The organism is Ammoniphilus sp. CFH 90114, assembly GCF_004123195.1.
In the GTDB taxonomy this organism is placed as follows: Bacteria; Bacillota; Bacilli; order Aneurinibacillales; family RAOX-1; genus YIM-78166.
This window is the reverse complement of sequence record NZ_SDLI01000009.1, coordinates 57,672-172,014: the sequence shown is the minus strand read 5'-3', so window position 1 is coordinate 172,014 and position 114,343 is coordinate 57,672. Positions and strand designations below refer to the sequence as shown.

Here is a 114,343-nt window from a genome sequence, read left to right as displayed (position 1 = left end):
CATCCACAATTTGTCCAATCGACTGAGAGCGTTCCCCAAGTATCTTCATCATGTCTGCCGACTGAACAACCGTTGTTGTAACCGTTTCAATTTTTTCCATCGAATGGCCGATCGTCTCTCTACCTGTGTGAGCGATTTGTGTGGTGTATTTAGCCGTTGCCGCTACTTCTAGGCTATTCGCTGCGATCTGTTGAACACCAGCTGACATTTGGTTCATAGAGACAGATGTTTCTGTTATGCTCTGAACTTGAGTATCAGCACCAGAGGCAATCTGTTTTACTGCAGTTGCGATCTGTTCACTGGCTTGGCTCGTTTGAACAGCTCTCTCGGTAAGATCATTTGAGGTTGCTGTAACCAGCTTGGCATGATGAAGCACTTCTTGGATAATATTTCTTATACTGTCGAGCATAGAGTTAAACTCACGTGCTAATTGGCCTACTTCATCATTGGTAGTAACCTTAATTCGTTGTGTGAGGTCCCCTCCTGAATTGGACATTTCTTGGAGACGGTTTTTTACTTGGTTGATGGGGCTAACGATGATGCGAGTTAGAATCGTACCAAACAGGATAGCTAGTATAATACCGCCAAAAACCATTGCTAGAATAATAGTTCTTGCTTCAACATATTGCTGATCAGAGAGCTCATACAATTCACCAGACTTCTTGCTTTGGATTTCAACGAGGGCATTAATGGTGTCTTCTAATGCTTTCTTCTGAGAGGAAGAACCATTAAGTCTCATGGCCAATGCAGCTTGATCACCTGAAGCGGCAATATCAATCGTTTGAAGGGTATTGGACTCATAAGCGATCATGAGCGTCTGCAAACTGCTGAGGAGGTTTTGCTCTTCTTTAGTTAGGTCTAATAGGCTATAAGCTTCAATGCTTTCTTTTGCAATTTCGAGATTCTTGGCGATAGAAGTATTCAAAGCTTCTGCACTCTGTCTTATGCTTGCAGCATTCATGAGGATGACAGTATTCTCCGAGAAGGCCTTATTAACCTCCATAAGTTGAATCACAGGCAAAAATCTTTCGTGGTACATTGAGCGCAGCTGTGAGTTGGATTCAGAGAGGTAGTAAAGACCAACGTAGCCGACACTTCCCATAATTAGACAGATTGCGCTGAAAACAATGAGTAGTTTCCTTGAGATGCGCATATTATAAAGAAATTGCAAATAGATCTACCTCACTCTCTATCATTTTTACTTATGTAATAGCCAAGCAATATCCATATTGCCAACCTGTTCTATCTCAATAGGAATACTAAAGCCATGGTCAGAATCCTGGAAATTCGATTCACCCATCATGAGAGTAGGAGGGGTAATGTCAATGGTGAAGCCCAACTGATAGATGTGCGCTGAGAGATTCCCAGCGATCATATTACCAAATTCCCCTGTAAAAGATTCTAGCATTGGGCCTTCTAATGTCATTCCGAATAAATTCTGGCCTAGTAAACCAAAGGTTTGCGACGTTCCCTTAACTAGCAACCGACCACGTATATCGCCGGTAATTCCAATTAAAACCCCCCATTCTGGTTGAAGGATGGAAGGAATGAGGCTGATAGGCTGTTGAAGAGAAACTGGGAAAGGTATGACGGATGGTACAACGTGGAAGAGGGTTTCGACAATATCTGCGTTCTTTCCACTAATGGTCATGGTTAATCATCTCTTTTCTGTCAGCTTAAGAAAAAATAAAAAACTATTCTTAAAAAGAATAGCCGTTCAGCACAATTTGAATTTTGAGCTTATCGGCAACCTGGCAATCGTGGCTCTAATGAGCTGTAGACCCATGGCTTTGCGTCCCTATCTTTCGAATAGGTTTGCCTTTTATCTGATCATTATCTAACTTATAATAGTAGTTCTATTTTACCGATTGCGTTGCAAATTTTCAATAAAATTCATCACAATGGTTTACTAGTATGAAAAAAGCTGCGCCTTTTCTTAGGACTAAAGGCACAGCTAATTTAATTAGTGACGTACTCTTCTGGCAAAGTTAATTCCTCGACGTCGTAACTCCTTCTTCAATTGGGGGATCATGCGTGTTCCGGACCTCATTTGGGTTTGGCATAATGGGCAGTTTGGCGTGGTATCTAGAGAATAGTTCTTCCTCATCCAGCCTTTACATTCGTTAGCTTCGCATTCCCAAACCTCGGTTGGTGTATCAGCCTCAGGCGCTTGGATATGTTCTGACTCGGTTACCAATGGTTGATGCTCTTGGTTTTCAGACATTACCGATTCCACCCTTCTTCGGAGCTTAAATATCAAGGAACATCCATATTATCTCCTCCGAAAGTCAGAAAGCGACTATACAGTTAATTCCAACAATATATAAGTTTGAACAAAAGATGAACTCTTACTAACACATGTGTTAGTAAGAGTTAAAAATGGTAGAATAGAAGAAAGCGGAATTTAGGTTAGGAGAGAGTGAAGTTGTTCGGGTTATTAAGGAAGATATTTCCAAAAAGAAAAACAAAATCCATTAACAAGACGGAATGGGATGTTCTCAGGTCTTTTGCCGAAGTTATTCCTTCTCAATTGAACAGGGATGATGTGGTTTTCTTCTGCATTGGGACCAACCGTGTCAGTGGGGATTGTTTTGGCCCTTTAGTGGGTTCCTATCTCAAGTCGAATGGATATAAGAATGTGTATGGGACAATCCATGATCCCATTGATGCCAAGAATATAACGAAAAAATGGAATGAGATTCCTAAGGGTAAGTTTGTTATTGCCATTGACGCTGCTCTAGGGACGTTTTCTTATATAGAAAGTTTTGCCGTCTTCTCTGGTCCCCTTCGTCCTGGCGCAGGAATAGGGAAGGACCTGCCGGGAGTAGGGGATATCGGAATTCTCGGAGTCGTGAATTTGAAGGACTGGAAGAGTGACAGTCAAATTCTCTCCCAAACTTCCCTGTCCCTTGTGATTCCGATGGTCATCACGTTGTCTTCCGCCCTTATGAAACGCTTCCCCATCCCTCAACAGAGAACGGTTAATGTGTTCGAAGAGGATGTGGAGGTTATCACTTACCTTAAACATTTAAAAGGGGAATATTATTCCCCTTTACTTGGGTAGATCTTATTTTAATCGCTTGGTCCAGAATCCGCCCTTAAAATATCTTGGATCATACGAGATGACAAAAGCTTTTGGTGCCAGTTGCTCTACGGCATTCAAGAGCTTTTTTTCATTGCTTCGTTTGGCTAACACGAGCATGGTAATGCGATTTCCATCTTTCCCCTCTGCAAGCCAACTTGTGACTCCGTATCCTTTATCTCTTAATACAGACGGTAAGTTCGTCTCTGAAGAATCTACGACAATTTGAATGGTGACGTATCCTAAGGCTAGCCATTCTTCAATCTTACTTCCCAAATAAACCCCTGTTCCCCAACCGATACAGTAAGCTAATAGATTGAGCGGTTTGTCGATATTAGCCAATACAATATTTAGACCGATCAGATAGACAAAGACTTCAATCATGCTTAAGAAGGAAGCAAGAAGTCGTTGTCCTTTCATGACGAAGATAAGCCTTATCGTAAATAAGGAAACGTAAACGATATTAATAATAAATATAGTTGCAATAATACCTAAACCATCCATAACTCTTCCCTCCTTTAGGGGCTTATGGTAACATACATGAGCTAAAAAGCCAAATCGCATGGAAATGTTGGAAAATGTGTTATTTCCGAGGAAATTGTCGATGAAAGTCGGATGTCATACTATCCACATTTTTCTGTGGATAACTTGTGAATAACTGAAAAGGTTATGTGGGTAAAGGAAGATGATACAGCTTGGTATGAACTACGTTTACGTTTTCTTATCTTTAGCTTTCCATTATAATGGGAAGAAATGATCGGCAGAGAGAAGGGGAAATGTGAAAAGAGGAGTTGTTGTTGCAAGTATCACCTTAGGGATGCTTCTAGCCGCCTTAGACCAGATGATCATGAGTACAGCAATGCCTGAGGTCCAGAAGATCTTAGGGGATATTGAACTGTATAGTTGGGTGTTTTCCGCCTATATGCTATCAAGTACAATTACGGTACCAATCTATGGGAAACTGGCTGATCGATTTGGACGAAAGAAGGTATACCTGTTTGCCCTTGGACTTTTTCTTATTGGTTCAGCTCTTTGTGCGTTGTCAGCCACCATGTGGCAGTTGGTTCTATTCAGAGTGATTCAAGGTCTAGGTGCCGGGGGAGTATTGCCACTTACCGTTACGATTGCAGGAGATTTATATGATATTAAGAATCGAGGGAAGATTCAGGGTTTATTTAGCAGTATGTGGGCGGTTGCAGGGATTGCCGGTCCGGTTGTAGGAGGTTGGATTATAGAAAATACTCATTGGAGTTGGATCTTCTGGTTGAATATCCCTGTGGGAATTCTTGCGATGATTGGATTTACGCTTGCTTTCGAGGAGCAAGGGGAAGGTGAGAAAACATCCATTGATTATCTTGGGGCTTTGCTCCTTATTATCGCCATTGGAACGCTCTTGTTTGCTACCTTAGCGCAACACTGGTTGGAGATTATTGGATTAGTCATCAGCAGTGCGATTTTATTTGTCTTATTTATCAATCATCAAAGAACAAAAGAATTCCCGCTGATTCGGATTGAAATGTTCCAAAATCCATTAATCCTATGGTTAAATGTTTCGGGAATGATTGTAACGATGGGACTGTTTGTCGTTCCTTTTTTCATTCCCCTTTTGGCACAAGATGTCTTAGGCTACAGTCCCTTGGCCAGCGGTCTTATTCTTATGGGGCAAGTTTTGGGTTGGAACATTGGTGCTGTTCCTGCTGGGAAGTTTATATTAAAAGTTGGGTATAAGAAAGCCATCTTAACTGGAATTGTTTTGCTGTTAGTAGGGGGAAGTATCCTTGCCTTATTTGTTTCGGTTCTAAATTATACGCTGTTACTTATCGTCATGTTTATCTTGGGATTAGGATTCGGTGTTTCAGTCACGGCCTTTACGATTGGTGTTCAAGAAGCCGTCGATTGGAAAGAGCGAGGAGTCTCCACTTCCATTCAGCTTTTTTCACGTAATATAGGAACAACAGTAGGTGTTGCTATTGTGGGAGCTATTTTGAACCTTGCTCAAGGCGGCATGGAATTGATTGATTGTTTTCGGATTGTCTTTATCGTTGCACTGCTCATCACATCTGTAAGTCTATGGACAACATCTAAGATACCTATGGAGAAGCATCTAGAACACAATCAATAGAAGAAGGGCTGCCTTGGTCTGGAAGGCAGCCTTTGTTAATTAATGTCGTAATGCTGTAAAGCATGGTGATAGGGTCTGTTTTGATTTGTTTTTTTTTGAAAGATATTGGTGATTTATCAGAGAAAGTTAATTGACTAATTAAACCTTTATCAGGCTTTTCCTTCCCATTCTGAGTAGAATTGTTCTAGATAAGAAACCATAAATTGATGTCGTTCTTCTGCTAATTTTTTAGCATAATCGGTATTCATTAAGTCTTTTAATTTGAGAAGTTTTTCATAAAAATGATTGATTCCTGTGCTTTTTCCTTGTCGATATTCTTCAGATGTCATGTTTTCACGTGGGCGATTCTCCGGATCATGGATGAGACGAGCTTTTGCACCGCTATAGGCAAACACTCTAGCAATGCCAACTGCACCGATAGCATCTAATCGATCTGCGTCCTGGACAACCTGACCTTCTATCGATCGCATGGGTGGTTTTCCACCGCCTTTAAAAGACATGGAGGAGATAATGTCCATAACATGCTCGATAGTTGGCTCATCTACCTCTTGATCCTGCATCCATGTTTTAACTTTTTCCAAACCTGCTTGTTCATTTCCTGTAATCTTCTCATCCGCAATATCATGGAGCCACGCAGCTAGTTCACAGATGAAAAGGTCGGCTCTCTCTTCTTTGGCAATGGTTTTTGAGGTTTGAGCAACACGATAAATATGCCACCAATCATGTCCACTAGCGTCTTTTTCTAATTCTTGGCGTGCAAAGCTAACTGCTGCTTGTAAGATTTTTTCTTTGTTCATAGACTCAGGTCCTCCGTTGAAAATAATGACATCACTATCTTCAACAATAAAAGAACGATTGAAACTTGTACAGGCTTTCCGCGTATGAAAATAACAATGAGGGGAGGAGGGCAAGAGAGTGGATCAGTACCAGCAATTTATATACAGTCAAATAAAAGAGTGGGAAAAAGAACAGACGGCTACGTGGTTTTTCGATCGGTGGAGTCGTGCTTTACAAAAAAAATTGGATTCGCTCATTCCGGAGGTCGTCCACGAAAAGCTAGCCAAGGCCGTGGAGGGGATGGTGAAATCCATTGCAAGCGGTGTATCCCTTATTCCTCAAAAACAAGAATACGAATACGCGCATCTCTCCTTTGTCATGCGGGATAAGAAAGCCCAAGAAGCGATCGAGATCTACAAGAAAGTTGCAATGGTGGAAGGAGCCGGAACAGGGGCCGGAGGAATTATGCTATCTGCCGTTGATTTTCCTGCGTTTATTGCGATTAAGTTTAAGCTCCTACAGGAGTTATCCAATATTTACGGATATAATATTAAGGACTTTGAAGAAAGAATGTTCATCATTAAGGTTTTTCAACTAGCCTATGCGGGAGATGTGAGCAGAGCGAAAATATATCAAGACCTAAAGGAATGGCCACAAAGAAAGCAACAAATAAGCAGATCAACCTATGAAGATGTGATGGCTTGGCGGACATTTTATGCAGAGTATCGTGAGTCTATAGAACTTCGAAAAATGCTTCAGGTTATCCCGGGACTTGGTGCGATTGTTGGAGCGTGGGCTAATCGATCGATCCTTGATGATCTGGCTGTAACAGCCCAACAGGTTTATCGCTTGCGATATATGCAAGAATGCAATTTGATGTAAAGGTAGACGGTTCTTGTGCAAGCATAATAGTATCGGTTATAGTAAAAACTGTTCTTAATTCAAAAAGAAGGGGCAATAAACAAAGATGGAACAGTTTTTTCGCTTAAAGGAAATGAATACGACTGTGCGAACTGAGGTCGTTGCCGGTATTACGACCTTTTTGACCATGGTCTATATTGTGATCGTCAACCCAGCGATATTATCATCTGCTGGCGTTCCGTTTGAACAGGTATTTATGGCGACAATTATTGCAGCCGTGGTAGGAACCCTGTATATGGCTTTCTTTGCTAACTATCCGATTGCAATTGCACCGGGTATGGGGATGAATGCTTATTTTGCCAGCGTGGTGGCTACCCAAGGTGTAAGCTACCAAGTGGTTTTTGGAACCGTATTTTTATCAGGACTTATATTCATACTGCTTAGTTTCACGAAGTTAAGAGAAACGTTAATTGAATCCATTCCTAGTGCCTTGAAGTATGGAATTACATCAGGGATTGGTTTATTCATTGCCTTTATTGGGCTTAAAATGACAGGAATAGTGGTTCCAAATCCTGCTACCATGGTTGCTTTCGGGGATTTACATGAGCCCGTTACACTCCTTTCTCTGACCGGATTGTTTATTACGTTAATCTTGATGGCTAGGAAATTAAATGGAGCATTATTTATAGGGATGGTTATTACAGCCATCATAGGCTTGTTTACCGGCTTTCTGAAATTCGAGGGAATTGTGTCTGCACCACCTGTTCCTGTAGTATTTGACCTGGATCTAGCTGGGGTATTTACTCATGGACTTTATACTGTCGTGTTTGCCTTTCTTCTCGTTACGATCTTCGATACCACAGGGACTATGATTGGAGTGGCCGAACAAGCAGGATTAATGAAGGGAAATCACTTTCCCCGTGCAAAGTCTGCCTTGATGGCTGATGCTGTAGCCAGTACTGTAGGAGCCTCCTTAGGGACGAGCCCAACGAGTGCTTACATAGAATCCTCCGCTGGTGTAGCTGCAGGAGGGAGAACAGGTCTTACTTCGGTAGTAGTAGCGGTTCTGTTCATTATTTCCATGTTCTTTTCACCAGCAATATCAGCTATCTCTTCTCTTCCTGCTATTACAGGTCCTGTACTCATTATTGTAGGATGTTTTATGATGGAAGGCTTGACGCGAATTGACTGGAAAACGTTCGATGAGGCTTTCCCAGCATTCGTGATTATGCTTAGCATGCCATTAACCTCGAGCATTGCTACAGGGATTGCCATTGGATTTGTCACCTATCCCTTAATGAAATTGGTGAGTGGAAAGGGTCGAGAGGTACATCCCATTTTGTACTTCTTCGGTATCCTATTTGCCATCCAAATGGCGTTTTTTCCGGCCCATTAAAAGGCTAGTATTTTCCGCATATAAAGGAGGTCAGGACAATGATCGGTAAAACATTTATAATCATTGGAGCAATTAATGCATTTCTAACCGTTGCAATAGGAGCTTTTGGGGCCCATGGGTTAAAGGGTAAGATTACGGATGACTTGCTTACGATCTACCAAACTGGGGTTCAATATCATATGTTTCATTCTCTTGGACTCATTGCGGTAGGAATCTTGGCAAGTAAGATGGCTTCAACAGCGATGCTCACATGGTCTGGTTGGGCGATGCTCATCGGTATTATCTTATTTTCTGGTAGTCTTTATGTTTTAAGCCTATCGGGTATTCGAGTCTTAGGAGCAATTACTCCATTTGGAGGAGTGGCTTTTCTCATTGGTTGGGCTCTACTAGCCATTGCTGCATACAGAGGATAATAGGAACTCCTTTTATAAGAAACAGGGAATAGGAGAAAAACTCGCTACATAGCGGGAGTTTCTCCTTTTTTTGTTGTCTATTCTACAAGAATATTTGGGAAATATAGGAGTTATTTAATTAACTAAATAAAAACTAACCCTGATATTCAATTACTTCATGAGCTAAGCCTTGACCATCTGTACCGAAGAGATCATCACGCATATAGGTCTCTGCTTCTTCTTGACTTCCAAATAACATGAGATCTTTGCCTAGCCATTCTGGAGAAGACAAGTATCCTTCGCTATCAAGTAAATCCCCTGTAGGAGTATATTGAATGGCGTATTTACTCATGGGAGTGCCTCCTTTCTAATTCCTTGAACTAATAGTATTAATCCCCACATTTACTCATTTCATTACATGAACTTGTGGTTAATATTACCTGCCTAGAAAGGCGATGTAGGGAACAGATTAAGGGAAGAGGGAGGTGTGCGTCATGGAGAGAAATAAAAAAATTGGAATTCCTCAAGTAGATATCCCAGATGAAGTTACTCATACGAACCAACCTGAAGTCGAAATTACAAATCCCCATCCGGTAGTATCCCAACCAGAGGCAGGGGCCATGCCTGCGGAACCGTCTAGACGAATCGGATTTTAACATTTGAGTAGGAAGACTCTATCTGTCATTCAAGCAGATGGGGTCTTTTTTAAATTAGTAAAAATTGTCATACGATCATAACCGTGGTATGATAACTATATTGTAAACTAAATAAAATTTATGAGTTAACATAAAATGAATAAGGGAGAGGATAAAATATGGCTGATACATTACAGGTTCATGATTGGGGAAAACTTGCAAACGATGTACTAGAAGGAAGAGAGCTTACGAGAGAAGAAGCTCTTTCCATCATCCAAGCTCCAGATGAGGAGTTGCTTCAGATTCTTCAAGGTGCCTTCGTTATTAGACAGAAGTATTATGGAAAAAAAGTAAAGCTCAATATGATTATTAACACGAAGTCAGGGTTGTGTCCTGAAGACTGCGGGTATTGCTCTCAGTCCATTGTGTCGGAAGCCCCTATTGATAAATATGCTTGGCTAACGAAGGAAAAGATTGTGGAGGGAGCTCAAGAAGCAATTCGCCGTAAGGCTGGTACATACTGTATTGTAGCATCTGGACGCCGCCCAACGGACAGAGAGATAGATCATGTGGTTAGTGCGGTGGAAGAGATCCGGTCGACGACAGATCTGAAAATCTGCTGTTGTTTAGGCTTCTTGAATGAAGAACATGCCTCGAAGCTAGCCAGTGCAGGGGTTCATCGATATAACCACAACTTAAATACGAGCAAAGAAAATTATGAAAATATATGCTCTACTCATACGTATGAAGATCGTGTGGATACCGTTGAAAAAGCGAAGGATGCCGGAATTTCCCCATGTTCAGGTGCAATCTTTGGTATGGGGGAAACGGATGAAGAAGCGGTTGGGATTGCTTTTGCATTAAAAAGTGTAGATGCAGATTCGATTCCCTGTAACTTCCTCAACTCGATTGATGGAACTCCATTAGAGGGCCGTCAAGAATTAACTCCAAGAAAATGTTTGAAATTATTAGCTATGATGAGGTATGTCAATCCAACGAAAGAAATTCGCATCTCCGGAGGTCGCGAGGTCAATCTTCGATCATTGCAGGTGATGGGGTTATATGCAGCTAATTCTATTTTTGTCGGGGATTATTTAACTACAGTGGGTCAGGAGCCTACTGCGGATTGGGGAATGATTGAGGATCTTGGATTTGAAATTGAAGAATGTGCCCTTTAATTCCTATTCGAGAAAATGGTATAGTAAAGAGAAATACATACCATCCTAGGTAATAAAGGGGGAATTATCATGGATTTATCGATGTTGCAACAGATGTTGAACTCCGTTGGAGAAATGTTGCCGAAGTACATTGAGACTCTTGAAGCTGATTTCGAAAAGGAACACGGTTCCCTAACGGATGAGCAGCGCGAAGTTTTTTCTTTCGTACAAAAAAAGGCGAAAGAGTTTATCTCGCAAATTAATCCAATGGGCTAAGCTCATCTAATTTAAGGAGTGAGTTCTATGTCTGAAAAAAAGGTCATTATGTACTCTCAGCCTACCTGACCTCCGTGTCATACAGCCAAGGCTTGGCTAACCGATCAACAGATCCCGCTTGAGGTTCGTGATATTCGGGTCAACCCGGATTATATCGATGAACTCATTCAACTAGGCGCGAACATGACGCCGACGTTTAAGATTGGGGAAGAAATTATTATTGGATTTAATCCCGAACAACTTAAAGATATCTGGGAAGCCTACAAGCTCTCCTAAAAAGAAAAAGAGTCTGATTCTTATCAGGCTCTTTTCCTTTTTCTTCCTGCTGCTATAATATAATGTTAATAGCGAAAAAAAGAGGAGTTGTCCTAAATCTGTGGTTTAATATATATCGTGTAATTTTAATTAAGTGTAAGGAGCATCAGGGATGAGTTGGATGCGTTATCCAAGAGAGTTGTGGATCTTAGCCATCGGTATGGTCATTAATGTAACGGGAATGTCGTTTCTATGGCCTTTAAATACGATATATATTAGTCAAGAACTAGGGAGATCTGTTTCCCAAGCTGGCTTTATTCTCATGCTTCACGCCGGAGCTGGGATCTTTGGTAGTTTGTTAGGTGGATATTTACACGATCGAATCGGGGGAAAGAAGACCATTCTGATCAGTGTACTCGCCTCGGCTTGTTTGGTCTTTTCCCTTGCTTACAACCAGGGGTGGATGGCCTATATCACTCTCATGATTTTGCTTGGCTTTAGTATAGGAATGATATTTCCTGTCATGTATGCGCTGGCTGGGGGAATCTGGCCCGAGGGCGGGAGAAAGAGTTTTAACTTAATGTACATCACCCAGAACTTAGGAGTAGCTATCGGCTCATCGTTGGGCGGGTTGGTTGCACAATACTCTTTTCAGTATGTTTTTTTAGTCAATGGATTGACTTACTTGTTGTTTTTGCTCATTATTTGGTTTGGACTAAGGGATCAGCAGGTCAAGCAGGAAAAGCAACCGGAACAAGGAAAGAGCGAAGGGCAGTCCTATCGCGGATCAGGCGTAATCTCCTTGGTAGTGTTGTGCTTCGGATTCATGGTCTGTTGGATTAGTTACGTTCAATGGCAGACTAGTATTTCCTCTTATATGAATGAGCTGGGTTTTTCTCTTTCTTTCTATAGCTTTCTTTGGGCAGTCAATGGATTACTTATTATCCTGCTTCAACCGGTTAGCGGGTATGTGACCATTTACGTTCTACCTTCCTACCGCAAGCAGTTGTTGGTTGGGATCATGTTTTTTGTAGCATCTCTTGTTGTATTAAGTCAAAGTCAAGTGTATATGGGATTTGTCATTGGGATGGCAATTATGACCTTAGGAGAGATATTGATATGGCCAGCCGTTCCATCGATTGCTGCTGAACTGGCTCCAGTAGGAAAGAGTGGATTTTATCAGGGGATTGTGAATGGGTCAGCGACAGGTGGGCGCATGATGGGACCTTTAATTGGGGGGCTCCTTTATGATTTGTATAGTCCTCAGATCTTGTTCTATTGCATGATGAGTTTTTGTGTAATTGCTTATCTTTGCTTTACCTATTATGATCGTTTGTTGAAGACAGTAGGAGTGAAGAAGGAAGAACCTGTTTATAATACTAAAGGATAAGAGTCTCCCAATGTATGGGGGGCTTTTCTTTTTTTAAAAAAGAGATAGAGGCGGGTTACAAGCATTCTTGAACTTCATTATTGAAATGGCTAGACTATAAAAAGGGATTTTGGACACTCTCGAAAAGCAGGGGGCAATAAAATGATAACCACCGAGTTTAAAAAGTTTGAGGAAATAAGAGATGGGTTACTATCACATCCATTGTATAAAGACATGGATCATCCGGAAAAAATAAAAGTCTTTATGAAGCACCACGTATTCGCTGTATGGGACTTCATGAGTTTGTTAAAAAGATTGCAGCAGTCCGTTACCTCCGTATCTGTTCCCTGGATGCCTTATGAAACGCCAGCCTATAGTCGTTTTATTAACGAGATTGTATTGGGCGAGGAATCAGATGAAGATGGACAGGGTGGATATGCAAGTCACTTTCAGCTCTATCTAGAAGCAATGAGAGAAGCCGGGGCAGATACGGAGCCAATCGAGCAGTTTATTGAGAAGGTAAAGAGCGGTGTTCCTTACGAGGAGGCGCTTCAACAGAAAAATATCCCACTAACGGTTCAAAACTTTGTACTTTACAATTTAGAGCTCGCGGGTAATGGGAAGACACATGAAGTAGCAGCTGCTTTCTTCTATGGAAGAGAAGATCTGATTCCAGATATGTTTCAATCTCTATTAGATGCATTAAAGGCAGAAGGAACGTCTAATGCCAGGTTGGAGTACTACTTGAAGAGACATATCGAGTTGGATGGCGATGAGCATGGGCCCTTAGCAGAAAGACTTCTAAGAGACCTATGTGGAGGAGATGCAAAGAAAGAGCAAGAGGCCATTAACGTTGCACAAAAATCCCTACGAGTGCGAAGTGTCTTGTGGGACGGAGTGCTAGAAGAGATTCGCAACAAAGGTTTGTAGGGAGCTAGAGGTACGCGGTCTTTAGAGTCTAGGTAGGTTATCGGATAAGCGGAGAATTTCCGGTTACTTTTCGTCTTGGGGCAAAAAGGGGGGGAATAAGCGGATAAATTCCGTTTATTCCCGTTGAAAAGTACATTTTGACTGCATTTTAGCATAATAGAGGAAAATATTCCGATTAAAAGGCCCGATTTCCCCTCCCCAGTAGAAATAACGGAAATTTCTACGCTTAACCCCCACCCCACTCACTCCATCTCTCTTGTAAAGCGAATAGGCCAGGCGCGCCCCCTGTATGCCAAAATAGGACGGATGAGCCACGAGCAATGACTCCTTTTTCTACTAGGTCCATGAGACCTGCCATAGTTTTAGCCGTATAGACGTGATCAAGTAGTATGCTCTCTTCGCTAGCCATTATTTGGAGGGCTTTCATTCCTTCAGGTGTCGGCTTGGCATAACCACTTCCGATGTATTGATCATAAATGCTGAGATCCTCTAACGCAGGCTCTCCAGACAACGGCACAGAATCTGTAGACAAAGTACGAGCATCTTTTATACAATCGATAATTCTCTCTTTTATCTCCTGGGAGGGAAGCCAAGGGCTTACTCCGATGAGCTTTGAAGAGGCTTGTACGGCTTGATGTCCCATATAGATCCCGGCAAACGTTCCACCCGAACCCGCTGTGACGAACTCGAAATCAAAGCTTAGTTGTTTTTCTTGTCGTTGTTGATCCATTTCTTGATAGGCATCGATATAACCTAGGGTGCCGATCCCGTTGGATCCACCGACTGGAATAATATAAGGCTTTCTTCCCTTTGCCTTCATTTCTTCCGCAAGTCTAAGCAAGGCATCATCCATTTCGCGTGGATGACGAGGAAAGAAGTAGTGCACTTCTGCTCCAACTAGCTTATTGATTAATAGATTTGCTGTTGTTTCCTCAGGGGGCTTTCCTGATAAGAGTAGAACAGGATGTAGGCCTAATCTCTTCGTTAAGGCAGCTGTTGTTTTAGCATGATTAGACTGAGGACCACCTGTTGTTATAATGGTGTCTGCTCCTTTATCTAGAGCATCGGCAAGAAGGTATTCTAGTTTTCTTATTTTATTCCCACCTGTCACCATGTCACCGGTCAGGTCGTCTCGTTTAACCCACAGATCAATCCGAAGAAGTTCACCTAAGCGAGTTAGAGGTTCTAAGGGGGTTGGCTTTTGGGCTAGAGTTAATCGTCTCATCCATTCACGTCCCTTCATTCTCGTAACTTCATGATACCATACCCCATAAGTTTCCACTCAAGTTCCAGCAAAAAAAGAAAAAACGCCCCACCCTAAGATCAGGGCAAGACGCTCAGGAATTTTTAGAAGATTTTCTTTTGCTGCTGATCCGCTTTAATAATTTCTACCGCCTCACGGAAGCGTTGGGAGTGAATGATTTCACGCTCTCGAAGGAAGCTTAAACTGTCTTTGAGATCTACGTCATCTGTCATGTTAATAAGCCATTGATAGGTGGCGCGAGCCTTTTCTTCTGCGGCAATATCTTCATACAAGTCCGCGATCGGATCTCCTTTCGCTTGTATGTAGGATGCTGTCCATGGAACGCCGGCTGCATTGTGATAGAAAAGGGCTTTATCATGATTAGCGTAATGAGCGCCGAGGCCTGCTTCCATGAGCTGATCAGGGGTAGCATCTTTGGTTAATTTATAAACCATCGTAGCGATCATTTCTAGGTGGGCTAATTCTTCCGTCCCAATATCGTTTAACAGTCCGATCACTTTATCTGGGACAGTATAACGTTGATTCAGATAGCGGAGGGCAGCAGCCAGTTCACCATCGGCTCCACCATATTGCTCAATAAGAAATTTAGCCATTCTCGGATCACATTTACTTACACGAACGGGGTACTGAAGCTTCTTTTCATAGATCCACATAGCGAGTCCCTCCTTTTCGTTTTACACTTGCCACGGCCATGGAGCAGAATCCCAGGTCCAAGGGTAGGTCGAATAACTGTTGCCAAAATGGTACATGGGACCGAACATGGATTGGAATTTGTTTTTTAGAGCCATGCTTTTTTGTACACATTCATTGTATTGATTGATTGCTTTATGATCGTGAGGATGAGTATCCAAGTAGAGCGTAAGCTCTACCAGGATAAAGTCGACAGCTTGCATTTCGTAAAGCAGTTCGTAATATTGTTTTTTCTGATCTTCGGTCAACTTTCTTTCTTCACTCATTTAGGATCCTCCTCTCGTATGCCTTTGTCTTTGTAAGGATTGGTATAAGGGGCATAGAGGGCTGGCCATAAAGTTCCGTGTCTAAGGGCTTCGTAGGGTGTGAATTGTGGAAGGTTGTAGGGTTGAAACCCCATGTACAGCTGCGGTGGCGTTTCATAGGTTTTGACTCTCATAGGTGGGCAGGGGTCTAAAGGACTGCTATAGGGGAACCACTTTTTTCTAGTTGTATACACAGGCAATCCTCCTTATATCTTCGTTACCACTATCTTATTGAGAGGGACAATCTGTTTAGAACAAAAAAACACAGGTCTAAGTTTGTGATCCTTGTGTAAGAAAATATGACATACAAAGAAAAATGTTTTGAATGAAATAATTTTGAATTTTGTAGTATGATAGAGAGGGAAATCAATAGAGAGGTGACTGAAAGGTGAATATCTTAAGAATTGATATGGAAAAGTTGGAGTATAAATATGAAGAGCTAGCGGACGAGCTTTTGTTGCTCGGTGGGAGGGCTTTGACTTCGAAGATTGTCCACGATGAAGTGCCAGGAACCTGTCATCCGCTAGGACCAAATAATAAATTAGTTATCTCTAATGGAGTGCTTACAGGATCATTGGCATCCAGTGCAGAGCGAAGCTCTATGGGAGCAAAAAGTCCTCTTACGGGTGGAATAAAAGAGAGTAACGCCGGAGGAACAGCAGGGCTGCAGATGGGAAGATTGGGACTTAGAGCCATTGTATTTGAAGGGCTGCGAGATGATTTTCAGATCGTCTATATTAATAAGGACGGAGTCCGTTTTGACTCAGCGGAAGATTTGCTTGGTAAGCCGTTAAGCGAAGCAGCAGAGCTTCTATATGAAAAATACGGAAGTAACATTGGCTATTATATGATTGGTGTTTCCGGGGAGATGAAGATGCTAACTGCAGCCATTGCCAATGGTGACAAGGATAAGAACCCAACCCGATTCTATGGACGCGGTGGATTAGGTGCGGTAGCTGGAGTTAAAGGGATCAAAGCAGTCATCTTTGATGACAGTGGTATAGCCAGAAACAAGCCTAAGGATGCTGAGAAGTTCAAGCAAGCTATGAGAACCTACACGGAATGGCTCCGTGAAGCTCCTGCGACAAGCAAGTCCTTTCCGGAGCTTGGAACAGCGGCTTTAGTTAGAACGACAAACAAGCTAGGCGCTTTGCCAACTCGTAACTTCTCTACAGGTAGCTTCGAGGGACACGAGAATATTAGTGGGGAGAAGCTTCGTGAGATCATCTTAGAGCGTGGTGGGGAAGGCACACCAACACATGCCTGTATGCCTGGTTGTGCCATTCGTTGCTCTAACATCTATGCCGATGCTAATGGAAAGATGGTTACTTCTCCAATCGAATATGAGAATATCGGATTGCTAGGATCTAATCTCGGGATTGATGATATGGACACGGTTGTGGAACTCAATCGCTTATGTAATGAATATGCTGTCGATACGATTGAAACAGGGGCTGCAATCGGTGTAGCAATGGAAGCTGGACTTTTAGCTTTTGGAGATAGACAAGGGGCTATCAATTTACTTGAAGAAGTGGGTAAGGGAAGCCCGCTTGGCCGTATCATAGGCGGTGGAGCAGAACTAGTTGGGAAGGTCTATGGCATTCGTAAGGTACCAGCTGTTAAGGGACAATCGATGCCTGCTTATGATCCAAGAGCAATTAAGGGATTAGGGGTGACGTATGCTACGTCTCCACAAGGGGCAGATCATACGGCAGGACAAACCATCCGTGCTCAAGTTAACCATCTTTCTCCGGAAGGACAAGTGGAAGCCTCTAAGAAAGCGCAATTAACCAACATGATCTATGATGTACTAGGACTGTGCTACTTTGGTGCTTCAGCTGTGGCAGGTCGATTCGAAGTACTTGCTGATCTTGCTTCGGGTTATACAGGTGTAGAATTTACTGCCGAAGATATGATTGATATGGCAAAGGAAACGATTCGTATGGAGCATGCTTTTAATCGTGCTGCCGGGTTCTCCAAGGCCCATGACCGTTTGCCAGAGCATTTCTACCTTGATGAAAATCCAGCAAGTAAGACGAAGTTTGATGTGCCAGATGAGGAGCTAGATCTAATCGGTGTGGAAGGATATTAATGAGAATTAAAGTTGTCTCGTTTATTGTAGGCAAGACGGAATTGACAGGAGAATATAACCTATCTTCAACAATGAGCATAGCCGAATTTCTGGAGTCGCTTGGGGTGAGTTGGGACAATGAAGCCCTAGTGGTCGTAAACAATAAGATATTCGGAGGACAATACCAGCTTAAGGATGGGGATGAGATTCATTTGCTCACTCCCATTCTTGGTGGATAAATGTTATAATAGTCAAAAAATTAGTTTCGTAGAGTCGAGGAGGAATAGAGATGAGCGTAGTAGAAGAAAAAGGATATTTTGGTCAATTTGGCGGTAGTTTTGTTCCACCTGAATTGCAGGAAGTATTGAATTATCTGTCCGATCAATTCGATAAGTATAAGAATGATCCTGACTTTAATGAGGAGTTCCGTTACTATCTGCGTGAATATGTGGGTAGAGACAATCCACTGACATTGGCTAAGCACCTAACGGAAAAATTGGGAGGAGCCAAGATCTACCTCAAGCGCGAGGACCTCAATCACACGGGTTCACACAAGATTAACAATGTGGTGGGACAAATCCTTTTAGCTAAGCGCATGGGAGCCAAGCGGGTAATTGCAGAAACTGGTGCTGGTCAGCATGGAGTGGCGACAGCGACAGTGTGTGCCATGTTTGGGATGGATTGTGTCATCTATATGGGAGCAGAGGATACGAGAAGACAAGCGCTGAATGTATTCCGCATGGAGCTCCTCGGAGCGAAGGTAGTGGCGGTTGAGAAGGGACAAGGGCGTCTGAAGGACGCGGTGGATGAAGCGCTTGGCGACTTGGTGCGCAACTACGAGAATACCTTTTATCTCTTAGGCTCTGCTGTAGGTCCTCATCCGTTTCCTACGATGGTCAAGCACTTCCAATCGGTCATCAGTGAAGAATCGAAGAGACAGATCCTGGAGAAAGAAGGAAGACTTCCCGATGCGATCATCGCATGTGCCGGAGGGGGTAGCAATGCGATTGGTTCTTTTGCACATTATATTGAGGAGCCAAGTGTCCGCTTGATTGGTGTGGAGCCTGATCAGGCGCCTACGCTGAATGAAGGTGTCCCCGCGGTTATTCATGGATTTAAGTGTTTGGTATTACTAGATGAGCAGGGGAATCCTAGACCGACGTATTCCATTGCTGCAGGATTAGATTATCCTGGGATTGGCCCGGAGCATAGCTACTTAAAGGAATCCGGAAGAGCGGAATACTATATGGTAAGCAATGAAGAAGTCTTAGAAGCATTCCAAGTTCTATCTAAGACGGAAGGGATCATCCCAGCACTAGAAAGTGCTCATGCGGTGGCCCATACCCTCAAGCTTGCACCAACCATGTCACCTGATCAGATCATTATCGTCAATATCTCTGGTCGTGGGGATAAGGATGTAGAACAGGTTTTTCATATGTTAAAGAAGTAAAAAAGTAAAGGAGTTTACATCATGGCACATTTCGCAGCAATTCTTTACATGCAAGACGTAGAAAAAAATCAGGAATACCGTCCGCAGCATTTAGCTTACCTAGAAGAATTAGCAAAGCAAGGAAAGGTCCATGCCAAGGGTCCATTCGTAGATGGAGCAGGTGGTTTGGTTATTTATGTTGCTGATTCCTTAGAAGACGCGAAGGAATTAGCCGAGAAGGATCCCTACGTCATCGAAGGCGCTCGTCGCCTCGAGTTGCACGAATGGAAAATGTCCAATTAGAAGGAAGAGAGGGTGCTCCATGGGAACACCCTCTTTTTCTTTTTGATGGGTTAACGCTGTAACATGCGAGTTCTCACATTGACATCTTCATCACCGGTAATCAGGGCATTTCCTTGATCGGTCCCATACCCTCGATTGTTGAAGGCATCATATCCTCTGCTCATTGGAACATGTCCTACTCGGTCGGTATAGATCGTGCGATTACGTCCGCCATCGTATACGTCATCGACATCATGATAGTTCACATTATAGATGTGGCGGTCGTAGCCATAACCACCCATGTCCCTCGTACCCGCGGTTCCACACGCTGTAATAGCAACACTTAAGGAAAAAATGGACACTAAAGCGGCTAACTTCTTCATTTAAAGCACCCCTTTTCCTTTTCGTTGTGTTCCCATCTTTCCTATTGTGGGGATTTGTAAGAATTTTTATTTATGCCAAAAAAAGAGAAACTATCGCTTCCCTTGGGACGTCTAATTTAATAGAAACTAAAATGAAAGAGGGGAAACAATGGGAAAAGCTATTCGCGGTTTAGTCGCAACCATGATACTGCTGTTTAGTTTTCAACTAGCCGCATTCGCCGACACACAGACAAAACTCAGACTTGGGAATGACCTCTTACTTGAAAATTACTCCTATTTAATTGATGGGAAGAAGGTCGGCTTAATTACAAATCAGACAGGAGTGAACAGTGAAGGGAAAAGAACGATTGACATGTTGCATCAGTACCCTTCAGCTGAACTTGTCGCTATCTATGCGCCTGAGCATGGAATTGATGGTGTGGCCAAGGCTGGAGAATACGTTGAGTCCTATGTTGATCCCACCCTGAAACTACCTATATATAGTTTATACGGTAAGACTCGCATGCCCACCCCGGATATGTTAAAGGGCATAGATGTCCTGCTTTTTGATATTCAAGACATCGGCGCGAGAAGCTACACGTATATTTCAACTTTAAACTATTGTATGATTGCAGCTCAGAAACAAGGAATTCCTCTAGTGGTGCTAGATCGACCTAATCCCTTGGGAGGGGAGATCGTAGATGGACCGGTATTAGAAGAGCCTTATAAGACTTTCGTTGGAGTAGATATCCTGCCCATGGCGCATGGTATGACGGTAGGAGAAATGGCTCAGTACTTTAATCGAAACATTAACTCTGATTTGATTGTCGTTCCTATGGAAGGATACTCACGTAAGATGCTGTTTCAAGATACAGGGCTTCCATGGATACCCACCTCGCCGAATATTCCTGACCTGAAATCCGTTATGGGCTATATGGCAACCGGGCTTGGTGAAGGAACAGGTATTGTTCAGAGAGATAAGTTCACTTGGATTGGCGGGAAGGGGATTGATTCTAAGCGCTATGCCGATCTAATGAATCATGCAGGTCTGCCGGGAGTACGCTTCATACCGGAGAATAAGGCGAATCAAGGAGGCGTAAGGCTTGAAGTTACGGATCCTTATACATTTAATCCAGCGAAATCGGGGATTTATGCTTTAACGTATGCTTGGCAGTTAACTCGATTCCAAGTGCCTGTTAGCGGAAAAACGGTAGTCATGTTTGATAAAATTATGGGAACGAATAAAATCGGTCAATACCTTAAGCAAGGACTATCTCCTCAGCAGATTGAAGCGAACTATGCGTTAGAATTAGAGAGGTTTAAAGAGGAACGCAAGAAATACCTTATCTATGAAAGTGAAGGCAGCAGTGTACCAGCGATTCAAAAGAAAGTCTTGGAAGGTGGAATCGTAAGCAACAAAAAGTCATATGTTCCTATCGAAGCGTTATTGGGTCAGTTTGGTTATACCGTACAGCACGATGACAGTACGCGCAGGATAACCGCTACTAAAACGGGCAAACATGTGATTTTTGATGCGAATTTGACTCCGATGCTTGTATGGGTAAACGATGTACCTATTCCATCAACGATTGATCCTTTCATGAAGGATGGAGTAGCTTACATGCCGGCAAACTTTATTACCTGGTTAGAAAAAAGTCATCAACAAACCGTGGGGAACGTTGTTCGCATTACGACGGCTGATCTAGAGGTTGAGGTATTGCTGCCACCACCACCCACCCCAAAACCACAGCCCCCGGCACTGCCGAAACCAACTAAACCCATTGCGGGAAAGGTGGCCTATTTAACCTTTGATGATGGACCTTCTAATTTGACAGGACCCATCCTAGATATTTTAAAGGCGCACCAGGTAAAAGCGACCTTCTTTGTTATAGGAAAAAATATCAAGGGTCACGAAAAGATCATGAAACGAGCGATTGCAGAGGGGCATGTTGTCGCAGGTCATACGTTTACACATGATTATAATAAGATCTATCGGAATGTTGAAGCCTTCTTCAAGGATTTAGAGGAGGGGAACAAAGAGATTGAACGAGTGACGGGGATGAAACCAACCATCTTCCGCTTTCCTGGGGGAAGTAATAACGGAGTAAGTAAGCTGGCTCAGGATCCCCAATTATACGGGAAAGATCAAACCATTATGAAAGATATCGTAAAAGAGTCAGGGAAGAGTGGGTATACGTACTTTGACTGGAACGTGAGCTTAGCCGACGCATCACCGACTGGTTATACAGCCGAAAGTGCCCTTCAACGGGTAAAAGAAGGCGCTAAGGGTAAAAAAGAGATTGTTGTTCTTGCTCATGACACGGCGCCAAAGAAGAATACTGTTAAAGCTCTTCCGGATATTATTCAGCATCTTAAAGAAGAAGGATTTAGTTTTAAGACGTTAGAAGCTGGTGTAGAAGGGTTTAAGTTTTTGAAGTAAGAGGGCTATTGAGCCCTCTTTTTTTCAGTTCGTAAACCATTTGCTCATCCATGTCTTCCTGGCTTTCACTTCTTCCATGGAGGGAACCTGATAGGGATCATAGGCGAGTCGCACTTTTGTCACCTTGCTGGTTATTTCATCAAGGGCTACGAGGTCGGTTTCCGATAGTTCTAGTAAGGAAGTCTTCCCCATGGCACGTATGGCCACTTTGATCTCCTCGATATAAGAGTTAAAAAAGTTCTCCAAATGAGTTGCTGCTAAATCCTCATCTAATTCATCAGCCAAAGTCCCTGGATAAAAGGCTAATTGTGTAGGGGGCTCCCAAGGAATGGCTTTAGTTACTTGTTCATGCGTCATGGCCCATAGCGGAGCTGTACCTAGATAAACACCATCTGCACCGAGCGCAAGTGCCTTCATACACTGACCGGGATTGGAGAAGCCACCTCCGATTAATAAACTAATCTTTTGCTTCACTCCGCGACGGCGCAGATACTGGACTGCCCTTGACAACGCATAGATGGTAGGCAGTCCAAAATCATCTTCAAGAATGGGAGGTCCTCCCTTCGTTCCTGCTTGTCCTCCGTCAATGCTTATAAAATCAACCCCGGCGTGTATACATACCTCTAAGTCCGCTTCTAAGTTTGCACTAGCACAGATTTTAACACCGATCGGTACACCGTCGGTTATCGTGCGAAGTTTTTTGACTAACCTCTTAAGATCAGTAGGTTTGTTAATTTCCTTGTGACGAGAGGGAATAACTAAATCCTCCCCCGGTTTCACGTTCACCATCTCCCTAGCGCGACCTTGCAGGAACTCCGGAGGGATGCGGCTCGCTGCAGCAGCTGAGGCCCCTTGTCCAATGTGAATCTCAATGGCATCCGCTTGTCGAAGCTTTTCGGGATCCGCTGTCCATGGTCCTGAACTGTATTGCATGATCAAATATTTGCTGATTTCCCGGTCCTCCGGCAAGAGAGGCCCTTCCCCGGTATTGGAGGCAGTTCCTACAGCTGAGGTTGCTTTAGCCGCGGCAATCTTAAGTTTCTCAGATACCCCAATCCCATATCCCCAGGCACCAAGCATGATGGGAATGTCTAAAGTAAGAGGTCTCTTAGCTTGTGGCCCTATTGTAATCTTGGTGTCTACGGGAGCATCGTCCGGTGCAGGCAAGATAGCAAGTTGAGCAGGTGAGAAGATGAGACCATCAAAGTGAAGAAATTTCCGCGGACTGCCAAACGGCCTTTCTATCACTTTACCTGATTCAGCACGCAGACTGTTCTCGACAACCGAAGTAGGAGGAGTTCTTGTTATTGCCGTGACCATCTCCCAAATATTCTCAGGGTACCGGTCCTTCATGATTCTTTTAATAAACGCCCCAAGGATAAGTTGGGTCAGTGGTCTCATGAACAGTACGGATACAATAGCTGTAAACAGGATAGCTAGCAAGGCACCGGAAAATGAACCGATGATAAAGGAAAGCCAGTTAGGTTTCATTTTGTTCCCGCCTTTCCTGGTCGGTTATTTTAATTCCAAGTATAATTTTCCATCTTTCTTCTAAAAATATCCTTAACAAAGGGAACGCGAATCTGATACGAATACGGAAGAAAAAAGGTGGGAAGACAATGTTCGGGTTGTTTAGGAGAAATAAGACTAGAATACAGCAGCAAAGGAATAGCAAGAATGGGTCCCATGAATTTCCCAATACCATTTTTTCTTCCGTTCAACAAAACGTAGACAACATTCGTAAAATCATGAGCTCTCCGGACGATCTCATCACAAGGGTATTTACCATCGCAAACACTAACCATGCCTGTGCGGTCATATGTATTGATGGGTTAGTAGATAAAGACTTAATAAACGATAAAATCATAAGAAATATTCAGCTCCAAGTGACTCAGTTGGATAACCCCATTTCTCTATCTGCATCAAAGATCCTGCAAGAGCTGGAAAACGCCGTCGTTTCTGTTGGGGAAATCACAAAAGCGTCGACGCTGGATGATGTGATGTACGCCATACTGTCAGGTGACACGGTTCTATTTGTGGATGGTACTGCTGAGGTTCTTATTGTAGGAGGTAAAGGCTGGGCAAGCCGAGGAGTAGAGGAACCGGTTACTGAAGCGTTGGTTCGGGGACCAAGGGATGGCTTTACTGAAAATCTGCGTACGAACACAGCTCATATCCGGAGGCATCTTCGAGACCCCAATTTGCGATTCGAGTCTTTTAAAGTGGGAAGGCGATCCAAAAAAACGCTCGTGCTCTGCTATGTCGACGGAATCGTAAATCCTGCCCTAGTAAAGGAGGCTCGCCGTCGCATTCAATCCATAGACTTGGACGATGTTCCAGAGTCTGGGTATATTGAGCAGTGGATTGAAGACAGCTTTCTTTCCCCTTTCCCCCAGATACAGCATACCGAGAGGCCAGATAAGGTTGCCGCGGGTATCGTACAAGGCAGAATAGCTTTAATTTTGGATGGTTCTCCTTTTGCTTTGGTGATGCCGATGACGCTCGCTTCCAGCATGCAGTCGCCTGAAGATCATTATGAACGTTGGCTAATTGGAACCTTGCTCCGTGTGTTAAGATACGGCGCAGCTTTTTTGGCTACCTTTCTTCCAGCTTTATATGTTGCACTTGTTTCGTATCACCCGGGTATGATTCCTTCCAAGCTTGCTTTTTCCATCGCTGGCACGCGAGAAGGAGTTCCGTTTCCCGCTGTCGTAGAGGCAATTATTATGGAAGTTACGCTAGAGTTGCTTCGAGAAGCAGGGATACGCCTCCCTAAACCAATTGGCCAGACGATTGGCATCGTTGGTGGCTTGGTCATAGGAGAGGCGGCTGTATCTGCTGGGATTGTCAGTCCGGTCATGGTCATTGTCGTGGCGGTCACCGCTATTTCGTCCTTTGCCATGCCGGCTTATAGCTCAGCCATCGCTCTTCGTATGCTTCGCTTTCCGATTGTGCTTGCGGCTTCGATATTTGGTCTATATGGAGTCATCTTATGCTATATCATGATCAACATTCACATTGCCAACTTGAAAAGCTTCGGTATTCCGTATTCAACTCCTTTTGCACCAAACTTTTTAAATGATTGGAAGGACTTAGTGATTAGAGCGCCGCTAACTATGCTGGGCAAAAGGCCACAGATGCTTCAAACGGAGGATAAAGACCGGATGTACCAAGGGGGGAGAAAAAAGTGAAATCCTTTGAATATGGGGATGAAGAGGTCAGTAATAAAGAGATAATGATTTCTGTAACGGCCATGATCATAGGAGCCGGCATCTTGACTTTACCAAGAGGAATTGCGAAAGTGACGATGGGATTGGATGGCTGGCTGTCCATAATCCTAGGAGGAGGCATAGCGATGTTATTTGCTTGGGTTTGCGCCAAGCTTGCTTCGCGTTTTCCGCGTAAGGCATTTCTGGAGTATGCCACTCTACTTGTTACCAGGCCAGGAGCTATCATCCTTACTTTGCTTTTTGGGTTTCACTTTCTATTTTTTACAGCCTATGAGATGCGTGTCGTAGCTAATATTTCTAAAATTTACTTGTTTGACCAAACACCTGTTGAAGCTCTTGGTCTGGTATTCCTGCTTGTGGTTGTTTACGCTGTGTCAGGTTCAAGAGTGGGCATTCTTAGAATAAATTTAATGTTTATGCCGATCGTATTATTCATAGCCACCGCAGTAGTTTTGATGAACCTTAACTTTTTTGAGTTCGATAACTTAAGGCCCTTTTTTACGAGCGATTGGAAGGGATATCTTGAAGCTACAAGAGAAACAAGCTTTACTTTTCTTGGTTTTGAAGTTTTATTGTTCTATGTTGCTTTATCCAATCAGCCACAAAAAGCACCAAAAGCAGCGATCTTAGGTGTTTCAATTCCCATCTTATTGTATCTGGTAGTTTACTTCATTGTCATTGGGGTCTTCGGACCGCAGTCAACAGCCCAAATGGTGTATCCAACCATTGAATTAGCTAAGGAAGTAGAGGTGCCTGGGCAATTTTTTGAACGGTTTGAATCCATTTTTTTTACGATTTGGATAATGGCTCTATTCAGCACTTCAGCGATGGCCTTGGATATTACGGTGATGTGTCTTAAATTCATATGGCCTAAGGTGAAGAAAGTGACGTTTGTTTTCATTCTTAGTCCAGTTATTTATATGATTGGGATGTTTCCAGAAAATCAAATTTCGGTAACAAATCTAGGGAATTTCATTAGTTATTCCGGCATTGGTTTGGCGGTCTTTATTCCAACGCTATTGTTAATTCTAGCAAAGGTTAGAGGGGTGAAGGGGCATGCGTAGGGTTGTGATAGGGTGGATGATGATTTGCTTGTCTGTCGTTATCACAGGATGCTGGGATCGAGTTGAAATAGAAGAGAGAGGTTTTGTTATCGGGGTGGCGATTGATCTGGCAGAAAGTGAAAAAGATGATCAAAGTATGGAATCGGCAGAGAGGCCTAAGGGAAAGGAACGATTTGTGGTCACGTTTCAATTTGTAATACCGGAAGCCTTAAAAACAGAGGGAGGGGGAACTGCAAAGCCCTTCCTAAACCTTTCAACAGAATCAGAAACAATGATGGAGGCTGTTCGACAGTTAGCTACTCGGACTAGCCGGACAGCTAATTTTTCACATATTAAAGTACTTATTGTTTCAGATGAAGCAGCAAAAAAAGGAGCCTTTGCTGATGCAATTGACTTGTTTCTTCGGGATCATGAAATGCGAAGAGGTACAAAAGTGTTTATCTCTGATGGAAAAGCAAGAGACGCACTCGATATTGAGCAACCAATTGAAAAATTGCCCGTCATGTTCATTCGGTCAGTTGCTGAGAATACGCATCGTACAGCGAGGATGTATCCTACAGTCCGAATAGGAGATCTCCATGACAAGCTGCTTAGCAAAAGGAGCTATGGTGTTCCCCGAATTATCAGCACAAAGGATGAAGTGAAAATTGCCGGAACCGCAGTTATACAAGGGAGAGAGAATAAGATGGTAGGTTGGCTGGGGGAGGAAGAGACGATCGGCCTCAACTGCATACTAGGTGAAGTGGAAGGAGGCGTCGAAAAAATTGAACTGGGGGATAGCCTGGTTGTTTATGAATACCGTGGGAAAAGCAGTTCAATAGACGCCGACGTCTCAAACAAAGAAAATATCAAATTTACCATTACCATTGAGACAGAAGGGATGATTCCCGATTCTATGGAAACCGTCGATTGGCAAGATCCAAAAGTGGTCAAAAAGGTTGAAGAGAGGGTTCAAGAGGAAACCTTAAGAATAGCCTATCGGGCAGCAAACAAGCTGCAAAAGGAATTCAAAGTCGACGCGATGAGACTAGGGGAATACCTACATGATTACCATCCCGATGTATGGGCTGTCTTAAAAGATGACTGGGATACTGGGAAACATTACTTCTCGAAAAGTACTATTCAACTTGAAGCAAAAGTGATTGTCAGAAATTCAGGTGTAATCTATAAATCTGAACCGATGCAAGGTGGGTAAAAATATGAATGAGATGCTGGAGCGTTTTATCGGCTATGTACCACCAGGGGGGTTGTGGATTTGTGCCTTTTTATCTGCAGCTATTCCAATGGCTGTTTATTACATCAATCAGACGCTTCACAAGTATGCCGATCCTCCGTGGAAAAAAGGCCAGGGGGAGGAGTAGGGGAAAGCCGTTTATCTCCGATAGAGAGGTAGACGGCTTTTCTTCATAAAAACTTTGAAAAAGCACACATCACCACGTCCTGGAACATTTTGCTTCTAGTAATATGATTTTGAGTCAAGATCCCAATGGTTCCCTCCTTTTTCTTGATGTCCTTACCTCCGGCCCACTCATCAATGACATCCCCAAGCTCTTTTCCTTGGCGAATCCCAATGGCGACCTCCTCGGGCAATAAGATGCGCAATCCACCTGCTACCCCGTATTCTCCACTACGTGAAGCAATGGCTCCCCAATTACATAGAAACATCCCATAGGGAGTCTCAGCAATTCCCCCTTCTAGTCCAATCCCATAGTCCGAGTTTGTTTCAAGTAATGCTGCTCTAGCTCGATTGAGCGCCCCATGTATTGTTTCTTCATCTGACTTTGGTTGGCTGGACACGCCAGAGGGAACTTCGAGTCCGACCAGCTCGATCGAACGTCCCATGATGTGATAAGCGTTCCTAACAGCTTCTAATTTCGCTGGATTCTGACTACCGACTGCGATGCGCAACATCTTAAAATTCCTCCGTTAGCTAGGTTTCAATATTCTCATTTTACTCTATTATACTGACTAAATCATCTGAATAATGAGCCTGCCCAGATGAGGGAGGAAGTGGTATGATAAGTACAAAAGCATCAATGTGAATAGGGAGAGGTGTAGGAGATAAACGATGAAGATATTAGAAGAGTTAAGAGCCATATTGACCGAAGGGCAAGTGACCATTAATCCAACCGTTTTAGAACAGCATGGAAGAGATGAATCCCTTCATCCTCCTCACTTACCGGATGTAGTTGTATTTCCTAAGAGTGCTGTAGAAGTAAGTCGCATCCTTCAATACGCAAGTCTGAATCATATCCCTGTTGTACCCTTTGGAGTAGGATCGAGCTTAGAGGGAGCCGTTATCCCTTATGAGGGCGGAATCTCTATGGACTTTCAGCTGATGAACCAAATTATTGAAGTGCGCCCTTATGATTTTCTCGTTCGAGTTCAGCCAGGTGTAACTCGCAATCAGCTGAATAAGGAGTTGAAGAAGCATGGATTGTTCTTCACAGTGGATCCAGGTGCGGATGCGACGCTAGGAGGTATGGCTGCAACGAATGCGAGCGGAACAACTTCTGTAAGATATGGTGTGATGCGTGATCAGGTTCGTGATTTAGAAGTCGTACTAGCTGATGGAAGGATGATTCGGACGGGAGGAATGTCAGCTAAGTCTTCTTCGGGCTATCATTTGAATGGGTTGTTTGTAGGGTCTGAAGGTACTTTGGGCGTATTTACGGAGCTTACCTTACGGGTTTATGGAATCCCAGAAGTGATTATGGCAGCAAGGGCTGCTTTTCCTAGTATTGGTCAAGCTGTGGATGCGGCTGTTTCTATTCTATCGGCTGGTATTCCAGTAGCTCGTATTGAATTAGTAGATGCACGGTCTATTCGCCAAGCTAATAAACATAGTGGCACGGATTACCCAGAAAAACCTACCTTGTTCCTTGAGTTCCATGGGAATGAGGCTGGTCTGAAGCAGGATGCTGAATTCGCTGAGGGATTAGCGTTGGAACAAGACTGTGAAGAGTTTGTTTTTGAAACCGATTCGTTAAGAAGGGCCCAGCTATGGGAAGCTCGTCATAATTTAGCCTATGCTTATAGCCATGGCAATCCAGGTAAGAAAATGATGTTGACGGATGTCTGTGTTCCTTTATCTGCGCTAACGGAGTCTGTTACCCATGCCGGAGAACTTATTGATCAATCGGGTTTAGATGGTTGTGTTGTCGGTCATATTGGAGACGGGAACTTTCATACCTTAGTTCTCATTGATGCCTCAAACCCTCATGAGGTTGAACGAGCGGAGAAGGTGAATGCAGGGATTGTTGAGCATGCCTTAGAAAGAGGAGGCACTTGTACGGGAGAACATGGAGTGGGAATAGGGAAGCGAAAATATCAACGAAAAGAACATGGAGAAGCACTTGACGTCATGAAACAAATGAAGCAAATGCTAGATCCTAATCATATTCTTAATCCAGGGAAGGTATTGCCTTAATGCAAATTCGTGATACGAATGTTCAACTTGTGATAGAATAAGGAGAAGAACAAGAGCAGGATCTTACTTGGAAAGGGTCGAAAAAGCTATGTGGAACTACATCATCCCCATCCTTACCCTCATATTGGGGTTAGTTGGTGGTTTCTTCGGAGGAGTCTACTACTTGAAGCACCAGATGACCAACATGCAGATGGATGAGAAGCAGCTTCAAGCTATGGCGAAGTCCATGGGAATGAACTTAAATGCAAAGCAAATCAATCAGGCGGCTAAAGCCATGAAGGGTATGCAAAAAAATAAGAATTTCAAAATGAAATAATTAACTTTAAGGTGCCATACATGAAGAGAAATAACTTAAGATATACCATGATAGGCTTTATACTTGGAGTCCTAGTAACCATTTTGCTCCAAGAGTTAAGCTTTGGAACAAGGGCAGCCGCCCCGTTCTACGGAGCGGGGATCGGTTTGCTGGTGGATAACATGATTACCAAGTGGCGCTCGAAAAAAGGACCATAGTATACGATTGAATGAAGTGATGCCCTCCTGCTTAAGGGGTGTCACTTTTTGTATTTATCATCCTTTACTTTTAGGAGGAGGAAGATTAATGATTAAAATATTTATGGAGTATCGAATTAAACCTGATGATCGCTTAGCTTATCTCGAAGTGATGAGAAAAGTGTATGCTGTCATGGTAGAGGAACAGAAGGTAAAAAACTATCAATTTTTTGAAGGGACAGATCAACCTTCTCTATTCGTTGAGATGTTTGATGTCGAAGCGCTAGAAGACTATGAACGACTGAAGCATTTGCGCTGTGAAGCAGAGCCAATGATTGACGATTGGGTACAAGGAGGCAAAGAGAAGATTCATATGTGGGCCTTCAAGGAGATGAAAACATGTTAGAAGGATTTAACATCAGAGAATTTCAACAAGACCTTCTTTATTGGTTTGAGCGCAATTTAAGAGATCTACCTTGGCGCCAAGATCGAGATCCCTACAGAATTTGGGTATCCGAGATCATGTTACAGCAAACAAGAGTAGATACGGTGATTCCGTATTTCAATCGCTTTATGGAACGATTTCCCACATTAGAAGTTTTAGCAGAGGCGAAGGAGGATGAGGTACTCAAGCTCTGGGAAGGACTTGGTTATTATTCTAGGGCAAGGAACCTGCATGCTGGTGTAAAAGAGGTTAGTGCGACATACGGAGGATCTGTTCCCGACTCGCCAGAAGAGATTAGTAAAATTAAAGGGGTAGGTCCATATACAGCGGGCGCGATATTGAGCATCGCATATGGTAAGCCTGAGCCAGCCGTCGACGGCAATGTCATGCGAGTATTATCCAGGCTGCTCCTGATTGAGGAAGATATCCAGAAAGTCAAGACTAGGAAGCTGTTTGAGACCCAGATACGTCGCCTCATTGCTACGGAGAATCCTTCTTACTTTAATCAAGCTCTGATGGAGTTAGGGGCACTAATCTGTACACCGAAGTCTCCTAAGTGCGGTTATTGTCCTGTTCAAGCTCATTGTAGGGCACAAGCTGAAGGGGTACAAGCCAATTTGCCTGTTAAAGGGAAAGCCAAGCCTCCGAAACCCGTTGGATTATCGGTCGCTTATATTGCCAAGGAAGATCGTTTCTTTATTCGGAAGCGTCCCGAACAGGGCCTGTTAGCGGGGCTATGGGAGCTCCCGAGTTATGAAGGTGATTTAGACTGTCTGGAGAATCAGTTGCATAAAGAGCATGAATTGGACGTGGTCAGAGGGGCATATTTATTCCACCACCAACATACCTTTTCCCACCTACAATGGCAGATGGATGTCTACTCCTTCAAGCTGGAAGAAGACCATGTTGGTGAAAATGGAAGATGGGTCAGCTGGAACGAACTGGATCAATTTACATTCCCAGTGTCCTATCAGAAGATACTCAGTCAAGTTAAAGAGTTCTCATAAAAAAGAAAGGTATCATAGGGAGCAGAGCAGGATTTAATTGATAGATAAGGAATTATTAAGGCAATACGTCTATGGGGAGGAATACTAGAACATGCACAATGGTACAACTGATTCCGTTATGAATTTTGTATCCGACAGCATTATCGTCATGGATGAAAAAGGTACGGTAACCTCTATTAATCCTGCGGCTGGAAACCTGTTTGGCTACTTAGGATCGGAGGTCATTGGAGAACATGTCTCCTTATTGCTCCCTGAGCTCTTCGTAGACTCGACCTTGACGCCCAAAGCAAAAATTTCGGAGACAGGGAAAAAATCAACAGGCAAGAAGAAGAGTGGCAGTATATTCCCAATCACAATCACAGTCGTTGAGTCGTCTTCAGTTGAAGGTAGATTGTTTATTGGCATCATACGAGAGATCGTGGAACGGAAGCCATGGGAAAATCCGCAATACTTAAAGTTAATATTAGACCATATACCGGATAAAATATGGGTAAAAGACCTTCAATCGAAATATATCTTTGGTAATCGAGCGTTTATGCAGGATTTCGACAAGAAGACCGTAAAAGTTGAGGGATTAACTGATCGGGATCTATTCTCCGCGGATGTTGCTGAGCAGCAGGAGCTTCAGGATCAGGAAGTGCTTAGAACTGAGGAAGGGATCGTATATAAGAAAAAGATAGAACAGGAAGAAGGGACCACAGCGCTTAGAAAATTAACCAAAACACCGTTAAAAGATCACTCGGGGCAAGTATGGGGAATCCTTGGCGTTGATCAAGATATTACAGAGTGGCAACAGACGGAGGAACTCGTTACTCATCTCGGAAAGATTCTAGACGAAACCATTTTTGAAATCTATGTATTTTCTTCTTTTCCCTTGCAATTCTTATATATGAACCAGTGTGCTCTGAAGAATTTAGGCTATAGTATGGAAGAGATAACGGCATTGTCCCCAATCCAACTCTGGTCAAAATATTCGGATGAGAGTTTTCAATTGATGTTAGACTCTATCCTCCTTGGGGAACAAGAAACCTTTCAGTTTGAGACCAATCATCGAAGAAGGAATGGCTCTAATTACCCGATCGATGTGAAGATCCAGCTAATATCCGAAAAGGACAAGGCTCCCTTGTTTATGGCAGTGGCCCAGGACAGCAGCCCTCGCAAGGAAGCAGAGGCGATTCAGAGGAAAGCAGAGCGAGCTTTACTGTATTCTAACTTTGTAATTGATTAAAGCAAAAGGAATCCTGCTGGCACAATCCGACAGGATTCTTTTTTGTGCATGTTTTCTATATTTTCTAATGAATAAAAATACATGTTTATGTATTGACCGCTCAGGTGGATTGTAATAAGCTAATGAATGAGTATTCATATTTAGAACGGGAGGAATGGAGCATGGCTGATTGGTTGAAACGCCTTTCCCTAGTTATTTTGGGACTTTTCCTTACATCGCTCGGAATTAAAGTGCTTTCGATTAGCCAGCTGACATTCGGAGGAACAGCGGGGATCGCTACCATTATCACTTTTATTTCGGAGAGTTCTTGGGGATTTTGGTTCTTTATTGCAAACCTGCCTTTCTTTATTATTTCTTTATCTAAGCTAGGCAAGTGGTTTACGATTTCAAGTTTACTATCGATCACAGGGATTTCTATCACTCGAGATCTATTGGACCTTCTAGCACTGCCTGAAATCAATAATATGGTCCTAGGCTCGGCCCTAGCAGGCTTATTGATTGGAGTAGGGGTTACGTTTGTCCTGAACAATGGTTCTTCACTTGGAGGCATTCATATTCTAGCACTCTACCTAGATGAGCGGTTTAAGATTAATAGAGGAATAACGATATTCCTTTGTGACTTAGCTATTATTTTAAGCGCAGCTGCTTTAGTAGGCTGGATTAATGCGTTAGTATCCACGATTTCAATCATTGTTGCAAGTACGATTATTGGGCGTTATAAGAAGTCTCCGATTAAAGAGATGGTGGAGGAAGAAGAAGCTTATTCATTATCAAAATCCTAAACAAAAAGAGGGAACCCGTCGGGTTACCCTCTTTTTGTTTAGGCGTTAGCCTATTATCCACGAGCTGCAGCGTAACGCTTGCTCACTTCATCCCAGTTCACTACGTTCCAGAATGCGCCGATGTAGTCAGGACGCTTGTTCTGATACTTCAAGTAGTAAGCATGCTCCCATACGTCCAATCCAAGGATCGGAGTTTTGCCTTCCATAAGAGGGCTGTCTTGGTTAGGAGTGCTAGTAACTGCAAGGGCTCCATTGTCAACAACCAACCAAGCCCAACCAGAACCAAAGCGAGTAGTAGCCGCCTTAGCGAATTCTTCTTTGAAGCTGTCAAGGCTTCCAAAAGCGCTGTTGATAGCATCGGCTAATTCACCAGCTGGAGCTCCGCCGCCATTAGGGCTTAGGATCTGCCAGAATAGGGAGTGGTTAGCATGTCCGCCACCATTGTTGCGAACGGCATTGCGGATATTCTCAGGAATGGCTTCCATGTTAGAGATCAATTCTTCAATGCTCTTGCTAGAAAGGTCATCATGTCCTTCTAAAGCAGCATTCACATTGTTTACATAAGTAGCATGATGACGTCCGTGGTGGATGTTCATCGTTTGCTCATCGATATGTGGTTCAAGAGCGTTAGCAGCATAAGGTAGTGCAGGCAATTCATACTTAGGCATGGGTATTTCCTCCTCCATATGTATAGTCTTCCAAAATTTATTATAGATAATTTCACAGACTAAATCAACAAAAAAGTATCAAAATGTAACTTGTTAAGATAAATGTAAGTCCTGAAGACCACCACGACGCTCTATCTCATTAATGATGGTATGATGGAAGCTGACACCTTCTGTATTTAAAAAGCCGCCCATCTGGGCCATGACATGATGATGGAAGGCAAGCTCTGTTAAGGTCCAGTCTTTTAACGGAACATCTTCTAGTTCCCCCATATAGCGTTCTTCGAACATGCGAATCCTCCTTTTTCTCAGGTCCTATCTTAGGATGATATTATTAAAGGATTTTCATTCAGTTAAAAATGAAATATAATGAAGAAGTAAAAATTAGGACCTAGTACTAAAAATAAAGGGGATAAACTCGTATGTCATTTCAAGGTAAAGTAGCCCTTGTTACAGGGGGATCTAGAGGTATAGGCAGGGAAATTGCTCATATGCTAGCCGATCGTGGCTGTCATTTAGTTATTAATTATTTGCGCAATCGAACAGCAGCAGCAGAAACAGCCAAAGAGTTAGAAGATAAAGGTGTTAAAGTATTGCTTGTTAAAGGGAATGTGGGCGATACAGTTAAAATAAAGGATATGTTTAAAGAGATTGATGAGCACTTTGGAAGATTGGATTACTTCATTAGTAATGCTGCCTCTGGTGTTCTTCGTCCGCTTATGGAGCTTGAAGAGTCTCACTGGGATTGGACCATGAATATCAACAGCCGTGCTCTACTGTTCTGTGCTCAAGAAGCATCGAAGCTCATGGAGAAGAGCGGTGGAGGTAAAATTGTCAGTTTATCAAGTCTAGGGTCCATTCGAGTCCTTGATAATTATACGACAGTTGGAGTGTCCAAGGCGGCTGTAGAAGCTTTAACTAGATATTTAGCCGTGGAGTTGGCTCCGAAGAACATCATTGTTAATGCTGTTTCTGGTGGAGCAGTTGACACAGATGCCCTTAAGCACTTTCCAAACCGCGAAGAAATCTTACAAGGGGCAAAAGAAAAGACACCTGCTGGACGTGTGGTAGAACCGAAGGACCTCGCCAATACCGTCATGTTCCTTCTGTCAGATGATTCAAATATGATTTGTGGACAGACGATCATTGTAGATGGCGGGATCTCGTTAATTTTATAGTTGCTAGGGGAGAGGGCACCGTTGGGCTGCCCCTTTGGCTATTGATGATGAGATAGGCGGAGAAAGTTCCGCTATTTAAGAAAGTGGGCCGAAAAGAGCAGGAGTAAGCGGAAGAATTCCGCCTATTCCTGCTGGAAGGCCCGAAAATTGTAGTTTCTCGAGGGATAGCGGGAAAAATTCCGCTTATTTCACTGTTTTTGGGTCCCGGAGGGAAAATAAGCGGAAAATCTCCGCTTATTTCAGGTGAGCCTGATCCTGCTCCACGCTCTCTGCTTACTTAAGCTAGTTGGACCAACCAACTAACCCACCGTCCAAACCTAATCCCTCACACGCACAATCATTTCCACTTCTACTGCAGCGCCACCCGGAAGGGAGGAAACGCCTACTGCAGAGCGAGCATGTTGACCGCGTTCACCAAAGACTTCAACTAATAGATCGGATGCGCCGTTGATGACGGATGGAAGCTCGTGGAAATCCCCGTCTGTGTTGACGAATCCAACGATTTTAACGATTCCTTCTACACGCTCGAGATCCCCTAAAGCAGCCTTAAGTGTATTCAGATGGTTGATCACACATTGTCTTGCAGCCTGATATCCTTCTTCCTTCGTAATTTCTTGTCCTACTTTTCCTTTATAGAGCAGCTTTCCATCCACTTTTGGTGTAACTCCACTAACATATAAAAAGGGAGGGGCAAAAACATAAGGTACGTAATTTCCAGAGGGCTTAGGGGAATTTGCCAAGACAATGTTTAGTTCAGCCAATTTCCTGTCAATACTGGTTGTTGTTAGCGATTCCATTTGTTTTCCTCCTGAATATTAAATATTAATAAAATAACAAAAATTTATCTTTCACCTTTTTACAGCAATCCCATATAATAATAGAAAACATAGTAATGGTGGTGGAGTTAAATTGGATAAGCCTATTAATGTAAAGGGTGTCTGCAACAAGTTTATCGGTAAGTTCCGTGAAGAAGATTGGGAAACCATTGCAGAATTGGGTAAATCAACAAAGAAACTCCAGGTCAAGAAAATAGAAACAAAGAAAAATAAAGGGTTAGTTATTACTTCAAGTCATGGTGTTCTTAATCTCTATGCCCAAAAGGAAGGTCCCGGCACGGTAACCGGAAGCCTATTCCTGATGGGGAACTCCGTGTCTGATATCATTAAACAACCAATCTGGAAGGTTTTCCATACAGCGGCTCATTCCTTTGAGTCTAATGCGGTGATCAACTTTTATCCTGCAGAGGGTGAAGCAATCGAATATAGGCAGGGGTTGATTAGCCGAGAGCCTGGTACTGTTGATCCGAAGCTCCAAGCCCAAATTGATGAGTTCCTGAAGCAACACCGTATTGATTATTTATTAGAAAAGCTACAATCAGCACTTCATCACAGAGATCAATTTGAGATTAATTGGCTTAAGCAAGAGTTAAGCTATACCATCGGAGGCTTAGCAGCCAATCACTAAGTTTGTAGATAAGTTCTTTAATACCTTCGCAATACTCATTGCGACAATATACCCTGTCTTCGGATTATTCGGAGATGGGGTATTTTGTATCTGTAATCGAATCTCGCCGAACTTGCCTGCAGCAAAGATCTCATGAACATTCCGGTTAATATTCGGATCAACAAACACTTGCACCTTGGTTTCATCAAGGCCTAGTCCGGCCAAGCTTAGCGCAGCAGAAACATTTACACTTTCTGGGAAGCGACGAGAGGATTCTCTTGCATTTCCTTCAAACACGCAGACGGGCTCTGTTAAATTGTTCAAGTCTACTTGTTCCTCAACAGCCGTTCCAAACCAAGCTTTAGGAGGCTTGCTCGTTTTTAAGGTAATTTCATCTAGTGGCCCGACCGCACCAGCAGCAATTCGATCCAAACCACCTACAGCAGCAGAAGGGACAATCAGACGCTTGCCAGCTTCTTCGGCTGCTTTCAACGTGCGATCAAGTAAGCTTTGGTCATTGAAGGCCCCTACACTAGAGACTATAAAATCACTGCCGCTTGTCAGAGCTCTTTCTGCATAAAGTTGGACGGCATGATGCCCAGCTCCTTCCACGACAATATCCAAGTCCTTAGCGAAGAATTCGTCCGGTTGATCGCAGAAAACTTCTTGTGGAAGATCTGACTGAACTCGACTCATATCCCTCACCAGAATGGATACTAATTCTACATTTCCTGCTTTTTTTTCCATGATATATTGAGCGGTATCTTTTCCGATCGTTCCATAGCCAATAAGTCCGACTCGAAGCATAAAAGACCTCCTTGTGTTTTGGTATACCATATTAGTTTGGAAGATTGTATCAACTTCAAGAGATTACGTCAATAGGTTTACATCATGAGCAAGGTGATTGCAATCAGAATGAGAAAGGCGAGAGAATAGCCCACATTCCAGCTTACAATGCGGAATGGACTGACTTTGACAATAGATGCCATAATACCGGATGTCGCATTAAATGGACCAAGTAAAAAAGTGGAAACTGCTCCACCCAATAAGGCAAGTGCCATTTGCTCTGGCGTAATTCCTAGGGTTACGGGATCTAGTGATTCTGCTAGCAAACCGATGGCAAGTGCGGGATGCATGCCAAGAAACGCTAAAAGTAAAGGGATAAGCGGCAAGATCATAATAAAAGCGGTTGAACCGATGAGATGATCTAAGCTTGTAACGGCTTGGTTAATACTTTGATTCGAACCCGTAATTTGTAAAGCAGTCACGAAGAACCCTGCACTTAAAAAGATGGCGAATTGATCGCTCATTTTTGGTAATTGATTCTTGAAATGCCCTAATGTTTCTTTAAAGTAAGCTTTCCCTTGTTTCAAAAACATAGACCATAATAGTGAAAAAGGAATCGTTAAAATGATAACTGTGGTAATTAGACCTATAGGAAATAAGTACTCAAGCAGAGCGATCGATGTGATAAAGAGAAGAACAGCGATACTCATTTGTCTTAATTTATGCTTCCATAATTGGTCATCCGGGGTAGACACAGCCGCAGCAATCTCAACTCCAGCAGCAGAATACCCATCGGGTAAGCTATGAAGAAATTTCTTTTGGTTGATCTGAAACAAGGCCCAATTCAATAGAAGACCAGCAACGCTAAGCCCTAAAAGGATGGGTAGCATAGACAACCAATTCACATGGGTGAGGTCAAATACGACCCCTACAATAGGAGCGATGGGTGTCCAGAGTATAGGCAAAGCAAAGCCTTGGATAATTCCAATGGAAGTAAATTGACTAGTGCTCTTTAACGGATATTGCTCAACGGCTTTTTTCACACTGTAGTACATCATGGGCAGTGTGGCTAGATTCATAAAGCAGCTTAGGAAAAAGGAGTAAAAAGAGATCGTTCGATATAAATGAGCTGGACTTTTAATTCTGCTCTCTAAGATGTGACGAATGGTTTCACTATACCCACCGACACGAATAGGTACAGCAATAAGCGGAATGATAGAAAATAAGGCCAATAGGTTGAACATACCGCCAAAAGAAGTCAAATAGGTGGAAGTCGAAACGTCACTTTGCCACAGGACAAAAAAGCCGATTCCTAAAAATAAAGTGGAAAGGCTACCGGCAATCTTTCCTGATTGCGGGAGGGAGACGGCAATACATACAATGGCCGCAATGGAAAGGATGGTAGAGAACAGCTCGGCAGCAAATACGGTTGATAAAAGAAACACACCAATAGAAACCGAATATACAACCGTTCGAAGCGGGATAGAGGCAGCTTTCCCCTTCTTAGAATCCATAGAAGCCTCCTTATCTATCAGTATACTGTATACCAATTTTTCTAATATAGTAGCATGGGAGAGGAAGATAAACAATATTATACAGAATTTTCATTAGGTTTTCACTTCGGGCTGGGTAGTAAAATTTACATTTTATTCTATTTAAAATTTTCTAAAAAAGTTATGTACATTAACACTTTGTTTATGTTAGATTATATGGTATACAATATCCAATACACAAAAAAGGGGGTGTTATTGATGGAGTCCTATCGCTTGACTGAGATGACATGGCCGGAAGTACAAGAAGCTCTAAAAACGGTGAAGTTAGCCATCATTCCAGTGGGGGCGCATGAGCAGCATGGACCACATATGAATGAAAGCTGTGATGCTGTTTTAGCCACGGAGGTTTCTAACCGTTTAGCACAGAGACTTTTTCCGCATGTTTTAGTTACGCCGACTGTTAACATGGGAGTTTCGATTCACCATATTAATTTTCCTGGGACAATTACTTTAAGACCTGAGACTTTGATTAATGTTTTAAGAGACATGGTCTGGTCCTTAAAGAAGCATGGAATTGAGAAATTTCTATTCCTGAACTCTCATGGGGGGAACCAGTCCACTTTAAGCGTGGCCTGTACAACCTTGACTCATGAATTAGAAGTAGAGATCTTCTATGCGAAGTCCACGGCAGCAGCGAAAAATGCAATGAAAGAACATATCTCATCTACTCTTTTCGGTCACAGCTGTGAAAGAGAGGTTTCTGAAGCACTATATCTAGCTCCTCAACTCGTACGTCCAGATCGACTTGAGAAGGGAGATATCGTAGAGGGCAAGTGGAGAAACTTACGTCCAGGAAATGCTTTGCAGGGAACCTATCAATATGAGGAAATGACGGCTAATGGCTGTATCGGTGACGCCACTAAAGCCAGCTATGAAATTGGACAGCAGGTTGTCGAAGAGGCTTTAGATGGTTTAGAGAGTTCGATAAGAAGAATGTTAGATCTATAGTTTCAAGTTATTTCCACTAGCTGTAAGCTTGTGATTCATAGTAAAATCAAAAACAAATAAAGCGTTTTCATTCTTCTTCTTTTTCTTTTTTTAATTGAAATTATCAGACCATTTACAAACTTGTTTATCTCCTGTATTTACAATACTTTTGAAAGAAGGTGCTATGAATGTCATTAACATTAGCTCATTGGATGTATGCGCTGGTTACCCTTATTGTTATCGGAACCATGCTCTTCCGACGCGGAGTAGTACTTCCTACCTTGATAGGAACTTTGTTAGTAGCATGGATTTACAACGGAAGTTTTATCGGGGGTCTTCAAGCGATCTTCAATGCGAACCTAGTTGCGGCAAAAGAGCTTTTTAGCATCTTCTTGATTATTACCTTCATGGTTGCACTTCTTCATTCATTAAAAGATCTAGGATCTGACCGAAGAATGATAGCACCTATCCAAAAAGTAATGGTAAATGGTCATATGGCTTTCTGGGTTTTGATTGCGGTTACATTCTCAATTTCTCTTTTCTTCTGGCCAACGCCTGCTGTTCCATTAATAGGTGCCTTGTTGATCCCTGCAGCAGTTAAAGCAGGATTGCCAGCGATTGGAGCTGCAGTAGCTATATCTTTAGCAGGACAAGGGATGGCGCTTTCCTCTGACTATGTAATGCAGATCGCCCCGATGCTAAGTGCAAAGGCTGCGGGTGTAGAAACGAGTTTGGTAGCTAGCAAAGCATGGGTACTATCTTTAATTACTGGATTGACTGCTATTGGTATTGCGTACCTCACGATGTTTAAGAAGATGAGAAAGTCAGATGATGGAAGTATTGAAAACGAACTAACTTCGCTCGGAACACAAAGTGCTCAACATGAAGTAGCGGCTGCTAGTGAAGTCTTGAGTGCCGAGGATCAATCCGTATTAGATCGTTGGGGTAAGTTCTTTGCCGTATTAGTACCTGCAAGCTTACTGGCAGTGGTTGTTGTGATGGCTTTCTCTAAAATAGAAGGCGCTAATTTGGGTAGTTTTGAAGGTGGAGACGGAGCTGCATTTATTGGTGGTGTAGCAGCAGTACTTCTTGTGTTAGCTTCTGTTGCATTTGGACGTGCTCATGCCTTAGATAAAATTGGTGACCACATTACCGATGGTTTCGTATTCGCCTTTAAGGCAATGGGACCCGTGGTTCCGATTGCTGGGTTCTTCTTCTTAGGAAGTGGTGATTTTGCTGGGACAATCCTAGGTGTTGGAGAAGGAGTAGCAGCGCCAGCGTTTTTGTTCGATATCATTAGTTCCGCACAGAGTTTAGTACCACAAAGTGCGTTCTTAACTGCCTTTGGTATCCTTATCATTGGTATTATTACAGGTCTAGATGGTTCTGGATTCTCTGGATTACCTTTAACTGGTGGTTTGGCTGGCGCAATGGGGCCAGGGGTTGGACTAGATCCTGCCACTTTAGCCGCTATCGGACAGATGGGTGCAATCTGGACAGGAGGAGGAACTCTTATTGCTTGGTCTTCTCTAGTCGCTGTTGCTGGATTCGCTGGAGTTTCTGCGATTGATCTGGCCCGTAAAAATTTCTTGCCAGTTATTATAGGTTTAACAGTTTCAACAATAATTGCACTATTGATATGGTAAAAAACTTTCTAAAAATAGTATTGACAGATTTGTGAACGTCCTGTAGTATGTAAGACAAGAGCTTTGGTATACCAAACACCAAAGCTCTTCTAAAAAAGGCAAGTTGGTATACCAAACACCAAATACAAAAAGCCTTTAAGTAAGTTTGCTCCTCTTGGTCATACTAAAACAGGACCAAGCTCAAAAAAAACGATAAAACCCACATTCAAGGAGGAATTAACAATGGCAGAATTATTAAACCGCGAAGATTTCAGAGCAGAGTTAGAGAAAGCGATCAAAGGACAGCATTCTTCTGTATCTCCATTTGCTAAAGCATGGTCTGAAGGTTTACTAGAGCGCAAACATTTTGCACTATGGGCTGAAAACCACTACGCATACGTTGGACCATTCGCAGACTACTTGGCTTACATCTATGCTAGCACTCCAGATGCTTATACAGATGCCAAAGACTTCACCCTTCAAAACATGTGGGAAGAAGAGCTTGGTGGTGACAGACATACAGACTTGTTGATTCGTTTTGCAGAAGCTTGCGGAACTACAGCTGAGCGTGTAACAGATATCAGCAACATCCTTCCTACTACTCTTGGATTACAAAGCTGGTGCTACGCTGTAGCAATGAGAGAAAATTTCGTAGTAGCAACTGCTGCTCTAGTAGTTGGATTAGAATCTCAAGTACCTGCAATCTACCGTAAGCAACTTCCTCCTTTGAAAGAAAAGTACGGATTCACTGATGAAGAAGTTGAATTCTTCGATCTTCACATCGTATCTGACGAGATCCACGGTGAGCGCGGATACCAAATCGTTCTTGACTATGCAACAACTCCTGAAATGCAACAACGTTGTTTAGAAATCGTTCGCACTGGTGCGAAAATGCGTTGGATGTACATGGAAGGTCTATATAATTCCATGAAGGAAGAAATCGAAGCGAAGATCAACGCTTAATTCATAAGAATAGAGAATGATCCTATACGGCAGTTTCCTAGTAGTAAGGGAACTGCCGTTCCAATAAGTATGATTGGAGAGGTGAGAGAAAAATGTTAAAAACAACAGTCCAAACTTTCAATAACCTAATTAATGGCGAGTGGGTAGCATCTGGTTCTAATAAAACGTTCCAAAGTGTAAACCCAGCTGATACCAATGATATAGTTGCAGAGTTTCAAGCTTCTACAGAAGAGGATGCATTTCATGCTGTAAGAGCAGCGGAGCAAGCTTTCGCTGATTGGGCGAAATTAACGCCTTCTAACAGAGCTAATTTCTTGAACAAAGCTGCTGATATCCTTGAAAGCAGAGTAGATCAATATGCGGAAGAATTGACTCGTGAAGAAGGAAAGATTATTGGCGCAAGTCGTATGGAAATTATGCGATCCGCTGCTACATTCCGCTTCTATGCAGTCGAAGCTTTAACCTTTACGGGAGAAACGTTTCCATCTGACGATCCAACAGCTCAGATTTATACGGTACGCGAACCATTAGGGGTTATCTCGGTTATTACCCCATGGAATTTCCCAATATCCATTGCCGCTCGAAAAATCGCCCCAGCTTTGATGACAGGCAATACAGTCGTATTCAAGCCTTCATCTGATACTCCTCTTATCGGGCTGCGCCTGGTTGAGGCTTTAGTTGATGCAGGTATTCCTAAAGGAGTTATCAATTTTGTAACAGGTTCTGCTTCCCAAGTAGTCGGTCCGCTTTTGACTGATCCAGCTGTGAAAGCAGTGACTTTTACAGGTTCCACGGGTGCAGGGGAGTCCATTCAGAAGGCTGTGGCTCTTACAACACGCACACAAATGGAGCTTGGTGGTAAAAACCCACTTATCGTGATGGATGATGCTGATGTGGATAAAGCGGTTGAACTTACCATTAAAGGTGGATTTGAATTAACAGGTCAGGCATGTACAGGAACAAGCCGTGTCATCGTGATGAAATCTGTTCATGATCAATATGTAAGTAAACTCGTTGAAAAGACAAAAGGATTAAAGATTGGAAATGGTATGGACAAAGGAGTGGAAATCGGTCCTTTAGCGAATGCCAAGCAAATGAAAAATGTACTTCATTATGTTGAAGTAGGACAGAAAGAAGGAGCTACTCTTGTTTATGGTGGTGAGCGTCTTTCTGGAGCAGAATTCGATAACGGTTACTATGTAAGACCAGCTGTATTTACTGGTGTAACACCTAAGATGACGATTGCTCAAGAAGAGATCTTTGGACCGGTAGTAGCCGTAATCGCTGTAGACAGTTTTGAGGAAGCTCTAGCGATTGCTAATGACGTAGAATACGGATTGTCCGCTGCGATTGTTACAAACAGTATTGCAACTGCTCAGAAGTTTGCTGCTGGCATCCATTCTGGTACGGTGAAGATTAACCGTACAACAACAGGAAACTTGATTAATGCTCCATTCGGCGGATTAAAGAGATCTAGTACTTCAACCTTCAGAGAGTCCGGTCGAGTTGGATTAGAGTTCTTTACACAAACCAAAACCGTTTACTTTGGATATTAATAGGGATCTATAGGAGGATATTTAAATGAAAAAGGCTCTTAAATTAGAACGCGCAGAAGCAAAATTAATGATCGAAGCAGCAATTAAAAAGTCTGAAGAAATTGGTGTATTAGAAACGGTTTGTATCGTTGATGACGGAGGATATGTCATTGCGCTAGAAAGAATGGACGGCGCTCGTATTACAGGACCTGAGATTGCGATTGCAAAAGCTTTCACTGCTGCGGGACACAAGCGTTCTACCCATCTTTTTAATACAGAGCCAAACGGACCTGCTCTACCTGGAAACGAAGCGTTCGGTATCCAGCATATGCTCGGTGGTAAGTTTGCCATCTTCGTTGGTGGATTCCCCATTGTTGTAGATGGTGAAGTGATTGGCGGAGTTGGTTTGAGCGGTGGTAACGGAGAACAAGATACAGCTGCTGGAGTGGCTGCATTGCAAGCACTTAAAGAATATTTAGCTAAAGATGGCTACGATGTAGTGGCAGAACCGAACCTTAAGTATTAAGGTGTAATATACGGGAAAAGAAAGAAGGAGTCGGAAATGTCCTATAAAGAGTTGTTCCTTGGCTTTGGCCGCTCCGGATTATTGGGTTATGGCGGAGGTCCCTCCGTCATCCCTTTAATTAGATATGAAGCGGTAGATAAGTATAAGTGGATGACAGATGATGAGTTCGGAGACGTTCTTGCTTTAGCCAATGCTCTTCCTGGTCCAATTGCCACGAAGATGGCAACCTATATCGGATATCGTGTAAAAGGAAACATGGGTGCGGCTGTTGCCGTATTATCTCATATCGTTCCAACAGTTATAGCCATGATTGCCTTATTAGGTTCGCTGTATGCAATGGGGCAATCGGCGATTATAAAAGGAATGATTATGGCGGTAGGTCCTGTAATCGGGATGATGCTCGCTGTTATGGCATATCAATTTTTTCAAAAAACATGGAAAGGGATGGGCAAGGCCGGGAGCATAGCAACCATTGCCGTATCCATTGTGGCGCTTCAGTTTATTGGTATACATCCTGCTATTATCATTGCTATATTCATTGCATTCGCATTTATAAAAACCTATACCAAATCTAGAGCCGCCGCACCTTTGAGCCATCAAGACTCCATGACGAATCGGAGTGTTGAAAAATGATATACTTACAACTGTTCTGGGCCTTTTTTATCTCCAATATACTAGGTTATGGCGGAGGCCCACCATCCATCCCGCTCATTCAAGCTGAAGTAGTTGATCATTACGGATGGCTAACGTTAAAAGAGTTTGGAGACATCTTAGCGATTGGAAATGCCCTTCCTGGACCTATTGCAACTAAGATGGCTGCTTTCGTAGGGTTTCAAGTGGGTGGAGTACTTGGAGCTGCCATTGCCTTAATTGCGACGGTCGTTCCTTCCGCTATGGCTATGATTATCCTTTTTAAGTTCGTTGCTTTGTTCAAGGATTCTCCTTATGTAAAGGAAATGACGAAATCTGTACAGCCGGTAGTTGCAGTTTTACTAGGAGTATTAGCTTACCAATTTTTTATCCACGCATTTCATGATAGTGGCATGATTCATACAGCGATTCTAGCGATCGGAAGCTTTGTGGCCATGGAGTTGATTAAGATCCATCCATCTTTCGTTATTGCCGGATCCCTAGCTTATGGTGCGATTCTACTAAGCTAAGAGAAAAAGAAAGAGGGGGTGGGGAGATGCTTTCACAAAAAGATGAATGGGTCGTAGAAGAGCTGGTACCGATTCGCGAGAAGGTCTACCAGTATTTAAAAAATGAAATCTTAAAGGGTGAATTAAAGACGGGGGAAAGGTTAGTTGAACGAGAGCTAGCAGATAAATTAAAAATTAGCCGGACACCGATTCGAGAAGCCCTATTACGTTTAGAGTCACAAGGCTTTGTAACGACTGTTCCAAGAAAGGGAGTCATCGTTTCCCAGATCTCTCTTGAACAAGTACTAGAAGTATTTTCGATCCTGTCTTCTTTAGAGGTTCTGGCTGTGCAACTTGCAACGGAACGGTTAGATGAATTTATGACTAAGGAATTAGATGAATTAATAGAAGAAACCAATCGTCTGTTAGCTGGAAACGAAGATGAGGAAATTTCTCAGTTTCATATTAGAATTAACAACTTCTTATATAAAGCAGCCAAAAGTCCACGATTATATGAAATGTTAAGTGATTTGGTTGATTATATTCGAGCCTTCGCTCATATTGGATACGAAGTTCCTGGACGAATGAGAGAAGCGCTCCATGAACACAAAGATATCTTGCAAGCGATGAGTGAACGTCAAATTGATAAAGCGATGAAAATGACGCAAGACCATATAGAGAATTCGCGTAAAGCTTATATCCGCACAATAGATTCAGTAAAGAAAAAATAAAAAGACAATTTGGAGTAGAGAAACCTGTACCATCATAAAACCACAATATAAGGGAGGGCCAACTATGGCAAAGATTCAATTTCAGACATCCGGGAAAGTAGTAGAGTTTGAAGCTGGTGTAGAAACTAACCTACTTGCAAGTGCGATTCGTAACAACGCGGAACTTCCTTACAAGTGTGGAGGAGGACTATGCGGTACTTGTAAGATTCACGTGGAAGAAGGAGCAGAAAATCTTACGAAAATTCGTAAGCACGAAACTCATCGATTAACGGAAGAGCAATTAGCTAACGGTTATCGTTTAGCTTGCATGAGCTTTGCTACAGGTGACGTTAAAGTGACTTGGGATGGAAATGTTAAGGTAAAAGAAAATGCGAAGCTAAAAGCGCATTGGGAATCTAAATAAAACAAAAAAGGAAGATATTCCGGTTTTTCTGGGATATCTTCTTTTTTGTTCATGAAATTGTAACATTTTACTTCTGGTATTTTTAAAAATTACAGTTATAATCATGAGCGTACTGTATACCGAATACCATATAGTGTAGGAATGGAGAAAGAAATGAATACGAGATTAAACCAAGATTTATTAGTCGTGGTGGCTACCATGATTCTAACCTGGATCGCTTATAGTGGAGACTTTCATCGTGCCGTATGGATTCCCATTTTCCTTGCCATCATCGTTTCTGTAAGGAAAATCCCCTATATATTCTCTGTGATCACAACCGTAAGGAGTAATAAACGGAAAATTACGCATATTTATACGAAAATTTAGCTTTCTCTTCTATTGTATATAAAGTACAATTTAGTTAAATATGCATTCTAAATAGGTTAACATATTAGAGAAAAAGGAGGTGCACAAGGAATGGCTGAATTCGGAGATCAAGGATGGAATAGTGAGATTAGCCCCATTAGAGATAAGGTGTTCGAGTACATTAAGAATGCGATCCTAAGAGGGGAATATAAATCCGGAGATCGAATTGTGGAGAGAGAATTGGCTGAGAAGCTTAACATTAGTCGCACTCCGATTCGTGAAGCTTTGTTCCGTTTGGAATCCGTTGGTTTTGTGAAGACCATGCCTCGCAAAGGTGTGGTGGTCTCGAAGATGACGACTGAAGAGATTGTTGAGGTGTTTACGATCCTCTCTACTTTAGAGAGTTTAGCGGTTCGCTTAGCTACAGAGAAGCTTAATGCGGAGCATCGACAAAACCTTGAGAATTTAATTGAAGCTATTAATGAAGCATTAGCAGGCGATTTAAACGACAGGGATTATTCTCAATTTCACTTAGAGATGCGGGATACGATTCATTTAGCCGCTCAGAGTCCTAGGTTATATGAGATTCTGAAGAGCCAGATTGAGTATATTCGTGCTTTTGCATTCGTCTCACATGAAACTTCTGAGCGGAGAAGACGTGCGTTCGAGGAACACCGTGATATTGCGGAAGCCATAAAAGAGGGGAACGCTTCTCTTGCTGAAGAGCTTGCTCAATTGCATATAGAGAATTCCAAACAATCCTATCTCGAATCATTAGAAAAGATGATAGGCACTTCAAAAGAATCGTGAGTCCCAAAGACACGATTCTTTTTTTATTTTTCGACAAAAGAATCTAAGGTTTGGAAAGGGGGAAATCGTTTATAATGGATATATAGTTAGAAAATTCAAACAAGGAGGAAGCGGACATGCTAGATTTTGAAAAGTGGTTGTCATGGCAGGCTGAGGTTACAGATGCTATTGATAGGGAACAAATGGAGTTAAAGGCTTACCAGACCATGGAAAAGATGCTGCTAGTCCGCCATGAACGTGCTGTTCAATTGGATAGGGAGTATGAATTAAGAGAAATAGAGGGTCAGCTTATCCAATTAAGATTGATGCAGAGAATGAAAACGATCTTAATTGAGAAGTGGGAAACCCAATTTCATTTAACGGCTAAGTCCTTGTTCAACTAATTTTATGTCAACGAACAACGGAAGGTATCTGCCTTTGGTTTTACTCACCTATTTAATGAAGGAATGAGATGAATTTTCCAATAGCTGCATACATTTATACCCGAATAAGGCAGACAATAGATGATCTATAGTGTAAAATAAGAAAAGATCAAACGGATAGGGAGGCCCACAGCTGTGAGGATCAGATCTTTTCGATTAGGAGATTACGTAGCGATTACTACTATTTGGAGAGAAACAGGCTTGGAGAAAAAAGAAGCTGAATCGATGGATGACCTAGCCAAGCAGTTGGCATGGGATAGCGAGCTTGTATTGGTAGCGGAGGCTGAAGAGCGTGTTGTAGGAGTTATCGTTGGTACTTTGGATGGGACAAGAGGGTACTTCTATCGCTTGGCAGTAAATCCTAATTATCAGGGACATGGTGTGGGTAAGGAGTTGGTTGTGGCGCTTGAGAAGCGTCTCAAGCAGAGAGGAGCCACTCGTGTCATTATTATGGTCAATCAGAATAATAAGACAGTCATTCCGTTTTACCACAGTCTAGGATATGAGGTGCAAGAATATATTACCTTGTCCAAGAGCCTAACATCCAGTCCATAATCGCGAAAGGAGAGAACAATGGCTTCCCCAGGAACATATATCAGAGTAGAGAGCTATAAGCACGACAAGTCATTCCATAGAGCATGGGACAAGACCATGGTTCTGCACATTAGCGATTCGGTACTGATCGGCGCGAATGATAATGTTAGGGTGACAGAGGCTGATGGAAGAGAATGGCGGACGAGGGAGCCTGCTATTTGTACTTTCGGCCGTGGACAATGGTTTAATACGATTGCCATGATTCGTGATGACGGAATTTATTATTACTGTAATATTGGTTCACCTTTTTCCTTTAGACATGATGTCTTATCATATATTGATTATGATTTAGATGTGAAGGTCTACCCGGATATGTCTTACGTGATCTTGGACAAGGAGGAATTCTCTGTTCACAGTAAGCTGATGCATTATCCGCCGGACGTGATGGCTCAAGTGAATCGGGCAGCTGAAGAAGTAGTCGGTTGGCTTCAGGAGAAGAGGGGGGCATTTCACCCTGGCTTCGTGGAACGTTGGTATGAGCGATTTTTAATTTTACAGAACAAGTGAGCCTCCTTCTACAATGGATGGAATTTTTTCCCTCCTTTGTGAAGGGGTTTTTTGTTCACTGAGGCTTACAATGAAGGGATGAAGAAATGGAGAGTATTAAACGATATTTTACCTTTGTTAGGCCTTATTGGAAGCTTATTATGGCTACGATTATTATTGGACTGTTTAAATTTGGCCTTCCTTTAGCTCTGCCGCTCATCATTATGTATGTAATCGATGATTTGTTGTTGGCTGATTTACCTGGGGAGGTAAAACTAGAGCGACTCTATTGGATCATGGGGCTTACCTTTATTGTTTTTACCCTTGTCCGTTACCCAATTGAGTATTATCGACAGTACTATGCGCAATTATCCTCTAACCAAATCCTGTTTGATATCCGGGATAAGCTGTTTTCCCATCTACAACGCCTGTCACTTCGGTATTATCAGAATACCAAGGTGGGTGAAGTCATCTCTCGGGTGATTAATGATGTAGAGCAAACGAAAAATTTCATTATGACAGGGCTGATGAATCTATGGCTGGATTTAGCTACTTTACTTATTGCCATAGGCATCATGTTAAGTATGGATGTCAAGCTAACGCTTGTCGCGATCGCTGTGTTTCCTTTATACGGTTTTTCTATTAAGTACTTCTATCAGAGGCTGCGCCAACTCACCAAAACTCGCTCCCAGGCTCTCGCTGAGCTACAAGGACATCTGCATGAGCGGATCCAAGGAATTGCTGTGGTGAAGGGATTTGCCCTTGAGGATCATGAGCAGAAGCAATTTGAGAGACGGAACCAAAAATTCTTAGATAAAGCGGTGGATCATACCGTATGGAATGCCAAGACGTTTGCCGTAACCAATACGATAACCGATATTGCACCGCTTCTTGTCATTACGTATGCCGGATATCAGGTGGTTCATGAGAATCTAACTATTGGAGCACTTATCGCTTTCTATGCTTACCTTGAGCGATTGTATAGTCCATTAAGAAGGCTGGTTAACTCATCTACGACCTTGACGCAGTCTATTGCCTCCATGGACCGCATGTTTGAACTGTTTGATGAGTCTTATGATATACGAGATAAGTTGGGGGCAATGGAACTGAAGGAAGTGAGAGGAAGAGTGGTCTTCGATCAAGTATCGTTCCGCTATCGTGACACTGGAGATGAGGTTCTCCATAACATTGATTTGGTCGTTGAGGAAGGTCAGACGGTCGCCTTGGTCGGGATGAGTGGGGGAGGGAAATCTTCACTTATTAGTCTTATTCCGCGGTTTTATGATGTATCTGGTGGAGCCGTGTATCTTGACGGTCATGATATTCGCGACGTCACGCTTAAGAGCCTGAGAAGCCAGATCGGTATGGTGCTGCAAGATAATATCCTGTTTAGCGATTCGATCAGGGAAAATATTTTGATGGGTAACCCCAATGCAACAGAAGAAGATATGATCGAAGCTGCCAAGGCAGCGAATGCTCATGATTTTATCATGCCTCTGCCAGATGGCTATGGTACGGAAATAGGGGAGCGAGGCGTGAAGCTTTCCGGTGGACAGAAACAGCGGATTGCGATTGCTCGTGTGTTTCTTAAGAATCCTAGAATCTTGATCTTAGACGAGGCTACATCTGCTCTTGATTTGGAATCTGAGCAGCTTATTCAGCAGTCCTTAGAGAGATTGGCGAAGGATCGAACGACCTTTATTGTCGCGCATCGTTTATCTACGATTACCCATGCTGATAAAATTGTGTTGATTTCAGACGGATCTATCCGTGAAATGGGGACTCACCAGGAGCTTATGAATGCGGAAGGTGCTTACTATAAATTGTTTACGGTCCAGCACCTTGGTTCACCGGTAACCGAATAAGAAAAAGTCCTTGAGTGTACAAGGACTTTTTTTCTTTAGATCTTTACTTAGCGAACTCGGGGTCCTGGAAAGGCTGAGCAATCCATCCTGCTGGTTCGATGAATAAGCGAACAGCAACGACCTGACGGTCTTGCATTAAAGTGAAGAAGTGAGGAGTGTTCTCTGGAACAGAGATGACATCGCCCGCTTCAAGCTCTACATCAAAGTAGCCCGTATCGCCTTGTCCCTTAATAATAAAAATGCCATGGCCTGCTGTAATGGCGCGAACTTCGTCTTCTGTGTGGGTGTGGACTTCTTCAAATTTCTTTAACAGTTCATCTAGGTTTGGAGTAGACTCTGTAAGAGCTACTACATCCCAGTTCACGTAACCGCGACGCTCGGCAAGGGACTTAATATCATCTTCAAATACTTGAAGGGTTTGTTGCTTTTCTTCGTCATTTAAATTACATCTGCCAGCTAGTTCTGCAGGGATTTTATCTGTATTCCAGTGTTCGAAGAGGACGCCTTGCTCGTTCAAGAACGCTCCAACCTTGTCATTTCCTTCGATTCGTTCCCCTGTTTTTCTGAGTACGATGGATGCCACTTCTTCATTCCTCCTAAGTGCATTAAGAATTTACTAAAACGTTGGTCTTGACTAAATGTCTCGTCTGTAAAAGTCGTAAGTGATATTCAAATAAAAATTCGAATGCTTCTACATGTCGTTTCGTTTCAAAATCATTGCGTCCCCAAGCGTAGATCCCATGGTTGCGAATCAGTACGCCTGGAATTTGCGGGTTAAGGACTTTTTCAATTTCCTTCGCTAAGCGAGGGATGTCGGCGTAGTTTTCTACGATAGGAATCTGAATGACAGCTCCTTCATCCCAAATTCCAAGTCCTTTTATCAGTTCTTGATTTCCAATTTCAAAGTAGCCTTGATCACCATAGAGTTCGGACACTACGTTGTTAGCGATCGTATGGACATGAAAGACGGCACCCGCGTCTTGGATCTTGTCGTAGACAACAGAGTGAACGAGAGTTTCAGCTGATGGCTTCAGATTGGTCTGTTCAACAGGTTTAGCATCGATATCTACAAATAAATAGTCATTAGGCGTAATTTTTGTCTTGTCTTTTCCGCTAGCAGTAACGGCAAAGATTACAGGATGATCTTGTACCTTGATAGAGAGGTTACCACTTGTCCCAGGGAACCATCCGCGATTAGCAAAATTCTGCTTCACTTCGTTAAGGCTGTGTATGATTTCTTGTCTTGTATCCGCGTGAATCGCATAATTCATGATTTATTCCTCCTTCTTATTACAAGGAGTGTGGATGCACTTCTTGCTGTAACCTTTTTAAGGTGTCTATTACATCGTGAAAAGTTTCGAAAGAGGAATAAGGCAGGCCTAGTTCCTCACACTTCTGCTTTAAGAACGATCTGGCAATCGTATGGTCCGCAATCTTGGCTCCAGCTAAATCGGTAATGCTGTCTCCAATTACGACTTTATAATATTGATCTGTTGGGTAAGAGCGGATAATGCTTGTTTTACACATTCCGCAATCTACGTCACAATGCTCGTCACATGCATTCGGCCAAGTAATCTGAATCGTAGGGTCATCGAATCTTGCACTGTTACAATAGATCCGATCTAATAGCCCGTAGTGCTCCAACATAGGATGAATGAAGAAGTCTATCCCGCCGCTCGTGATGAGGAGCTTGATTCCTTGTTCTTCGGTAAAAGTAACAAAGTCTTGGAACCCTGCTCTAATATTGGCTTTTTCTAACACAAATTGAGTAATTTGTTCTTTTTGGCTGCTAGGAATGAGGGAAAAGAGTTCACCTACACCCGTACGAATGGTCTTGCGTTGGTCTAAAATATCTTTAACAATTTCTTCCCAGCCCTGGGGAGAAAATTCTCTCATGATATCTACAATGTTATCTTTTTCTGTAATTGTACCGTCAAAATCGCAAAATAGAATTAGTTGTTTAGTCACTTTACGATCCCCCACTTCTCAATGGCAGTGAGCAATTCTTGGCTCTTAGACTGTTCAAGTGGAATACCTTGCATTGTCGCTTCTATAGCTGCGACGAAGGCTTGTCCTCCACTTACTGGCCCGCCTGGATGTCCATGGATGCCTCCACCTGCATTGACAATGTGATTAAGGCCGAAGTCCTTATACAGTAGGGGAACCATACCGGGATGAATTCCAGCTGAAGGAACAGGAAATGTGGGCTTGATTCCTGGAATTTCTTCTACTAGATGGGTTGCAATATCTAAGGCCTCTTGTCTAGGCAGAGCTACCGATCCATAAGGGGAAGGGAATAGTCCAATGTCTGCACCAGCCAATCGCATAAGCTTCCCTAAAACAAGGGGAGAAGAGATGCCGTAAGTCGAAGACTGATATAGAGCACCTGCCATAGCAGGGTGGGCCATAATAGGAACATTAATATCAGGATCTCGACTTAGTTGAGCTAGAATATCAAATCCATAAGGCAAAACATTAAGGAGTAAGCAATTCGCTCCGTTTTCTATCGCTCTCTTTGCTTTATCTACAAGCCCTGTAACCGGTCCCGTTAGATTAACTGCATAAAGGACTTGGCGACCAGAGGCCTCTGTCACTTCCTTGCAGGCGCGGATGCGATCGAGGAAAGGGGCATGTTCATCCGCAAAAAAGATTTCATCATCTTTAACTAAATCGACGCCGCCTTCGACTTGCAGTTTAAATTGCTCAACTAATTCGTCGAGTGGAAGTCCAATACAAGACTTGAAGATACTCATGAATAATGGACGATCATGTACATTTAATAGCTCTCTTATCCCTGATATTCCGAACTTGGGTCCTGAGAATTCTCTTGTAAATTCCTGAGGGAAATCGATATCGACTAATCTAATCTTTCCGTCCATGGACAACTTGCCGAATACGTTGGTGAGTAGGGAAGGAATATCGTAGGTGAAATTGACTACGGGATACTCTACTTTAATAAGACCTCTCTCTAATCCCTCTGCCGTGGTTTCGTAAACGGTGGCGCCGGCCGAGCGGCCAAGATGTTTTTGAAGCTTTTCCTGTTTTGCTGCAGGCAGGTCCGTCCAGCTTCCAACTGTCATGCCAACTGCTATCGCTTCAGCCTTCTTTTCCAGGCTTTTTGCTTCTGTAAGATAGGAGACTGTAATGTAAGACAACTCTTGTTAACCCCTTTCAAGTAGGAATCAAGAAAAAATAAAAAGTACCTCTTGCGATAAGAGGTACTTGAATGACGAGTCAAATACAACTTATCTCTCAGAATATATCTTTCATTCTGCAGGATGTAGCACCGTGTTTTTATTCTGCTCAATTAGAGAAAAATAAAAATCGGTTGCCGGGCGTCATCGGGCCAGTCCCTCAGCCATCTCTCGATAAGATGAAATTATAAAGTTAGGTAACACACTAGTAATATATACATTCAAAATCTTATCCCTTTGCTTGGATAAAGTCAATAGAGAAAAAAATCGTACAATCTAAATGTTATGACATTGACAATGTTGACCCACTCTATATAGTATATAGCTATTAAATTGTGTCCTACTCATCTTACATAGGGTAATTTGGAGAAGATATAGAATAGAGCTTAAGCTATATTGGAGGGGTGAAGAATGGAATATCGTGCGTTTAGTGAACAGGAAGCCGTGGAGTATGCTAGGCAGCTTCCGGGGATTTTCCCAGAAGGTGCGCAGTTTGAGAGTCGGGAAATTGGGGATGGAAATCTAAACTTAGTTTTCCATATTGAGGATAAAGTTTCTGGGAAGAGCATTATTTTTAAGCAAGCTTTGCCTTATGCAAGAGTGGTAGGGGAGTCTTGGCCGTTAACCCTTGACCGTGCCCGAATCGAGAGTGAAGCTTTAATTATCCAGGACAAGCTATGTCCAGGTCTAGTTCCACAGGTATATCACTATGACAAGGACCTTGCCTTAACCGTCATGGAGGATTTATCTAGTCATGTAATTATGCGAAAAGGTTTAATTGAAGGGAATCGTTATCCTTTATTTGCTGAACATATCGGTGTATTCCTTGCAAAGACGCTGTTCTTCACTTCTGATTTTGCCTTGGATTTCAAAGAGAAAAAAGAGAAGGTAGAACAGTTCATTAATCCAGAACTCTGCAAAATTACCGAGGATCTTGTATTTACGGACCCATACTATGATGCGGAGACGAATAACTTTAACCCTTTAATCCGTGATGTGGTTGAAGGCGTCTGGAGGAATGAAGTCCTGAAGCAAGAAATTGCGAAGTTAAAATACTCCTTCATGACGGAAGCTCAGGCTCTGCTTCATGGTGATCTTCATACCGGCAGCATTATGGTGACGGAAGAGAGTACCAAAGTGATAGATCCTGAATTCGCTTATTATGGACCTATGGGCTTTGATATAGGGGCAGTCATCGCCAATCTGCTGCTGAACTATGCCGCGCAGGAAGGGTTAAAGACGACGGACGAGGAACGAGGATCGTACAGGGAATACTTGTTGACGTCCGTAGTGGAGGTTTGGAATACGTTTGAAAAAGAATTCCGTCGTCTGTGCGAAGTTCATATTAAGGATGTCATGTATTCGAATGCAGGGTTTATTAATGATAGGATGGCTAGTTTATTAAGAGACTCTATTGGTTTTGCTGGATGCAAGATGATGCGTAGAGTGATCGGACTTGCCGGTGTTGCGGATCTGAACTCCATCCAGGACGAGAAAGTGCGCGCTCAAGCCGAAACGCTAGCCTTAAGCCTGGGGCAAACCCTTGTATTGCAAAGAGGTACCGTGAGCAGCATCGAGGATGTCGTGGAAATGGTTAAGAAAACAGAAGAGTAGGTGGCAGGATCATGGACAACCATGTTCATTCGATACGTTGGGAAGAGGATCGAGTATTATTACTTGATCAAACGAAGCTTCCTTTAGAAGTTGTATTTGAGGATGTTTATACTATAGAACAGATGTGGAATGCTATTCGCGCATTGAAGGTTAGAGGAGCACCAGCTATTGGTATTTCCGCTGCCTATGGTATGTATCTAGGTGCAAGAGATATTGAGGCAGCTGACTCCTCGGATTTTCTCATTAAGCTGCGTGAGAAGAGAGAGTATTTAGCGACTTCTCGCCCGACTGCGGTCAATTTGTTTTGGGCTATTGACAGAATGATGAATAAGGCGGAATCCTTGGTGAATGTTGATGTCAATGCGATGAAGCAGGAGCTGCTAGAGGAAGCCAAACGCATGCATGAAGAGGACGTGGAGATTTGCCGAAGTATCGGTGAGCATGCTATCACGTTGTTTCATGATGGAATAGGCGTTCTAACGCACTGTAATGCGGGCGGCATCGCTACGGCTAAGTACGGAACAGCACTCGCTCCTATGTTCCTAGCAAAGGAAAGAGGTTGGGATATAAAGGTATTTGCAGATGAAACCCGCCCAGTGCTGCAAGGTGCCCGCCTAACCGCGTGGGAGCTTCAGCAAGCTGGAATTGACGTCACTTTAATCTGCGACAATATGGCTGCCATGGTTATGTCTAAGGGATGGGTGCAGGCTGTGATTGTGGGAACAGACCGTATCGCTGCAAACGGAGACGTAGCAAATAAGATCGGAACCTATGGCTTGGCTGTATTGGCTAAGGCACATGGTATTCCTTTCTACGTGGCTTCGCCTTTATCTACTATTGACTTAGATACACTGACAGGTGCCGAAATCCCGATTGAAGAACGTCCGGACGAGGAGATTACAGAGATCAGTGGGAATCGCGTAGCGCCTCATAATATCAAAGTTTTCAACCCGGCATTCGATGTGACGCCGAACGAGTATGTAACGGCCATTATCACGGAAAAAGGTATCGTGCGTGCTCCGTATGAGGTTAGTTTGAAGCAATTGTTTGAGAAGTAGGTAGGGGGCGCTCCTCTTCGTGATGGGCGGATCTTAAGCGGAGAATTTCCGGTTATTTTCTAAATTTAGGGTTTTAGGGGTTGAATAGCGGAAGCAATTCCGCCTATTGCCATTAAACCTAGTAGAAATGAGTGTTTGGGGCCGAGTAGCGGAAAAATTTCCGCCTATTTCGGCCTTTTTATTGGCGATAGTAGGAATAGCGGAAAATTCTCCGCTTATTGCCCCCGACTGGCCTGGAGAGGGCGCCTGGCTAGGGGCGGATCTTAAGCGGAGGATTAGAGCTTATCCGGTGACAGCCGGCACCCTTTTTCATGCTCACCCCTCACAACATAGAAAAAAGCCGGTTTAAGTTTTCCTTAAACCGACTCTGTAAATTATTCTGTAGCAACGGATTGGTCAGCTTGAAGCTTCACTGGAGCGAGCATCATAAAATGCTGTCCTGCGTGATCTCGAAGTGCCTCAATACGGGCAGCTGTTTCTGCTTGATCTGTTGCCTTTAATTCATCAATATACTTGTTTAGTAGCTCTACAACATCACTTTGACCCTTGTCAGATAGAGGGAGTAGGGAAACCTTAGCTCCTTTTGCAATACGTCTGTTGATGGCAGCTTCGTCTAGGCCCATCTCAGGCTGAAGACGAATATAAACCACTCCACCTGTCATCCCTGCACAAATCCATGGACCTGGATCTCCCATCACAATTGCTCTACCGTTTGTCATATATTCAAATGCAAAGCCCTTAAGATTTGCACGGCCACCGATTCCACCAAATTGATCGTTGATTGGTTGGGTTAACTCCCCGCCAAAGATGATATCTGCACCGGAGAGACGAATACAAGCACGAGCATCGGCATTTCCTTGGACGATGAAAGTACCTTTTTGTGCGCCGTAGGCAAAGCTCTTTCCTACAGAACCGTTAATGAAAAGGCCATTCTTGTTACGAGCCTTCATAACGCTGATCTTACCACCGAAGCTAGTTTTACCGACGCCATCCTGAGCTCCACCTTGAACTCGGATATTGATCCCTTCAGCGTTAAACGCACCAAGACCGTTACCAGGAACACAGCCAGATTCAAAGTTCAAGTGAACTTCTGGAAGAGAAACGTAGCTGCCGTCCAAGTGAGGCTTCACACGTTCACCGGAATAGCGACTTCCTAACACACGTTGATCACCGAGTACATTGGTAAATTGACGAACCAGCGGGCTGTTCGTGTCCACGTACACCGGTTCTGCGCTTTGGTTTTCTGCTCCTGCAGCTACAAGAACCTTCGCTAACTCTGCTTCTTCATGCACAGCAGGAAGAAGAGCTGGTTCCAAGTCTAAACGATCAAGCATAGCAGATAGATCAATCTTCTGCGTTTCTCGAACTTGCTGAAGTAAATCGGAGCGTCCAACAAGCTCTTGCGTGTTAGAGATACCAAGTTCAGCGGTAATACGCTTCACTTCTTCGCCGAAAGCGGTGAAAAGACGCTTCAGATTTTCAACTGCCTCATCATATACTCGAGGAACGAAACGACGCAAGCCGTGTTCCTTAGCTTCTTCAACAGATTCGATTTGAGTAGCAATACCTACATGGCAGGTATCTAAGTGACAACCGCGGCAAGTTGTACAACCTACTGCAAGCATGGCGAGGGTACCGAAACCAGCACGGTTAGCTCCAAGCATCATCATTTTGACTACATCGTTACCACTCTTTAAGCCACCATCAGACCAAAGTTCAACTTTATTACGAAGTCCAGCTTCAATTAATGCCTTATGAGCTGCGGCCACTCCGATTTCAGTTGGTAATCCTACGTGTTGTAGAGCGTGAATTCTTGCAGCACCAGTACCACCGTCAAAACCGGAGAGGGTGATGATGTCTGCACCTGCCTTAGCCACACCTACGGCAATGGTTCCGATGTTTGGCACGACAGGGACCTTGACAATTACCTTCGCTTGATGGTTAGCGGTCTTAAATTCGTCAATAATTTGAGCTAGATCCTCGATCGAGTAAATGTCATGGTTATTCGATGGTGAAATTAAGTCCGAACCGATGGTGGCATTACGTGCTGCTGCAACCTTCGCTGTTACTTTCTTACCTGGCAAGTGACCGCCTTCACCTGGCTTCGCACCCTGACCGATCTTTAACTCGAGGAGGTTGCTGGAGTTAGCCAATTCTACATTAACACCAAAACGACCGGATGCAATTTGCTGACCACGGGTTTTCGGATATTTTCCGATCATGTCCTTGATCTCTCCGCCTTCACCGTTCAAGCTGATCATGTTTAGCTGATCAGCTGCTTCAGCATAAGCGCGGAAAGCAATCTCGTTCTGCGATCCGAAGGACATAGAGGAGATAACAAATGGTAAACTGTGATCACCAACCCCGATATTGACCTCAGATGGATCAACTTTTCCTTGTGACTTTTCATAGTTAATGTCGGCCACGTGACGGATAGAAAGAGGGGTTTGCTTCTCAATCTCTTCTAATTTATCAGCAAATTCTTGGTAAGTTAAAGTTCCGCTAGCTAATTGACCGATGGACTTCCATACGCGTGGCCACAGATGGAACAGCTTCGCAGGCTTAGATTCCGCCGATTGGAAATCTTCATAACGTTGCTTGCTGTCATTCTCCAGGTCTTCGAAAGAAGTACCTGCCTTCTCAGAACCACAGAAGTTCACAATGTGAAGAACTTCTGCCACCGAGTCGTTCAGACCGATAGAGGAGAAGATGCGGAAATATCCGCGGGCTTCGTGAATACCTATAGTTGAAGTCACTTTCTCTAGGCCCTTGCAGAGTGCTTCGTATAAGCTGATAACAGAATCGGAGCCATCCTTGCCGTAAACAGTAGAGAAGAGCAAGTATGGATCAATAGCGTCTGCACCGATACCGAAGGCTACAGCAATATCATGAAGGCTTCGAATAGCGGCAGAACGGAGAATAATGCTTGTTTTTCTTCTTAGGCTGATGCCTTCGTCGTTCTTCGTACTCTTAAGGGCCTGATCGACCTTTGCTACAGTAAGCAGAGGATCAATCCAGTACTTCCCATCTGTATGAGTTAAAGCGTCATCTAAAAGAATGATTTGTGATCCGGACTGGGCAGCCTGAACAGCCTTTTCCGCTAGTTGCTCTAGTGCATCAGTCATTTTTTGATTGTCTGTAAAATGCGTGGATAGGGTAGCTACTCCACCATGTGCGCTGAAATATTCGAGAATCTGCTCAAGGGAGGAAGAACCTACTTGGGCAGCAGCCTCTTGAAGGTTAGCTCCCTCTAAAATGATCGGAGCAGGAAGCTCTATGCCAGGTTGGCTTAATTCACGGTAAACACCAGGACGTGCACCGAGTACTACACGAGTGGAGAAGTGCTCCATCTCACGGTCTCTATCAATAGCAGGATTGGTTACAACCGCTACGCTTTCCTTAATAAAGTCGGCTAGATTCTGTCTATCTTGCGCTAAGGCAGCCAAAGGTGCATCGTGTCCTAATGATCTTATCGGCTCAGCACCGTTAGTAGCCATCTGTTCCGCGAGTTGGATTTGTTCTCTTTCCCAACCGAAAGCAGAATAGATTTGGTTGGATACTTCGGTTACGTCGACATAAGGTGCTTTTGCTTTATCGAGTTTAGCGAAGGTAAGCTGATCACCGAATCCAGTGAATGTGCCTTTAGAGATCGCTCTCTCATAAACCGTCTCTTGCAGTTGCCCGTGATAAATGACTTCCACATGAGCATCCTTGTGTAAGATAAGTCCGACCTTCTCACCGGGAGCTAAGGACTTCGGTTCACTAACCATCTCCGTAACTGGAGTAACACCTTGTTCAGAAGAGAAGAAGAGAGATGTTGTGTCTTCTACCATCCAAACAGGACGTAAACCTAATGCATCGACACTAAAGACGCACTCATCCTTATATCGAGAGATAATCCCCGCTGGGCCTTGGGCGAAGTGTCCCCAAGTTTGGCGGAAGTACATGTATAAATCTCGAAGTTCTGGACGAAGATGCTTGATCTCATTGTGAATCGGTGGGAAGACCATCTCAAGAGCTTCAAATAAGCTCAGGCCGTAACGATGGATCAGAGTCTCAATCGTTCTGTTCATGTTTTGGGAGTCACTTCCACCTTTAACAAGAGGGACACCAAGCATGCTAGCTTCATCTTCTAATTTATTGATTGTATTGATCTCTCCGTTGTGACCGAGTACGGAGAAGGGCTGTACGCGAAAAAAGCTGGATAATGTATTGGTAGAATAACGATTATGTCCAAGAGTTGCTGAAGAAGCAAACTCTGGCTTCGTGATATCCTGATAATAGCGTGGAATAATACTTGCTGCACCCATGACCTTATAAGCAGCGGTGTAGTTGCTTAAGGAGGCAACATGAACATGGAATAGGTCTTCAATTTCGATATGAAGATCAAAAAGGTTGCTTTCTACCTTTACTCCTTCGTTCTCGCATAAACTAGCTACTTGCCAGAAGATCGGTTCGTCAGCACGTCCGTTCTTACCTAGCACTTCACTGTTAACTGCATTTTCCTGCTCAAGTAGAATCGTAACATTATATTTAGCAAAGAGATCTCGGATAGCATTCATGACTTGGACTGGGTCATGACCCTTGCGTGGAACAAAGATATGGGCCACGGAAAACTTCTCATCGTAGGCAAGGCTTGAGGAGTGGCCTGCAGCCGTTAGTTTCTGAGCCCAGAGATCTCTAGGGATATCAGTGAGAATTCCACATCCGTCTCCTTCGCCATCGATAAACCCGGAGCGATGCTCCATCTTAATAAGTGCATCAATAATACGAAGAACATTGTCTCTTGTTGGTTGACCATTCTTCTCGACGATAGCAACGATCCCACAGCTATCGTGTTCTTGTGCTAGGTGATTTTTGAATTTTCCGTAATTAGGGCTTACTCGCATAACGTTGGTCAGCTTGGCTGACCATCACCTCCTATCCCATTGTAAAACTTATTTTTGTCTGTATGGAAAAGCGAATGGCTTATTTCCCCCAGTAAGAACATAACCTTGGACTCCGGCCGGTCATAACTGTAAGGGTGAAGGAAAATATCTGTTCTAGTGATGAGGGAAATTTTCAGTAAACAGAAACAAGTTAAAATTATTTATAGAATAACACGCTTTCTGTTTCAAGACAACATTTTTTTGATTAAATATACAAGATGAAAGCGATTTAAAATATAAAACTAATAATTATGAATTTTCATCTACATGCAATTGGTGATATAAATCATAAAAGAAATGATCTTTTTATTAGATTGATATACGTTTTTTAGAAGGAGGATAATCTTCTTTTTGAGGTTTTTGATGGAATTATAGGATTTGATAGGGTGGTTTATAGCGGGAACGCCATTTTAGGTAAAAAAATACCAAAGAAGAAAACCGCGTGGTTGCTCCTTTGGTAATGAATAAAAATAAATAAAAATGAATAAAATTACATTTTTGAAAAGCTTCGCTCTACAGCAGAAATGGTTCGGTGTATATCTTCTTCGGTGTGAGCTGTAGTAATAAACCATGCTTCATATTTTGACGGGGCAAGATGAATCCCTTCCTCCAGCATATAGCGGAAAAACTTAGCGAATACCTCGCCGTTAGAGGCTTCGGCTTGCTCGTAATTGGTAACTGGGGTGTCGGTAAAATGGGTGCTAAGGGCCCCTTTGATGCGATTTAGTTGCAACGGTATTTGGTATTTTGAGGCAGCTGTTGCAATACCATCTTCTAGCATTGCCCCTAGGCGATCTAATTCCTCATATACACCAGGTTGTTTAAGAACTTCAAGACATGCAATACCTGCAGAAATCGAGGCGGGGTTTCCAGCCATCGTACCTGCTTGGTAAGCCGGCCCCAGAGGAGCTACTTGATCCATAATTTCCTTTGTTCCTCCATAGGCACCGATTGGCAGTCCACCACCGATAATCTTCCCTAAGGCTGTTAAGTCAGGCTTTACCTTTAATAAGTCCTGTGCCCCTCCGTACATAAATCGAAAACCGGTTATGACTTCATCATAGATGACTAGTGCTCCATAACGATGCGTTAACTCGTTAACCTGTTCTAGGAACCCGGGATGTGGGGGAACAATGCCAAAGTTGCCGACAATTGGTTCTACAAGGACAGCAGCTACTTGATCTCCCCACTTTTCCAAGGCGGTTTCATAAGCTTCAATATCGTTAAATGGAACGGTGATGACCTCGCTGGCAATGGACTGTGGAATCCCTGCGCTATCGGGAATGCCAAGAGTAGATGGTCCTGAACCGGCAGCTACAAGAACGAGGTCAGAGTGACCATGATAGCATCCAGCAAATTTCATAATCTTATTACGGCCAGTATGAGCTCTTGCTACGCGAATCGTACTCATGACGGCTTCTGTACCAGAGTTTACAAACCGAACTTTATCTAAAGAAGGAATGGCTTCCTTCAACATACGGGCAAACTGTATTTCGAGAGTCGTGGGCGTGCCGTATAAAGTTCCATTCTCCGCTGCCCGGCATATCGCGGCCGTAATATGAGGGTGGGCATGTCCCGTTATAATAGGCCCGTAGGCAGCTAAATAGTCAATATATTGATTCCCATCGGCATCCCAAAAATAAGCCCCTTGAGCCTTCTCCATAAAAACAGGAGCGCCACCGCCGACGGCTTTAAAGGAGCGAGATGGGCTGTTAACCCCCCCGACAATACATTCTAATGCTTGTTGATATAACTCAACTGATCTGCTGCGATTCATATTATCCCTCCAAAAACATGCTATACTTATGTATCATAACGAGTAAATTAGAAGAAAGCTACTGGTTTAGAGTATGAATCAGTATCCATATGTGACTTATAAATCAGAAGAAGAAAGGGCTTGAAGATGTTAAGAATAGAAGTAAAACAATTAACTAAACAATTTAAGTCTTACCACAGTCGTGAGGGTTTGGCTGGGGCCTTTCGTGATCTTTTTTCACGAGAGTATCATAGCGTTAACGCTGTAAATGGCATTTCCTTTGATGTTCAAGCAGGAGAAATGGTTGGGTATATTGGGGAGAACGGAGCGGGGAAGTCAACCACGATCAAGATGCTTACAGGCATTCTTCAACCCACCTCAGGTTATCTTCGGATTAATGACATGGATCCTCATAAACAGCGGGAAGAGTTTGTGCAAACGATTGGGGTTGTCTTTGGGCAAAGGAGTCAATTGTGGTGGGATATTGCTGTACAAGAATCCTTCCGTCTACTCAAGAAAGTGTATAAAGTCTCGGATGCAGACTATAAACAGCACATGGGAGAAGTCATAGAAATTCTCGAGATTGGAGAATTACTTAATCGGCCAGTTCGAAAGCTAAGTCTAGGACAACGTATGAGATGTGAGCTGGCAGCAGCCTTAATCCATAATCCGCCTCTCTTGTTTCTAGATGAGCCGACAATCGGATTGGACGTTTTAGTGAAGCTCAAGATTCGAGACTTCCTGCGGGAGCTTAATCGGAAATATGGAACAACGGTACTTTTAACCACCCATGATCTCGCGGACATTGAGGCTCTCTGTTCACGTGTGGTCATGCTTGATGAGGGGAATATCATTTATGACGGGAGTCTTCAGGAGTTAAGAGAAAATTGGGGTGGAGGAAAAAGTGCTGTTATTGAATTTACTAGAAAAGTGGAGCTAGATGAATTGACGGCCCTAACAGAAGGTCAGCCTATTGGCTGGAAGCAGGAGAATCCCATTCGTTTTAAAGCTGATTTTCTCAGTCCAAGTCTTACTGTCTCTGACCTTCTCTCACGTGTCGCGCCCTATATTGATGTAAAGGATATCCGCATCGAGGAAACGAGCACAGAGGAAATTGTACAAAAGATCTATAAAGAAGGAATTTCTTATGCTTAGTATGTATGTAGAAATGATACGGATTCGATTCCTGATGATGTTGGCCTATCGTGTCAATTACTACTCGGGAATATTAGTTTACAGTATTAATATTGGTGCTTACTATTTCTTATGGAACGCCATTTATGGCGGCCAATCCTCCATGGGGGGAATGACTTCTTTACAGATGACCAGCTATGTTGCGGTCTCTTGGATGGCGCGGGCGTTTTACTTCAATAATATTGACCGCGAAATGGCCTTAGAGATAAAGGATGGAAAAGTGGCCATTGAAATGATAAGACCCTATAACTATCTGGCGGTGAAGACGATGCAGGCCCTAGGAGAAGGGGTGTTTCGTTTGTTTTTCTTCTCCGTTCCAGGAATGCTGATTGTTTCCTTGTTATTTCCGATCGTTTTTCCAAGTGATGCGGCTACTTGGTTGCTGTATGGGGTAAGTTTAATGTTTAGCTTTATTATTAATACCGAACTTAATCTGATTACAGGAGTCTTAGCCTTTTTCCTGCTAAATAATGAAGGTATTATGAGAGCGAAACGGGTTATTGTAGATTTGTTCTCTGGACTCATCCTTCCCATTAGTTTTTATCCCGAGTGGGCGAGATCCATACTAGAATACCTTCCTTTTCAAGCGATTAGTTATCTTCCAGGGCTAATATTCACGGGCGCAGCGGAAGGGGAAGCGGTACAGCGAGCTCTACTCGTGCAAACAACATGGGCACTTGTATTGTTAGTTCCACTCTACTTTCTATGGATCCGTGCAAAAAAGACCCTTGTGGTACAGGGGGGTTAAGGTACATGTTTTATATGGAGCTGTTCTTTGATTATCTCAAACAATATCTGAAAACGAAGATGGCCTATCGATTAGATCTCATCAATGAGATTATTTCCGATTTTATTTTCCAAGTGGTTAATCTAGTCTTTATTTTGGTGGTTTTCCAGCATACGAGTCTCATTAACGGATGGAGCCGGGAAGAAATCATTTTTATTTACGGTTTTTTCTTAGTTCCTTATGCCATCTTTACGACTTTCTTTAATCTGTGGGAATTTCAAGAGAAATATATTATTAAAGGTGAGATGGACCGAATACTAACGCGTCCAGCTCATAATTTATTTCAAGTGATGCTAGAAACAATGGAGCCAGAGGCATTGGCAGGAGCATTCACAGGTCTCGTTATTATGGGTTATGCCTCGTATGAAATGGGATTAACGTTTGCCTGGTATGATCCGTTCGTCTTCCTTGTACTTGTACTATCAGGTGTCCTGTTGTATGGGGGAGTTTATACTTCCATTGCTGCGATCGGTTTCTTTTCGGATTCCAAGACTGGGATCTCGCCGATGATCTGGAATATCCAAAACTATGGAAGATATCCGCTAGACATCTATAACAATGTGATTCGTTTTGTTTTGACTTGGATTCTTCCTTTTGCTTTTGTCGGAGTCTATCCTTCTTCCTATTTCTTAGGGAGAGAAGAGCTGTATACCTATGTCTGGTTAACTCCAGTGATGGGGCTCATATTCTTTGGAATCGGACTTTTTGTATGGAATCTTGGGGTTAAGAACTATCGTGGAGCAGGCTCTTAACAAGTGTGGAATTTACAAATAGATAGAAAATTTGCACATCTCCCTGCATAACATGTATCAAAGGGAGGCTATGCATATGTGGGTCGTTGAGAATTTTCGACCCTTTGAACCCACATACGGTCGTGGTAAACGCTTTAAGACGGGGACCAAATTTGTTTGGGAAGTAGCAGATATTCTCCATGGTGGGAGAATTCTTTTTCGCTTCACAACAATTGATGGACAGAACAATTGCCTGGTCACCATGAAAGAGTTGGACTACTTTGTCGAGGTTTCTGATGAAATTTTACAGAAGCTCTTAGATGAATATCGTAAAAAAAAACAGAAGAATAAGGATGACCCGGGTAAAGAAGATCCTCCTAAAGCGAACTGACCGATGGGGGAGGGGGTTGCAGGCATGTCTGAGTGGAACTTTGCTTTTTGGTCTGTATTAATTCTTGTGAGCTCCTTTTCTTCATGTTATGCATTGTATAAATTTGCAAATAGAAAAGATCAGAACAAATGAAATAAGAGATTAGGCAAATCGGGCGGGACTATAACCGGAGTTTCTCCTGTTAACCCGTCCTGCCTACCTAATTTATTAATTATCGCAATCGTTACAGCAGAGGAGAGAGATAGAAGATGAAGATCTATACGAAATCTGGAGATAAAGGCGAAACCAGTCTAGTTTACGGCCAAAGAGTTTCAAAGCATTCTGCGAGAGTAGAAGCCTACGGAACTTGTGATGAGGCTAATTCGATGATTGGGCTCGCTATTTCTTTTTTACCGAAAGATGATCAGTGGACGGAGCTGTTGGAGACGTTCCATGTCGTTCAGACGAAGCTCTTTCACGTAGGGGCCGAGCTGGCGACACCGGTGGGCAAGAAGGTAGGTTGGCCAATACAAGAAGAGGATGTAACGTATCTAGAGCAGCAAATTGATAAAATGGATGAGGAACTGCCGGCGCTGACAAACTTTGTGTTGCCTGGAGGGACCCAGGCGGGTGCAGCTTTACACGCAGCCAGAACGATAGCTCGGCGAGCGGAGCGCAACGCGATTGCCATCTCTAGGGAAGAAGAGGTAAATCCTACAGTCGTCAAGTATTTGAATCGCTTGTCTGATTTTCTTTTCGTGGCGGCTCGCTTTGTTAATCAGGGGATGGGAAAGGCAGAGCCCACCTTACAAGTTTAAGACAAACGGTTTAGATTATTGACAATCGTATGGCCTAGTCATTACACTTAAAGGAGGAGATCCATTCTTCCGTTAAGGGTAATGATTAGAGAGGTGCACGTGATGTCTGCTGATCGACTAGAGATAGCGGTTCAAAAATTGAAAGATACAGGGATCCGGATGACACCACAGCGTTATGCAATCCTATCCTTCTTAATGGAGACGTTAAGTCATCCAACAGCCGATGAGATATACAAGGTACTGGAATCCCAATTTCCTAATATGAGTGTAGCTACAGTCTATAACAACCTGAAGGTCTTTAAGGATGCAGGACTTGTTAGGGAACTTACGTATGGAGATTCTTCCAGTCGTTTTGATGGAAATACAAGCGATCACTATCATTGCATTTGCTCGTCCTGTGGCAGGATTGTCGATTTTGATTATGAGCCGCTAGTTGAGCTTGAGGAAGAAGCCGAGAGGTCTACGGGGTTTGCAATCTCCTCGCATAGACTGGAGTTTTATGGTACGTGTGAGTTGTGCAAGACAGAGTATAAGCAATAAACAATGTTAACTTTAAGAACCGGAAGAACTCCAACATCATCGGATTTTTTCGGTTCATTTTATTTTTAGGAGAACTGAAATGGAATTACAAACAAATTACAGGACACGAAGGCGAACCGGTGGAGGTCCTGCCCGCTGGGTCTTATTTTTGCTTATGGCCACCGTTATCCTTGGTTTAGGTATCGTTGGAATTCTGTGGTATCAAGATCAGTGGAGCAATTCAACCCAAGTAGAATCATTTTCGGGAAGAGAGCATCCCGTTACCTATCAAGGGGTCCTGCTGCAGGAAGAAGATGTTCGTGTAGTGAATAATGAACACTACTTCTCTATGAATTATATCAAGGAGAATATAGATCCCAATATTTTCTGGGACGAACAGACAAAAGCTGTCGTGATTACCACAAAAGATAAAGTATTGACTTTTCCGGAGGGCCAGGTTGAAGCTTTTGTCAACGGACAACCCTTCTCTATACGTGTACCGGTGGAAGATGTTAATGGAGTAAAGTATATTCCTGTTAGTCCCTTAGAGAATATTTATGGTATCCGTCTACAGAGCTTAACGAACACGGGAGTAGCTATCCTCGAAAAGTCTGGAGACATGATCCAAGTAGGAGAGACTGTTGTACAGCCAGAGAAAGTTGAGCTTACTTACTTTGTGAGGCAAGAGCCATCCACCCAAGCACCTTACGTGATTGAGCTAGGACAAGAAGCGAAAGTTCACATATTTGGGGAAGAAAAGGGCTGGTATTATGTACAGACTTTAGATGGGCTTGTGGGCTATCTTGATAAGAAGGATGTCCAACTCGAAGGAATAACCCAGATAACCCTTGAAGTGGAAGATAAGAAGCGAATTCCTTGGAGTCCATTGGGAGGAAAGATTAATTTGACCTGGGAACACGTAGTTAGCCGTAATCCAGATCACTCCAAGATCTCTCCAATGCCAGGACTTCATGTTGTATCCCCGACATGGTTTGACCTAGTGAATGGAGAAGGAGAAATCTCGTCAAAAGCAAGCTTGCCTTATGTTGAATGGGCACATCAGCAGGGCTATCAAGTATGGGGATTGTTCAGTAACAACTTTGACCCAGACATTACAACTACAGCCTTAGCGACATATGAAACGAGAAGTAAAATGGTGAGACAGCTTGTGCAATATGCCTCCATGTATAAGCTAGATGGAATTAATATTGATTTTGAGAATGTTTATTTGAAGGATAAAGAAAACCTCGTTCAATTTGTTCGGGAACTCACCCCTTATCTTCACGAACAAAATCTCGTCGTTTCGATGGATGTTACGATTAAGTCAACTAGTGAAAGATGGTCGATGTTCTATGATCGGGCGAGGTTAGCACAGACAGTGGATTATATGATTGTGATGACCTATGATGAACACTGGGCTTCAAGTCCAGTAGCAGGATCTGTCGCTTCTCTACCTTGGGTGGAGAAAGGCTTGCAAGGGGTTCTAGAAGAAGTTCCTGCATCCAAGCTTCTTTTGGGAGTGCCCTACTATACGAGACTCTGGAAAGAAGAGACGGATCCATCCACCGGAAAAGTCAGGGTCACTTCTAAAGCTATTACAATGGATACAACAGACAAGTGGATCAAGGAGCGTAATTTAACTCCTGGTTATGATGAAAAGTCAGGCCAGATGTACGTCGAGTATAAAGATCAAGCTGATGGAGCGACGTATAAGATATGGATTGAAGATGAGATGTCCATGAAAAAAAGGACCGAGCTCGTGAAAAAATATAATCTAGCGGGGATAGCCTCTTGGAGACGAGGATTTGAGAAGCCTGGCATCTGGAATGCGATTGCCGAAACGCTAGAGAAGAAGCCGTAAGGGGAGAAGAAAATGCCGCTTACATCTATTTTGGTCGGTGGGTTCCAATGGGTAAATTTAGCCAACACGGTTTATCTGAGAAATGGAGTGCAAACAGACTTCATTGACAATGAGGAATCATTGCTGGAATATTTAGTTGCTAGCCATCTTTTATCACCAGATGAGAAGGACAGATTAACTCCTGAGTCAAGATCGCAAATTTATAGGCTAAGAGACCTCTTTCGCCGAATGCTAACCGATATTACCGAGAGGCAATTAATTTCTGAAACAGATCTTGAGAAGCTAAACGATATAGGAAAGAAGATCTCCTTAGAGTTTCATCTTGTGAGGGAAGTTCAAGACATTACAAGTAAGATAACCGGAAAGACAAAAGGAGATCAGATTATTTTTGAGATTCTAGCATCCTTTGCTGAAACCTTTGAGAAGGCAGGAATGGATCGAATCCGTTCGTGTAGCCATGAGGAGTGCATCTTGTTTTTTGTCGATGTATCTAAAGGTGGAAAGCGTAGATGGTGTAGTATGGAGTCGTGCGGAAATCGGGCGAAGGTATCCAATTTTTATTCTCGAAAAAAGGATAATTGAGAGAAGGTTGATTTCTTAGAGTGGGTACCCCCAACTCATAAGAGATCAGCCTTTTCTTATTGATTAGATTACATAGAATCCGATGTTTAGGCGTCCTATTGGGGACGCCTCCTATTACAGTGCCTAGATTACACTTACTTTGGAAGAATTCGAGTCACTTACATCAGTATCTAAAATACTAGATAAAGGGACATAGGGAGGGCAAAAATCACCGTTGTTTTCAATCCCCTGATTTTGTTTGGTCGTAATAAACGTATCTAACTGCTGTGTTGGACCAAAAGAAACAGTTGATCCTCTTTCAAGTATATTGATCTTGAAAGCCAGAAGATTAACTTGCGTTAGCGGGAACAATTGTCATCACTCCTTTAGTCATAAATTTTAATGGGATAAGCATTGCTATCGAATACATCGCGATCATCTACTCCGCTCTTAGTCCCTAAAAAATCACAGGTATCTCCGGAGTTCTGGCCAAAACCTTGATTTCTTTTGTCAGAATTGCTCCAATCGACCAAATAATTCTCTCCGATATTAAAGGCAGAGGCGTTTTCGAAGGAATTAATTTTAATAAAATATATGTTATTAATAATTACTGTTGGGTTTGAATCCACCTTTAACCCCCCCAGCCACATTATTGTCTATCACATCCGAGTCATCCAAATTGAATCTAGAAAAAAAGTTACCCGTTCCATCTCCGAATTGCTGTAAACCCATATTTCTTTTTATAACCACGTGATTGCCCTTTTGCACTGTTCTCCCCATAATCGTTCTCGACCCTACATCTTGTTTGTTAATTTTAATGTTTAGGAAGTTAATTTGCCTAAACTTCATTTCTTATCCCCTTCTTTCAACTGTATTACGTTATCCCTATGTGGGTTCCTTTAAAATATTCTTGTTTGACGTTTAGTGTAGAAATGATATTAACGCATTCTTGTCCACGACAATGAATAGAATGATTTTATAGGGTATCCTTTTCCAATTCTTTAGAATGAATCGGGTGATAGGCGTGGATATGAATAAGCTAAAACAATTAATGGAAATGGCTCAGAAGATTCAAGGAGACTCGTTTTGGGCGGATATATTTGATCAGAATTCGTCAAACTTCATGGTTCCTTATGGGAAAAAAGAGCAACCCAATATACAGCCAAAGTATCCTCTTGCCGATGTTTTAAGAGGTTCATACGAGATTGTTGTGCTTATAGATCTATCTGGGGTGAGGAAAGAAGATGTTCATCTCACGCTTCAGGGAAAGACACTTTTTATTAAAGGAAATGCCACGCCTCAGTTTCCAGAATATGAAGTGGTAACGACAGAAAGGATGCAAGGCAGCTTCGAGAAATCGATTCCTCTACCCGAAGAGCCTTATGGAAATAAAATTCATGCCAAATTTGTCAATGGACTACTGGAGATAAGGATTCCCATAAAAACAAAGCCGCGCGAAAATATTGTTATTGAATGAGGCCTCTTTATGACAATTAGAGGAATGATACAGAAACTAATTCATTTTCTTCCTATTTCTCCTGATAAACATGCGCTTAAGCTGGATGAAAGACTACGCAAATTAGAAAATGATATTATGGTCCTGAAGGATGTAGAAAAGTCCAGAAGCATTATTGTAGAAAACCTGAACATTGAAAAAATAATAGTGGATAGAGTCCATTATGAAAATAATATTGGCACAATCGGAATCAAAGAACTTGAGGGAAAGCTGAACATTGGGGCCAATTATGAGACAGATTCCCATATTGCAAAAGTGGGGGAAAAGAAGAAAGGGTTAGTGCAAAAACAAAATCAAAAAGCAAGCGCCAGCAATGGCAATACCGCAGGAGCGAAAAAATCAGATTCTAGCGGACCTGCAATCAATCTGAAAAACAGAACTCTTTCAGATTAAATATAAACAGAGAGACGTCTATACGTAAGCCACCCCCGACACCACAATGCCAAGGAGCAGCCTAGTATTGTTTTAAGCCAAAGCTAAACTCTGGGAAGCATTCAGAGGCAAGGTGATATTCACTGTGGTTCCTTCATCTAGCTTGCTATCGATGGCAATGCTTCCTTTATGCTGTTCAATAATCTTATAGCTCACCATGAGTCCTAAACCTGAGCCTTTTTGCTTCGTGGTGTAGAAGGGTTCCCCCAACAAGTTCAAACGTTCTGTTGGAATCCCGCAGCCTTCATCTGTAAATTGGATCGTAATAGAGTTTTCTTTTCCGGTAACCGATATGGAGATGATCCCACCACTTGCCATCGATTCCATGGCGTTTTTTAGGACGTTAATAAAAACTTGCTTAAGATGGTTAGCTTCACATTCCATCATCTTGGGTTCAGATGGAATGAGGGCTTTAATTTGGATGTTGTTTAATAATGCTTGCGGTTCAAACAAAGTTACAACACTCTGAAGAAGATGGTTAATATCCTGTTTTTGATAGTTTCGTTGTTGAGGCTTCGCTAAGAATAAAAACTCTCTAATGATTTCTTCTACGCGGTCAATTTCAGAGAGCATAATTTCATGGAAGTGACGATGCTCTTCCTTAGGGCTTATAATTTGTAAAAAGCCTTTGATACTCGTCAGTGGATTTCGGATCTCGTGAGCAACGCCTGCAGCCAGTTGCCCTACGATGCTAAGCTTCTCTGATTTTAGCAGCATTTCTTCTGATGCCTTGCGCTCGGTTATATCTACACAAGAACCGATAACAGCGGTCACTACCCCGTCTATTCGTACGGGGCGAAGGGTGGCGTAAAGAGTCAGTCCATTGAGCGCTGTCATTTCAAAGGTAATAATCTCTCCATCCCATGCTCGGGAATAGTAGTCATGCAACTGAGCGCGTCGCTCATCCGTAGCTTGCAGAAATATTTCAGTGATAGTCTTGCCAAGGACGAGTTCGGGGGTTAACCCTACCTTGCTTAGAAGTTGCCCATCACATAATACATGAATAAATTTATCTCCTTCTTTGACATATTTAAAAATGAACCCTTGCTGCTCACGAATGGCATCCGCAAGATCCTGTTGGGTTTGGCGAAGTTTTTCTTCTGTTTTCTTGCGTTCGGCAATGCTTCTAGTAATACCCAGGTATAAGAGCCACGAGCTTATCGAAAGGAAAAGGGTGAAGGAAAGGTAAATGGTATAGGCATGAGATTCATCCGTAACTATACCGTTAGTTGCCAGAATCCAGACTGCACCCAAGACAAAGTAGACAATGGGGAAGTATTTAAAATTTCGTTGAATTATAGGTCGTTGTCGAGTCATACTTTCCTCCAGTTTTACATACAAGTAAATTTACATATTCTAATAGTAACAGGATAAATGGTCGAAATAAATAAAAAATTGAGGAAAGAAGTAAAATAATGGGACTTATCCAGTTGGATAAGTCCCATTATTGTTCCATCCTATTATAGTTTCTAGACATTGGTTTCTGTATTCTTCGGTGCGTACTTAGGGTCAACAGAGAGTGTTTGTCGGCAATACATACAATCGTCTGTTTGTCCAATCAGCTTGGTTACTCTTTTGCACTTTGGACATTCGACTTGGAGCGCCTTAGAGGAAAGCATTCCAATATACATATAGAACACCGCACTCCCCATGACAAAAATGAGACCTAAGATTAAGAAGATCGCCATAAAGAGCTGGGATTGAAAGATCTGACCCAGGAAGCCAGCAAAACCAGCATAACCGATATACATGACCCCAATACCAGCAAAGCATGTAAGCATGGCATAGTTTCTCATTTTATTAAGCTTACCAGTAAACAGCATGATCCATACCTCCGCAATTCATGGGAGTAACAGGGGTTACCCCTAGCTTGTTACAAGCTTCAGTATAACATATATGTTTAACGGGTGGTACTTGTAAGGGATTGGACTAAGTAACGCTCCACCCAAGAAGTAAGTAAACTAATGGCTACTTCATTTTTTCCGCCTTCAGGTACAATAACATTCGCATATTTTTTGGACGGTTCAACGAAGGCTTCATGCATGGGCTTAACCGTGGAGAGGTACTGTCTGTCAATAGACTCCAGTGTTCGTCCGCGTTCTGTCGTATCTCTGATGGCTCGTCTAAGAATGCGAACATCCGGATCGGTGTCGACAAAGATCTTAGCGTCCATAACGTCACGCAATTCAGGATCTGCCAGAATGAGGATACCTTCTAAAATAATAACCGACTTGGGTGCGACATAAACCGTTTCATGAGAACGGGTGTGAGTAGAAAAATCATACACAGGAATATGGACAGCTTGTCCTTTTTTTAATTGATTCAAGTGGTGTATAAGTAATTCATTTTCAAATGAATCCGGATGGTCATAATTAATCTTTGCTCTTTGCTCCATTGAAAGTTCTGTATGATCATGATAATAAGAATCTTGTGAAATAATTTGGACTGTATCTGGACCTAGCCTATGTTGAATGGCTTGAGCAATAGTAGTTTTACCTGATCCCGAACCGCCAGCAATACCGATAATCAGCATGTCGTGATGCCTCCTTAACTTAAGGGATGCTTATATTTATTATGCGGTAAGTAGAGCGAACCATTCTGACATCCGATAAGCAGGAGTGATTCGCAAATACAAACAAGACTAGTATACCGTACTTTTTTAATCCTACAAGGAGGAAAATTCCCTAATGTGTTGAATTTGTTATCTAAATCAAGTATCTTCAGAGCCTTAGGTCAATGAAGATATTTATATGGCAAGGGGGTGTTTCCATGAGCCTAAGTCATTTAGTGCCGGGGAAGCATGAGGCGATTCCTTCTCAAAGTAAACAAGTTTTTATCGAGTTTTCTCGGTTTTTCATGGCTTATATGGAAGCGAAGGAATTTTTGAAGAACGGGCACCTTCTCGACTCTTATAACAGCGTACATCAGTCTCTTCATCATTGGGCAAGGTTAGCGATCATTGAGGTAGGAGAGCGCCCAGAATTAACGGTTTGGGACCAATTAAAGTCAATTGATCCATCTGTGTATAAATTGTATGAGGAGCTGGCAACTTCTCAAGAGCCGCTCGATAAACGAATTGAGCTTTTGTTATTAGCTTTGGATTTTTCTGTTCTATCAAGGATGGAATCTTGTGGTCAATATATCCTAAATTTACTCAAGAGTCGACAGGATCCTTGGACAGTAGAAGAAATTATAGAGCATACTGATTTAGTAGATGAAAAGATAGACGTTCACTTACTCCTCGAAAAGATGCTAAAGCGTTCCCTGGTAAAAGAACAATCTGTTGAGAAGGAAGGTAGGCTGGAGACCGTCTATACAGTTTAGCGAGAAATTTGTCGAAGTTTGACAAACGTTTGAAGAAAGATTATAATTTTGTATATTGTAACGCGGTCTTTCGTTTTATGTAAACGAGGGGTCGCGTTTTATTTTGGCTGTCGCCCTGACAGGCGACAGCCTGAGTTATACAGTTTCTGGCCTATTCAACAATCCCGCTCGAAACGACTTCTCCTCCATTGATTTGGGTGAATAGCTGTGCAGAAGACTCTAATAGGTTTGCATGCTGTTCTTCATTTAATTGCGGATGGATGAATATGACCTGTATTAACCGAGTAGCTGTCTCGTCAATACTTGTCCTTGTGGAGTCCACAATGGGGCTGCCAAATGGCGAGAAGTCGTCCGTTAAGACAAGCTTGCCCTCCATTGATGTTTCTCTCCCGTTAAGCCCCTCGTAAGAATAGCCAGATTTGCCAAGTTCACAGAGAATGCGGTCTCCGTTAATTTTATCTTTGTTATAGATACCAAAAGGCAGTCCAAATTTCATAGAAAGAAAATTATTAACATCAACTGCCCCATTTACCCAATACATCGGCTTCTCTTGCAGGACTCTCTTGAGTAATGCCTCGGATGATGGTCGATACCTAGAGGGGTCCATTCCTAAAGCTTTAAAGGCCTGTCTCCATTGCTTCACCCCATCGATCTTAGTGAGGCCCTCGTTTCCGCTGTGATCGAGGCGTAAAGTAGACAAGAATAGATTTATTCTTCCTTTGGCCATTTTGGGTGTTTCGGACACAACTACATGATTATATTCAATGAAGCCTAGTCGAAAACCAGGCAAGAGTTCAGATATCTGTTTATCAATGATGAGATTCATCATGTGAGCTAATCACCTCCTGGGCGTATATTCCTATTGTATTAGACAGCAGAATATGGAAGCAAGCATGGTTTTACAGATTCTGATATAATGATGGCGACCTAGATAATGGGAGGAAGAGACATGAAAGAAGTAGTGGTCTATACAGATGGAGCCTGTTCGGGAAACCCTGGTCCTGGTGGTTGGGGAGCCATTTTAATGTTTGGTGAGCACAAGAAAGAATTGTCCGGCGGGGAGAAAGAAACCACGAACAATCGAATGGAGCTTAAAGCCGCGATTGAGGCATTAAAGGCCCTTAAGGAGCCCTGTACAGTAAAGCTACATAGTGACAGTGCTTATTTGGTTAACTGTTTTCAACAGGGCTGGTATAAGGGCTGGATGAAGAACGGTTGGAAGAACAGCAAAAAACAGCCAGTCGAAAATCAAGATCTTTGGAAAGAGATTCTGGAATTGATGAAGAAACACAAAGTAGAATATATTAAAGTCAAAGGTCATGCCGATAATGAATATAATAATCGCTGCGACGAAATGGCTGTAGCAGCAATACCGAGATAGGTGAACCCTTATGGTTGATATGGTTGAATTGAAGCGTATGCTCATTGATTTTGCTCATTCTGTAGGAATTGATAAAATCGGCTTCGCTTCAGCAGACCCTTTTTTGGAATTGAAGGATCGTTTATATAAGCATCGGGAATTAGGTTACGAATCCGGCTTTGAAGAGAGTGATATTGAGAAGCGAGCTCATCCTGAACTCACTATACAAGAAGCAAAGTCGATCATCGCTATTGCCATTGCCTATCCGGCAAGAATGGAGGATTCACCTAAATCAAAGCCGGGAGAATATCGTGGAATGGTCTCTCGTGCAGCTTGGGGAAAGGATTACCATCATGTGCTTCGCGAGAAGCTGAGACTGCTAGAGGCCTTTATTGAGGAGAAGCTTCCTGGTGCACGGTGTGAATCCATGGTTGACACTGGGGTGCTTTCAGACAGGGCTGTAGCAGAGAGGGCCGGCTTAGGTTGGATTGGCAAAAACACCAATCTCATCACACCAGAATTCGGTTCATGGGTCTATCTTGGGGAATTGATTACAGATATCCCTTTCCCTCCAGATCAACCGATTGAGGAAAGCTGTGGAGATTGCACGCTTTGTTTAGATCATTGCCCAACAGGGGCTTTTGAACAGCCCTTTCAACTTAACGCACAAAAATGTGTCGCTTTTCTCACCCAAGTGAAGGATTATATCCCGGAGGAGTATAGAGAACGAGTAGGGAATCGCCTATATGGTTGTGACACATGTCAACAGGTCTGTCCGAAGAACCGTAAAGTTAATTTTACTCATCAAGAAGACTGCTTGCCTGACCCGGAACTTGCCAAGCCTCTTCTTAAACCGTTGCTAACCATAGGGAAAAAGGAATTCCAAACCAAGTTTGGTCCCACTTCAGCAGCCTGGAGGGGAAAAAAGCCCATTCAACGCAATGCCATTCTTGCACTGGCTCACTTCAAGGACCGTACTGCGGTGCCTGACCTCATATCATTAATGAAAAAGGATGAGAGGCCTGTTATTCGAGGAACCGCAGCATGGGCCCTAGGCAAAATTGGGGGAGAAGAGGCTATGCAGGCCTTAGAAGAAGCTAGAAGCAGTGAAAAAGACCAAAAAGTGCAAGCGGAAATTGACCAAGCGTGGTCTAAACTCCGCTCGATTTTATAAATAAAAAAGGAAAACATCGAAGCTCCTTACATATGCTGAATATTAAAAAGCAAGTAAGGAGCGCAACGTTACATGGCAAAAAGCTGGATGAACACCTTAAAGAGTTATTTCTCCATGTTAAACCAGCTCGAAATTGAAGGTGATGTTCGGGAGTTGGAGATTTATTATCAAGGAAACCAAGCTGGCCCTAAAGAAATGGAGCGTATACAACGAGGAAGAGATAATTTAAAATACCGAAATGCTACGCCAGTAAAATGTAAAACGGTAGTCAAGAACATTAAGATCCTCTCGGAACAAAAAGGACATATTGAAGTATTACTGCATAATTACGTCTGGAAACTCTATCACATCGATCATCATTTCATGGAACAAGAAGATGAACAGTTTCATCAGATCTCACTGCGTGAACAGACTGGAAACTGGTTCATTGCGTCGGATCATTTAATTGGCAAAGAGGAAATAAACTCATTGGAGAGAACTCCCGAAGAAGAAGCGGAGGGAGAAGAAGCGGAAGAAGACTCCACGAACGTATCTGTTGACCCGGTGGACCAAGGTTCTAAGCGGACATTTGATCGGGCAAAGGTAAAGCGATATGCAGAAGTTTGGTGGAACCGATATAATCCGGCTTACCCTAAATTTGAAGTGGATTGTACAAATTATGTATCGCAGTGCCTCCATGAAGGAGGCTTGACAATGGAGCACACAGCCCGAAGAGGCAAGGGCTGGTGGGTAAAGGGAAAGACGAACTGGAGCTATAGCTGGTCTGTCGCGCACAGCTTAATGAATTATCTCTTAGGAGCGAATACCAAGCACACTCCTAAGGGGCAGCTGAAACAAACAGCGGATGAGCTGATGGTAGGAGATGTCATATGCTACGACTGGGACGGCAGCGGAAATTACCAGCATAACACCGTGGTTGTCGCGAAGGATCCGAATGGAATGCCCCTTGTCAATGCTCACACTGTGAATAGTCGGCACCGTTATTGGGATTATCGCGATTCCCATGCTTGGACCAAGAACACGCAATATAAATTTATTCACATTACACAATAAATTGTAAAGCCGACCAAACCGGGGGACTCTAACCCGGTTTGTTTCGCGCAAAAAAATGGAGGGGACAAACCTTTGGCTTTTCACATCGTGCTTTATCAACCGGAGATTCCGGCCAATACGGGGAATGTTGTGAGGACTTGCTCCGTAACGGATACACATCTACACTTAATTCACCCACTGGGTTTCTCGGTTGAGGATAAACAACTGAAGAGAGCAGGATTAGATTATTGGCATGAAGTACCTATCTCTCATTACGATTCGTATGAAGACTTCTTAAGCAAGAAGGGCGAAGGCCGATTGTTTTTTATTGAGACCACAGGGACAGGCTATTATACCGATCATGATTACCAGGACGGCGATTACTTCGTTTTTGGTAAAGAGACGACAGGGATACCAAGTGACATTCTCGAGGCAAATAAGGAGCGTGTAGTTCGGATTCCTATGAGGGGAGGAGTTCGATCACTGAACTTATCCAATACAGTGGCTATCGTCCTTTATGAAGCGCTAAGGCAAGCTCGCTTTCCAGGTTTTATATGACAAGAAAATATGGAAATACGCAAAAAAACACCTTCCAAAATAGTCATAAGGAAGGTGTTTTTCTTATACATTGGGATTATAGGTTCCAAGTCTTGTCTTCGTTGTGGCCGGCTGTAAGGATTGCGAATAAGAAACAGCCTAGTACAAAAATAGGAATAAATACACCCATGTAGTGTCGCCCCCTTTCTGTGCCTATTATGCCCTAAGAAGGTGGTGCAGTCGATATGTACTACAACATTTCTAAAAAACCAATCTAATTATAGCCAATTCAACAAGAAAAGGGAATGGCAAGAATGTGAAATCCAATGTTTTAAGCATGTCAGGAGAAACAAGCGAATATATATTAGTTAAAATTGACTCTTAGCCTTCATTCGCGATTGATCCATTAAGCGGTTGGTTGATTTTTGATAAAAGGAGAGGAGGCTCCCATGGATATTATTAGACGCTTGAGTGAGTATCGACAAAATGAAAGAAAATTGGCCTGGGAGGGTACTTTTGGTGAGTATTTAGATTTGGTAAGAAAGAATCCAGACATCGCTCAGACTGCCCATTCACGGGTGTATAACATGATTAAGGACGCTGGAATTGAAGTGGATGAGAGTGGAAGAAAAGAATATAAGTTTTTCACCAAAGAAATTTTTGGATTAGATCGAGCGGTTGAGAAGCTTGTTGAAGAATATTTCCACTCTGCAGCGATGCGCTTGGATGTAAGAAAAAGGGTGCTTATGCTCATGGGTCCCGTCAGCGGCGGGAAGTCAACGATTGTCAGTATGCTCAAAAAAGGATTAGAGAGATACTCCAAGACGGATCGCGGTGCTGTTTTTGCTATTAAGGGCTGCCCTATGCATCAAGAACCGCTCCTGCTCGTTCCTCATGATCTTCGCTCTGACATTGAAGACGAATTAGGCGTGAAAATTGAGGGAGAACTTAACCCTTATACTCGTATGATGGTAGATACGGAGTACGGTGGCCGCATCGAAGATGTTATTGTTCAACGAATCATCCTCTCCGAGAAAGATCGGGTAGGGATTGGAACGTTCAGTCCATCTGATCCTAAGTCGCAAGATATCGCTGACCTCACGGGAAGCATTGACTTCTCCACGATAGCCGAATTCGGATCAGAGTCCGATCCCCGAGCCTACCGTTTTGACGGGGAGTTAAATAAAGCGAACCGCGGATTAATGGAATTCCAAGAAATGTTAAAATGTGATGAGAAGTTTCTCTGGAATCTTCTTTCCTTAACTCAAGAAGGAAATTTCAAGGCCGGACGATTCGCCTTGATCTCAGCAGATGAGCTGATTGTGGCTCATACGAATGAAACCGAGTATAAAAATTTCATTAGTAATAAAAAGAACGAAGCCCTACAATCACGGATTATCGTAATGAGAATCCCTTATAATCTCAGAGTATCAGATGAAGATAAGATCTACTCGAAGCTCATCAGCCAGAGTGATCTTGGCCACGTCCATGTGGCTCCTCATGCTTTACGTACAGCTGCGATATTCTCCATCCTTACCCGACTGAAGGATTCAAAGAAGGCTGGTACGGATCTCTTAAAGAAGATGAAGCTCTATGATGGTGAGAGTGTAGAGGGCTACAAGGAAGGCGATATTGAGGAGCTTCGCAATGAGCATCTCGATGAAGGGATGTCTGGAATTGATCCTCGTTACGTCATAAACCGTATCTCAAGTGCCCTTATTCGTCGTGATACGGAGTGTATTAATGCGCTTGACATACTAAGAGCTTTAAAAGAAGGGCTGGATCAGCACGCATCCATCACTAAGGAGGAAAGAGATCGATACTTAAACTTCATCTCTGTAGCTCGTAAGGAGTATGACGAGGTAGCTAAGAAGGAAGTTCAGAAAGCTTTTGTCTATTCTTATGAGGAATCCGCCAAGACGTTGCTGGATAATTACCTAGACAATGTGGAGTCCTACTGCAACCGGAGCAAGATGAGAGATCCGGTTACCGGCGAGGAGATGGAAGCTGATGAAAAGCTGATGAGATCCATTGAGGAACAAATTGGTATCTCGGAGAATGCGAAGAAGGCTTTCCGAGAAGAGATCCTCATTCGTATCTCGCACTATGCACGCAAAGGGAAGAGGTTCGAATATAATAATCATGAGCGCTTGAGGGAAGCGATCGAGAAGAAGCTCTTCGCTGATCTTAAGGATGTCGTTAAGATTACCACTTCATCTAAAACACCAGATGAAAGCCAGTTGAAGAAGGTTAATGAGGTAACGAAGAGGTTGATTGATGACCATAGCTATTGCCCTCACTGTGCCAACGAGTTGTTAAGGTATGTAGGAAGCTTGCTGAATCGTTAGAGCTTTCGAACGGTAACGCCTAAGGAGGAATCGAATGAAAGAGCCTTTGTATATCGTATCCCAAGAAGATTGGTCACTACACCGCAAAGGCTATCAGGATCAGGTAAGGCATCAGGAAAAGGTAAAAGAAGCCATCAAGCAAAATCTCCCAGATCTCGTAAGTGAAGAGAGTATCATCATGTCTGATGGTAGAGATGTTGTAAAAATTCCGATACGTTCTCTTGATGAATACCGCTTCCGCTACAATCACAACAAGAATAAACAGGTTGGCCAAGGCAAAGGGGACTCTAAGGTGGGCGATGTTATCGCCCGCGATGGAGACCCAACACAGGGAGCCGGCAAAGGGCAAGGGGCTGGAGACCAGCCAGGTCAAGACTATTATGAAGCAGAGATTTCCGTTGAGGAATTGGAAGAGATGCTGTTCGCGGAAATGGAATTGCCCAATCTAAAACAAAAGGATCAGCAGAATATTACGGTTACCGATATTGAATTTAATGATATCCGAAAAAAAGGGCTTATGGGCAATATCGATAAGAAGCGAACGATCCTGGAAGCCATTAAGCGAAGTGCTATGACCGGTAAGGCGCAGCTTAAAGGAATTACAAATGATGATCTAAGGTTTAAGACATGGGATGAAGTGAAAAAACCAAGGTCCAATGCTTTAGTCATCGCGATGATGGACACAAGCGGAAGTATGGGGATTTTTGAAAAATATATAGCCCGAAGCTTCTTTTTCTGGATGACTCGCTTCCTCAGAACCAAGTATGAGAAAGTAGAAATTGTATTTATCGCCCATCACACCGAAGCGAAAGAGGTTACGGAGGAGGCCTTCTTCTCTAAAGGGGAAAGCGGGGGGACGATTTGCTCCTCTGCTTACCGGAAAGCCCTAGAAATCATCGATACAAGATATCCTCCTTCTCAGTACAATATTTATCCGTTCCATTTCTCTGACGGGGATAACCTAACTTCGGATAATGAGCGGTGTGTGAAGCTGGTAGGAGAATTAATGAAGAGGTCCAACATGTTTGGCTATGGAGAGGTCAATCAATACAATCGTCACTCGACCCTTATGTCTGCCTATAAGCATGTTAACGATCCCAAGTTTAAGTATTGTGTGATTAGAGAAAAGGGCGAAGTTTATAAAGCACTTAAGTCTTTCTTCCAGAAAAGAGAAGAAGCTGTTAAATAAGGATTAATGAAGGCATCTTGACTAACTCGGTAATAGGGTTAGTCTTTTGTTTATGATTTTGAACAACAAAAAAGAAGACATCAAAACATAAGTTTAGTTAAGATGTCTCAAATGTGAACTTTTTTGACTGAAATGCTTTTTGATTAGTGGGAACAGCACCTGTTCTTCTTCAAAGATGTGGGCTAATTGATTAATCAATACACATTGAATAGAATGTGCCCATTCCGTATCATGTTCATCGAATGAATCCATAGAATCCATAAGTACCATCAACTGCTTTCTGATCTGATTATGCTCGTCTATGATAAATCCAGAGATCTCCTGAGCATCAGAGTAATACATCTCTTTTAATAAAGGTAAAAGAATCTCCTCTTCTTGTTTAACATGCTCTTCCGTTAGTTTAAACAATTGAGAGATCAATTCTTTCATTACAGGACGAGTAGCGGTGAATATCAATTTCTGTGCTGTATTTGAGATTGATTTAAGCTCCTCATGCTGCCCAATCAGTAGACTTATACGGTCGGTTACAGTGTTCTCTATCATGGTTTATCCCTCCCCTACAATTATTGTAAATCGGGGAAGGCTGATTGGCTGTGAATAAGTTCACAGGGGGATTTATACTTCTAAGCAGGCATAAAGGGCATTTTCTATCACATATAGTATGGATAAGGACAGTTTTAAGCTATCGGTTTAAATAAGGTGAGGTGAAAAGATGACGCTAGAGGAAAAAAAACAACTCGAAAGAGCCATTGATGAAATTACCGAAATCGCAGTAGGATTTGGTTTGGACTTTTACCCTATGCGTTATGAGATATGCCCGGCGGATATTATATATACCTTTGGTGCGTATGGCATGCCGACCCGTTTCTCTCATTGGAGTTTTGGTAAATCCTTTCACAGGATGAAGCTTCAATATGATCTGGGATTAAGTAAAATCTATGAGTTGGTTATTAACTCGAATCCATGCTATGCCTTCCTATTGGAAGGGAACAGCCTGATTCAAAATAAGCTTATTGTTGCTCATGTTCTGGGACATTGTGATTTTTTTAAGAATAATATTCGTTTTTCGAATACCAATCGGGATATGGTTGAAAGTATGTCAGCCAGTGCTGAACGCATACGCCAATACGAAATTTTATATGGGAAGGAGGAAGTAGAGAGCTTTCTAGATGCTATATTAGCCGTTCAGGAGCATATTGATCCTGGATTGTTCGCCTCTAAACTTCGATGGAGCAACCAGGAGCCCCGGAAGGAGAAAAAGGGATTGGCGAAGAGTGGCCGCTATGATGACCTATGGGGACTCGACCCTGAAGAACAAGCAAAAAGAAAGGCGGCCGCTGAAAACGAAACCAATGAGACGAAGTTTCCGCCCGAGCCAGAAAAGGACCTCTTACTCTTTATTGAAGGCTACGCCCCTCATTTGAAGGACTGGCAGAAGGATATTCTGACCATCATGCGAAACGAGATGCTTTATTTCTGGCCGCAGCTTGAGACTAAAATCATGAATGAGGGTTGGGCTTCCTATTGGCATCAAAGAATACTCCGAGAAATGGAATTAACCGAATCAGAAACGGTCGAGTTTGCTAAATTGAACGCAGGCGTAGTTCAACCTTCCACGACAAGCATCAATCCATATTACTTGGGCTTAAAGATGTTTGAATATATAGAAAATAAGTGGGATAATCCGACGGAAGAAGAGCAACAAAAATTCGGACGAAAGATGGGGCAAGGACGCAAAAAAATGTTTGAAATTAGAGAACTTGATTCGGATATTTCCTTTATACGCAATTACTTAACAAAAGAACTTGTGGAAGAATTAGATATGTATGTGTTTGCCAAACAAGGCAACGACTGGACCATAACAGATAAGACCTGGGAGATCGTCCGCGACCAGTTAGTCACTTCACGTGTGAATGGAGGATTTCCTTATCTTACTGTAGAAAATGGAGATTACTTAAAGAATGGTGAGCTCTATATTAAACACCATTTTGAAGGGATGGAGCTCGATATTAAGTATGTGGAGAAAACCCTGCCATACGTTTATAAGCTATGGGGGAAAACGGTCCATCTGGAGTCTACTGTGGAGGAACGACAAGTCCTGTTTAGTCATGATGGCAAGAAAACTCACCGGAGATTTATGTAATGGTAAAAGGAGCTGGTTGACCCAGCTCCTTTTCTTCAGTTAAGATCATATTTATTTCCGTTTAGAGGGTGGATGTGCATGATTTATTGGGATTCTGAAAATAAACAGATTATGACAAGTCTTTGTCGATCCTGTCCTGACGATTATTTTGCGCCATATAGCCAAGATCTACAGCACGTCGGTTGCTGCAGCTATAGCCCTGTTTTTTCCTTGTATGAAATCTGGAAGATGGTGAAATCCGGGAAGCGTGAATTCTTTATCAAGCGCATCTATGAGAATGCGGATCGAACGCTAGCAGAATACGAGGTTGTTGTTCATGCTTATGTGCATAACAGCTATGAACATATTACCCGGGATCAGTTTCTTTCCAAGACAGAGCTTACGGATTGGAAGCTTAAGTTTTCGGTATGTCAATTTTTCGTCGAAGGTAAAGGGTGTGGTCTTGATCCTTATTTTAAAAATAGTGTCTGTCGTTCGTTTATATGTTCAGCCGTGGAGGAACAACTGGGCAATGAGGACCAAGATCATTTGAAGGAATGGGTGCGCCTCATTCGTTTAGAGAGTGAAACGTTTAATGAACATCACAAAAAGATCCTACATCGTAAAGCATGGAGTCTTGAACACCATATGCCACAGATATTAGATTACCTTCAAACCATTTAGGCTTCGCCTCGGTCATATAGGTATCTTGCGTATTCAACCGGACGTCGAACGGCCTTCCTATACGTGGTTACGTCTCCAATCTGGTGAAAGAGATCTCTTCCTGGTTTGTTGTTGACCTCGATGATCCATACTTTGCCGTCCCGGTCGATGCCGAGGTCTATACCTAATTCGGTAAGTCTTCCAAACTTCTTCTCTAGGACTTGAGCGACAAGGAGTCCAAGCGAATTACATTCTTCAAAGATGGATCTTCGTTTAGATTCGGCTAAGAATCTACTCAGGTAAGCATCAGGGTTTACCGCCTTCCCTCCGCTGTGCAGGTTGGAAGTGGCGCTATTTTTCGTTCCTACTTTTCCTCCGAGTCCCGTAATACTCCAAGCGCCCGCTGCATCTTTCTGAACGAGTAGACGAAAGTCAGTTACGAGACCGGGTTCCCATTCTAACTGAAGCCCTTGTTGTACGATATATTTCGCATCTTTAGTCCAGTTGGAGATAAGCTGATTCAACTGAGCTGTCGTAGTAAGCAGCTTTCTCACAATTCTCCGTTTATTGTCCCTGCCTTGGATTAAGAAGGATTCTTCCGCTTTTTTAGAAATGGACAGGATCCCACGTCCACCTGTTCCGTTCACAGGCTTAATATAGATGGTTGGGTACTTTCTAAGTAGAGTATAGACGTCCCTAGTACTTTCTAAGAATAAGCTTTCCGGAAGCCATTTGGCTATATTCGGATGGTTCTGCAAAAATCGATGAAGGTTCCACTTATGAGCAAGACGAGAATTTAAAAAGGGGAGGGAGGTTTGATTGCGAAATTGAACAAATTTCTTAAAGGCCTGAGGCTGCATATTTCGAAAACGGTCGTATACGATATGTGGTGAATGAAAGATTCCGGGAGTCCATCCCTTACCTTTTTTGTAGACTAATCCTTTAAACTGGCCTGATGCTAATCGATCTCCGGGGGCAAACAAAAACACTTCTGTATTAAGAGCTTCAGCTTCTTTAGCCAGATGGGTAAAGAACGTCTTCTCCTCGACATAACTCCCTTTTCTCCAAGTCAATATACCAAGCTTCATGGGACCTGCCATTTATTCCACATCTTCTTTCTTCCAGTTTCCTAATCCTAGCCACAGCGTAGGTTTGCCTGTTATCCCCGTAACGAGCTTGAAGCCAACCATTCCCATGGCAAAGCACATCTTAAGACTAGGAACATTATCTAGAGCGACCCTACCATACGCTTTATCTATCCTTCTCATTAATTCCTGAATTAAGGTGACTCCTGTTTGCTTTTGACGATAGCGTTTATGAACAGCTACATAGGATTCCGCGCGTCCATAATCGGCGACCGCAATGAGACCCGTCATGATCTTGTCTTCAATTGCAATCAAGATCACATTTCCAGGTAACATAACCTCTTCACTCTTTAATCTTTGCAGCCACCGAATTCCTTGTTTCGTTATTCGTTTGTCTCCGTGTAGTCTAAGAAATTGAATTAATCGTTGGCGGACCTTCGGAAGGGTGTCCGGGGTGATTTGCTTAATTTCCACGTGTCGTCTCTCCTTTCGGAGAAAAATTAGATAGATATTGCGCATATTGGACGATGCGCTCGAGAGACGTTTTTCGAATATGTGGTTCGTCAAATTTCATTGGCTTAGCGTTTGCCTCAAAAAACCACAGCTTTTTATCTTTTGTTAGTCCTAGATCCATAGAGAACTCCCCTAAGGATGGGTAGGCTTCCTCTAGGGAAGAGGCCAACTCGAGAACCGTTCTTCTCAAACGTTCCATAAAGGCCGCATATTCCGAATCATTCATGATCTTTTTCAGTACGGCGTCAGGAGAAGCAATGGATCCTCCTCTAGGGACATGGGTGGTAATACTGTTTTTGCCCGCCACACGAATTCCTACTCCAGAAGGCTTCCAAGTTCCTGTACCATCCTTTTGGACGAGAACACGAATGTCGAATGGCCGCCCTTGATAGGTGAGGAGAGTAATTCCTTCCTGAACGACGTAACCTGTACTGACCTTGGATTTGATCTCATTCCATAATGCCGTTGCATCTTGATATCTCTTGCCAATCGTCTTATTTCCTTGGCGGATTTTTAGTGTGTATATTCCTTGATCTGACTCAAGTCTCATAATTCCCTTTCCCGCTTTACCGGATATAGGCTTGAGGTAGAGCAACGAATATTTGTTTAGCATATAGTAGAATTCTCTACGCGAGGAAAGTTTCTGTGATTCGGGAATGTAATCAGCCACACGAGGATTTTTTCCTAAAGTTTCATACAAGTTCCATTTATTAAAGAAGTGGTTGTTATATAATTGCAAGTTGGGCATGGATTGTAGTCTTTTTAGAGTGGTCTGTACATAGTCCTTCATCTCGTCTTCCCGATAAGGAATGCGATTATAGACAACGTCTGGCAAGGGAAGGTCTGTCGTTTTTGCCCATCCAACCTTGGGGTCATAAAGGAAAGCTTTAGTCGTCCGGTTATTCCAATTAATATCCTCTACAGTAAATACATAGACAAATGCGCCTAACTGCCTTGCAGTTTGTATAATGTCCATATAGTTGTTTTTGTTTCCTTTAAATTCAGATCCTCTACTCATGGTTAAGATCCCAATGAAGGGACCCACAGAAAGCCCTCCTTGCCGTTGTATGACGCGGACCTTTGAGGCGATGGAATCCGCCTGTGGGGAGGAAGTCGAGAGAGCCACCTTCTGTGACTTTTTCTCTGCCCCGAATCTAACGGATAACTCCTTGTTTCCTAACCGCTGTAGTTCTGTTTGGGGGACGTGGAGCGTCCATTGGTGGGAGGTTGGTCGGAAGGATAAAATGGGAAGTTTTGGTGTTGTCATAGATTGTACGCTCCTTTACTTAAAGTTGGCTAGATAGCGGCTGTAATCTACAATTAATCGAATGGACTTTTTATCAGCTTCTTTGAAGCTATTATGCTTAAATATAGATCTGCCGGGGCGTGAGTTCGCTTCAAACATCCAAATATGTCCACGCTCATCAATTCCAATATCAAATCCGAGTTCACCGATGTGCTGGTTTAAGCGTGACTCAATGGCTTCGGCCATTCTGACAGTCGTTTCTCTTAGCTTTCTTTCCACATTTGCCCCTTGACCTTGGAATACTTGCTTAATTAAATCCTCGCCAGATACGACCGTTCCTCCCGTACGCACATGCGTCGTGACGCTTCCTTGACCAGCAATTTTGGCTGCAATAGCAGCAATGACCCATTGATTTTCCCTATTCTTGTGCGCATGCACGCGGAAATCCAGTGGTCTGCCGTTATACTTAATAAGCTGTATGCCTTGTTGAACCAAGTATGTGTTTAACCGGGATCTGGGGATATGAGCTTGCAGCAAGGCAGCGAGGGTCCGATATCTGCGTATAACATTTTGTGAATTATTATGATAGCTCAAAAAATACCCAGCACCGGGACGATAAACAATTTTCATAATGCCTAACCCTAGGCTCCCAGCCACAGGCTTGAGATAGACCATTCGATGATTCTGCAGCATACTTTGCACTTTCGTGACGGAAGGGCCTACAAATGTTTCGGGAATATGTTGGCTTGCGAAGCTATGGTCTTGCAGCTGCTGGTGTATGGACCATTTATTAAAGAACGTTGGATTAAACATCTTGGCATCCGTCAGGTGCTCCAGCTTGGCTTTAAAGGTTTGAACAGTTGACGCTTTTTCTGAGTAACGGTCAGGAATGCGGTTATAGACCACATCAGGGAGCGGGACCACAGCCTGACGCCAATAAGAACCGCTAGGTCCTTCTTGCAAGAACATCCCTCTTACGGTTTTAGCCTCCCAGTCGACACTAGAAGGTGTAAATAAGTAGTAATACAGGGCTTCCCCACGCTGAGCGGACAATAGATGCCGGAAGAAAGAGGCGCGTTTACTTACGAGTTGATTATTGACAATAGATATTCCTGTACTAAGAATTCCAACAACAGGTCCGATACGTAGCGTATCGCCCTCCACCTTCGCGTGGAGCTGCCCACTGAAAGGAACGACAAGCTCTCTCTTTAATTGGGGTGAAAACCAGATCTCGTTCGTCCCTTTCCTAGCTTTGAATAATCTGGTTAATACTCGCCTTTGACCTAATTGCACATAAATTTGATTTCTATTTTCTATTCCCAAGGACCTGCAGAGGTCATTAGACAAAACAATGCCATTATATTTACTGGTCTGCAAGAACTGGATGCGTACTCTTTTAGACTCCATCTCTTACCCTCCTAGTAGGATCGCATTAGATATTTCGCATAATAGAGTGGACTCAATTGAGATTTCAGGACGGCCTCTTTATCTTGAAGCTGCTCAAAAATCTGTCTGCCAGGCTTTGAGTTGACTTCGATGAGCCATACGTTCTGGTCGCTATCTATGCCAATATCAATGCCTATTTCCACAAGTGGTCCATGATGTTTCTCAAGATATTTGGGAAGTGTTCTCTCTATGATTGCGATCTTTGAATTGATTTTTTCAGCTTGCACAGGGGTATAGTATTGCTCCAAAAACTGATGAAAGGAGAAAGCCTTGCCCCCTCCGTGAAGATTGGAAGTAATGCTTTTTGACTGCCCCATTCGTATAGCGGAACCTGTTGTTACCCATTGTCCAGTTCCATCTTTTTGAACGAGTAACCGAACGTCAAAGGGAACTCCATGCTGCGTTTTTAACGTCAAGTAAGGCTGAATAAGATATTTCCATCTTTCAATACGCGACTTGAAAAAAGTACAGAAGCTTTGAAACGATTTGAAGCTTTTTCGAAAAGGAACGTTATTCTTGCCACGGCCTTCCACGATTATCGCACTGTTGGATTTACTCGCCTTCATCACTCCGATGCCAAGTGATCCGCTCATGGGTTTGAGAATAATAGAGGGATATCGCTGAAGCCAGGACTGTATTTGATCTAGATTTTCTACCCTTTCAGTGGGTGGGAGATAAGAGGCGAGTGTGGGGTGATTTTTCACCAGCTGATACATTTGCCACTTGCCTTTTAACCCCACCCCGAGGAAGCGGATTCCTTTCAAGGAGAGTAACCTGTCGATCTGCGGTTTATAGGTTCGGTTATACTTGGTACCTAAGTAGAAACAACGATCGTAGATGAAAGGGGGAATAGGGGCTGTTATCGTCTGCCACTTCCCTTTCTGATCAAGAGTAAAGCCGTTTAATTTTTGCGTTTCAAAATGGATTGCAGTCGGGTGAAAGACAATAACCGAAATCCCTTCCTTCTGACCCCTTTCAATAAGTCTTCGAAAAAAAACGCGCTCTGGAAAGGGAGGTTTACCAGGAGCATGCACAGTCATGATGCCTAAAGCGGAGTTCTCCATAGAGTCCTTCACCTTTTCCTTCGTTTAGAAGTTTTCCTTGCTGCCACTTGCATGAAACCTCCTGGTCCACGATGAGATGATTTACCTGACCCGTGAAGATGCAATACATATTCTAGAAGTTTCTTTACAGAAGGGCGGGTTTTCTTCTGCTCTGATAATACTTGATCATCATTCTTGGAAGGCTTCGCATTGATCTCTAGGAGCCATACTTTTCCTTGCGTATCTACAGCTAAATCAATACCCAATTCAGCGAAGTGCCCTTGCATCGAGGATTCTAAGCTTTCGGCGAGTGTGGTAGAGATCGCTTTGAGTTGTTTTGTTTTTGGCTTTGGACCTTGCCAAGGTGAGGCCGCGATGAGAGCCTTAGCTACGGGCATAATGGTGCCTCCGCGAGCTAAGTTGGAGACGATGGATTGATCTTGACCAATTCTGCCGACAATGGAGGTAACAGCCCACTTTCCTGATGAATCCTTCTGGACTAGGGAGCGGAAATCGAGCGGATTGCCATTGACGCGAACTAATTTCAATCCTTGTTGGACCAGATAAGGAATACGTGAAATCTTAGGTGAAATGGAAGAATAAAGGTCACTGAGTTTTGAAAACTCTTTTCTGACGCTTCCACTCATTGTAGAATATTGACAGGTAAATCGATTGCCACTGCGTGTTATGCGGTAGATGCCTTTTCCTAAGCTGCCGTTGGTGGGTTTTAGGTAAACCTGCGGGAATTTGTCTACGGCTTCCTTTACCGTGGCGTAGCCTTTATGCATTTGTGTTGAAGGAAGGTAGAGGGCAGCTTCTTTCATGTTGCTTAGGGCTTGGTGAACCTGCCACTTGTTTAGGAAGTGCTCATTAAAGAAGGTTACGCCTTTCTTTTTCAACCCGGAAATCCAATCTTGAGCTTCAGAGCGATTCTCGTCCTTGCGAGAAGCTAACCGATTATAGATAGTATCAGGATAAGGCATGGTCTTCTGAACCCACTTGTTATTTTCCCATCTCCACCCTTTAGCGGTCTGATTATCATTGTCCAGATCCTTTAAGGTAAAGATATAAGCTAGAATACCTTTGCTTTTAGCCCCTTGAACAAGTTCCTTACAAAAGGAGGAAGCGGATCCGAAGATCCCCTCAGGAGTACGGATTAAGGTGGAAATAAGAACTCCTAGAACAGGGCCGAGAACAATTCTGCGCAGTCTATTATCGTATCGCATATTCAATTGGATTCCATCCGGCAGATGAAGGTATTCAGCTAGATCTTTTCGAATACGGACTAGGGAGCCCGTGCTAGAAAAGGTTTGTATGATGCAGGTGGTGGATTTCTGCCCCAATTGAAGAGTAATAGGGGAACGCAGAGGGAGCTGTAAGGCTTGCTGGATCTTAGGACTAATGAGCAAGTGAGTCCCAGAAGGGAAGTCCGACTTTTCATCTAGTTGTATTCCGGCGCAAATATGAGACATGCATATTCCCCTTCCCAATAGGCTTTCAATTAATGTATAGTATGAGGGCATTAATACCTTGGTGAAAATAGTAGGCATTAGCACAACTAGGGGACCCAAGTATAATAGAGAGGAGTTGAAGAAAATCGTGTCATGGCCATTGTTGTTAATGATTCAGATGGGGATTGGAGCCCTAATTGGAGGCATGACAAACGAGTTAGCTATACGAATGCTGTTTAGGCCATATAAGGCTATCTATATTGGAAAATGGAGAGTTCCGTTTACACCAGGACTTATTCCGAAGAGGCATGATGACCTAGCACAGCAGATGGGAAAGTTGGTGGAGAACTTTCTTATTACACCGGAAGGCGTTCGTTCCATGCTTCGCAAAGGTCAGTTTGATGCAGAGATTCAGCGTTGGCTCTTGGAGAAAGTAGGCGTATGTGCCCGTTCAGAAGAAACGCTCCAGGACTTGATGACGAAGTGGGGGATGCCCCTCACGGAAGAATTAGGCGAGAAGATCAAAGGCCAATTGGTCGTTCATTTATCTCAGAGGATAACCCAGACTAGTTATCTTACCCTAGATGAGTTGCTCTCAGATGAATTAAAGGACAGCTTAGAGGAAAGAATTGCTGATGCTGCTCCGTTTTTATTAGAGAAAATCTCTCGTTTCTTAGGTTCACAAGAAGGAGAAGCAATGATCCGTCAGATGCTTTCGCAGCTGGTAGGAGGTCTTGGGATGTTTGGCGGTTTTGCCTCTATGCTCTTATCAGATGAGAAAGTGATTTCTAAAGTGAGTGCTTCATTAGAAGCAGCCCTGCGAAATGAAGAGCTTCAGGCCAAATTAGGCTTCATCCTGCAACAAGAGTTTAAAGCCCTGTACAAGAAGCAAGTAGGTGAAGTTATTACGTGGATGGGGCATGACAAGGTAGAGAAAGCACTAAGATTTCTCGTAGATCGCGTGATCCATGTGGAGAGAATCGGCGGTCTAAAGCTGTGCGTGTTATTGCAGCCTGTGTTGCCGTACATAGAAGAAGCAGTCCCCTCCATCGTAAATACTGCCTTATCCTGGGTAGAGACACATCTGGAAGAAGGATTAAAGAAGATTAACCTCACCCAAATTGCGGCCGCCCAAGTAGAAGCTTTCCCTGTAAATAAGTTAGAAGAGATGATTGTAAGTATTACCGGTAAGGAGCTTCGGATGATTACGATCCTTGGGGCTGTTCTAGGGGGACTTATTGGTGCTGTACAAGCAGGTTTGGTATACTTGCTAAGATAAGGATGTTGTAGAACTTTACCGAAAAAATGATAGGGGGAATAAAAATGGAAATCCTTTTTCATGGCCATTCGACTGTTCAGATCACGCGTCTTGGGAAGTCTCTAATTATTGATCCTTTTATTACAAATAACCCGCTAGCCAAGACGAAGGCAGCAGATGTCAAGGTGGACTATATTCTACTCACTCATGGACATAGTGACCATATGGATGACGTCCTTACCATTGCAAAAGCGAATAACGCCACGGTCATTGCCACCCATGAACTGGCTACCTATTTTTCATGGCAGGGTATTGAAGTGCACGGAATGAATACAGGCGGTTCGAGAACATTTGACTTTGGGAAAGTAAAGTTTACACAAGCCTTTCATAGTTCGGGGCTAACCTTCGCAGATGAGCAGAAGATCATCTATGCCGGAATGCCTTGTGGACTCTTGCTAACTATTGATAATAAAGTCATTTACCATGCAGGAGATACGGGTCTGTTTGGGGATATGAAAATATTGGGAGAGTTAAATTGCATTGATTTGGCTTTTCTTCCTATCGGTGATAATTTTACGATGGGACCTGAGGATGCACTTATTGCTGCCGAATGGATCCGAGCGAAGAAGGTTGTTCCTATTCACTATAATACCTTCGGACTAATTAAGCAGGATGGTCATGCTTTCGTGGAGAAATTAAGGGCAAAGGGTCTAGATGGCCTGGTTGCAGAACCAGGAGATGTTTTTTCATTAAATTGAAATTTGGCTGTAACATCCTTGTAATATTGTTTATGTATGATAAACATACGATGAAAACCCCCTTAATTAATATGTAGTGGCCCTCCTGGCCACTCCTTTTTTTGTCCTTTTGAACTAGTATAATTTTCCGACAAAAGTTTAATGCTTTTTCAAGAGAAGTGAAAAAATTTAGTAAACTTTACAGGAAAAGCTGTCCATTTTGTCGAAAATAGAGTATACTAGAGAGGTATTTAGTAGGTTAGTAGATTCATCGAATAATAGGATTGGAATTATGGTGGTGAACTAATGAAGAAGAGATTAGCCGGATTCCTTCTTGCTACGCTACTTATAGCTTCTTCAGCATACGCCGAAGACCATACTGTAGGATCAGGTGATACACTTTCTGGTATCGCAGCTCAGTATGGAGTCAGTGTAGAGAAGCTGATTGAAGTTAACGGACTTGAATCCGACTTTCTTAGCGTAAACCAGAAGCTAGTCATTCCCACAGTGGAAGAGCAAAGCTCCAAAGCCAAAAAAATGGTCTACATTAATGCCGACAAGTTAAATGTAAGGGAAGTAGAGTCTCAAGATTCGAATGTTGTAACGGTACTCGAACGCGGGACGAAGGCAGAACTCCTAGAGATTAATGGAAAGTGGTCGAAGGTCAAGGTTGGTGAGCAGATCGGGTACGTTGCTTCAGAGTACCTATCGGCGAATCAAGAAGACTCTTCCCGTGCTTTAGAGATGCTTCTTAGCCGTATGAAGACGCTCGCTGTTGGTCTTGCCGGTACGCCTTACCGCAATGGTGGAACGACTCCGAAGGGGTTTGATTGCAGCGGTTTTACCAGTTATGTCATGGGGAAGATGGGGGTTAAGCTTCCTAGGTCTTCTGCTCAGCAGTTCTCGGCTGGAACCAAGGTAGATCGTAAGAATCTTCGTGTTGGTGATCTTCTCTTCTTTGACACCATGAAGAAGGGACGAATTTCTCATGTTGGAATCTACATAGGGAACAACAAGATGATTCATTCTGCTACTCGCAAGGTAGAAGTAAGTGATTTGAATTGGTATTTTAATCACTATAAGTACTACGGGGCTAAGCGGGTTCTTACCGTATCCCAAAAATAATACATACTGAAAGATTGAGTCACTTCCAAGCTGAAGTGGCTCTTTCTTGTTCTTTTGACGCTTGAAAGAGCGTAAACTTGACAAAACTTAAAAAAGAGAATGAAAGGGAGGGTTTGTACGTGCGAAAGTTTTATATTCTATACACGACTTTACTTGCTATATATGGCTTGTTAATAGCTTGGTACTTATTGTATACACCAAGCTCGTTACCGCCAGATTCCATTGGTGGCCCTTCTGATCCCGCGACCTTTATGAATTCATATCAAATGGAGCAGTCTGTTTCCTATTCCAGGATTAGAAATATGATGTTCTTTATTGGTGGTCCCTTGGAATGGGGATTTTACCTCTTGATTCTGGGTTCGGGGCTAGCTTCGGTCTATCAAAGATGGGTGGGGAAGGTTAAGGGGAGTTTTTTTCAAGTGGTTCTTTTTGTGTTCATATTAACTTTAACTACTTCCTTGCTGCATTTTCCCCAGGATTATTTTACATTTCAACTAAGACATGAGTATGGCATGACAAATGAGCCCTTCGCAAGTTGGGGATTGGATAAGCTTAAAGCCTTTGCTCTTTCCGTAATCATGAGCAGCCCTATTATTTGGCTTCTATACTGGTTAATAAGAAAAAGCCCTCGCCGATGGTGGCTATGGTGCTGGACGGCATCTATTCCTATTGCCTTGTTCTTTATGTATATTCAGCCTGTAGTTCTCGATCCGGTTTTTAACAAATTCTCGCCTCTTAAAGATCAGCAGTTGAAAGAGGAAATCCTTTTCTTAGCAGATAGGGCAAACGTACCTGTCGAACAGGTTTATGAAGTTGATATGTCCAAAAAGACGAATGCCTTGAATGCCTATGTCAACGGAATCGGGAATAATACGAGGATTGTCTTGTGGGACACTACGCTCGACAAGCTTGAAAAAGATGAAATTCTCTTTATCATGGCACATGAAATTGGACATTACGTTCTTAATCATATGATTTGGCTTTTTGTTGGGACTGTTTTTATGATTTTAGCGGCGCTTTTTGTAATCTTTTACCTCTTGGAATGGACTGTTCGACGCTTTGGGCAGGCTTGGGGAATCCCTAGGGTGGGGGACATTTCTTCTCTTCCTATTATTCTGTTGCTGATATCGGTCTTATCTTTTCTCTCCATGCCTGTACAGAATGCGGTATCAAGACAATACGAGAGAGCGGCAGATATCTATGCCATGGAGATGATGCAGGATTCTGACGCAGCAGTTCGAACTTTTCAACGTTTGGCTGTCGAGGGAAAGTCAGAAGTGAATCCGCCACCATTAGTAAAGTATTTTCTCTATGGGCACCCTACACTACATGAACGGATATTATTCGTAAAAGATTATGGACAGGCAAAATAAACAAAAAGTATACTTTAGTCGAAGCTGAATAGATAGGAGCCATTAATAGATGAGATTGCGTAAAAAACCTTGGGTAAAAGATGAAATAGTAAGCTACGGACGCCTAGTCGTCCTTGATCCGGAAAAAAACCGTGGTCAATGGAAGGAATGGTTCGGGAATGATCAGCCGATCCACATAGAATTAGGGACGGGAAAAGGAAATTTTATTACAACGCTAGCTGAACAGAATCCTTCTGTGAATTATATCGGTGTGGAGGTTCGAGAAGAAGTTCTTATTTCCGCTGTACGCAAAGCGGCGAATAAAGGATTAACGAATATCACTTTTCTATGGTTTAATATCACGAAGATAGACGAGGTGTTTGCTGAAGATGAGGTGTCTAGAATTTTCCTTAATTTCAGCGATCCTTGGCCAAAGAGCGGTCACGCTAAGCGTCGTCTAACACACACGGAGTTTCTTAAACGTTATAAGAAGATTTTGGAGCGAGGACAAGAGATACACTTAAAGACGGATAATGAGAAGCTATTTGAGTTTTCTCTAAATGAACTGAGCAACAATGATTTCCGCTTGAAGAATATTACTCTTGACCTTCATAATAGTAAATTTGAAGAGGCCAAGTCTGTGATGACAGAGTATGAACAGAAGTTTGTGAGCCGTGGAATGAAAATTTACCGATTAGAGGCGGTTTATCAATAGTTAGGCATTTCTTGTCCGGCTCGTACATATATTTCTATGAATAATCAGGGAAAGCGATAGGAAGGTGAGAGGTTGAAGAAATTTCGTGCCCTAAGCTGTCTCGTCTTTGCCTTATGTCTTGTATTTTACGCCGTCCCAAGATTACCTGTTCAGGTATCAGAGCTTGCTACGGGGTTTAGCTTGGCTTGGATCGCCTTTGCTCTGCTTGTCATAGGAAGCAATTTGTTTTTTGTTCTCGGCTCAAATCCATCGCGTACAAGTACGAGAAGCCTTGGAAGGACGATTGCTTATGCGAGGGGATCATCACCTAGGAAGTCTTCAGGATCAAGAAAAAGACGAATTACGATTGACCACTAAACAAGAAGGAGTCTTTGTCATGTGACGAAGGCTTCTTTTTTTCTTTACTTTTCTTTAAGTTGTTATTGTTATAATATCCCGCTATAATGAAATATAACAGATTGATACAGACTTGAAAAAATCGAGGATTAATCATATAGATAACGGGTGATACACAATGGCGACAAAACATGAACAAATACTCAAACACATTGAGATTCTTGAAGTGGGATCGAAGATTTCCGTTCGACAAATTGCCAAGGATCTAGATGTGAGTGAAGGAACCGCCTACCGAGCCATTAAGGATGCAGAAGTCCAAGGTCTCGTAAGTACCATTGAGAGGGTAGGGACCGTCCGAATTGAGAAGAAACAGAAGAAGAATATAGAGAAACTAACCTTTGCAGAAGTTGTAAATATTGTGGACGGTCATGTAGTAGGGGGAAGGGAAGGTCTACACAAGACCCTCAATAAGTTTGTCATTGGTGCGATGAAGCTAGAAGCAATGATGCGTTACGTAGAACCTGGAAGCTTATTAATTATCGGTAACCGTTATCAAGCGCATAAACTATCGTTACAGTATGGTGCGGCTGTCCTGATTACAGGGGGGTTTGATACAAGCGAGGATGTCAAGCAACTAGCAGATGAATTACAATTGCCCATCATCTCTAGTAGTTATGATACCTTTACGGTTGCATCATTGATCAATCGAGCGATTTATGACCGACTTATCAAGAAAGAGATCGTGATGGTAGAAGACATAGTTACCTCGATGGATTCTACTTATTATTTGTACACGAACAGTAAAGTGAAAGACTGGCACAATCTATCTCAAGAGGTAGGTCATGGACGTTTTCCTGTTGTAGATGAACAGCTTAAGCTGCATGGCGTCGTTACAACGAAGGACGTTATGGGACATGAGGATGATGTAGCTATCGATAAGCTCATGACCAAGAACCCTCTGACCGCTATGCCACGAGTCTCCGTGGCCTCTGCTGCTCACATGATGGTGTGGGAAGGAATTGAATTGCTCCCTGTTGTAGACAATCATAAGAAGCTTCTAGGGGTGATTAGCAGACAGGACGTCTTGAAGGCAATGCAATATATTCAGAAGCAACCGCAGATTGGTGAAACGTTTGCTGATCAGATTATTTCAAGGTTTGAAGAAGAGAAACTAGACGGCGGAAATATTGTCTTTAGGGGAGAGGTAACCCCGCAGATGACGAACCACTTGGGGACGATATCGAGTGGTGTATTAACGACGATTGTTTCGGAGTCCGGAAGCAGAGCATTAAGACAGCATCGTAAGGGTGATATGGTTCCAGAGAATATTACTGTTTACTTTCTTAAGCCTGTCCAGATTGAGAGTGCGATCGAGATCAGGCCACGCGTGATGGAGATTAGTAGGAAGTTCGGTAAAGTTGAAGTAGAGGTTTTCCATCAAGGAATGCTCGTAGCTAAGGCTATGATGACAACCCAGGTGGTAGAGAGATAGTGATTTCGGAAGAGAACCAGGAATGGTTCTCTTTTTTTGTAAAAAGTTAGAACATGATTGGGCTTACCGCATAAATATGACAAAAGGAACAGAGCCCAAAGACTTCGATTGGAGGCGGATGTTATGAAAAAGTCAGTTTGGATGGGAATGATAGGTCTGGCCTTAGCTGGATTATTAGCCGGATGTGGAGGGAGTAATCAGAGTTCCGGTACTGAGGATCAAGTAAACAGCAGTCAGTCTTCAAGCAGTTCCCCAGAATATGTGTTTAAGTTTGGACACTTGCAAGGGGGAGAACATCCTTATCATAAGGGTGCTGAGAAATTTAAAAGTATCTTAGAGGAAAAGAGTCAAGGAAGAATTCAGGTCGACATCTTTCCAAGCAGCCAGCTGGGAAATGGAAGAGACCAAATTGAAGGCTTGCAGTTAGGGACGATCCAGCTTCATGTCGGTTCGGTGGCGCCTGTAGCCAATTTTGCACCGAAGATGAATGTACTGAGTATGCCATATTTATTTGAGAATAGAGAACATGCGCTGAAAGTGCTTGATGGAGAAATTGGGAATGAATTATCTAAGGATCTGGAGTCTAAAGGGATTTTGAATCTCATGTTCTGGGAAAATGGATATCGTCATCTAACGAATAACGTTCGTCCGATTAAAACAGCGGCTGATGCACAGGGCCTAAAATTACGTGTACAGGAATCACCAGCGTATATTTCTTTTGTGAAAGCCCTAGGATCTACTCCTACTCCTATCCCTTTTGGTGAACTTTATACAGCGATGGAGCAGAAGGTGGTAGATGGTCAAGAGAATCCATTAGCTCAGATTGCTACGAATAAATTTAACGAGGTACAGAAGTATTTAACGTTAAATAGCCATACGTATGATCCTGCTGTTTTTCTTATGAGTAAGCTAGCATACGATCAACTTCCAGCAGACCTCCAAGAAGCCGTACGAGAAGCAGCAAAAGAAGCGGGTGACTACCAACGTCAATTGGCGCAGGAATCTGAAGGCAATTTCTTAGAGCAGTTAAAAGCAAGTGGTATGTCCATTGAAGAAAATCCTGATATTGATTCCTTCAGGAAGGCTGTAGAGCCCGTTTACGTTGAGCTTGAAGCCCAAGTCGGAAAGGATCTTGTCGAAAAGATTAGAAATACGAAATAAAGGGAGGGGGACAAGTGAAAGCTATTCTTCATCGAATTAGTAATATGCTTGATTGGGTAAGCAGAAGAATAATGATCACCTTCTTCGCTGTTGCGTTTGCAGGAACCGTATACCAAGTCTTCTCCCGCTATGTATTGCAATCTTCCACTCTGAAGCAATGGTTCCCCACTGTTAACTTTTCCCAATTTAACCTTCCATGGACAGAGGAACTTGTCCGCTATTTATTTGTGTGGATTGTATTTCTCGGTATTGGTGTTGTGTATAAACTCAAGGGGCATGCGCAAGTGGAGATCATGAAAAACTTTCTCCCAGTTCGGCTGAAACGGCCTTTATCCTTGGTTGTTGAAGCAGTGAATGCTGTCTTTTTCACCGTACTGTTAGTGAAAGGCTATGACATGCTAAGAATTACGGATGGTCAATTGTCGCCATCTTTACAGATGAGTATGTCTTGGATGTATTTATCGATTCTAGCTTGTTCCTTTATTTGCTTGATTCACGCCCTCGTTTTTTTCCTTGAAGGGATAAGCCCAAACCCAGGGGAAGAAAAGAGTGGGTAAAGGAGGAGAGTTGTCATGGTCTTAATCCTTTCAGGTTTGTTAGTACTGTTTATGATCATAGGCGTGCCCATCGCAATTTCACTTTCGATGGCAGCTATTGGCGGTCTTGTTGCGGGCAGCGGTACAATTCCACTTACGGTGATCTCCCAGCGACTTTTTACAGCTGTAGATTCTTTCCCTCTGTTAGCCATTCCTTTTTTCTTATTGGCTGGAGAATTGATGATGGTAGGAACCATGGCCCAGAGGATTACTAATTTTGCTTTTGCGTGCGTGGGGTGGGTTCGGGCTGGCTTAGCCCAAGTTTCTACACTAGCTTGTATGTTTTTTGCCGGGATTTCTGGATCAGGGGCAGCCGATACGGTTGCGGTTGGAAAAATGATGATTCCTGTCATGGAGAAAAAAGGCTACGACAAAGGGTTTGCTTCTGCTACGGTTGCAACGGCTGGAACAATTGCTGTGGTCATTCCTCCAAGTATTCCTATGATTGTTTATGGAGTAACAGCCGGAGTATCTATTGGAGCTCTATTTACCGCTGGTATTATACCCGGAATTCTTATTGGCCTGTCTATCATGGCTCTCAATTATTATATTGCAAGAAAGAAAGGGTATGACAAGGAGAAAGGCAAATTTGAGGTTGTTACTTTCAGGAAGTCGCTAAAAGAAGGAGTCTGGGCCCTCATGCTGCCCGTTATCATTATTGTTGGTATACGGGGCGGTGTTTTTACTCCTACGGAGTCAGCTGCGATTGCCGCGGCCTACGCCTTAGTTGTAGGGATGTTTATTTATAAGGATTTAAAGCTGCGGGATCTGCCAGAAGTGTTTATGAGAGCAGCGATTATGACGGCGATGGTGATGTTTATTATTGCTGGGGCCAACCTGTTCGGGTGGTTGCTAGCCGCTGAGCAAGTGCCTCAGAAATTGGCGGCATGGATTCTTGCTCTTACCGACAATAAGTATTACATCCTCATGCTGATTAATGTAGTGTTATTTATCGCAGGTTGCCTGCTTAACGCGTCTGCGGCGATTACGATCTTAACTCCTTTACTTCTTCCCCTTGCTATTGGAGTCGGAATTGACCCTGTCTTCTTGGGATTAGTCATGGTCGTTAATCTCTCCATTGGATTAATTACTCCCCCAGTAGGGTTGAATTTGTTTATTGTACAGGGAATTTCTAATATTTCTTTTGGGCATCTCGTTCGAGGGGTCTTGCCTTTTATCCTCGTACTTACGATTGATTTATTAATTATTACTTATTTCCCTCAGTTGTCTATGTGGCTGCCTAACCTACTAGGTCCATAATTTAAGGGTTATTTCCTGGTAAGCGGAGGATTTTCGCTACAAAGCAAATAGGCGGATGATTTCCGCCTATTTGCTTTGTTGGCCTTATTTTGAAGGTGTTTAATTATTACCGCCTTTTTTAATAGAAGTGGACAAATAGGCGGAAATCCTCCCGTAATCTCCGCCGAACGGACCTGCCGACTTGCCTAACCTATTTCTTCTCCACTAGCCCCTTATAATAACGGTAATTCTTCAACCCCATTACGAGATTGACTCCTCCTAAGAAGAGTAAGAGTGAGGCTATCACAATACGGATGGTAGTGAGGTCTGGAAAGAGATACTGGTTAATGGAGAACAAAATCAACGTAATGCCCATGAAGATATTCATAAGTGCTTGTCCCATCTTTCGTCCGAGAGGCTGCTTAACCATTCGATATTGGAAGCCAAACACGATGGTTAAGAAAAGGGAAGCTATCGTAAAGCCAGTTAGAACCATGGCATACTATCCTTTCATTAGAGAGTCAGGCTCTATTATACACTAGGATGCAGGAACAAAAAAAGCCCAGCATCTATCACAGGCTGAGCCTAATCCTTTAGTCTTTTATGGGGATAAACCAATTGCCAAAAGAAGTCCGGTCAATGTGGACTTGAAGGTGTTGATCCCTAATATATTTCTCTAGCAACTCTGTCACTTGGTACGTTTCTGAGAAGGTGGAAAAACCATTCTTCAATCGCTCAAGTTTTGCGCGAGCCATGTCACGTTGATTGATGATCATTGTGATCAGCCTCCTTTAGTAACCTTTTCATGCTTTTGATTTTACACCATATTTTAGAATTTTTCGACGTGTTTGGTGATTATGTCACAATATTTTCGAAAAAAAGGTTTATGGAGTAGGCTGTTCGATCTTTGCGAATAGATATAAGTGCACCGTTTGATAGATCGTTATCGTCCTTAATTCAACCTTTACGGTGCGATCTCCTAATCGGTAAGTACGTTCCTTAAAGTGCTGACGAATTAATAGGTGCAAGTCATTGACGCTCTCAAGTGACTTTCCCTCTATGAACTTCATTTCTTGTCCAATTCGTTTCTGTAATTCTAACTCAATAAACTTATCATCTGGCTTTGGTTCCTCGAGATGAATTTCTATATTTTCCACGGTAAGCTTCCGTGGAGAGTTCGACTTGTTTTGTTCTTCGTGTTTTTTATTCAAGTTAATATAGTGCTGATTCTCGTTTTCTAGGGCCTTGAGCTGTAAGTGCAGTCTGTCCAACTCCTTTCCATAGAACAATAAGAAGATAAGAGCCCCTAGAACCATACCTAGGCAGAAAATCATCTCATACCGAATCCATTGTCTATAGGTTTGTCGACTTGGAATTCTCATTAGCCTTCGATCTTCCCGAGCCACTTAATGAGAACAAATCCGCTATAAGCTCCAGCGAAAGCACTAATAATTAAGATGATCTGTTTGATGATGTCAGATAACTGCCCATCGCTAAAGACACGTTCGATTTGCATAAACGAGTCGAAGGTTCCACCTAGTGCTCCAACAAGCCCCCATATTTTTAGCTTCTCCGATAGTGCCATCATATTGCTTAAGGGAGGCTGCCTGACAAGGAACGATCCCATAGCTCCCATTAAGGAACCACCTACGACGATGCCGAATGCAATGAAAAAATGGAGAATGACATTTGCTAGTAGAGTCAAGGATAACCACTTCCTTTTTAGTATCCTTATATTCTTATGGACAGGTATGGAGGATTATGATAATTGATTGGACACTTGATGTATAATAAAAGGCAAATCTTAAGCTTGATAGAGAGGGGAGAGACGTTTGGAGCGTTTTGTCCATTTGCGAGTCCATAGTGAATATAGCTTGCTAGAAGGGGCTTGCAGAATCGAAGCCCTTGTTAAAAAAGCTAAGGATCTAGGTATGGAGGCTTTGGCCATCACCGACTATGGAACAATGTACGGGATGATCCCATTTTATAAAAGCTGTCTGCGTCATGGTATTAAACCCCTTCTAGGAGTTACTATAGATGTCATTTCAGGGGACCTCCTTGATCGGGTACGGGATGAAAAACGTTATTCCCTGGTCATGATTGCAGAAAATAATAAAGGTTATCAAAATCTGCTGAAGCTCGTAACCGAGGCTCACACACGTACAACATACGGTAAGCCTAGAGTCAATAAGGCTCTACTGAAAAACTACGCAGAGGGCCTTATTGCATTCAGTTCCGGACCAACTGGAGAGATCCAGCACTATCTTCAGGATCGCAATATTTCTGCTGCTGCGGAGGCGGTGAGGGAATATGAAGCTATCTTCGGGCAGGGAAACTTTTACTTAGAATTGCAGGATCATGGTCTCGAAGACCAACGCATGCTGAATCAGAGATTGCTTCATTGCAGCAAGGAAACTGGTGTACCACTGATTGCGACAAACAGTGTTCACTATCTAGAAGCAGGGGATTCTTTAAATCATGATATTTTACTTTGCATTGGCAGTGGAAAGTTAATCACAGATTCGAGTCGCGTGAGATTTCCGAATGATCAATTCTACTTGAAGAGTCAACAAGATATGATAAAGCTCTTCCCCTATGCTAAGGAGGCTGTTCATAATACCGCGCTCATTGCTGATCGTTGCGAGGTAAAGATTCCGTTTGGTCAGTATATACTTCCTAAGTTTCCACTGCCTCTAGAAGATACGGCCCCCGCATATCTTAAGAGATTGTGTGAACAAGGACTAGTGAATCGTTACGGTACACCAACGGAAGAAGCGAGGCAGAGATTATCCTATGAGCTATCCGTGATTGAGAAGATGGGGTTCTCTGACTACTTTTTAATCGTCTGGGATTTCATGAGATTTGCCCATCAGCAGAAAATTGTTACGGGTCCTGGAAGGGGTTCTGCTGCGGGTAGCCTTGTAGCCTACACCTTGGATATTACGAATGTTGATCCATTAAAATATGAGCTGCTATTCGAAAGATTCCTTAACCCGGAACGAATTAGCATGCCGGATATTGATATTGACTTCGAAGTGGAAAGACGTGGGGAAGTCATCGAGTATGTATCGCAAAAATATGGAAGAGAATACGTAGCGCAGATTATTACCTTCGGAACGATGGCAGCTCGGGCGGCCATCCGTGATGTTGGGAGGGTAATGAACTACCCCGCAAATATAGTGGATCAAACGGCTAAATATATTTCTCAAGGGATGACGCTTGAGGAAGCGGTAAAGACAGTTCCTGAGTTAAAAAAAGCTTATGATGAGAGTGAAGTCGTTCAGAAGCTAATCGGCTTCGCCAAGGGAATTGAAGGTCTTCCTCGTCACGCAAGTACTCATGCTGCTGGAATTGTTATTTCCAAAGATCCTCTTACGAACTATGTACCCCTGCAGCAAGGAAATGAAGGTCATTCGCTTACCCAATATTCTATGGAGCACCTTGAGGAAATCGGTTTGCTTAAGATGGATTTCTTGGGGTTAAGAAATTTGACCATTATTGAATACACCTTAGATCTTATAAGAAGACATGCTGATCAGGAGTTTCAATTAACTCAAATTTCCCATGAGGATGAAAAAACGTATAAAATGCTTGCCCATGGTGATACAACCGGGATATTCCAGCTTGAATCTTCTGGGATGAGAAATGCTTTACGCGAAGTAAAGCCGACCTCTCTAGAGGATATCATCGCAATTCTGGCCTTATATCGCCCCGGGCCTATGGATATTATTCCGGACTTTGCTGCGGCAAAAAACGGGCGGAAGCAAGTAAGCTATATTCATGAAGATCTACGGCCTATCTTAAAAAATACGTATGGCTTTATCATTTACCAAGAACAAATTATGCAGATTGCATCGAAGATGGCTGGTTATTCCTTAGGAGAGGCTGATGTTTTGCGCCGTGCCGTATCCAAAAAGAAAAGAGACGTGCTGGAACAACAGCGGACACAATTTGTCTCGGGGTGTGTGCAGCAAGGTTACCCTGAGTCCATTGGACAAGAATTATATGATCTTATTGTGCGATTCGCGGATTATGGGTTTAATCGCAGTCATAGCGCTGCGTATAGTTTAATTGCTTATCAAATGGCTTACCTAAAAGCAAACTATCCTCAAGAATTCCTAACCGCTTGTTTAAGTCTAGCTGCAGGTAATGCTGTGAAGGTTGCTGAGTACGTTGAGGAAAGCAGAAAAAGAGGAATACCAGTTCTTCTTCCTGATATTAACGACAGTCAGTCTTTGTTCTCTATGAATGGAAAGGGTATCTTATTTGGCTTATCCGCAATAAAAAACGTGGGAGTACAAGCCGTGCAATTGATCTTACAAGAAAGAGAGCTAAGAGGAGCGTTTAGCAGTCTATCCGATTTTTGCCGGCGTGTGGATCCTAAGGTCAGCAATCGAAGAACACTAGAGGCCCTTGTACAGAGTGGTGCATTGGATCGTTTACCTGGACACCGCGCTCAAAAATTGTCCGTACTAGATGTTGTTATAGAAATTGGGCAAAATTTAAGAAAGAGTCAGTCGAATGGACAATTCAGCTTGTTTTCTAATGAACAGGCAAAGGAAAGTGAAGTGGACTTTCCAGAGATCCCTCCATTTACGAAAAAAGAGCTTCTCAATCTTGAGAAGGAACTTCTTGGTTTATTTGTGTCAGGGCACCCACTAGATGAGTATGATTCGATTCTCTACCGTAAGGAAATTACTCCCCTAAATAGCTTAGATCAAAGTCTACATGGTAAACAGAATGTCATGGTCGCAGGCATGGTGGTGGAGTGCAGAGTGATTAATACTCGTAAAGGAGTACCGATGGCCTTTGCTACGCTAGAGGACAAGGTGTCTGGACTTGAGATGGTGGTTTTTCCAAACGTATATGAAAAAGATCCTTCTCTGTGGAAGCGAGGCAAGTTACTCGTCGTTCAAGGGAAAGTGGAAAGCCAAGAAGATCAGGTCAAGCTGATTGTACAGAGAGCGTGGGATATGTTAAGCCTGCCGCTATCGAGTTCTGAGCCAAGGAAGAAAGCTCTTTTCATTCGACTCTCAGAAGAGGTGGAGAAATCAAGTAAATTGCTAGATGTCCAAAGCGCGGTACTAAATTATTCCGGAGTCTCAGAGGTTTATCTGTATTATGAGACAAGCAAGGAAACCAAAAAGCTTCAGGAAAAATATAACGTTGAGATTCATCCGACTTTGATTGAAGATCTTGAAAACCTTGTCGGCAAGGGATCAGTAATCGTGAAAGAATGGGCGAAATAGTGACCTGACGCAATAGGTCGGAAATTATCGATTAATTTACAGTTTACTTGGGCATAACTTCTGCTATAATTATGGAAAAGAAACAAGTGGTCAGACCACTTCGGTAAGGAGAGGGTAACCCGTGTCCAAACTACGTGAGGCAGCTCTGCAAATGCATAAAGAAAGTCAAGGCAAACTTGGAGTGCACTCTAAGGTTGCAGTAAAGAATGCACAAGACCTAAGTCTTGCTTATTCTCCTGGCGTTGCAGAACCTTGCAAAGAGATCTTTGAAGACGAGAGTAAAGTCTATGACTACACTATGAAGGGAAATCTAGTTGCTGTAGTTTCGGACGGAACGGCTGTATTAGGATTGGGAAATATCGGGCCGCAGGCGGCGATGCCGGTAATGGAAGGTAAAGCCGTATTGTTTAAGTCTTTTGCGGGTGTCGATGCTTTCCCACTTTGCTTATCCACTTCAGATGTGGACAAGATTGTAGAAAGTGTGAAAATGTTAGCTCCAACCTTTGGAGGCGTTAATCTTGAAGATATTGCTGCACCGCAATGCTTCGCCATAGAAGAACGTCTCAAGAAGGAGTGCGATATCCCTGTTTTCCATGATGATCAGCATGGGACCGCTATTGTAACAGCGGCCGGTCTTATTAATGCATTGAAGATTGTAGACAAGTCTATGGAAGAGATCCAAGTTGTCGTTAACGGAGCTGGAGCGGCTGGAATAGCTGTTATTAAATTGTTGTTGAGTATGGGGGTCAAGGATGTTCTCTTGTGCGATACGAAGGGAATTATTTATGACGGAAGACCCAATGGAATGAATCCTATTAAAGAACAGATGGCAAAATTAACGAATAAGTCCAATCGAGTTGGATCGCTCTCTGACGCGATGGTGGGGGCGGATGTGTTTATTGGCGTGTCCGTGAAAGGCGCTGTAACGAAGGCCATGGTCGAGTCCATGAATCGGGATTCAATTATCTTTGCTATGGCTAATCCTGATCCAGAGATCATGCCAGTCGATGCGTTGGAAGCAGGAGCACGAGTTGTAGGAACAGGTAGATCTGACTTTCCTAACCAAGTCAATAATGTTCTGGCTTTCCCTGGAATTTTCCGAGGAGCACTGGATGTCAGGGCAACGCAAATCAATGAAGCCATGAAGATTGCTGCAGTTTATGCTATAGCAGATCTAGTTTCCGCTAGCGAGTTAAATGAAGAGTATGTCATACCGAATCCTTTCGATCCAAGAGTGGCAGCCCATGTTGCGTCGGCTGTTGCTCAAGCGGCCATGGATAGCGGCGTTTCTCGCTTGAAAGTAGATCCACAGGAAATTAAAGAAAAAACGTTAGGCTTAGCAACGATCAAATAGTGTTTAAAGAGTAAGGGAATCATTAGATTTCCTTCTTTTCCTGTTATCTGTTCTAATCATTTATTTCTTCATTCCGTTTGAAAGCGAGGTGTCCCTATGCTAATTGGTCCTTCTACAGGGGATAAAGTCTACCATGGTATATTACTGGAATTGAACCGAATTGTAGAAGAAGACAATCTTCGCCCCGGTGACAAACTTCCTTCGGAACGGGAGCTCTCCGAACGACTGAAGGTAGGGAGATCATCGGTCCGGGAAGCACTCAGGGCACTCGAGCTGTTAGGGTTAATCACAACCCGAAGGGGAGAAGGGACTTTCATCGAGCATTACCGCCATAATAAACTGTTTGATATTCTAGGTTACTATTTATTACGCGATAGAAAGGCCACCAAAGATTTATCCGAGATGAGGATGATACTAGAACTAGACGCCGTACGCTTAGCATGCACGCGAGCGAATGATAAGTATATTCAAATTATGGAACAGTCTATCTTAGATGCGGAGGATAAGATACGTTCTGGACTCTCACCGGTCGAAGAGGACTTTGAGTTTCACCGTGCTATCGCTCGAGCCAGCAGGAATTCAGTTCTGCAACGAATCTGGATTCCCATAATAGAATACAGTAAAACGATAAGGGAAAATTCTCTAACCAACGAAGTCACATTAGAATTGATGATAGAGCAGCATAGAGGAATACTTGAATCCATCCGAAACCGGAATCCGGAACAGGCCGAAGAGCGGATGAGGGAGCATCTAACCCACAAGTTAGTGCATGATATCAGTGATGGACGTTTTTGATGGGAGGACCCAAAATGTGGACAGTAATTTATATAGCTCCTAGCGCTAAGATGGCAGAGAAGATCCAGGATAGGCTAACTGCTGAAGGGTTTTTAGTCAAAATTAGACAAGCGTCAGTGTCTAAACATTTCGAAGTCCTTGTTCCAGAGACGGAACTAGAAGAGATTCAAGAAATTCTAAGTTCTATCTTGCAGTAAAAACTTTCGAACCTCGAGTTCGTTTGATAAGAGGTGTATGTTTTGTTAAAAGATATCTTTTATAAGAGAAAGAAGTACGCAACGATTTCTAGCCCTCTGACTACAGAACAACCATCTCCCGTGGAAAAGAAGGAAATTCCGGAAGGACTAATGGTCAAATGTACCCAGTGCGGTTCCATTTCTTATACAAAAGAATTAGAGAAGAATTTGAAGGTATGTTCTTCATGTGGTCATCATTTTGCCATGAACTCCTTCGAACGTATTCATGCGACCTTAGATGAAGGTCATTTCTTTGAGTATGATAGTGATATGATTTCAGTAGATCCCTTATCCTTCCCTGACTACTTAGATAAGGTAGAGAAGGATATGGAGAAGACGAATCTCAATGAAGCAGTATTAACAGGAGAAGGGACAATTATGGGTCATCCTGTAGTCATTGGGGTAATGGATTCGCGCTTCCGTATGGGGAGTATGGGTTCGGTTGTTGGCGAAAAGATTTTTAGAGCCATTGAAAGAGCTATTGAGAAAAAATACCCTTTTATTCTGTTTTCCGCTTCCGGGGGAGCGAGAATGCAGGAAGGTGTGCTTAGTCTGATGCAGATGGCGAAAACAAGCGCAGGTCTTGCAAAACTCCATGAAGAGCGTGGTTTATTTATTTCGATCATGACGAATCCCACGACGGGTGGGGTTTCTGCAAGCTTTGCTACGTTAGGAGATTATAATTTAGCCGAGCCAGGGGCGCTTATCGGGTTTGCAGGACGTCGAATTATAGAACAAACCATTCGTCAGGAGCTCCCGAAGGATTTTCAAACGGCAGAGTTTCTTCTCCAGCACGGCCAGCTTGATCAGGTTGTTCATCGCAAGGATATGAGAAACTTCCTCGGCAAGATTCTAGACATTCATACGGTAAGGGGGAAGATCTAATGGCTGGTGATTTGCAGTTTGAGAAGCCCCTTGTAGAATTGCAGAATAAAATAGCGGAGTTACGTAAGTTTACAGAGGAAAAGGGAATAGATTTTACAGATGAAATTGCAAAGCTGGAGGAAAAAGCCCGTGCTCTTCAAAAGGAAATCTACGGTAACCTTACTCCATGGCAACGAGTCCAAATCGCCCGTCACCCGGAAAGACCTACGACACTTGATTATATTAAGTATCTTTGCACTGATTTTATAGAGCTCCATGGTGACCGAGTTTTCGGAGATGATGCAGCTATTGTTGGCGGAATTGCTAAACTAGAAGGGCAGCCGATTACCATTATTGGTCATCAGAAGGGGAAGGATACCAAAGATAATATTGCTAGAAACTTTGGGATGCCGCACCCTGAAGGTTATAGAAAAGCTCTCCGTCTAATGCATCAAGCGGATAAATTTAACCGCCCGATTATCTGTTTAATCAACACTCCAGGAGCATATCCAGGGATTGCAGCGGAGGAGAGAGGTCAGAGTGAAGCGATTGCCCGAAATTTAAGGGAGATGGCTGGTCTATCGGTACCGATTATCTGCATCGTGACAGGAGAAGGCGGAAGCGGTGGGGCCCTTGCTCTTGGTATGGGTAATCGAATCCTTATGCTAGAGAACTCCTTTTACTCTGTCATTTCCCCAGAAGGAGCAGCGGCTCTCCTTTGGAAGGATTCGAGCTTAGCGCAGAGAGCAGCTGAGCATATGAAGATTACCGCTAAAGATCTTAAGGAATTAGGGGTTATTGATGCGATTATTCCTGAACCTTTTGGCGGAGCGCACAGAGAGGTTTCGAAGCAGGCTGAGCTGATGAAGGAAGCCATACTGGTTCATTTAAAGGAACTAAAAACGAAGTCTGCTGATGAGTTAAAGAAAGAACGCTATGAGAAATTTGCATCTATGGGTCAATTTACGACTCTTATTAATAATTAAGGTGTTAAGAGAGATTCGACCAGGTCCTAAAAAATTGGGCTTGGTTTTATCTTTTTAGTAGAGGAGTAGAGAGAGCATGCCAAGAACAGTGGAATCAAGGGTAAGAGTAAGATATCAAGAGACAGACCAAATGAAGGTAGTCTATCATGCGAATTACTTAGTGTGGTTTGAGATTGGAAGGACCGATTACATTAGAGAGCTAGGTATTTCTTATTCTCATCTGGAGCAGATGGGCATCTTGCTGCCGGTTTTGGAAGTTCAATGTAAATACATACAAGCGGCGAAATATGAAGACGAGTTAAAAGTTGAGACAACCGTGAGTGAGCTTAAGGGTGTTCGACTGACGTTTAAATATCAGGTTAAGCGCGTTAAGGATGATCAATTGTTGGCTGAGGGATGGACACAACACGTCTTTGCAACTACAGATCTCAAGCCTGTAAACCTAAGATCAAAGATGCCAGAGCTGTATCGCATGATTATTGATGGCATCGAATAAAGCTATTTTGAAGACTTCTCATTAGAGAGGTCTTTTTTTTTGAGTTGAGAAAAATAAGGGGAAAACTATTGGAAATATGACACAAATATAGGGAAGGATATTAAAGTGAGGTGAGATGTCCGTGTCGATAACCATGTTAGTACTTATACGTTCTTTAGCTGCCTTTTTTATCCTTTTTTTCTTTACTAGGCTAATTGGGAAACAACAATTGTCTCAGCTGACTGTATTTGAGTATTTAGTTGGCATCACAATTGGTTCTATCGCTTCTGCAATGTCGATAGAACTGGATATTCAATCAATGAATGGAATATTTGGAATGGCAGTTTGGGCGGTTATCCCCATTGCCTTCGCTATCATTGGCTTGAAGAGTCCGATAATGAGAAGATATATTCAAGGAGAACCTAGGGTTCTTATTCGAAACGGGCGTATCGTCGACCATAACTTGCGTAAAGAACGTCTTGATTTAGACCAGCTCATGATGTTATTACGTCAAAAAAATATTTTTGCAGTAGCTGATGTGGAATTTGCCATTATGGAAGTGAATGGCCAATTAAGTGTTATGCCTAAGTCGAATAAGAGGCCTTTAACCGCAAGTGATATGAATCTTCCTGTACGTAGTGAACAAAACTCTATCACCTTTATTAAAGATGGGGTCGTCAACTCACAAGCGCTGATAGAAGCTGGGTTGGACAGAACATGGCTTATAGGTAA

The 114,343-nt window shown here is 42.9% G+C and carries 124 protein-coding genes, 1 pseudogene and 2 riboswitches (2 of these 127 only partly in view); of the genes and pseudogenes, 83 read left to right on the top strand and 42 right to left on the bottom strand.

The annotated features are described in order from the left end of the window. The 3 genes from EIZ39_RS19455 to EIZ39_RS19445 form a co-directional block, all read right to left on the bottom strand. Positions 1–1,171 carry the 5' portion of a methyl-accepting chemotaxis protein gene (locus EIZ39_RS19455; RefSeq protein ID WP_164985178.1) on the bottom strand. It extends 539 nt beyond the left edge of the window, so only the first 1,171 of its 1,710 coding nucleotides appear in the window; it begins with the start codon at positions 1,169–1,171; its stop codon lies off the left edge, out of view. A 27-nt stretch (positions 1,172–1,198) separates the two neighbouring features. Further along, positions 1,199–1,651, bottom strand: a complete 453-nt coding sequence (locus EIZ39_RS19450; protein WP_129201901.1) for a chemotaxis protein CheX — start codon at positions 1,649–1,651, stop codon at positions 1,199–1,201. A 91-nt stretch (positions 1,652–1,742) separates the two neighbouring features. Further along, positions 1,743–1,830: riboswitch (cyclic di-GMP riboswitch) on the bottom strand. Positions 1,831–1,963: 133 nt separating this feature from the next. After that, entirely contained in the window at positions 1,964–2,224 is a 261-nt protein-coding gene (locus tag EIZ39_RS19445) for a cold-inducible protein YdjO-related protein (protein WP_129201899.1), read from the bottom strand. 201 nt (positions 2,225–2,425) lie between these two features. Here EIZ39_RS19445 and yyaC point away from each other — a divergent pair, with 201 nt between their 5' ends. After that, positions 2,426–3,064, top strand: coding sequence for a spore protease YyaC (gene yyaC / locus EIZ39_RS19440; protein WP_164985177.1), 639 nt, complete (start codon positions 2,426–2,428; stop codon positions 3,062–3,064). 3 nt (positions 3,065–3,067) lie between these two features. On the opposite strand, the gene EIZ39_RS19435 is transcribed toward yyaC, so the two are convergent. After that, positions 3,068–3,586, bottom strand: a complete 519-nt coding sequence (locus EIZ39_RS19435) for a DUF2179 domain-containing protein (RefSeq protein ID WP_129201895.1) — start codon at positions 3,584–3,586, stop codon at positions 3,068–3,070. A 274-nt stretch (positions 3,587–3,860) separates the two neighbouring features. On the opposite strand from EIZ39_RS19435, the gene EIZ39_RS19430 reads away from it, so the two are divergent. Beyond that, positions 3,861–5,204: an MDR family MFS transporter gene (locus EIZ39_RS19430; protein WP_129201893.1), complete on the top strand. Its 1,344-nt coding sequence runs from the start codon at positions 3,861–3,863 to the stop codon at positions 5,202–5,204. Between the two features lie 149 nt (positions 5,205–5,353). Here the strand turns inward: EIZ39_RS19430 and EIZ39_RS19425 are convergent, their stop codons facing one another. Next, complete coding sequence (locus tag EIZ39_RS19425; RefSeq protein WP_129201891.1) at positions 5,354–6,001, bottom strand: HD domain-containing protein; 648 nt, start codon at positions 5,999–6,001, stop codon at positions 5,354–5,356. A gap of 118 nt (positions 6,002–6,119) precedes the next feature. Here EIZ39_RS19425 and EIZ39_RS19420 point away from each other — a divergent pair, with 118 nt between their 5' ends. The 3 genes from EIZ39_RS19420 (at position 6,120) to EIZ39_RS19410 (ending at position 8,651) form a co-directional block, all read left to right on the top strand. Next, positions 6,120–6,863: an EcsC family protein gene (locus tag EIZ39_RS19420; protein WP_129201889.1), complete on the top strand. Its 744-nt coding sequence runs from the start codon at positions 6,120–6,122 to the stop codon at positions 6,861–6,863. An 85-nt stretch (positions 6,864–6,948) separates the two neighbouring features. Next, entirely contained in the window at positions 6,949–8,238 is a 1,290-nt protein-coding gene (locus EIZ39_RS19415) for an NCS2 family permease (protein ID WP_129201887.1), read from the top strand. Between the two features lie 38 nt (positions 8,239–8,276). Further along, positions 8,277–8,651, top strand: coding sequence for a DUF423 domain-containing protein (locus EIZ39_RS19410; RefSeq protein ID WP_129201885.1), 375 nt, complete (start codon positions 8,277–8,279; stop codon positions 8,649–8,651). Positions 8,652–8,784: 133 nt separating this feature from the next. Here EIZ39_RS19410 and EIZ39_RS19405 read toward each other — a convergent pair whose 3' ends face one another. Next, positions 8,785–8,982, bottom strand: coding sequence for a hypothetical protein (locus EIZ39_RS19405; protein WP_129201883.1), 198 nt, complete (start codon positions 8,980–8,982; stop codon positions 8,785–8,787). A gap of 142 nt (positions 8,983–9,124) precedes the next feature. Between EIZ39_RS19405 and EIZ39_RS26750 the strand changes: the two genes are divergently transcribed. From EIZ39_RS26750 to EIZ39_RS19380, 6 genes and pseudogenes are all read left to right on the top strand, one after another. Next, positions 9,125–9,286 (top strand): hypothetical protein, encoded by a 162-nt coding sequence (locus EIZ39_RS26750; RefSeq protein WP_164985176.1) that lies wholly within the window; start codon positions 9,125–9,127, stop codon positions 9,284–9,286. A gap of 158 nt (positions 9,287–9,444) precedes the next feature. Then, entirely contained in the window at positions 9,445–10,443 is a 999-nt protein-coding gene (gene bioB / locus EIZ39_RS19400) for a biotin synthase BioB (protein ID WP_129201881.1), read from the top strand. Between the two features lie 69 nt (positions 10,444–10,512). Further along, positions 10,513–10,698, top strand: coding sequence for a hypothetical protein (locus EIZ39_RS19395; RefSeq protein ID WP_129201879.1), 186 nt, complete (start codon positions 10,513–10,515; stop codon positions 10,696–10,698). A gap of 81 nt (positions 10,699–10,779) precedes the next feature. Continuing rightward, positions 10,780–10,974 (top strand): annotated as a pseudogene (locus EIZ39_RS27665) (glutaredoxin family protein); the annotation flags it as partial. Positions 10,975–11,125: 151 nt separating this feature from the next. Next, positions 11,126–12,343: an MDR family MFS transporter gene (locus tag EIZ39_RS19385; protein ID WP_129201876.1), complete on the top strand. Its 1,218-nt coding sequence runs from the start codon at positions 11,126–11,128 to the stop codon at positions 12,341–12,343. Positions 12,344–12,484: 141 nt separating this feature from the next. Next, positions 12,485–13,252: a DUF3050 domain-containing protein gene (locus EIZ39_RS19380; RefSeq protein ID WP_129201874.1), complete on the top strand. Its 768-nt coding sequence runs from the start codon at positions 12,485–12,487 to the stop codon at positions 13,250–13,252. Between the two features lie 226 nt (positions 13,253–13,478). On the opposite strand, the gene EIZ39_RS19375 is transcribed toward EIZ39_RS19380, so the two are convergent. From EIZ39_RS19375 to EIZ39_RS19360, 4 genes are all read right to left on the bottom strand, one after another. Further along, a complete protein-coding gene (locus tag EIZ39_RS19375) occupies positions 13,479–14,534 on the bottom strand; it encodes a 1-aminocyclopropane-1-carboxylate deaminase/D-cysteine desulfhydrase (protein WP_129201872.1) in 1,056 nt (351 codons plus the stop codon). Between the two features lie 65 nt (positions 14,535–14,599). Further along, complete coding sequence (locus tag EIZ39_RS19370; protein WP_129201870.1) at positions 14,600–15,169, bottom strand: manganese catalase family protein; 570 nt, start codon at positions 15,167–15,169, stop codon at positions 14,600–14,602. A 21-nt stretch (positions 15,170–15,190) separates the two neighbouring features. After that, a complete protein-coding gene (locus EIZ39_RS19365; RefSeq protein ID WP_129201868.1) occupies positions 15,191–15,472 on the bottom strand; it encodes a spore coat protein CotJB in 282 nt (93 codons plus the stop codon). Next, entirely contained in the window at positions 15,469–15,705 is a 237-nt protein-coding gene (locus tag EIZ39_RS19360) for a spore coat associated protein CotJA (RefSeq protein ID WP_129201866.1), read from the bottom strand. Before EIZ39_RS19360 ends, EIZ39_RS19365 begins: the two co-directional genes overlap by 4 nt. A gap of 194 nt (positions 15,706–15,899) precedes the next feature. Here EIZ39_RS19360 and EIZ39_RS19355 point away from each other — a divergent pair, with 194 nt between their 5' ends. From EIZ39_RS19355 to EIZ39_RS19340, 4 genes are read left to right on the top strand one after another with little or no spacing between them, the layout of a single operon-like run. Beyond that, positions 15,900–17,603 carry an aldehyde ferredoxin oxidoreductase C-terminal domain-containing protein gene (locus EIZ39_RS19355; RefSeq protein WP_205668591.1) on the top strand — a complete coding sequence of 568 codons (1,704 nt, stop codon included), beginning with the start codon at positions 15,900–15,902 and terminating at the stop codon, positions 17,601–17,603. Then, positions 17,603–17,821: a MoaD/ThiS family protein gene (locus EIZ39_RS19350; RefSeq protein WP_129201864.1), complete on the top strand. Its 219-nt coding sequence runs from the start codon at positions 17,603–17,605 to the stop codon at positions 17,819–17,821. Before EIZ39_RS19355 ends, EIZ39_RS19350 begins: the two co-directional genes overlap by 1 nt. A 50-nt stretch (positions 17,822–17,871) precedes the next feature. Then, positions 17,872–19,032, top strand: a complete 1,161-nt coding sequence (gene trpB, locus EIZ39_RS19345; RefSeq protein WP_129201862.1) for a tryptophan synthase subunit beta — start codon at positions 17,872–17,874, stop codon at positions 19,030–19,032. A 21-nt stretch (positions 19,033–19,053) separates the two neighbouring features. Beyond that, positions 19,054–19,314 (top strand): YciI family protein, encoded by a 261-nt coding sequence (locus tag EIZ39_RS19340; RefSeq protein ID WP_129201860.1) that lies wholly within the window; start codon positions 19,054–19,056, stop codon positions 19,312–19,314. 50 nt (positions 19,315–19,364) lie between these two features. Here the strand turns inward: EIZ39_RS19340 and EIZ39_RS19335 are convergent, their stop codons facing one another. Next, positions 19,365–19,676 (bottom strand): hypothetical protein, encoded by a 312-nt coding sequence (locus EIZ39_RS19335; RefSeq protein ID WP_129201858.1) that lies wholly within the window; start codon positions 19,674–19,676, stop codon positions 19,365–19,367. A gap of 148 nt (positions 19,677–19,824) precedes the next feature. On the opposite strand from EIZ39_RS19335, the gene EIZ39_RS19330 reads away from it, so the two are divergent. Continuing rightward, on the top strand, positions 19,825–22,095 hold the full coding sequence (locus EIZ39_RS19330; RefSeq protein ID WP_129201856.1) for an exo-beta-N-acetylmuramidase NamZ domain-containing protein: 2,271 nt from the start codon (positions 19,825–19,827) through the stop codon (positions 22,093–22,095). A gap of 24 nt (positions 22,096–22,119) precedes the next feature. Here EIZ39_RS19330 and EIZ39_RS19325 read toward each other — a convergent pair whose 3' ends face one another. Then, entirely contained in the window at positions 22,120–23,586 is a 1,467-nt protein-coding gene (locus EIZ39_RS19325) for an FMN-binding glutamate synthase family protein (protein ID WP_129201854.1), read from the bottom strand. A gap of 128 nt (positions 23,587–23,714) precedes the next feature. Here EIZ39_RS19325 and EIZ39_RS19320 point away from each other — a divergent pair, with 128 nt between their 5' ends. The 4 genes from EIZ39_RS19320 to EIZ39_RS26745 are packed head-to-tail and all read left to right on the top strand — an operon-like array spanning position 23,715 to position 27,750. Then, positions 23,715–25,286, top strand: a complete 1,572-nt coding sequence (locus EIZ39_RS19320) for a spore germination protein (RefSeq protein WP_129201852.1) — start codon at positions 23,715–23,717, stop codon at positions 25,284–25,286. Further along, entirely contained in the window at positions 25,283–26,389 is a 1,107-nt protein-coding gene (locus tag EIZ39_RS19315; protein ID WP_129201850.1) for a GerAB/ArcD/ProY family transporter, read from the top strand. Before EIZ39_RS19320 ends, EIZ39_RS19315 begins: the two co-directional genes overlap by 4 nt. Further along, positions 26,382–27,584, top strand: coding sequence for a Ger(x)C family spore germination protein (locus tag EIZ39_RS19310; protein ID WP_129201849.1), 1,203 nt, complete (start codon positions 26,382–26,384; stop codon positions 27,582–27,584). Before EIZ39_RS19315 ends, EIZ39_RS19310 begins: the two co-directional genes overlap by 8 nt. 4 nt (positions 27,585–27,588) lie before the next feature. Further along, positions 27,589–27,750, top strand: a complete 162-nt coding sequence (locus EIZ39_RS26745) for a hypothetical protein (protein WP_164985169.1) — start codon at positions 27,589–27,591, stop codon at positions 27,748–27,750. 43 nt (positions 27,751–27,793) lie between these two features. On the opposite strand, the gene yjjX is transcribed toward EIZ39_RS26745, so the two are convergent. Further along, positions 27,794–28,300, bottom strand: a complete 507-nt coding sequence (gene yjjX / locus EIZ39_RS19305) for an inosine/xanthosine triphosphatase (protein ID WP_129201846.1) — start codon at positions 28,298–28,300, stop codon at positions 27,794–27,796. A gap of 157 nt (positions 28,301–28,457) precedes the next feature. On the opposite strand from yjjX, the gene EIZ39_RS19300 reads away from it, so the two are divergent. The 7 genes from EIZ39_RS19300 (at position 28,458) to EIZ39_RS19275 (ending at position 33,773) form a co-directional block, all read left to right on the top strand. Next, a complete protein-coding gene (locus EIZ39_RS19300; protein WP_129201844.1) occupies positions 28,458–29,819 on the top strand; it encodes an FAD-binding oxidoreductase in 1,362 nt (453 codons plus the stop codon). 67 nt (positions 29,820–29,886) lie between these two features. After that, positions 29,887–30,135 (top strand): YneF family protein, encoded by a 249-nt coding sequence (locus tag EIZ39_RS19295; protein ID WP_483296058.1) that lies wholly within the window; start codon positions 29,887–29,889, stop codon positions 30,133–30,135. A 20-nt stretch (positions 30,136–30,155) separates the two neighbouring features. Next, positions 30,156–30,332 carry an MICOS complex subunit MIC10 family protein gene (locus tag EIZ39_RS26740; protein ID WP_164985175.1) on the top strand — a complete coding sequence of 59 codons (177 nt, stop codon included), beginning with the start codon at positions 30,156–30,158 and terminating at the stop codon, positions 30,330–30,332. A gap of 88 nt (positions 30,333–30,420) precedes the next feature. Beyond that, positions 30,421–30,717: an MFS transporter gene (locus EIZ39_RS19290; RefSeq protein ID WP_164985174.1), complete on the top strand. Its 297-nt coding sequence runs from the start codon at positions 30,421–30,423 to the stop codon at positions 30,715–30,717. Beyond that, positions 30,711–31,763 carry an A/G-specific adenine glycosylase gene (gene mutY, locus EIZ39_RS19285; RefSeq protein WP_129201841.1) on the top strand — a complete coding sequence of 351 codons (1,053 nt, stop codon included), beginning with the start codon at positions 30,711–30,713 and terminating at the stop codon, positions 31,761–31,763. Before EIZ39_RS19290 ends, mutY begins: the two co-directional genes overlap by 7 nt. Before the next feature lie 91 nt (positions 31,764–31,854). Beyond that, positions 31,855–32,991 carry a PAS domain S-box protein gene (locus tag EIZ39_RS19280; protein WP_129201839.1) on the top strand — a complete coding sequence of 379 codons (1,137 nt, stop codon included), beginning with the start codon at positions 31,855–31,857 and terminating at the stop codon, positions 32,989–32,991. A gap of 161 nt (positions 32,992–33,152) precedes the next feature. Beyond that, positions 33,153–33,773 carry a YitT family protein gene (locus EIZ39_RS19275; RefSeq protein WP_164985173.1) on the top strand — a complete coding sequence of 207 codons (621 nt, stop codon included), beginning with the start codon at positions 33,153–33,155 and terminating at the stop codon, positions 33,771–33,773. A 53-nt stretch (positions 33,774–33,826) separates the two neighbouring features. Here EIZ39_RS19275 and EIZ39_RS19270 read toward each other — a convergent pair whose 3' ends face one another. Further along, positions 33,827–34,441: a superoxide dismutase gene (locus EIZ39_RS19270; protein WP_129201835.1), complete on the bottom strand. Its 615-nt coding sequence runs from the start codon at positions 34,439–34,441 to the stop codon at positions 33,827–33,829. 93 nt (positions 34,442–34,534) lie between these two features. Then, positions 34,535–34,729, bottom strand: a complete 195-nt coding sequence (locus tag EIZ39_RS19265) for a hypothetical protein (RefSeq protein ID WP_129201833.1) — start codon at positions 34,727–34,729, stop codon at positions 34,535–34,537. 131 nt (positions 34,730–34,860) lie between these two features. Between EIZ39_RS19265 and fabL the strand changes: the two genes are divergently transcribed. Continuing rightward, entirely contained in the window at positions 34,861–35,616 is a 756-nt protein-coding gene (gene fabL / locus EIZ39_RS19260; protein WP_129201831.1) for an enoyl-[acyl-carrier-protein] reductase FabL, read from the top strand. A gap of 317 nt (positions 35,617–35,933) precedes the next feature. Here the strand turns inward: fabL and EIZ39_RS19255 are convergent, their stop codons facing one another. Next, the gene (locus EIZ39_RS19255; RefSeq protein WP_129201829.1) at positions 35,934–36,413 is read right to left on the bottom strand and encodes a RidA family protein; all 480 of its coding nucleotides are present in this window, start codon (positions 36,411–36,413) and stop codon (positions 35,934–35,936) included. Positions 36,414–36,525: 112 nt separating this feature from the next. Between EIZ39_RS19255 and EIZ39_RS19250 the strand changes: the two genes are divergently transcribed. Next, the gene (locus EIZ39_RS19250) at positions 36,526–37,080 is read left to right on the top strand and encodes a hypothetical protein (protein WP_129201827.1); all 555 of its coding nucleotides are present in this window, start codon (positions 36,526–36,528) and stop codon (positions 37,078–37,080) included. On the opposite strand, the gene nadX is transcribed toward EIZ39_RS19250, so the two are convergent. Both nadX and EIZ39_RS19240 read right to left on the bottom strand, forming a co-directional pair. Beyond that, positions 37,063–37,866 (bottom strand): aspartate dehydrogenase, encoded by an 804-nt coding sequence (gene nadX, locus EIZ39_RS19245; RefSeq protein ID WP_129201825.1) that lies wholly within the window; start codon positions 37,864–37,866, stop codon positions 37,063–37,065. The genes EIZ39_RS19250 and nadX overlap by 18 nt on opposite strands. A 77-nt stretch (positions 37,867–37,943) precedes the next feature. Then, a complete protein-coding gene (locus EIZ39_RS19240) occupies positions 37,944–39,359 on the bottom strand; it encodes a hypothetical protein (RefSeq protein ID WP_129201823.1) in 1,416 nt (471 codons plus the stop codon). Positions 39,360–39,596: 237 nt separating this feature from the next. Between EIZ39_RS19240 and EIZ39_RS19235 the strand changes: the two genes are divergently transcribed. The 15 genes from EIZ39_RS19235 (at position 39,597) to EIZ39_RS19165 (ending at position 51,769) form a co-directional block, all read left to right on the top strand. Beyond that, positions 39,597–40,346: a creatininase family protein gene (locus EIZ39_RS19235; protein WP_129201821.1), complete on the top strand. Its 750-nt coding sequence runs from the start codon at positions 39,597–39,599 to the stop codon at positions 40,344–40,346. A 167-nt stretch (positions 40,347–40,513) separates the two neighbouring features. Next, positions 40,514–41,971: a hypothetical protein gene (locus tag EIZ39_RS19230; protein WP_129201819.1), complete on the top strand. Its 1,458-nt coding sequence runs from the start codon at positions 40,514–40,516 to the stop codon at positions 41,969–41,971. A 222-nt stretch (positions 41,972–42,193) separates the two neighbouring features. Beyond that, positions 42,194–42,913: an iron-containing redox enzyme family protein gene (locus EIZ39_RS19225; RefSeq protein ID WP_129201817.1), complete on the top strand. Its 720-nt coding sequence runs from the start codon at positions 42,194–42,196 to the stop codon at positions 42,911–42,913. 92 nt (positions 42,914–43,005) lie between these two features. Then, positions 43,006–44,469, top strand: a complete 1,464-nt coding sequence (locus EIZ39_RS19220) for an aldehyde dehydrogenase family protein (protein WP_129201815.1) — start codon at positions 43,006–43,008, stop codon at positions 44,467–44,469. A gap of 25 nt (positions 44,470–44,494) precedes the next feature. Beyond that, on the top strand, positions 44,495–44,974 hold the full coding sequence (locus EIZ39_RS19215) for a GlcG/HbpS family heme-binding protein (protein ID WP_129201813.1): 480 nt from the start codon (positions 44,495–44,497) through the stop codon (positions 44,972–44,974). A gap of 36 nt (positions 44,975–45,010) precedes the next feature. Continuing rightward, positions 45,011–45,607: a chromate transporter gene (locus EIZ39_RS19210; protein WP_129201811.1), complete on the top strand. Its 597-nt coding sequence runs from the start codon at positions 45,011–45,013 to the stop codon at positions 45,605–45,607. After that, complete coding sequence (locus tag EIZ39_RS19205; RefSeq protein ID WP_129201809.1) at positions 45,604–46,134, top strand: chromate transporter; 531 nt, start codon at positions 45,604–45,606, stop codon at positions 46,132–46,134. The genes EIZ39_RS19210 and EIZ39_RS19205 overlap by 4 nt, the downstream gene beginning before the upstream one ends. 26 nt (positions 46,135–46,160) lie before the next feature. Further along, a complete protein-coding gene (locus tag EIZ39_RS19200; RefSeq protein ID WP_129201807.1) occupies positions 46,161–46,844 on the top strand; it encodes a GntR family transcriptional regulator in 684 nt (227 codons plus the stop codon). A gap of 64 nt (positions 46,845–46,908) precedes the next feature. Then, positions 46,909–47,247 (top strand): 2Fe-2S iron-sulfur cluster-binding protein, encoded by a 339-nt coding sequence (locus tag EIZ39_RS19195; RefSeq protein ID WP_129201805.1) that lies wholly within the window; start codon positions 46,909–46,911, stop codon positions 47,245–47,247. A gap of 153 nt (positions 47,248–47,400) precedes the next feature. Next, positions 47,401–47,613: a hypothetical protein gene (locus tag EIZ39_RS19190; RefSeq protein WP_129201803.1), complete on the top strand. Its 213-nt coding sequence runs from the start codon at positions 47,401–47,403 to the stop codon at positions 47,611–47,613. Between the two features lie 90 nt (positions 47,614–47,703). Beyond that, positions 47,704–48,402, top strand: coding sequence for a GntR family transcriptional regulator (locus EIZ39_RS19185; protein WP_129201801.1), 699 nt, complete (start codon positions 47,704–47,706; stop codon positions 48,400–48,402). Between the two features lie 116 nt (positions 48,403–48,518). Continuing rightward, positions 48,519–48,785: a hypothetical protein gene (locus EIZ39_RS19180; protein WP_129201799.1), complete on the top strand. Its 267-nt coding sequence runs from the start codon at positions 48,519–48,521 to the stop codon at positions 48,783–48,785. Positions 48,786–48,959: 174 nt separating this feature from the next. Further along, complete coding sequence (locus EIZ39_RS19175) at positions 48,960–49,379, top strand: GNAT family acetyltransferase (RefSeq protein ID WP_129201797.1); 420 nt, start codon at positions 48,960–48,962, stop codon at positions 49,377–49,379. 18 nt (positions 49,380–49,397) lie between these two features. Further along, complete coding sequence (locus EIZ39_RS19170; RefSeq protein WP_129201795.1) at positions 49,398–49,925, top strand: DUF402 domain-containing protein; 528 nt, start codon at positions 49,398–49,400, stop codon at positions 49,923–49,925. An 86-nt stretch (positions 49,926–50,011) separates the two neighbouring features. Further along, positions 50,012–51,769, top strand: coding sequence for an ABC transporter ATP-binding protein (locus EIZ39_RS19165; RefSeq protein ID WP_129201793.1), 1,758 nt, complete (start codon positions 50,012–50,014; stop codon positions 51,767–51,769). A 43-nt stretch (positions 51,770–51,812) separates the two neighbouring features. Here EIZ39_RS19165 and EIZ39_RS19160 read toward each other — a convergent pair whose 3' ends face one another. The 4 genes from EIZ39_RS19160 to EIZ39_RS19145 are packed head-to-tail and all read right to left on the bottom strand — an operon-like array spanning position 51,813 to position 54,924. Next, positions 51,813–52,352: a cupin domain-containing protein gene (locus EIZ39_RS19160; RefSeq protein WP_129201791.1), complete on the bottom strand. Its 540-nt coding sequence runs from the start codon at positions 52,350–52,352 to the stop codon at positions 51,813–51,815. Between the two features lie 22 nt (positions 52,353–52,374). Further along, a complete protein-coding gene (locus tag EIZ39_RS19155) occupies positions 52,375–53,040 on the bottom strand; it encodes a methylthioribulose 1-phosphate dehydratase (protein WP_129201789.1) in 666 nt (221 codons plus the stop codon). A 19-nt stretch (positions 53,041–53,059) separates the two neighbouring features. Next, positions 53,060–53,737, bottom strand: a complete 678-nt coding sequence (locus tag EIZ39_RS19150; protein WP_129201787.1) for a 2-hydroxy-3-keto-5-methylthiopentenyl-1-phosphate phosphatase — start codon at positions 53,735–53,737, stop codon at positions 53,060–53,062. After that, on the bottom strand, positions 53,734–54,924 hold the full coding sequence (locus tag EIZ39_RS19145) for a 2,3-diketo-5-methylthiopentyl-1-phosphate enolase (RefSeq protein WP_129201785.1): 1,191 nt from the start codon (positions 54,922–54,924) through the stop codon (positions 53,734–53,736). Before EIZ39_RS19145 ends, EIZ39_RS19150 begins: the two co-directional genes overlap by 4 nt. An 87-nt stretch (positions 54,925–55,011) precedes the next feature. Continuing rightward, a riboswitch (SAM riboswitch) is annotated at positions 55,012–55,144 on the bottom strand. A 230-nt stretch (positions 55,145–55,374) separates the two neighbouring features. Between EIZ39_RS19145 and mtnK the strand changes: the two genes are divergently transcribed. After that, positions 55,375–56,577 (top strand): S-methyl-5-thioribose kinase, encoded by a 1,203-nt coding sequence (gene mtnK / locus EIZ39_RS19140; protein ID WP_129201783.1) that lies wholly within the window; start codon positions 55,375–55,377, stop codon positions 56,575–56,577. Between the two features lie 11 nt (positions 56,578–56,588). Beyond that, a complete protein-coding gene (mtnA, locus tag EIZ39_RS19135; protein WP_129201781.1) occupies positions 56,589–57,635 on the top strand; it encodes an S-methyl-5-thioribose-1-phosphate isomerase in 1,047 nt (348 codons plus the stop codon). Positions 57,636–58,009: 374 nt separating this feature from the next. On the opposite strand, the gene EIZ39_RS19125 is transcribed toward mtnA, so the two are convergent. After that, positions 58,010–62,524 (bottom strand): glutamate synthase-related protein, encoded by a 4,515-nt coding sequence (locus EIZ39_RS19125; RefSeq protein ID WP_129201777.1) that lies wholly within the window; start codon positions 62,522–62,524, stop codon positions 58,010–58,012. 529 nt (positions 62,525–63,053) lie between these two features. Then, positions 63,054–64,340 carry a glutamate-1-semialdehyde 2,1-aminomutase gene (locus EIZ39_RS19120; protein ID WP_129201775.1) on the bottom strand — a complete coding sequence of 429 codons (1,287 nt, stop codon included), beginning with the start codon at positions 64,338–64,340 and terminating at the stop codon, positions 63,054–63,056. 126 nt (positions 64,341–64,466) lie between these two features. On the opposite strand from EIZ39_RS19120, the gene EIZ39_RS19115 reads away from it, so the two are divergent. The 8 genes from EIZ39_RS19115 (at position 64,467) to EIZ39_RS27110 (ending at position 71,181) form a co-directional block, all read left to right on the top strand. Next, positions 64,467–65,474, top strand: a complete 1,008-nt coding sequence (locus tag EIZ39_RS19115; protein WP_129201773.1) for an ABC transporter ATP-binding protein — start codon at positions 64,467–64,469, stop codon at positions 65,472–65,474. Next, on the top strand, positions 65,467–66,261 hold the full coding sequence (locus EIZ39_RS19110; protein WP_129201771.1) for an ABC transporter permease: 795 nt from the start codon (positions 65,467–65,469) through the stop codon (positions 66,259–66,261). Before EIZ39_RS19115 ends, EIZ39_RS19110 begins: the two co-directional genes overlap by 8 nt. Positions 66,262–66,266: 5 nt before the next feature. After that, positions 66,267–67,052 (top strand): ABC transporter permease, encoded by a 786-nt coding sequence (locus tag EIZ39_RS19105; protein ID WP_129201769.1) that lies wholly within the window; start codon positions 66,267–66,269, stop codon positions 67,050–67,052. 76 nt (positions 67,053–67,128) lie between these two features. Further along, on the top strand, positions 67,129–67,422 hold the full coding sequence (locus EIZ39_RS19100; protein WP_129201767.1) for a hypothetical protein: 294 nt from the start codon (positions 67,129–67,131) through the stop codon (positions 67,420–67,422). A gap of 248 nt (positions 67,423–67,670) precedes the next feature. Continuing rightward, positions 67,671–68,219, top strand: a complete 549-nt coding sequence (locus EIZ39_RS19095) for a cob(I)yrinic acid a,c-diamide adenosyltransferase (protein WP_129201765.1) — start codon at positions 67,671–67,673, stop codon at positions 68,217–68,219. Positions 68,220–68,321: 102 nt separating this feature from the next. Beyond that, complete coding sequence (locus tag EIZ39_RS19090) at positions 68,322–68,759, top strand: Fur family transcriptional regulator (RefSeq protein WP_129202025.1); 438 nt, start codon at positions 68,322–68,324, stop codon at positions 68,757–68,759. A gap of 79 nt (positions 68,760–68,838) precedes the next feature. After that, positions 68,839–70,599, top strand: coding sequence for a glycosyl hydrolase family 18 protein (locus EIZ39_RS19085; RefSeq protein ID WP_240675877.1), 1,761 nt, complete (start codon positions 68,839–68,841; stop codon positions 70,597–70,599). 12 nt (positions 70,600–70,611) lie between these two features. Next, positions 70,612–71,181, top strand: a complete 570-nt coding sequence (locus tag EIZ39_RS27110) for a CGNR zinc finger domain-containing protein (RefSeq protein WP_205668590.1) — start codon at positions 70,612–70,614, stop codon at positions 71,179–71,181. A 123-nt stretch (positions 71,182–71,304) separates the two neighbouring features. Here the strand turns inward: EIZ39_RS27110 and EIZ39_RS19075 are convergent, their stop codons facing one another. From EIZ39_RS19075 to EIZ39_RS19065, 3 genes are read right to left on the bottom strand one after another with little or no spacing between them, the layout of a single operon-like run. Further along, entirely contained in the window at positions 71,305–71,532 is a 228-nt protein-coding gene (locus tag EIZ39_RS19075; RefSeq protein WP_129201763.1) for a hypothetical protein, read from the bottom strand. Between the two features lie 14 nt (positions 71,533–71,546). Next, positions 71,547–71,789, bottom strand: coding sequence for a hypothetical protein (locus tag EIZ39_RS19070; RefSeq protein WP_240675876.1), 243 nt, complete (start codon positions 71,787–71,789; stop codon positions 71,547–71,549). Further along, positions 71,761–72,009 carry a hypothetical protein gene (locus EIZ39_RS19065; RefSeq protein WP_129201759.1) on the bottom strand — a complete coding sequence of 83 codons (249 nt, stop codon included), beginning with the start codon at positions 72,007–72,009 and terminating at the stop codon, positions 71,761–71,763. Before EIZ39_RS19065 ends, EIZ39_RS19070 begins: the two co-directional genes overlap by 29 nt. Before the next feature lie 181 nt (positions 72,010–72,190). On the opposite strand from EIZ39_RS19065, the gene EIZ39_RS19060 reads away from it, so the two are divergent. Further along, positions 72,191–72,637, top strand: coding sequence for an Hsp20/alpha crystallin family protein (locus EIZ39_RS19060; RefSeq protein ID WP_164985172.1), 447 nt, complete (start codon positions 72,191–72,193; stop codon positions 72,635–72,637). Positions 72,638–72,646: 9 nt separating this feature from the next. Continuing rightward, complete coding sequence (locus tag EIZ39_RS19055; RefSeq protein ID WP_129201755.1) at positions 72,647–73,069, top strand: hypothetical protein; 423 nt, start codon at positions 72,647–72,649, stop codon at positions 73,067–73,069. 72 nt (positions 73,070–73,141) lie between these two features. Here EIZ39_RS19055 and EIZ39_RS19050 read toward each other — a convergent pair whose 3' ends face one another. From EIZ39_RS19050 to udk, 3 genes are all read right to left on the bottom strand, one after another. Further along, a complete protein-coding gene (locus EIZ39_RS19050) occupies positions 73,142–74,425 on the bottom strand; it encodes a PAS domain-containing sensor histidine kinase (RefSeq protein ID WP_129201753.1) in 1,284 nt (427 codons plus the stop codon). 152 nt (positions 74,426–74,577) lie between these two features. After that, positions 74,578–74,931 (bottom strand): DUF2614 family zinc ribbon-containing protein, encoded by a 354-nt coding sequence (locus EIZ39_RS19045; protein WP_129201752.1) that lies wholly within the window; start codon positions 74,929–74,931, stop codon positions 74,578–74,580. Positions 74,932–75,008: 77 nt separating this feature from the next. After that, positions 75,009–75,641, bottom strand: coding sequence for a uridine kinase (gene udk, locus EIZ39_RS19040; protein ID WP_129201750.1), 633 nt, complete (start codon positions 75,639–75,641; stop codon positions 75,009–75,011). 236 nt (positions 75,642–75,877) lie between these two features. Between udk and EIZ39_RS19035 the strand changes: the two genes are divergently transcribed. After that, positions 75,878–76,432 carry a hypothetical protein gene (locus EIZ39_RS19035; RefSeq protein ID WP_129201748.1) on the top strand — a complete coding sequence of 185 codons (555 nt, stop codon included), beginning with the start codon at positions 75,878–75,880 and terminating at the stop codon, positions 76,430–76,432. Positions 76,433–76,583: 151 nt separating this feature from the next. On the opposite strand, the gene EIZ39_RS19030 is transcribed toward EIZ39_RS19035, so the two are convergent. After that, positions 76,584–77,261: a B3/B4 domain-containing protein gene (locus EIZ39_RS19030; protein ID WP_368666336.1), complete on the bottom strand. Its 678-nt coding sequence runs from the start codon at positions 77,259–77,261 to the stop codon at positions 76,584–76,586. Positions 77,262–77,381: 120 nt separating this feature from the next. On the opposite strand from EIZ39_RS19030, the gene rnhA reads away from it, so the two are divergent. The 6 genes from rnhA (at position 77,382) to yhbH (ending at position 84,072) form a co-directional block, all read left to right on the top strand. Continuing rightward, the gene (gene rnhA, locus EIZ39_RS19025; protein WP_129201746.1) at positions 77,382–77,813 is read left to right on the top strand and encodes a ribonuclease HI; all 432 of its coding nucleotides are present in this window, start codon (positions 77,382–77,384) and stop codon (positions 77,811–77,813) included. A 10-nt stretch (positions 77,814–77,823) separates the two neighbouring features. After that, positions 77,824–78,966 (top strand): tRNA epoxyqueuosine(34) reductase QueG, encoded by a 1,143-nt coding sequence (queG, locus tag EIZ39_RS19020; protein WP_129201744.1) that lies wholly within the window; start codon positions 77,824–77,826, stop codon positions 78,964–78,966. A gap of 72 nt (positions 78,967–79,038) precedes the next feature. Beyond that, positions 79,039–80,019 carry an amidase domain-containing protein gene (locus tag EIZ39_RS19015; protein ID WP_129201742.1) on the top strand — a complete coding sequence of 327 codons (981 nt, stop codon included), beginning with the start codon at positions 79,039–79,041 and terminating at the stop codon, positions 80,017–80,019. A 72-nt stretch (positions 80,020–80,091) separates the two neighbouring features. Continuing rightward, the gene (trmL, locus tag EIZ39_RS19010; RefSeq protein ID WP_129201740.1) at positions 80,092–80,556 is read left to right on the top strand and encodes a tRNA (uridine(34)/cytosine(34)/5-carboxymethylaminomethyluridine(34)-2'-O)-methyltransferase TrmL; all 465 of its coding nucleotides are present in this window, start codon (positions 80,092–80,094) and stop codon (positions 80,554–80,556) included. A 428-nt stretch (positions 80,557–80,984) separates the two neighbouring features. Continuing rightward, positions 80,985–82,883 carry a PrkA family serine protein kinase gene (locus tag EIZ39_RS19005; RefSeq protein ID WP_129201738.1) on the top strand — a complete coding sequence of 633 codons (1,899 nt, stop codon included), beginning with the start codon at positions 80,985–80,987 and terminating at the stop codon, positions 82,881–82,883. Between the two features lie 34 nt (positions 82,884–82,917). Further along, positions 82,918–84,072: a sporulation protein YhbH gene (gene yhbH, locus EIZ39_RS19000; RefSeq protein WP_129201736.1), complete on the top strand. Its 1,155-nt coding sequence runs from the start codon at positions 82,918–82,920 to the stop codon at positions 84,070–84,072. 93 nt (positions 84,073–84,165) lie between these two features. Here the strand turns inward: yhbH and EIZ39_RS18995 are convergent, their stop codons facing one another. Further along, positions 84,166–84,615, bottom strand: coding sequence for a hemerythrin domain-containing protein (locus EIZ39_RS18995; RefSeq protein ID WP_129201734.1), 450 nt, complete (start codon positions 84,613–84,615; stop codon positions 84,166–84,168). Between the two features lie 169 nt (positions 84,616–84,784). Between EIZ39_RS18995 and EIZ39_RS18990 the strand changes: the two genes are divergently transcribed. Further along, positions 84,785–86,215 (top strand): SpoVR family protein, encoded by a 1,431-nt coding sequence (locus tag EIZ39_RS18990; RefSeq protein ID WP_129201732.1) that lies wholly within the window; start codon positions 84,785–84,787, stop codon positions 86,213–86,215. 78 nt (positions 86,216–86,293) lie between these two features. After that, positions 86,294–86,878, top strand: a complete 585-nt coding sequence (locus tag EIZ39_RS18985) for a hypothetical protein (protein ID WP_129201730.1) — start codon at positions 86,294–86,296, stop codon at positions 86,876–86,878. Here EIZ39_RS18985 and EIZ39_RS18980 read toward each other — a convergent pair. From EIZ39_RS18980 to EIZ39_RS18955, 6 genes are read right to left on the bottom strand one after another with little or no spacing between them, the layout of a single operon-like run. Beyond that, on the bottom strand, positions 86,875–87,957 hold the full coding sequence (locus tag EIZ39_RS18980) for a YheC/YheD family endospore coat-associated protein (RefSeq protein WP_129201728.1): 1,083 nt from the start codon (positions 87,955–87,957) through the stop codon (positions 86,875–86,877). The two genes, EIZ39_RS18985 and EIZ39_RS18980, sit on opposite strands and share 4 nt — an antisense overlap. Beyond that, the gene (locus EIZ39_RS18975; protein ID WP_129201726.1) at positions 87,958–88,416 is read right to left on the bottom strand and encodes an N-acetyltransferase; all 459 of its coding nucleotides are present in this window, start codon (positions 88,414–88,416) and stop codon (positions 87,958–87,960) included. It lies immediately after the preceding gene. Then, a complete protein-coding gene (locus tag EIZ39_RS18970; RefSeq protein WP_129201724.1) occupies positions 88,406–89,722 on the bottom strand; it encodes a YheC/YheD family endospore coat-associated protein in 1,317 nt (438 codons plus the stop codon). Before EIZ39_RS18970 ends, EIZ39_RS18975 begins: the two co-directional genes overlap by 11 nt. A 15-nt stretch (positions 89,723–89,737) precedes the next feature. Beyond that, positions 89,738–91,108 carry a YheC/YheD family endospore coat-associated protein gene (locus EIZ39_RS18965; protein WP_129201722.1) on the bottom strand — a complete coding sequence of 457 codons (1,371 nt, stop codon included), beginning with the start codon at positions 91,106–91,108 and terminating at the stop codon, positions 89,738–89,740. 11 nt (positions 91,109–91,119) lie between these two features. Beyond that, entirely contained in the window at positions 91,120–92,211 is a 1,092-nt protein-coding gene (locus EIZ39_RS18960) for a YheC/YheD family endospore coat-associated protein (RefSeq protein WP_129201720.1), read from the bottom strand. Positions 92,212–92,219: 8 nt separating this feature from the next. Beyond that, a complete protein-coding gene (locus EIZ39_RS18955) occupies positions 92,220–93,662 on the bottom strand; it encodes a YheC/YheD family endospore coat-associated protein (protein WP_164985171.1) in 1,443 nt (480 codons plus the stop codon). A 148-nt stretch (positions 93,663–93,810) separates the two neighbouring features. Between EIZ39_RS18955 and EIZ39_RS18950 the strand changes: the two genes are divergently transcribed. The 10 genes from EIZ39_RS18950 to EIZ39_RS18905 all read left to right on the top strand — a co-directional run bounded on the left by EIZ39_RS18950 (position 93,811) and on the right by EIZ39_RS18905 (position 103,673). Beyond that, positions 93,811–94,920, top strand: a complete 1,110-nt coding sequence (locus tag EIZ39_RS18950; RefSeq protein ID WP_483296059.1) for a DUF445 domain-containing protein — start codon at positions 93,811–93,813, stop codon at positions 94,918–94,920. A 44-nt stretch (positions 94,921–94,964) separates the two neighbouring features. Continuing rightward, positions 94,965–95,657 carry a metal-dependent hydrolase gene (locus tag EIZ39_RS18945; RefSeq protein WP_129201713.1) on the top strand — a complete coding sequence of 231 codons (693 nt, stop codon included), beginning with the start codon at positions 94,965–94,967 and terminating at the stop codon, positions 95,655–95,657. A gap of 285 nt (positions 95,658–95,942) precedes the next feature. Beyond that, complete coding sequence (locus EIZ39_RS18940) at positions 95,943–96,761, top strand: C40 family peptidase (protein WP_129201711.1); 819 nt, start codon at positions 95,943–95,945, stop codon at positions 96,759–96,761. A 119-nt stretch (positions 96,762–96,880) separates the two neighbouring features. Then, positions 96,881–98,134 (top strand): M48 family metallopeptidase, encoded by a 1,254-nt coding sequence (locus EIZ39_RS18935; RefSeq protein WP_129201709.1) that lies wholly within the window; start codon positions 96,881–96,883, stop codon positions 98,132–98,134. A gap of 49 nt (positions 98,135–98,183) precedes the next feature. Beyond that, positions 98,184–98,828 (top strand): tRNA (guanosine(46)-N7)-methyltransferase TrmB, encoded by a 645-nt coding sequence (gene trmB, locus EIZ39_RS18930; protein WP_129201707.1) that lies wholly within the window; start codon positions 98,184–98,186, stop codon positions 98,826–98,828. Between the two features lie 72 nt (positions 98,829–98,900). Next, the gene (locus EIZ39_RS18925; RefSeq protein ID WP_129201705.1) at positions 98,901–99,185 is read left to right on the top strand and encodes a hypothetical protein; all 285 of its coding nucleotides are present in this window, start codon (positions 98,901–98,903) and stop codon (positions 99,183–99,185) included. A gap of 157 nt (positions 99,186–99,342) precedes the next feature. Continuing rightward, a complete protein-coding gene (locus EIZ39_RS18920; protein ID WP_129201703.1) occupies positions 99,343–100,656 on the top strand; it encodes a DRTGG domain-containing protein in 1,314 nt (437 codons plus the stop codon). Positions 100,657–100,779: 123 nt separating this feature from the next. Next, positions 100,780–101,817, top strand: a complete 1,038-nt coding sequence (locus tag EIZ39_RS18915) for a TRAP transporter substrate-binding protein (RefSeq protein WP_129201701.1) — start codon at positions 100,780–100,782, stop codon at positions 101,815–101,817. 14 nt (positions 101,818–101,831) lie between these two features. Next, positions 101,832–102,374 carry a TRAP transporter small permease gene (locus EIZ39_RS18910; protein ID WP_129201699.1) on the top strand — a complete coding sequence of 181 codons (543 nt, stop codon included), beginning with the start codon at positions 101,832–101,834 and terminating at the stop codon, positions 102,372–102,374. 15 nt (positions 102,375–102,389) lie between these two features. Continuing rightward, positions 102,390–103,673, top strand: coding sequence for a TRAP transporter large permease (locus EIZ39_RS18905; RefSeq protein WP_129201697.1), 1,284 nt, complete (start codon positions 102,390–102,392; stop codon positions 103,671–103,673). A gap of 190 nt (positions 103,674–103,863) precedes the next feature. Here EIZ39_RS18905 and EIZ39_RS18900 read toward each other — a convergent pair whose 3' ends face one another. The 4 genes from EIZ39_RS18900 to EIZ39_RS18885 form a co-directional block, all read right to left on the bottom strand. Next, the gene (locus tag EIZ39_RS18900; protein WP_129201695.1) at positions 103,864–104,148 is read right to left on the bottom strand and encodes a YtpI family protein; all 285 of its coding nucleotides are present in this window, start codon (positions 104,146–104,148) and stop codon (positions 103,864–103,866) included. 97 nt (positions 104,149–104,245) lie between these two features. Next, positions 104,246–104,428: a YtzJ family protein gene (locus EIZ39_RS18895; protein ID WP_129201693.1), complete on the bottom strand. Its 183-nt coding sequence runs from the start codon at positions 104,426–104,428 to the stop codon at positions 104,246–104,248. A 108-nt stretch (positions 104,429–104,536) separates the two neighbouring features. Continuing rightward, positions 104,537–105,034 carry a sporulation membrane protein YtrI gene (locus EIZ39_RS18890; protein ID WP_129201691.1) on the bottom strand — a complete coding sequence of 166 codons (498 nt, stop codon included), beginning with the start codon at positions 105,032–105,034 and terminating at the stop codon, positions 104,537–104,539. Beyond that, positions 105,034–105,357, bottom strand: a complete 324-nt coding sequence (locus tag EIZ39_RS18885) for a YtrH family sporulation protein (RefSeq protein ID WP_129201689.1) — start codon at positions 105,355–105,357, stop codon at positions 105,034–105,036. The genes EIZ39_RS18890 and EIZ39_RS18885 overlap by 1 nt, the downstream gene beginning before the upstream one ends. Positions 105,358–105,484: 127 nt before the next feature. On the opposite strand from EIZ39_RS18885, the gene EIZ39_RS18880 reads away from it, so the two are divergent. From EIZ39_RS18880 to EIZ39_RS18845, 8 genes are all read left to right on the top strand, one after another. Then, the gene (locus tag EIZ39_RS18880) at positions 105,485–108,901 is read left to right on the top strand and encodes a DNA polymerase III subunit alpha (RefSeq protein WP_129201687.1); all 3,417 of its coding nucleotides are present in this window, start codon (positions 105,485–105,487) and stop codon (positions 108,899–108,901) included. A 121-nt stretch (positions 108,902–109,022) separates the two neighbouring features. After that, positions 109,023–110,255 (top strand): NADP-dependent malic enzyme, encoded by a 1,233-nt coding sequence (ystJ, locus tag EIZ39_RS18875; RefSeq protein ID WP_129201685.1) that lies wholly within the window; start codon positions 109,023–109,025, stop codon positions 110,253–110,255. Between the two features lie 96 nt (positions 110,256–110,351). Continuing rightward, positions 110,352–111,050, top strand: a complete 699-nt coding sequence (locus EIZ39_RS18870; RefSeq protein ID WP_129201683.1) for a FadR/GntR family transcriptional regulator — start codon at positions 110,352–110,354, stop codon at positions 111,048–111,050. A gap of 14 nt (positions 111,051–111,064) precedes the next feature. Next, positions 111,065–111,247 (top strand): glutamate decarboxylase, encoded by a 183-nt coding sequence (locus EIZ39_RS18865; RefSeq protein WP_129201681.1) that lies wholly within the window; start codon positions 111,065–111,067, stop codon positions 111,245–111,247. Positions 111,248–111,289: 42 nt separating this feature from the next. Beyond that, the gene (gene accD, locus EIZ39_RS18860) at positions 111,290–112,171 is read left to right on the top strand and encodes an acetyl-CoA carboxylase, carboxyltransferase subunit beta (protein ID WP_129201679.1); all 882 of its coding nucleotides are present in this window, start codon (positions 111,290–111,292) and stop codon (positions 112,169–112,171) included. Further along, positions 112,171–113,136: an acetyl-CoA carboxylase carboxyl transferase subunit alpha gene (gene accA / locus EIZ39_RS18855; protein ID WP_129201677.1), complete on the top strand. Its 966-nt coding sequence runs from the start codon at positions 112,171–112,173 to the stop codon at positions 113,134–113,136. The genes accD and accA overlap by 1 nt, the downstream gene beginning before the upstream one ends. Before the next feature lie 76 nt (positions 113,137–113,212). Continuing rightward, positions 113,213–113,632, top strand: a complete 420-nt coding sequence (locus EIZ39_RS18850) for an acyl-CoA thioesterase (protein WP_129201675.1) — start codon at positions 113,213–113,215, stop codon at positions 113,630–113,632. Between the two features lie 121 nt (positions 113,633–113,753). Then, a protein-coding gene (locus tag EIZ39_RS18845) for a DUF421 domain-containing protein (RefSeq protein ID WP_164985170.1) crosses the window boundary here: on the top strand, positions 113,754–114,343 show its 5' portion. The gene runs 280 nt beyond the window's last position; 590 of the gene's 870 nt are visible here — the first part of the coding sequence; it begins with the start codon at positions 113,754–113,756; its stop codon lies off the right edge, out of view.

Coding starts and splice junctions, on each gene's coding strand:
- EIZ39_RS19450 (WP_129201901.1), bottom strand. CDS start 1,651: ATGACCATTAGTGGAAAGAACGCAGATATTGTCGAAACCCTCTTCCAC.
- EIZ39_RS19445 (WP_129201899.1), bottom strand. CDS start 2,224: ATGTCTGAAAACCAAGAGCATCAACCATTGGTAACCGAGTCAGAACAT.
- EIZ39_RS19435 (WP_129201895.1), bottom strand. CDS start 3,586: ATGGATGGTTTAGGTATTATTGCAACTATATTTATTATTAATATCGTT.
- EIZ39_RS19425 (WP_129201891.1), bottom strand. CDS start 6,001: ATGAACAAAGAAAAAATCTTACAAGCAGCAGTTAGCTTTGCACGCCAA.
- EIZ39_RS19415 (WP_129201887.1), top strand. CDS start 6,949: ATGGAACAGTTTTTTCGCTTAAAGGAAATGAATACGACTGTGCGAACT.
- EIZ39_RS19410 (WP_129201885.1), top strand. CDS start 8,277: ATGATCGGTAAAACATTTATAATCATTGGAGCAATTAATGCATTTCTA.
- EIZ39_RS19405 (WP_129201883.1), bottom strand. CDS start 8,982: ATGAGTAAATACGCCATTCAATATACTCCTACAGGGGATTTACTTGAT.
- EIZ39_RS26750 (WP_164985176.1), top strand. CDS start 9,125: ATGGAGAGAAATAAAAAAATTGGAATTCCTCAAGTAGATATCCCAGAT.
- bioB (WP_129201881.1), top strand. CDS start 9,445: ATGGCTGATACATTACAGGTTCATGATTGGGGAAAACTTGCAAACGAT.
- EIZ39_RS19395 (WP_129201879.1), top strand. CDS start 10,513: ATGGATTTATCGATGTTGCAACAGATGTTGAACTCCGTTGGAGAAATG.
- EIZ39_RS19385 (WP_129201876.1), top strand. CDS start 11,126: ATGAGTTGGATGCGTTATCCAAGAGAGTTGTGGATCTTAGCCATCGGT.
- EIZ39_RS19380 (WP_129201874.1), top strand. CDS start 12,485: ATGATAACCACCGAGTTTAAAAAGTTTGAGGAAATAAGAGATGGGTTA.
- EIZ39_RS19370 (WP_129201870.1), bottom strand. CDS start 15,169: ATGTGGATCTATGAAAAGAAGCTTCAGTACCCCGTTCGTGTAAGTAAA.
- EIZ39_RS19365 (WP_129201868.1), bottom strand. CDS start 15,472: ATGAGTGAAGAAAGAAAGTTGACCGAAGATCAGAAAAAACAATATTAC.
- EIZ39_RS19350 (WP_129201864.1), top strand. CDS start 17,603: ATGAGAATTAAAGTTGTCTCGTTTATTGTAGGCAAGACGGAATTGACA.
- trpB (WP_129201862.1), top strand. CDS start 17,872: ATGAGCGTAGTAGAAGAAAAAGGATATTTTGGTCAATTTGGCGGTAGT.
- EIZ39_RS19340 (WP_129201860.1), top strand. CDS start 19,054: ATGGCACATTTCGCAGCAATTCTTTACATGCAAGACGTAGAAAAAAAT.
- EIZ39_RS19335 (WP_129201858.1), bottom strand. CDS start 19,676: ATGAAGAAGTTAGCCGCTTTAGTGTCCATTTTTTCCTTAAGTGTTGCT.
- EIZ39_RS19330 (WP_129201856.1), top strand. CDS start 19,825: ATGGGAAAAGCTATTCGCGGTTTAGTCGCAACCATGATACTGCTGTTT.
- EIZ39_RS19325 (WP_129201854.1), bottom strand. CDS start 23,586: ATGAAACCTAACTGGCTTTCCTTTATCATCGGTTCATTTTCCGGTGCC.
- EIZ39_RS19320 (WP_129201852.1), top strand. CDS start 23,715: ATGTTCGGGTTGTTTAGGAGAAATAAGACTAGAATACAGCAGCAAAGG.
- EIZ39_RS19310 (WP_129201849.1), top strand. CDS start 26,382: ATGCGTAGGGTTGTGATAGGGTGGATGATGATTTGCTTGTCTGTCGTT.
- EIZ39_RS26745 (WP_164985169.1), top strand. CDS start 27,589: ATGAATGAGATGCTGGAGCGTTTTATCGGCTATGTACCACCAGGGGGG.
- yjjX (WP_129201846.1), bottom strand. CDS start 28,300: ATGTTGCGCATCGCAGTCGGTAGTCAGAATCCAGCGAAATTAGAAGCT.
- EIZ39_RS19300 (WP_129201844.1), top strand. CDS start 28,458: ATGAAGATATTAGAAGAGTTAAGAGCCATATTGACCGAAGGGCAAGTG.
- EIZ39_RS26740 (WP_164985175.1), top strand. CDS start 30,156: ATGAAGAGAAATAACTTAAGATATACCATGATAGGCTTTATACTTGGA.
- EIZ39_RS19290 (WP_164985174.1), top strand. CDS start 30,421: ATGATTAAAATATTTATGGAGTATCGAATTAAACCTGATGATCGCTTA.
- mutY (WP_129201841.1), top strand. CDS start 30,711: ATGTTAGAAGGATTTAACATCAGAGAATTTCAACAAGACCTTCTTTAT.
- EIZ39_RS19280 (WP_129201839.1), top strand. CDS start 31,855: ATGCACAATGGTACAACTGATTCCGTTATGAATTTTGTATCCGACAGC.
- EIZ39_RS19275 (WP_164985173.1), top strand. CDS start 33,153: ATGGCTGATTGGTTGAAACGCCTTTCCCTAGTTATTTTGGGACTTTTC.
- EIZ39_RS19270 (WP_129201835.1), bottom strand. CDS start 34,441: ATGCCTAAGTATGAATTGCCTGCACTACCTTATGCTGCTAACGCTCTT.
- EIZ39_RS19265 (WP_129201833.1), bottom strand. CDS start 34,729: ATGTTCGAAGAACGCTATATGGGGGAACTAGAAGATGTTCCGTTAAAA.
- fabL (WP_129201831.1), top strand. CDS start 34,861: ATGTCATTTCAAGGTAAAGTAGCCCTTGTTACAGGGGGATCTAGAGGT.
- EIZ39_RS19255 (WP_129201829.1), bottom strand. CDS start 36,413: ATGGAATCGCTAACAACAACCAGTATTGACAGGAAATTGGCTGAACTA.
- nadX (WP_129201825.1), bottom strand. CDS start 37,866: ATGCTTCGAGTCGGACTTATTGGCTATGGAACGATCGGAAAAGATACC.
- EIZ39_RS19240 (WP_129201823.1), bottom strand. CDS start 39,359: ATGGATTCTAAGAAGGGGAAAGCTGCCTCTATCCCGCTTCGAACGGTT.
- EIZ39_RS19235 (WP_129201821.1), top strand. CDS start 39,597: ATGGAGTCCTATCGCTTGACTGAGATGACATGGCCGGAAGTACAAGAA.
- EIZ39_RS19230 (WP_129201819.1), top strand. CDS start 40,514: ATGTCATTAACATTAGCTCATTGGATGTATGCGCTGGTTACCCTTATT.
- EIZ39_RS19225 (WP_129201817.1), top strand. CDS start 42,194: ATGGCAGAATTATTAAACCGCGAAGATTTCAGAGCAGAGTTAGAGAAA.
- EIZ39_RS19220 (WP_129201815.1), top strand. CDS start 43,006: ATGTTAAAAACAACAGTCCAAACTTTCAATAACCTAATTAATGGCGAG.
- EIZ39_RS19215 (WP_129201813.1), top strand. CDS start 44,495: ATGAAAAAGGCTCTTAAATTAGAACGCGCAGAAGCAAAATTAATGATC.
- EIZ39_RS19210 (WP_129201811.1), top strand. CDS start 45,011: ATGTCCTATAAAGAGTTGTTCCTTGGCTTTGGCCGCTCCGGATTATTG.
- EIZ39_RS19205 (WP_129201809.1), top strand. CDS start 45,604: ATGATATACTTACAACTGTTCTGGGCCTTTTTTATCTCCAATATACTA.
- EIZ39_RS19200 (WP_129201807.1), top strand. CDS start 46,161: ATGCTTTCACAAAAAGATGAATGGGTCGTAGAAGAGCTGGTACCGATT.
- EIZ39_RS19195 (WP_129201805.1), top strand. CDS start 46,909: ATGGCAAAGATTCAATTTCAGACATCCGGGAAAGTAGTAGAGTTTGAA.
- EIZ39_RS19190 (WP_129201803.1), top strand. CDS start 47,401: ATGAATACGAGATTAAACCAAGATTTATTAGTCGTGGTGGCTACCATG.
- EIZ39_RS19185 (WP_129201801.1), top strand. CDS start 47,704: ATGGCTGAATTCGGAGATCAAGGATGGAATAGTGAGATTAGCCCCATT.
- EIZ39_RS19180 (WP_129201799.1), top strand. CDS start 48,519: ATGCTAGATTTTGAAAAGTGGTTGTCATGGCAGGCTGAGGTTACAGAT.
- EIZ39_RS19170 (WP_129201795.1), top strand. CDS start 49,398: ATGGCTTCCCCAGGAACATATATCAGAGTAGAGAGCTATAAGCACGAC.
- EIZ39_RS19165 (WP_129201793.1), top strand. CDS start 50,012: ATGGAGAGTATTAAACGATATTTTACCTTTGTTAGGCCTTATTGGAAG.
- EIZ39_RS19155 (WP_129201789.1), bottom strand. CDS start 53,040: ATGAATTATGCGATTCACGCGGATACAAGACAAGAAATCATACACAGC.
- mtnK (WP_129201783.1), top strand. CDS start 55,375: ATGGAATATCGTGCGTTTAGTGAACAGGAAGCCGTGGAGTATGCTAGG.
- mtnA (WP_129201781.1), top strand. CDS start 56,589: ATGGACAACCATGTTCATTCGATACGTTGGGAAGAGGATCGAGTATTA.
- EIZ39_RS19125 (WP_129201777.1), bottom strand. CDS start 62,524: ATGCGAGTAAGCCCTAATTACGGAAAATTCAAAAATCACCTAGCACAA.
- EIZ39_RS19120 (WP_129201775.1), bottom strand. CDS start 64,340: ATGAATCGCAGCAGATCAGTTGAGTTATATCAACAAGCATTAGAATGT.
- EIZ39_RS19115 (WP_129201773.1), top strand. CDS start 64,467: ATGTTAAGAATAGAAGTAAAACAATTAACTAAACAATTTAAGTCTTAC.
- EIZ39_RS19110 (WP_129201771.1), top strand. CDS start 65,467: ATGCTTAGTATGTATGTAGAAATGATACGGATTCGATTCCTGATGATG.
- EIZ39_RS19105 (WP_129201769.1), top strand. CDS start 66,267: ATGTTTTATATGGAGCTGTTCTTTGATTATCTCAAACAATATCTGAAA.
- EIZ39_RS19100 (WP_129201767.1), top strand. CDS start 67,129: ATGTGGGTCGTTGAGAATTTTCGACCCTTTGAACCCACATACGGTCGT.
- EIZ39_RS19095 (WP_129201765.1), top strand. CDS start 67,671: ATGAAGATCTATACGAAATCTGGAGATAAAGGCGAAACCAGTCTAGTT.
- EIZ39_RS19090 (WP_129202025.1), top strand. CDS start 68,322: ATGTCTGCTGATCGACTAGAGATAGCGGTTCAAAAATTGAAAGATACA.
- EIZ39_RS19085 (WP_240675877.1), top strand. CDS start 68,839: ATGGAATTACAAACAAATTACAGGACACGAAGGCGAACCGGTGGAGGT.
- EIZ39_RS27110 (WP_205668590.1), top strand. CDS start 70,612: ATGCCGCTTACATCTATTTTGGTCGGTGGGTTCCAATGGGTAAATTTA.
- EIZ39_RS19065 (WP_129201759.1), bottom strand. CDS start 72,009: ATGAAGTTTAGGCAAATTAACTTCCTAAACATTAAAATTAACAAACAA.
- EIZ39_RS19060 (WP_164985172.1), top strand. CDS start 72,191: ATGAATAAGCTAAAACAATTAATGGAAATGGCTCAGAAGATTCAAGGA.
- EIZ39_RS19055 (WP_129201755.1), top strand. CDS start 72,647: ATGACAATTAGAGGAATGATACAGAAACTAATTCATTTTCTTCCTATT.
- EIZ39_RS19050 (WP_129201753.1), bottom strand. CDS start 74,425: ATGACTCGACAACGACCTATAATTCAACGAAATTTTAAATACTTCCCC.
- EIZ39_RS19045 (WP_129201752.1), bottom strand. CDS start 74,931: ATGCTGTTTACTGGTAAGCTTAATAAAATGAGAAACTATGCCATGCTT.
- udk (WP_129201750.1), bottom strand. CDS start 75,641: ATGCTGATTATCGGTATTGCTGGCGGTTCGGGATCAGGTAAAACTACT.
- EIZ39_RS19035 (WP_129201748.1), top strand. CDS start 75,878: ATGAGCCTAAGTCATTTAGTGCCGGGGAAGCATGAGGCGATTCCTTCT.
- EIZ39_RS19030 (WP_368666336.1), bottom strand. CDS start 77,261: ATGATGAATCTCATCATTGATAAACAGATATCTGAACTCTTGCCTGGT.
- rnhA (WP_129201746.1), top strand. CDS start 77,382: ATGAAAGAAGTAGTGGTCTATACAGATGGAGCCTGTTCGGGAAACCCT.
- queG (WP_129201744.1), top strand. CDS start 77,824: ATGGTTGATATGGTTGAATTGAAGCGTATGCTCATTGATTTTGCTCAT.
- EIZ39_RS19015 (WP_129201742.1), top strand. CDS start 79,039: ATGGCAAAAAGCTGGATGAACACCTTAAAGAGTTATTTCTCCATGTTA.
- EIZ39_RS19005 (WP_129201738.1), top strand. CDS start 80,985: ATGGATATTATTAGACGCTTGAGTGAGTATCGACAAAATGAAAGAAAA.
- yhbH (WP_129201736.1), top strand. CDS start 82,918: ATGAAAGAGCCTTTGTATATCGTATCCCAAGAAGATTGGTCACTACAC.
- EIZ39_RS18995 (WP_129201734.1), bottom strand. CDS start 84,615: ATGATAGAGAACACTGTAACCGACCGTATAAGTCTACTGATTGGGCAG.
- EIZ39_RS18990 (WP_129201732.1), top strand. CDS start 84,785: ATGACGCTAGAGGAAAAAAAACAACTCGAAAGAGCCATTGATGAAATT.
- EIZ39_RS18985 (WP_129201730.1), top strand. CDS start 86,294: ATGATTTATTGGGATTCTGAAAATAAACAGATTATGACAAGTCTTTGT.
- EIZ39_RS18980 (WP_129201728.1), bottom strand. CDS start 87,957: ATGGCAGGTCCCATGAAGCTTGGTATATTGACTTGGAGAAAAGGGAGT.
- EIZ39_RS18970 (WP_129201724.1), bottom strand. CDS start 89,722: ATGACAACACCAAAACTTCCCATTTTATCCTTCCGACCAACCTCCCAC.
- EIZ39_RS18965 (WP_129201722.1), bottom strand. CDS start 91,108: ATGGAGTCTAAAAGAGTACGCATCCAGTTCTTGCAGACCAGTAAATAT.
- EIZ39_RS18960 (WP_129201720.1), bottom strand. CDS start 92,211: ATGGAGAACTCCGCTTTAGGCATCATGACTGTGCATGCTCCTGGTAAA.
- EIZ39_RS18955 (WP_164985171.1), bottom strand. CDS start 93,662: ATGTCTCATATTTGCGCCGGAATACAACTAGATGAAAAGTCGGACTTC.
- EIZ39_RS18950 (WP_483296059.1), top strand. CDS start 93,811: ATGATTCAGATGGGGATTGGAGCCCTAATTGGAGGCATGACAAACGAG.
- EIZ39_RS18945 (WP_129201713.1), top strand. CDS start 94,965: ATGGAAATCCTTTTTCATGGCCATTCGACTGTTCAGATCACGCGTCTT.
- EIZ39_RS18940 (WP_129201711.1), top strand. CDS start 95,943: ATGAAGAAGAGATTAGCCGGATTCCTTCTTGCTACGCTACTTATAGCT.
- trmB (WP_129201707.1), top strand. CDS start 98,184: ATGAGATTGCGTAAAAAACCTTGGGTAAAAGATGAAATAGTAAGCTAC.
- EIZ39_RS18920 (WP_129201703.1), top strand. CDS start 99,343: ATGGCGACAAAACATGAACAAATACTCAAACACATTGAGATTCTTGAA.
- EIZ39_RS18915 (WP_129201701.1), top strand. CDS start 100,780: ATGAAAAAGTCAGTTTGGATGGGAATGATAGGTCTGGCCTTAGCTGGA.
- EIZ39_RS18905 (WP_129201697.1), top strand. CDS start 102,390: ATGGTCTTAATCCTTTCAGGTTTGTTAGTACTGTTTATGATCATAGGC.
- EIZ39_RS18900 (WP_129201695.1), bottom strand. CDS start 104,148: ATGGTTCTAACTGGCTTTACGATAGCTTCCCTTTTCTTAACCATCGTG.
- EIZ39_RS18895 (WP_129201693.1), bottom strand. CDS start 104,428: ATGATCATCAATCAACGTGACATGGCTCGCGCAAAACTTGAGCGATTG.
- EIZ39_RS18890 (WP_129201691.1), bottom strand. CDS start 105,034: ATGAGAATTCCAAGTCGACAAACCTATAGACAATGGATTCGGTATGAG.
- EIZ39_RS18870 (WP_129201683.1), top strand. CDS start 110,352: ATGCTAATTGGTCCTTCTACAGGGGATAAAGTCTACCATGGTATATTA.
- EIZ39_RS18865 (WP_129201681.1), top strand. CDS start 111,065: ATGTGGACAGTAATTTATATAGCTCCTAGCGCTAAGATGGCAGAGAAG.
- accA (WP_129201677.1), top strand. CDS start 112,171: ATGGCTGGTGATTTGCAGTTTGAGAAGCCCCTTGTAGAATTGCAGAAT.
- EIZ39_RS18850 (WP_129201675.1), top strand. CDS start 113,213: ATGCCAAGAACAGTGGAATCAAGGGTAAGAGTAAGATATCAAGAGACA.